We start from the raw sequence: 110,632 nt of genomic DNA, 5'->3' as shown, positions 1-110,632 counted from the left end.
CCAAAGGTGTTGTTGACTTCGGCCACCACCGCTCGCAGCGAGCCGTTGCTGCGGTGGCAGTACCAGAAGCTCACTGGGCGGAAGCTGTAGCCCAGAACGCGCGGGTAGGTGTGCAGCCAGATTTCGCCCTGGGCATCGGTGATGCCGTGTTGCTGCAGCAGACCGTCGATCCAGGCCAGGCAGTCGGCGCTGCCGTCGCCGTGGTCGCGGTCGTGAAAGGCGAGCGCGGCGCGCCGGTTGCGCGCCAGGGCGCCGTTGCCATGGGCCTTCAGACTGCGCAGCGGCAGCATCAGGAAGTAGGTGGGGTAGGCGAACGCGTGGTGGCGGGGGCGGTGCCGCGCGTGGCGCACCTGCCCAAAACCGATCTGTGCGACGGCTGGGCGCGGTGCCAGACGCTGGGTCAAGCGAACACTCCGGGCAAGGCGGCGCGGCGAGCTTCGTTGTCGTCGGTGGCACCGACGATGCGGTGCGTCTGCATGAGGTTGCGCGCGGCCTGCAAACCTGACTTCAGGCCGTCTTCGTGGAAGCCGTAGCCGGCCCAGGCGCCCGCAAACCAGGTGTGCTGGCGGCCTTGCAGCGCGGGCAGCTGCGCCTGCGCGCGAATGGCGGCGAGGTCAAACACCGGGTGGGCGTATTCGTAGCGGCCCACGACCTGTTCGGGCGCGATCTCGCCCTGCGGGTTGAGCGATACCACCACCGGCTGTGGCACGGGCAGCGGTTGCAAGCGGTTGAGCAGGTAGTGCAGGCAGACCTGGGCGCTTTCTCGGTCGGCCGAGGGCGCGCGTTCGTAATTCCAGGCAGCCCAGGCGCGGGGGTTGGCGGGCAGCACCGAGGCGTCGGTGTGCAGCACGGCCACGTTGGGCTGGTAGCGGATGGCGCTCAGCACCTCGCGTTCGGCGGCGCTGGCGTCGTGCCCGAGGATGTTCAGGGTCTGGTCGCTGTGGCAGGCCATGACGATGGCGTCGAAGCGCTCCACCTGACCGCTGGTGACGACACGCACCCCTTGTTCGTCGCGCAGCACCTGCTGCACCGGTGTGTTCAGGCGCTTGTCGGCGATGTGGGCGGTGATCTTCTCTACGTACTGGCGCGCGCCGCCGGCCACCGTGTACCACTGCGGCCGGTTGGTGATCTGGATCAGGCCGTGGTTGTGACAGAAGCGCACCATGGTGGCGACCGGGAAGGCCAGCATCTGGTCGGTTGGGCAGCTCCAGATACAGCCCATCATGGGGAGAAAATACCAGTCGCGGAATTCGTCGGAGAAGCGCTGTTCCCGCAGGAAATCACCCAGCGGCTGCAGCAGCGGGCTGTCGGGTCGCAAGTCTTCGCCGCGCTGCGCCAGCCGAGAGGTGATGCGGTTGAAGCGCACGATGTCGGTCAACATGCGCCAGAAGCGCGGATTGGCGAGGTTCGCGCGTTGAGCGAACACGGTGGAGAGGTCGGAGCCGCTCCACTCCAGCGCCCGTCCGCCACGCCCGGCGCCAGGCGCCTTGACGGAAAACGACATGTCCGACTTGGCAATCGGCACGTCCAGGCGGTCAAAAAGCGCCAGCAGATTGGGGTAGGTGCGTTCGTTGAGCACCAGAAAGCCGGTGTCCACCCCGAAAGTGACCGGCTGCCCCTGGGCGTCGGGCAGCGTCATGTCCACGGTGTGGGTGTGGCCGCCGAAATAGTCGCCAGCTTCAAACAAGGTGATGTGGGCCAGGCCTTGCAGCGTGTGGGCCGAAGCCAGCCCGGCGATGCCGGAGCCGACGATGGCCACTCGGGGCATGCGTTGGGAGGTGCCCAGGCTGGGCAGCGCAGGGTCTTTGTACATGCTCAGACCCTGTGGGCCGAGCGGCCCAGGATACAAAAGACTGCGAAGCGCCCCGACGCGAACGAGGGAGGGAGGGAGGAGGAGGAGAAGCGCCCCGGGATTTCAGTCAGGCCCCGAAAGGCCTGAAGGCTTCGCAGTACAAAAACATTGTTGTCATGGAGAGCCGGCGGGGCAGAAAAGTTCCGTGGCAAATTGGTCATCATGGCCCTGGATCGGCTGGGGAAAACAAGAGTGGTTCGTAGGATTATGCACCGAATAGTCTGATTGTGACCAGTCAGTCACTATTTGGTCGAGATGATTTTTTCAATATCCTTGATTAAATCAGGGTCATTAGGGTCTGTGGCGCTCGGGTAGCTGCGCACCGTCGACCCGTCCCGGGCAATCAGGTACTTGTGAAAATTCCAGCCTGGTCGCTCCCCGGTGCGCTCGGCCAGTTGCTGGTAGAGCGGGTGGGCGTTGCGCCCCACCACCTGGATCTTGCTGAACATAGGGAATTTCACCCCGAAGGTGTTTTCGCAGAAGTCGGCAATGGCCGCGTTGCTGCCGGGCTCCTGGCGCCCGAAGTCGTTGGCCGGGAAACCCAGCACCACCAGCCCGCGCGACTGATAGCGCTGGTGCAGGGCCTCAAGGCCTTTGTACTGGCCGGTGAAACCGCAGTAGCTTGCGGTGTTGACCACCAGCACCGCCCGCCCGGCGTACTGGCAGAGCGATTGCGGCTTTTCGTCTTGCAGGCGGGGCAGCGTGTGCTGCAGCAGAGGTGGGCATTTGCCGGCCGGGGAGGCTGTGCCAGCCGGCTGGGCCTGCGCGCTTGGCGCCAGCGCGAGCCCAGCCAAGGCCAGCAGCGCCGCGAACACGCCGCGCCGAGGGTGCAGGTGACCAGGAGTCGAACCCCTCGCTTGGACAAACCACCGAATCATGACGCACGCTCCATAATGAACCCATCGATTGAATCATTTGTCCATGACAAGTTCAAGCCACGCCATCGCCGATGTGGAGCGCGACACCGGTCTGTCCAAAGATACCTTGCGGGTCTGGGAGAGGCGTTATGGGTTTCCCAATCCCACGCGCGATGCGGTGGGGGAGCGCCGCTACGATGATGCCCAGGTGCTGCGCCTGCGCCACCTGCGGCGTCTGCTCGATGCCGGCTTTCGGGCTGGGCAGATCGTGCCGTTGCCGCTGGACGCGCTGCTTGCCCTGCAGGCCGAACCCACCACGGGCGCCAACGATCCACCCACCCGATCCGGCCGGCCGGTCGTGGTCACCTCTCTGCGGGAGCCGCCGCCCCATGTGGCGCCCTGGATGGCGCTGCTGCGGCAGCACGATGCCCGCGGTCTGCGCACCGCCATGGAGCAGTACCTGCTGACGCATGGTCTGGCGCGACTGGTGCGCGATGGCATCACGCCCGTGAACGTGATGGTGGGGCAGTCGTGGCTGGAAGGGCAGCTCGCCATTTTCGAAGAACACCTCTACTCCGAAGTGGTGCAGCAGGTGTTGCGCCAGGCGCTGGCTCAGCTGGGCGCCGCTCGTCCCGCGGCGCCACCGCGCATTTTGCTCACCACGGTGCCTGGCGAATCGCACAGCCTGGGCCTGCTGATGGCCGAGTGCATGATGGCGCTGGAGGGTTGCGAGACCCTGGCATTGGGCGTGCAGACGCCGCTGACTGAAATCGTGTCTGCCGCGCACGCCTGCCGAGCCGATGTGGTGGCCCTGGGTTTCAGCGCGGCGCTCAATCCGCGCGATGTGCGGGCTGCGCTGACCCAGCTGCGCCGGCAACTGCCGCCTGAGCGCGTCCTATGGACCGGTGGTCAGTGTCAGGCCCTGATGGGCAACGACCGCGGTCGGGGTGGCCTGCGCATGGAAGGTCACTGGCACATGGCCAGGCTGGACGACATCCCGTTGGGCGTGGCGCGCTGGCGAAGCGGCGACCAGCAGCTTGAAGCTCCCGTGGGCGAACACCAGACATGAAACCGCGTGGCGACGATCCCCAGCGAGGGGCAGCGGGTTTCAAGGGCAACAAGGCCGCACTGCCAAGCAAGCCTTGCCTAGTCTGCGGCCGGCCGATGAGCTGGCGCAAGGCCTGGGCGCGCAACTGGGCGCAGGTGAAGTACTGCAGCGACCGCTGCCGGTCGCAGGCGCCCCGAAGCCCAGCGTCGCCATGAGCGGGCCCGCTTCGCGCGTGCGCCGCCTGGTGCTGGTCCTGGGCGACCAACTCTGGCTGGGCAACCCGGCGTTGGTCGGGTTCGATCCCGCACAAGACCGGGTGCTGATGATCGAGGCTGCTGGCGAATCCACCGGCGTCTGGAGCCACCGGGCGCGCATTGCGGTCTTTCTCTCGGCGATGCGTCACTTCCGCGATGAGCTGCATTCAGCCGACATACCGCTGACCTACCTCGCGCTGGACGACCCGCAATGCGCTGCCGGCACGCTGGCTGATCGGCTTGCCCTGGCCATGGAGACGCTGCGGCCCGAGGCGCTGTGGATCTGCGAGCCGGGCGAGTGGCGCTTGCAGCAAGACATTGAAGCGGTGGCACAGGCCACGGGTGTGGAGCTGACCTGGCACGAAGACAGCCATTTCCTGTGCAGCCGCACGCGTTTTGCCGACTGGGTACGTGGCCGCAAGGAATGGCGCATGGAGCACTTCTACCGCGCAATGCGGCGCGAGCACCGGGTGCTCATGGCGGGCGACGAACCGCTGGGAGGTCAATGGAACTTCGATACCGACAACCGCCGCGCCTACCCCAAGGCGGGTCCGGGCGCCATTCCCGAGCCGGCGCGATTCGAACCTGACGACATCACCCAGGAAGTGATTGCGCTGGTGCGCGCGCATTTCCCCGATCACCCCGGATCACTCGACCACTTCATCTGGCCCGTCACGCGCGCGCATGGACTGGCCGCCCTGCGCCACTTCATTGACGAGCGTCTGCTCGGCTTCGGACCCTACCAGGACGCGATGTGGAGCGACACGCCGTTTGGCTGGCATTCGCTGTTGTCGGTGGCGCTCAACCTGCACATGATCCACCCGCGCGAGGTGGTCGACGCGGTGGAGGCGGCGCACCACGAGCGCGGCCCGCAGGCACTGCCACTGGCCAGCGTAGAAGGATTTGTGCGTCAGGTGCTGGGCTGGCGCGAGTTCATCCGCGGCGTCTACTGGCAGCAGATGCCGGGCCTGAAAGCCGCCAACCACTTTGGTCACCAGCGCGCCCTGCCGCGCTGGTACTGGACCGGCGAGACCCACATGGCCTGTCTGCGCGACACCATCGCCCAGACCCTGAAGCACGGCTATGCCCACCACATCCAGCGCCTCATGGTCACTGGGCAATTTGCGCTGCTGGCGCAGATCGATCCGGCGCAGGTCGCTGACTGGTATCTCGCGGTGTATGTGGACGCCATCGAGTGGGTGGAACTGCCCAACGTGGCCGGCATGGCGCTCTATGCCGATGGCGGCCGCTTCACCAGCAAGCCCTACATCGCCAGCGGCCAGTACATCGCCCGCATGAGCAACCACTGCACCGACTGCCGCTACCGGCCCGCCGACCGCACCGGGCCCCAGGCCTGCCCGATCACAACGCTGTATTGGTACTTCCTCGACCAGCACGAGGCCGAGCTCAAGGCCAACCCGCGCACCGCGCTCATGGTGCGAAATCTCGCTCGCCTGGAGAGCGATGAACGCACTGCGCTGCGCGACCATGCACAGCAGGTATTGACCCACATCGACGCGCTCTGAAGCTGCGTCAGGCCGCGCCGCTGGACGGCTTATCGGTGGGCCAGCGCTGGCCTGCGGGTGGCCAGGCGGTCGCCAGCCCGAGCACCAGCCCCCACAGGCCACCGGCCAGGTGCGCGGCCAAAACAACCGACATGTCGTTGCCCGGGTCCCAGGCCACGGGCTGCGACCAGCCCTGTTCTAGGGCCAGCTTGGCGAGCACGGCGAGAAGCAGCAGACCGCCCCAGCGGCGGGCCTTGGGCACGCGAATGTGTTTGAACAGCAGGTGCACCGCGAGCACCAGCGCACCCGCGTGCAGCATCCCCGACAGGCCCACCGCATAGCCGATCTGGGGCCAGATCAGCAGCGTGAGCGTGGTCAGCGGCCAGGCCAGCAGCCAGGCGAGTGCGCAGGCGCGGGGCGGGTGCACGATCCAGGCTGTCGCGGTGAGCGCGCCCAGCGCAAGCTGGTTGCCGATCAGGTGCGGCGTGTTCATGTGCACCCAGGCAGTGGTCCACAGCGTCCAGGGACTTTCGGTCCAGCTGTCGGAACGAAACGTCAGGGTCTCGACCAGATCTTCCCCAGCCCACCAGAGCAGCATGCTGGCCACGCCATGCAGCGCGCACAGCAGCAGCCAGTCGCGCACGGACGGCCTCATGTCGGTGGCGCGGGCGATTTGTCGGGCTCAGCACCCAGCACGTGAAGCCAGAGTGCGCGCACCGCGGCCGCAGCCTCCTGAACCCGCTCTTTGTCGATTTGCGTCGGCACCTCGTCGAGCCTGGCCCGGTGCTGGATCATCCGCAGCTCGCGGTAGGCCAGCGCTGCCGCCTCGCCCACGCCGCTTGGCACCAGCCCAGCCGCCTCGATCAGCCGCAGCAGCTTGATGTTGCCGGTGTTGGGCCTCAGCTCGGCATGGATGCGCGAATGGGCCAGCACGATGTACTGCACGGCGAACTCCACGTCGACCATTCCGCCTGCACTGTGTTTGACGTCAAACAGCTCGCCGCGCACCGGGCGCGCGCTTCGGATCTTCTGCCGCATAGCCCGGATCTCGGTGGCCAGCGCGTCGGCATCGCGTTCGGCGGTGATCACTGCCTCGCGCACGGTGTCGAAACGTTCGCGCAGCGTGGGGACAGAGCCGCCGGCGCCAGACAGCCCCAAGTCGGCGGCAGCCCCCTCGGGGGGCAGCGCACCTCGCGCAGCGGGCAGCGTGGGGGTCAAGCCGCCGTCGCCGGGCCGCCCCAAGTCGGCGGCAACCCCCTCGGGGGGCAGCGCACCTCGCGCAGCGGGCAGCGTGGGGGTCAAGCCGCCGTCGCCGGGCCGCCCCAAGTCGGCGGCAACCCCCTCGGGGGGCAGCGCACCTCGCGCAGCGGGCAGCGTGGGGGTCATTTCATCCCAACCCATGACAAATCGCGCACGGGTCATGGCCTGGTGTTCCCAGGTCCAGGCGGTGTTGGTACCCCGCTGCAGCTGGTAGCGCTCGTAGGCTTCAAAACTGGTGACCAGCAGCCCCGAGTTGCCATTCGGTCGCAAGGCGGTGTCGATCTCGTACAGGTCGCCCTCCCCGGTCTTGACGGTGAGCCAGTTGATCAGCTTGCGCACGAACGTAGCGTAGATCTCGCCAGCGTTTTCATGATCATCTTCGTAGACAAAGACGATGTCCAGATCGCTGCCGTAGCCCAGCTCCTTGCCGCCCAGCTTGCCGTAGGCAATGATGGCGATGCGAGGCACCTCGCAGTGGCGGTTCTTCATGCGCGCCCAGCACCACTGGGTGGCCACGCGCAACACCGCATCGGCCAGCGCGGAGAGGTCGTCGGCGACCTCTTCCACGGTGAGCTTTTTCTCCAGGTCTCTTGCCAGGGTGCGGAACACCTCCGCGTGGTGGGCGCGGCGCAAGAGGTTGAGCAGCTCCTCCTCGTCGTCTTCACCGGTGGATTGCAGCGCGGCCCGGCGCGAGGTCAGTTCGGCTTCGAACTGGGATGCGCTGAAACGCTCCAGCAACATCTGCTGGTTGGCCAGTTCGTCAATCACGCCCGGGTGCTTGACCAGGTAGCGCGCCGGCCAGCGCGCAGCGCCCAGCAGGCGCAGCAGGCGCTCGTGCACGGCCGGGCGTTCCTGCAGCAGGGCCAGGTAACTCTCGCGCCGAAACAGCGGCTCGATCCAGTCGGCCATGCGCAACGCCGCGGTTTCGGTGACGCGGCCCTCTTCCAGCCAGGCACCGGTGCGCTCGATCAGGCGCACCAGGCGCACGCGCGCGTCTTCGCGCAGCGCGAGAAAGCGGGGTTGCTCGACCCATTCGGCGACCCGGGCTGAGAAGGCCTCGGGCAGCTGTGGCAAGACGCTGGTCAAGTCGGCTGTCGTTGTGGTGCCGCCGTTGCAGCCCTTGCCCTTGCACTGGCCCTGGCCCGCTCCGCCGAGCAGGGTGTCGAATTCGTGCGCCACGGTCTCACGGTGTGCGTCCAGGGTGTGCAGGAACTCGCACACACTGGCGCAGCCCATGGTGGCCGCCAGCCAGGCCAGGTCGTCGTCGCGCGTGGGCAGGGTGTGGGTTTGCTGGTCGTCCAGGTACTGGATGCGGTGTTCCACGCGGCGCAGAAACTGGTAGGCCTCGCCCAGCACATGTGCCGTCTCGGGTGGCATCAACTGGGCGCGCGCAAGGCGCGCGAGCGCATCCATGGTGGGGCGGGTGCGCAACTCGGGAAACTGGCCACCGCGAACCACCTGCAGAAGCTGCACGGTGAACTCGATCTCTCGGATACCGCCGCGCGAGAGCTTCACATCGTTGGCGCGACCCGGATTGCCAGCCGCGCGCTTGGCCGCGTGCTCACGGATCTGGCGGTGCAGGTTGCGCAGCGCGTCGAACACGTTGTAGTCCAGGTAGCGGCGAAACACGAACGGCAGCACGGCGCTTCGCAGGGCGCTGGCGCTTTGCGAAGCGATGCAGGCGGCGGGTGCGATAACGCGGCTCTTGAGCCAGGCGAAGCGCTCCCATTCACGGCCCTGCACCAGGAAATACTCTTCCAGCGCCCCCAGGGACACCGCACTCGGGCCCGAGTTGCCGTTGGGACGCAAGGCCAGATCCACGCGAAACACGTTGCCGTGTTCGGTGGATTCGCCCACGGTGTTGTAGATGTGTTTGACGGCCTTGCCGAAGTACTCGTGGTTGCTGATGCGGCCACGTCCTTGCGCGTTGCCAGCGGTTTCCCCATCCTCGTCGTAGACGTAGATCAGGTCGATGTCGCTGGACACATTGAGCTCGCGTGCACCCAGCTTGCCCATGCCAATCACCCACAGCTGGGCGCGCTGCAGATCGCCCTGCGCATCGAGGTATCGCGGCTCGCCATGCACGGCGTCGAGTTCGGCGAAGGCCAGTGTGCAGGCCACGTCCAGCGCCAGCTCGGCCAGTTCGGTCATGCTGCGCGTGACCTCGGTCAGCGAAGCCGAATGTTCGCAGTCCAGTACCGCCAGCCGCTCCATCACCAGCTGGCGCAGCACGCGAAGCGCGGCCGGCAGTGGCAGGCCCTGGTTCTGCAAGGCCTCCAGTCCCGTCTGCATCGAGGCGCGCACCGGGACGCCGGCGGGCAGCAGTCCGAGTTCGGCAGCAAAGCGCCGGCGCACCCGCTGCACGAAACGCGAGTAGAACGCGCCCGGGTTGTCCAGTGGCACGACGCCGCGAGAGGAAGAGGTCACGTTTGTTGACAAAGTGCTGTGCGCTGCTGCGGAACCTGTGGCGTGGCTGACCGTCATAATTTGCAGTGGATATGAACCCGAACCCCGCGACCATCGCCTCCTCCTCGCGAGGTCTCAAGACACTGTCGGTGGTGACGCGGCTCCTGCTGTGGCTGGTGCTGGCGGCCTGGAGTCTGGTTGCGCTCACCTGGGGCGTGCTTCAGTTGTGGATTGTGCCGCGTATCGGCGAATGGCGTCCGGACCTCGAACGCTGGGCCACGAGCGCGGTGGGGGTACCGGTGAAGGTGGGGGAGATCGTGGCGGCGCCGCGCGCCTCGGGTGCCGGCCCGCTGCCCTCATTCATGCCGGCGTTCGAGCTGCGGGATGTTCGCCTTTTCGACGCGCAAGGCCGGGTGGCGCTGCAGCTGCCGCTGGTGCGCACCGCGGTGTCGGTCGGCTCCCTGTGGCGCCTGAGTTTCGAGCAGCTGGTGATCGAGCGACCCGTGCTGGACGTGCGGCGCACGGCGCAGGGTCGCATCGAGGTGGCGGGGCTGGATTTTTCCGGCTCGGAGGGTGGTGACGGCGGTGCCGTGGACTGGTTTTTCAATCAGCCTGAGTTCGTCATCCAGAAGGGCGAAGTGCGCTGGACCGACGAGCTGCGCGAGCAGCCCGCGCTGGTGCTGCAGGCGCTGGATCTGGTGGTGCGCAACGGCGCGCGCAGCCACCAGATCCGGCTCGATGCCACGCCGCCGTCCGATTGGGGTGAGCGCTTCAGTGCGCGGGCCCAGATGCGGGAGCCGTTGCTTCGGTTCACCGGCCCGCAAACTGCGCCCGGTCAGCCCTGGCAGCGCTGGGACGGCCAGCTGTACCTCGACCTGCCGCGCGTCGATGTGACCCGTCTGCGGGCCTATGTCGATCTGTCGGAATGGGGTGTTGCCTTGCGCAGTGGTCAAGGAGCCGTGCGGGCCTGGGCCGACGTGGCGCGCGGTCGCGTGGCAGGTATCACCACCGATCTGGCTCTGGCCTCGGTCGACGTGCAGCTCGGCCCTACGCTGCTGCCTTTGCTGCTCGATGAAATCAGCGGTCGGCTGGCGGGTCAGTGGGATGCCGAAGGCATGGGCTTGAGCACCGAAGCGCTGCGTTTGCGCACCCGGGAAGGCGAGACCTGGCCCGGTGGACGCCTGTACCTGAAGCAGACGCGAGCCGCACCCGGGCGCGCCCCGACGCTGGCGTTCACCGCCGAGGAACTCGATCTGGCGGCGCTGTCGGCCATCGCCTCGCGCTTGCCACTGACGTCGACCACCCATGCCACGCTCGCCAGCCTGCAGCCAGCCGGTCGCGTCAGTGGCCTGAACCTCAACTGGCAGGGCGAGGCGGGTGTCGAGCCGGCCGATGGCGCGCTGATCGACTGGCAGCGGGGCGGCTATCAGGTCAAGGGTCGTATCGATGGCCTGGCCCTGGCCAGCCTGCCGCGCGCGCGAGATGCTGACGGTGTGCAGGTGCCCTTGCCCGGGCGGCCCGGTCTGTCCGGTGCCAGCGTGGAATTCGACCTCAATCAGCAAGGCGGACGTGCCAGTCTCTCCGTGGCTCAGGGCTCCATCGATCTGCCGGGCGTGTTCCAGGACAGCGTGGTACCGCTGGACCGGCTGCAGGCCGATGCAAGCTGGCGCGTGCTGGGTGAGCGCATCGAGGTCCAGCTCGACAATGTGCGCCTCGCCAATGCCGACGCCGAAGGCACGGCGCAGGTGCGCTGGCAGACCAGCGACCCGGCCACGAGTCCATCGCGCGCGCGGTTTCCCGGCGTACTGGACCTCAGCGCCACGCTCACCCGCGCCGACGCCACGCGGGTGCATCGCTACCTGCCCCAGACGGTGGGGCCGCTGGCGCAGCGCTATGTTCGCGAAGCGGTGCGCGCGGGTCAGGCGAGCCAGGTCGACTTCCGCGTGCAGGGCGACATCTGGGACATGCCTTTCAACCTGCCGGGGACCCAGGGCACATTTCGCATCGCTGCCCAGTTGCAAGACCTGGACTTCATGTATGTGCCGCCGTACCTCCAGGTCGACGGGGACACGCCCTGGCCCGCACTGCGCGGTCTGCGCGGAGAACTGGTGCTTGACCGCACGTCAATGACCTTGTCGAGCGCCGAGTCGGGGCTGGAGGGCGCGCCGAATGTGCGCCTGAGCCAGGCGCAGATCGACATCGATGACCTGGCGCAGACCACCACCCTGGTGGTGAGCGCCCGAGCCCAGGGGCCGGCGAACGAGGTGCTGGACTTTGTGCGCAACAGCCCGGTCAACTTCATGACGGGTCAGGCACTGGCGCGTGCCCGCATCGGCGGCAACGCCGGCGTGCAGTTCCGGCTCACGCTGCCCATGTACGCCATCACTTCGACCACGGTCAGCGGTACGGTAGCGCTTGCCGGCAACGATGTGCAGATCAGCCCCGACGCGCCGCTGCTCGGTCGCGCCAGCGGCAGTCTGCAGTTCAGCGAGCAGGGGTTTCAGGTCAGCGGTGCGCAGGCCCAGCTGTACGGCGGGCCGGTACGGTTTGAAGGCGGTATGCGAGCGGCGTCAGATGGAAACGGGCCGCGCATCCGCTTCCAGGGTCAGGGCACCGCCAGCGCTGAGGGCCTGAGCCAGGCCGGTCTGGGCTTTGTTTCGCGACTGTTCGAAAAGGCGCGTGGCACTGCCCCCTACAGCGCACAGCTGGGGTTCCAGGGTGGCGTGCCTGAGTTGCTGGTCACCAGCAACCTGCAGGGCATGGCCATCAATTTGCCCGCGCCACTGGGCAAGAGTGCCGAGGCGGTGCTGCCGCTGCGTTACGACAACTCGGTGCTGACCGAGCTGGACAACGTGGCGCGCAGCGACCGGCTGCGGGTGCAGATCGGCCCGACCAGCCTGCCGCTGGTGGACCTGCAGTACGAGCGCGACATCACCGGTGCGCTGCCGCGCGTGCTGCGCGGCAGTGTGGCGGTCGGGCTGGACGCAGCCGAGTCGGCGCCGCTGCCCGCCGCGGGTGTGCTGGCCAACATCCGCTTCAAGCAGATCAACGTGGACGACTGGCAGCGCGCCTTCCAGGCTGCCACCGGGGTGGTCGTGCGCTCCGACTCAGCGCCGGGCCCGGCCGTGGCCAGTCCCCAGCTGGGCTACCTGCCCACCTCGCTCGCGGTGCGGGCTGAGCAGCTCACGGTGGACGGGCGTTCGTTCAACGGCGTGGTGCTTGGCGGATCGCGCGAGGGCGCGTTGTGGAGGGCCAATGTCGATGCCTTCGAACTCAGCGGGTATGGCGAATTTCGCCAGCCTGGGCCTGGCCACGCCGGCAGTGTGTTCGCGCGGCTGGCGCGGCTGCAGCTCACGCCGTCGGTTGCGACCGAGGTCGAGCAGCTGCTGCAGCAGCCGAGCAGCGTGCCGGCGCTCGACATTGCGGTGGACGACCTGACGCTGGGAGAGCGGCGCCTGGGTCGTGTCGAGGTGCAGGCGGTCAACCGCGGCGCTGAGGGCCGGGCCAGCGAGTGGCGCCTCAACCGGCTCGCGCTGACCTTGCCCGAAGCACGCCTGAGCGCCACAGGCAACTGGGCAGCCGATCCCAGAGCCGGCAGCGGCACCGCGCCGCGCCGCGCCGCGATGGATTTTGAGCTGGAGGTCGTCGACTCGGGTCAGCTGCTCAGCCGCTTTGGCCGCGATGGCGTGGTGCGTGGTGGCAAGGGCCGAATCGTCGGCCAGCTGGCCTGGCTGGGGTCGCCGCTGGCGGTGGACTATGCCAGCCTGTCGGGCCAGCTCAAGGCCGATTTTGAGCGCGGCCAGTTTCTGAAGGTCGAGCCCGGCGCAGCCAAGCTGCTCGGCGTGCTCAGCCTGCAGGCTTTGCCGCGGCGGCTGGTGCTGGATTTTCGCGATGTGTTTTCCGAAGGGTTTGCCTTCGACTTCGTGCGCGGCGATGCGCGCATCGACCAGGGCGTGATCTTCACCAACAACTTGCAGATGAAGGGCGTGAATGCGGCGGTGCTGATGGAGGGCAGCGCCAACATCGCGCGTGAAACACAGGACCTCAAGGTGGTGGTGGTGCCCGAGATCAACGCTGGCACAGCGTCGCTGATCGCCACCGCCATCAATCCCGCCATCGGCCTAGGCACCTTTCTTGCGCAGTTCCTGCTGCGCCAGCCTTTGCAGAGCGCGGCTACTCAGCAGTTTCAGATCAGCGGCAGCTGGGCCGACCCGCAGGTCGAGAAGGTCGAGCGAGCCGCGGCTGGGACCACGCCGCCGGCTGCGGGCAACGCACCCCCCGCGGCACAATAGGTCGCGCCGTTGTCGCACGCCGGTACCAAGGAGTTCACATGAAAGTCGCTGCCATCCAGATGGTCTCGGGCATCAGCCTGGACGCCAACCTCAGTGAGGCCCTTCGGCTGCTGACGCAGGCGGCAAGAGCTGGTGCCGAACTCGCGGTGCTGCCCGAGTACTTCTGCTTCATGGGCCACAAGGACGAGGACAAGCTGGTGCTGGCCGAGACGCCAGGGCTGGGCAAAGTCCAGGACTTTCTGAGCGACGCGGCGCGCGACCTCAAGCTCTGGGTCGTGGGCGGCACGCTGCCCATGGCCATTGACGACCCGACCCATGTGGCCAACGCCTCGCTGGCCTACACGCCCAAGGGCCAGTGTGTGAGCCGCTACGACAAGATTCACCTGTTTCGCTACGACAACGGGCGCGAGCGCTACGACGAGTCGGCCGTGCTGCGCGCCGGCGAAACGCCCACCGTGTTTGATCTCAACGACCGCAGTGGTCAGACCTGGCGCATCGGCCAGAGCGTGTGTTACGACCTGCGCTTCGCCGAGCTTTACCGCGCGCTGGCGGCCGACGTGCTGCTGGTGCCCTCGGCCTTCACCCACACCACCGGGCAGGCCCATTGGGAGGTGTTGCTGCGCGCGCGTGCGATCGAGAACCAGGCCTTCGTGATCGCGCCGGCGCAGGGCGGTGTGCACGAGAACGGTCGCCGCACCTGGGGCCACACCATGGTGATCGATCCCTGGGGTGAGGTGCTGGCCTTGCAGTCCAGCGGCCCGGGCATGGTGCTGGCCGATCTGGACTTCGCCCGGCTGGCCAGCGTGCGCGAGCAGCTGCCCTCGCTGCAACACCGGCGCCTGTGAGCGCGGCGCCAGCGGCCAGCGCGGCAGGATCCAGCGGCTGGTCCGGGGTCCTGCATTCGCGGCGCGGCTGGCTCTGGGGCGCGCTGCTGCTGCTGGTGGCGGTGTTGCTGGGCGTGCTGGTGTTTCTGGCCGGTGAATTCGAAGAGGCGCGTGATCAGGCCGCGCTCGAGCGCGATGCCGCTTCACTGGTGAGCGACATCCGCAGCGAACTGGTGCGCAATGTGCAGACCCTGCAGGCGCTGCACACGGTGGCGCCCAACCCCGAGCGCTGGTCTGAGACTGCGGTCGATCTGCTGATCGAGCACCGCGAGATCGTGCGCGTGGAGTGGCGCAGCAACAACTACCGCCTGCTGGCCCAGCGCGACACGCCTTACCTCGCCAGCCTGATCGGACAAATCCGGCGCGATGCTTTCCTGCCCGAGGTGCGCCAGGCCTGCGACAGCGCCGTGCGTCTCTCGGGTCCAGCCTTTTCCGCCAGTTACTTCTGGCCGCAGAGCGAGGGTCGTGGCCTGGAGCTGATGGAGATGTGTCTGCCCGTGGTGCGTGCCGGCCTGCCCGACGGTTTTCTTGTTGCCACCTATGGCCTTCAGGGCGTTCTGGCCGAGCTCACCAACAAGGAGCTGGTGCGCGGGCGGGGCCTGTCGTTCAACGAGGCCGACGGCACTCGCCTGGCGGTGCTGAGCCAACCGCCCGAGAGCGTGCGCAGCCTGAGTGCCCAGGCCTTGCTCGACCTGCCTGGGCACACCCTGAACCTGCGGCTGGATGCCCCGCTGCTGCCGCTGGGCCTGTTTCCCAACGTGCTGACCGCCGTGGTGGGCGCGCTCTCGCTCGCGCTGCTGGTGGTGGTGGCGCTGCTGGGGCGCGACATGCGCCTGCGCCAGCGCGCCGAGCTGGAGGTGGCCGAGGCGCTGGCCTTTCGCAAGGCGATGGAAAACTCACTGGTGACCGGACTGCGGGCGCGCGACATGGAGGGTCGCATCACCTACGTCAACCCCGCGTTCTGCCAGATGGTCGGCTACAGCGCCGAGGAACTTCTGGGCGCCGGCCTGCCCGCCCCCTGGTGGCCGCCCGAGCGGGTGGACGAATACCAGCACCGCCGATCGCTGCGCCTCTCAGGCCAGAACCTGCCACGAGAGGGCTACGAATCGGTGTTCCAGCGCCGCGACGGCACACGCTTTCCAGTGCTCATCATCGAGGCGCCGCTGATCGATGCCCAGGGGCAGCAGACCGGCCACATGAGCGCCATGCTCGACATCACCGAGCAGCGCCGCATCGAAGACCTCAACCGCGCCTCCCAGGACCGGCTTCAGGCCACCGCGCGCCTGACCACGGTGGGCGAGATGGCTTCGCTGCTCAGCCATGAGCTCAACCAGCCCCTGGCCGCCATCGCCAGCTATGCCACGGGTGCCCTCAATCTGCTCGATGCCGACGACGAGCGCGTCGCACGCGGCGACTTGCGCCAGGCCATGCAGCGCATTGGCGAGCAGGCCGATCGCGCCGGGCGCGTGATCAAGAGCGTGGCCGACTTTGTGCGACGGCGCGAGCAGTCGCGCGAAGCGGTGGCGCCGCTGGATCTGGTGGAGGCGATCGCACCGCTGCTGTCGCTGCAGGCCAAAAAACAGGGCATCCAGCTGCAGATCGACTTTGTGCCTGACTTGCCGTCGGTCTGGTGCGACCGCACCCTGATCGAGCAGGTGCTGCTCAACCTGGCGCGCAACGGCATGCAGGCCATGTCCGAGGGTCAGCCTCCGCTGGTCTCCGGGCTGCGCGTGCTGCGACTGACCGCGAATCAGCCGCGCCTGTCGGCCGGGCGGGCGGGGGCAGCGCCAGCGCACAAAGCCTGGGTCGAGTTCTCGGTGACCGACCATGGCGAGGGTCTGAGCGAGGACGTGGCGCGCCAGCTGTTCACCCCGTTCTTTACCACCAAGGCCGAAGGCATGGGCCTGGGCCTGAGCCTGTGCCGCACCGTGGTCGAGCAGCACGGCGGCGCGCTCAGCTTTGAGCCCGCGCTGCCGCGCGGCACGGTGTTTCGTTTCACCCTGCCGGCTGACGCTGGCCCTGCACTTCGCTGAGCGGGGTTCATGCCGCCCTATCATTCGCCCATGACGCAGCACCCTGACGCCAAAATCTACCTTGTGGATGACGATGCCAGCGTGCGCGACGCGCTGGGGTGGCTGCTGCGCACGCGCCGCCTGCTGAGCGAGCCCTATGAAAGCGCCGACGCTTTCCTGGCCGAGGTCATGAGCTGGCGCTCCGAGCCTCAACTGCCTTGCTGTGTGCTGCTGGATGTGCGCATGCCTGGCATGAGTGGTCTGGCGCTGTTCGAGCAGTTGCTCGGCCTTCCTTGGCAGGCCGCGATGCCGGTGATCTTTCTGAGCGGACATGCCGACGTGCCGACCGCGGTGGATGCGGTCAAGCGCGGTGCTTTTGATTTCTGCGAAAAACCGTTTTCCGACAACCTGCTGGTTGACCGGGTCGAGCAGGCGCTTGCTCAATCAACTCAGGTGATTGCGCAGCGCAGCCAGCTGCGCAGCGTGCAGCAACGCCTGGAGAGCCTGACCGATCGCGAGCGCGACGTGATGGCGCTGGTGGTCGAAGGGCTGCCCAACAAGCTGGTTGCCGACCAGCTCAACATCAGCGTGCGCACGGTCGAGGTTCACCGCTCGCGCGTGTTCGACAAGATGGGTGTGAAGTCAGCGGTCGAGCTGGCCAATGCCTTGCGCCAGCCGTCGTGAGCACCGGGGCGCTCAGTCTTTGCGCTTCGCGCCGCCCTCGCGCTTTTCCTGCTCGGCCTCGTCGGGTAACTCGCCTTTTTTGCGACCCGAAAACATGGTCCACCAGACAATGAACACCAGCAACAGCAAGGCACCCAGCGCTTCGAGCAACAACAAGGTCATGACGAGTAGGGAGAGCGAGTTGGGGTGGTTCGGAAAGGGCGTGGCCTCAAGGGCGACCGCCCGCCTCAGGGGATTGGCCGCCAGCGCGCTGATTGTAGGAAGCCTGGTCGGCTGCGCCACCGATGTGGTGCAAGCCCCTGCCCCACCCCCGGACTTGCCGCCACATGCTGCCCCCACCGACACCGCTCCCCTGCCACCCTCGATCCAGCGCGCGGGCAGTCGCTGGGTGCCAGTGCGCTGGGCCGAGCTGCCTGGCTGGGGCGCCGATGGACTGCACGCGGTGTGGAACGCCTGGGTGCGCGGCTGCGAACGCCCCGCGCCAGCGCAGGCGGCGCTGTGCGCCGAGGTGCGCCAGCTCAGCATCGCCACCGACGCCGAGCAGCAAGCTTGGGTGATGCGCCGCTTCCAGCCCTACCGGGTCACCGAGCCCGATGGCACACCGCCGACTGGCCTGCTGACCGGCTACTACGAGCCCATCATGGACGCCCGGCGCCAGCCCAGCGCCACCCACCGCACCCCGCTGTACGCGCCGCCAGCCAGCCTGCGCAGCGGCCAGCCCTGGTTCAGCCGGCAGCAGATCGATGCCGATGCCACTGCCCAGGCCGCGCTCAAAGGGCTCGAGATCGCGTGGCTGGCCGATCCGATCGACGCGCTCATTCTGCAGATCCAGGGCTCGGGCCGACTCAATATCACCGAGGCCGACGGGCGCCAGCGGCAGGTGCGCGTGGCCTTCGCGGCCCACAACGGCCACCCCTACCAGAGCGTGGGCCGCTGGCTGCTGGATCAGCGCGCCATCCGCGAAGCGTCGTGGGATGCGATCAAGGCCTGGGCCGCGCAAAACCCCAAGCGTTTGAACGACATGTTGTGGAGCAATCCGCGCACCGTGTTTTTCCGCGAAGAAGCCCTGAGCGACTTCGACGCCCGCTTCGGTCCGCGCGGGGCTCAGGGTGTGCCGCTGACGCCCGGCCGCTCGATCGCCGTCGATCCGCGCAGCATTCCTTATGGCACGCCGGTCTGGCTCGCCACGCAGGGTCCCACGCTAGACATCCAGCGGCTGGTGATGGCGCAGGACACGGGTGGCGCCATCGTCGGCGCGGTGCGCGCCGACCTGTTCACCGGCTGGGGCAGCTGGACCGACGAGGCGTACACCACGGCCGCCGCGCTCAAGCAGCCGCTGCAGATGTGGGTGTTGTGGCCGCGGGTGCCTTGAACGGGGTTGGGTCAAAAACTGCTTGTTTCGCAGACCAAATGCTTGAAATTTGCCTTATGAACACACTCGACTTCGAACCACTGGATCCAGACGAATTTGGCTTTCGCGGATTCAGATTGTTGATTGATGGACAGTACATTTACAGCGTGCCGGGTTGCACCTTTGGCGAGCTTTCTTACTGGGAGTTTGCGGACGATCTTGGCTTAGAGGATGAGAGTGTCAGCTCTCAAAAAATCCATCGAGTTGTAGGTGTTTGCGACTGTGGTTTTGCCGGATGCGGAGCGACGTGGGCTCGCGTTGAGAAGCATGATGGAATCGTGACTTTCAGCGAGTTTTCTGGTTTTCAGAACCCACAAGAGTCACCAACTCTCACGTTTGATCGAGAGAACTACGAAGCGGTGATAGCGCGAATGCGAATCCTGACGGCGAAGTACCAACAGCTCGATGCTCGGAGCAAAGGTGAGGCAGAGTGACATCAAGCCGTCAACGCACCCTCATCCCATCCAATCAGCACCTTAGCCGGGATGCCCAGACCTTTGTGCAGGCGGCGGATCATCTTCAGTGTGAGGCGGCGTTCGCCACTAGCATTTTGCAGACGCGGTTTCTGCGGCCGACCATGGGCTCCAGGTCTTCGATCGTGAGGCCTTGCTGCTCCATGGGATGATGCCGGGCCACGCAATCTTGCACCAGCGTCACAAGCACGCCCAGGCGGTCCCCCTCAGGTGTACCCAGAACCGGGTCAGCCGCCATCAGTCTTGAATCTTTTTTTCGAGATGGTCCTGCGCGTGGCTTCGGTGTGCGCGGGTTGAATTTTCGTCATGAATCTTCTTGGAAGTCAGTAGCCACAGCGCCCGAAATCATGGTTTCATTCGCGTCAGCCCGGCATACACCCAGCCCGCCAGCACCGCCCCCACCGCCATCGCCAGCAGTCCCGGCAAGCCCCGCGTGGCGTCGATGAACGCTGGCATCGGGGCCACCGCGTCCACGGCACGCACGGCGGCCATCATGCCCAGGCCGGCGGCGGCTGCGAACAGCGAGCTTCGCCAGGCGGGCCAGCGTCGCGCCAGGAAGGCCGCCACACCCAGCGCTGGTAGCCAGCCGGCCGCGAGGATGCCGCTGTAGACCGGGCCAAAGCCGATCAAGTCCTGCCAGGTCGTCTCGGCGCGCAGGCCAGCCGGCATGGTCAGGCCCAGGCTCACCAGGGCCTGCAGGTTGAACTGCGTCTGCACCACCGAGCCCCAGGCGGCAGCCAGCACCCAGGCCAGCAGCAGCGCGCTGAGGTGTCGGGTCCAGTGGTGGCGTGGCGTGGGGGCGGGGAGCGGGTGTTGCATACTTTTCCAATGATGCGTTATTTCTTGTTCTGGGTTTTCAGCGTTTGTGTGGCGATGGCGTCGGCACACGCCGCCAGCTACCGGGTGGTGACGGTGGCCAGCGGGCTCGACCATCCCTGGTCGCTCGCCTTCTTGCCTGGCGGACGCCTGCTGGTGACGGAGCGTGTGGGCCGGTTGCGGCTGATCGAGCCGGGCAGAGACGGCCAGCTGCAGCTACGCGCCGAGCCGGTGGCCGGCGTGCCCCCGGTGCTGGCCACCGGCCAGGCTGGCCTGTTTGATGTGATCGTGCACCCGGACTTCGCGGCCAACGGCCAGGTGCTGCTGTCTTTTGCCCACGGCACGTCCGAGACCAACCACCTGCGTGTGGTGCGGGCCCGGTTCGACGGAAAGGAGTTGCTCGATGTCACGCCGCTGCTGACCACCCAGCCCGCCAAGGCCGACAGCCAGCATTTCGGTGGCCGCATGGCCTGGCTGCCCGACGGCACGTTGGTGGTGGGAATGGGTGACGGCAACCTGGATCGCACCGACGCGCAGCGCCTGAACACGCACCTGGGCAAGCTGCTGCGCATCACCGCCGACGGCCAGGTGCCGCGCGACAACCCGTTCGTCAACCAGGCAGGCGCCCGGCCCGAAATCTTCAGCATCGGCCATCGCAACCCGCAGGCCTTGGTGGTGGTGGATGGTGTGTTGTACGCCCACGAACATGGCGCGCGTGGCGGTGACGAGCTCAACCGCATCGCGCCCGGCGCCAATTACGGCTGGCCGTTGGTCACCGGCGGAATCGACTACACCTTTGCGCGCATCACGCCGTTCAGAAGCCTGCCCGGCCTCACGCCGCCGCTGGTGGACTGGACACCTTCGATCGCCCCCGCGGGCATGGCCTGGTACGACGCTGTGCAGTTCCCGCAATGGCGGGGCAGCCTGCTGGTGGCGGCGCTGAAGGAGCGCAGCGTGCGCCGGGTGCCGCTGGCCAACGGGGTACCGGGTCCACAGGAGCTGTTGTTCGGGGAACTCGGCGAACGCATCCGCGATGTGCGCACCGGCCCGGACGGCGCCGTCTATCTGCTGACCGACAGCCCCACCGGTCGCGTGCTGCGCGTGGAGCCGGTGACGCCCTGAGGTCGGTACCGCCCGAGGGGAACTTGGCCATCGCGCAGCCTTCGAACCGGTCTACCCGTAGGCTGGAGAGGTATGGATGACACAGACCGTTGCTCGATTTTCTGAAGGTCAGCCGGTGACGCGCCGCGCCAGCCTGGGCCGCATGGCGGCGCTGGCCGCTGGCGCTGCGGCAGGCTCTCTGCCCCTGCATGCCCAAGCCGTCGCGCCGCTCACGCGCCAAATTCCCTCCAGCGGCGAAGCCATTCCCGTGGTCGGGCTGGGCAGCTGGATCACCTTCAACGTGGGGCAGGACGCCGCGGGACTCGCGATGTCCACCGAGGTGATTCGAGCATTTTTGGCCAGCGGTGGCCGCATGATTGATTCTTCGCCCATGTACGGCTCGGCTCAAGCCACTATCGGTCATGCCATGACGCAGCTGGGCCGGCCCAAGACCGTTTGGTCGGCCGACAAGGTGTGGGACGGCGACCTGGCGCGCGGCACGGCGCAGATGGAGACTTCCCGCCAGCGCTGGGGCGTGCAGCGCTTTGATCTGCTGCAGGTGCACAACCTGCTCAGTTGGGAGGCGCATCTGCCGCGCCTGTTCGAGATGAAGGCGGCGGGTCGGCTGCGGTACGTGGGCATTTCCACCAGCCACGGTCGGCGCCACGCCGACATGGCGCAGATCATGCGCAGCCAGCCGCTGGATTTTGTGCAGCTCACCTACAACCTGGTGGACCGTGAGGTTGAGCAGCGCCTTCTGCCATTGGCGCGCGACCGCGGCATCGCGGTGATCGTGAACCGGCCGTTTCGCCAGGGCGTTCTGCCGCAGCAACTGGCGCGTTATCCGCTGCCGGGCTGGGCACGTGAGATCGGCTGTGAACATTGGGCGCAGGCGGCGCTGAAGTTTGTCGTGAGCCACCCGGATGTGACCTGCGCCATTCCCGCCACCACGCAGGTCGCCCATGTGCGGCAAAACCTGGCGGCAGGCGGCGGCCCCATGCCAGACACCGCGCTGCGCGCGCGCATGGCGCGCGAGGTCGCGGCGCTGTGATGCGGCCACCTCGCCGAACCCGCTCCCGGGGCTGCGTTGCGCATGGATGAGTGGTGGAGTTACCGGCCTTCGGACCTGCTGATGTTCTCGCCGACCATTTACTGGCGGCTGTTCGAATCGCTGAACCGGGAGGCCTGGGCCTTGCCGCTGGCGCTGGCGACCGGGGCCCTGGCGGTGTCGTGGCGCACTGCAAGAGGGACAGGCCGCGGCGCGATCAGGTCGGTGCGCGCCGTGGTCGGCTTGCTGGCCATCGGCTGGCTCTGGGTCGCCTGGGCGTTTTTCTGGCAGCGTTTCGCGCCCATCTCCACCGCGGCCCCGGCGTTTGCGGGACTGTTTGTGGCACAGGGGCTGGGCCTGATGGGGTTCGCATTTGCGCCGGGTCTGCGCTGGGTGACCGGTCATGGCGTTCGCCGCGTCGCAGGCCTGCTGATCGCCGCGTGGGCCTTGGTTGCGCACCCGTCGCTGGCGGTGGTCTTTGGCCGACCGGGGCTGCAGGCCGAGTGGCTGACCCTGGCGCCGGATCCGACCGCCCTGGCCACGCTGGCGCTGCTGTTGCTGGTGGACGGAAGCCGCCATCGGTACGCGCGGGTCTGGCAACGCGTGCTGTGGGGACTGCCCCTGCTGTGGTGCGCTGCCTCCAGCCTCACCCTTTGGACGCTGGGCGAGGCGCAGGGTGTAGCGGTCGCGGTGCTCGCTGCATTGGCATGCCTGGCCGCGGCCAGACGACCGCCCGACCACGGCTGAGCAGGTGACTCAGGGTGGACTCAGAGTGTGCTCAGGTCTGTCTGCACCGGCCAGCGCTGAGCCGACAACAGCGGATTTGCCACAAACTCGTGCTGCAGTTGCAGGGTGTAGCGGCCTGGCTTCGAGGCACACAGGCGGTAGCCATCCTGCACCGGCTGCAGGTTCACCCCACTGGCGGCGCCCGCCTGTTCCAGGCGCCAGCCGGCTCGCTGTGGCTCGGCCATGCGCAGACTGACGCAAAAACCGCGCTTCATGTTGGACACCACCACCAGCCGCTGCTGGCCGCTGAGCGCGCCGGCGGCATCGGGCATCAGCTCACTCGGGTGGCTGTTCTCCAGCACCCGCATCACCGGCGGGATGATGATTCGGAAGTCTAGCGCCGCGCTGGCCTTGCCGCTCGGCGGCGCGAAGCCGCTTTCGGCCAGCGCCAGCGGCGTGGACAGACACACAGCCAGTGTGAGCAAGCTGGATTTGAAGGGGTGTGATTGTCGGGACATGCCCAGTGAATCGGAGCATTTCTCGCGAACTTGAGGTCTTTGCCGTCGCGACCGACCTCATCAACCGCGCCAAAGCCACTGGCCCTGTCTCCCAAGTGCCGGGACAGCGGTCAGGGCGGCGGAGAAGCGGGTGGGAAACGGTTCGCGGTTCCCACCTTGCCCGCCCAAGGCGGGACGAGGCGCAGAGGGCCTCTGCCCGTGACGCGTCCTGCACGGTGCGACACGCGCAGCGGAGAGGTGTAGGGGCATCAGCGATCCGGCGCCGGGCCGCCCCAAGCCCGATCAGCTCCCTCGGGGGGCAGCGACCCGCGCAGCGGCGGAGCGTGGGGGCCTTTTCAATCCGTCCGTTGCACCGGCAGGCTCAGGCGCGTTGTCTCGCGCAGCCGGACGTCGACCCGGGCCTGGCCTTCGTCCACCACGCTCCAAGGCAGCGGCAAGGTCTCGTTGCGCACGCTCACTGTGCGCGGGCCGCTGGCCACGAAGGGGAATTCGAAGCGACCCTGGGCGTCGGTGCGTACGCCATAGCGGTTGTCCAGGAACACGGTGATGCCGGGCACGCCGGTCTCGCTGGCCTCCTGGGTGCCGCTTTTGTTGGTATCGAAATACACCACGCCTTCGATGCGCCCACCGCCGTCCAGCGCGTTGCCGCCCAGCGGCGCGTTGCGGCTGCCTGCCTGGAGCTCATAGCGCAGCACAACGTAAAACGAGCGGTCGCTGGTGCTGTTGACCGTGGGCAGCGGTGTGGCCAGCGGGTCGAGCGAGGTGGCCACCAGGCTTTTGCCTTTGGAGCGGTTGAGGTTGGCCTCCAGGCTCCAGCGCGTGTTGATGCGCCAGTTGGCCCCGAGGTTCAGGCCCCAGCGGCGGCTGTTAGCGCTGCCCTGCTCGGTGTTGAGGCTGCCGCGCAGCAGGGTGCTGTCGCCCACGGGCGCGCTCAGGCTGAGGGCTGCGCTCCACAGGTTTTGGGGTGCTTCGCCGCTCACCGGGTCGCGGCCGAGTCGGCCCACGCCGAGGCTGGTGTTGAGCGAAAACCCCTGAGGCACGGTCCAGTCCTGGTCGTAAATGAGCTCCTGCCGGCTGGCCACACTCTGGCCGCCCCCGAATTCCAGCCGCAAGCCGCTGGGGCCCCATCCGCTGGCAAAGCGCCAGTCGCCGTAGGCGTCCCAGGCTTCGCCGTCGAATCTGCGCAGCGAAAAGCCGGTGCCCAGGCTGCTGTTGCGTGCCAGGCGCCAACGTGCGCTGGCGGTGGCATAGCTGCCGTTGGCTGCGCGCCCGGAGATCGAGCGCAACCAGTCGAGCGAGGCCTCGGCCGACCACTGGCGGGTGCGCCAGGCGGTGCGCGCGTAGGCACCGCTCAGGTCGCTGGGCAGCGGCTGGCCAGCCCAGGCCAGCTCGGGCTCTAGCCGGAACAGACCCAGGCCGTGTCGGCGCGGGCCTTCGTCCCATTCGCCATCGACCCAGTAGCCGTTGCGCCCGCCGCTGACCCTGGATGATTCGTTGTGCACGGTCTGGCCCTGGACGCGCAGGCCGGGGGCTTCGTAGCGCAGCATGAGCTGGGCCGCGTCGGCGTCTTCGAGGTCCGCCGAGGTGAGCGGATTGTCGAACAGCGAGACGTCGCGCGCACTCTCTGCGCGCAGGGCGGCGGTCCAGCCCAGGCGCTCGGTGCTATTTGTTTCGGTGTCGCCGCTGGCGCCCAGCCGCCACTGGCCGCCCAAGGTGCTGCGTCGCCCGTTCAGGCTTCTGAAGGCGCTGGTGGGCAGGCCCTCCAGGCGCCCGGGTTTACCGGTGGCGGCTTGCAGTTGCAGGCCGCGCCCGGCGTTGTTCCACTCGGCGCCCACGCCTTGAATCAGTGAAGACGGCACGAACACGCGCGAGGGCAGGCGGGCAATGTCCGGCGTTGGCGTGTTGATCACGCCCAGCTCGTGGTTGGCCAGCCAGCCACCATCCCAGGGCAGGCCTCGCTGGCGCAGTGTGAGGCTGCCGCGCTCTTCCTTCGGGCTGACGCTGCCGTCCAGCGACAGCGTGCCGTGGTTGGGTGTTTCCACCAGGGCAAACGCAGCAAAGCCCAGTCGGGCGCTGGCCTCGTTGTCAAACGGCTGGGTACCGAGCCGCGTCTCCACCCGAAAAAAGCGCGGCAAGCCCTCGGTGTCGTAGGGAGCGGTCTCAATGGGGCGGGTCTCGGGCGCCAGGCCCTCGATTTCGCGGTCGACGTAGGGTGTGGCTGGCGCCGGGGCGGCGGTCTGGGCCAGCGCCACGGCGCTCGGCGCCAGCGCGGCGCACAGGCCAAGCGCCAGGCGCCAGCGGCCTCGCTGGACCTTCATGGCGCGAAGCGCGTGTTCAGCGGCAAGCGGTTGGTGCCCCACTCCAGCGCACCCTCGACCTGCAGCGGGAAGCGGATCGTGGGCACGGGGCGCCCATCTTGCACCACCGGAGCCAGACTGAGCGCACGCGTTTCGCCGGGCAGGATGGGCAGGTCAGCGGGTGCCAGTTCAAAGCGCTGGCCGCTGGCATCGGTGCCATTCACGAAGCCTTCGACCCGGCCATGGGCGTTGCCGGTGTTGCGCACGTCGATCAGGGCCGTGGGCTGGCCGTTGACCGCGGCCATGCGGGTGGTGACGATTTCCAGTTGTGGCGCGGCGCCACCGATGGCGGCGTAGACGATGACGCCGATGCGCCCGCCCACGGGGAAGTTGAGCTGGCCCTCGACCTTGGCTGTCTCCAGGCCTTCAACCATGAGCGCAAAGCGGCATTCGCGGGGTGCCGTGCCGGCGGGCGGCGTGATCTCGAAGCGGTAGCGGTAGCGCGCGCCGGGTTCGATGGTCAGCTCGCGCCTTTCGATCGCCACCCAGGGTCGGCAGCTGTCGGGGGCCAGGGCGTCGCTGAAAGTGACGGAGTTGTCGGCGTTGAACACCCAGTCGTTGGTGTAGACGCGGTAGTTGCCTTGCTCACGCCCCACGTGCTGGATCTCCACCACCTGGCGCAAGGTTTCCCCCGGCACCGGTTGAAGTTCGAAGCGCGGCGGCGAAATGTAGGCGGCAAAGCCTTGCGCGGCGGCCGGCAGCGCAGACAGCATCGTGGCCAGGCCGAGCAGGGAGGAGGTGAGCAGTCGGCGCATGGTCAGTCGGTGTCGAGTTCGAAGTGCACGTTCAGCCGCCTGCTCGGGCCGTTCCAGTCGGCGGCCGAACGAAGTCGCACCAGCAACTGGTCTTCCAGGGTGTCGCTGGCGATGAGGCCTGCATGCACCAGGGCTCGCTCACCGGACACGAGGCGACCTGGCAGCAGTCGGCCCTGGGTTGTCCAGCTGACCTCGATGGTCGAGGATTGATCGCGCGGCAGCACCATGTAGATGCGCCCACTGCGGCCCACCCATTCGCGGGTGGCGATGCGCACGTTCACCCGCACCCAGGCTTCCATGCCGGTATCGGGCTGACCCGGTGCGATCGCGCGCCACTCCATTTGCACCGTGGGCGGTACGGTGTGGCTTTGGGAATCGTCGAGGCGAAACGGGCTGGCGGTGGCGTGGCCAGCCCACAACAACGCGCCTGTCAGCGCACAGGCGATGGCGCGCTTCATGGGCTGGTCATGGTGTAGGTCACCCGGCCGTTGTAAGTGCCGGCCGCTGGCACGGTGCTGTTGGCGTAGGTGAAGCGGTGGCAGTTTTCGATGTAGGTGTTGGCGGGCACGCTGGCCAGTGTCTGTTGGCCGCCGTTGAAGGTGCCTGCGGGGATGACGTTGGGGGCGTTGCTGCCCGGCGCGGACACCGTCCAGCTGATCTGACTGAAAGGAATGCTGTCACCGCCGGTGGTGGTCAGGCTGGCCGGGGAAGTCACGCTCAAGGTGGCACTGGCCGGCCCATTGCCCGCGTTGCTGCGGCGGTAAGACGCACCGATCAGGATTTGCGAGGCCGGGTTGGCGCAGGTGGTGAAGCCGTCAAACAGGCTCTGCGACTGTGTGCTGTTGGTGCTCATGGCCTGTGGTGCGCCGCTGATGAGCTGGGCGCCCGTCAGGTTGACCTCGACGCGGTTGATGGTGCCGTTGTTGGCATTCGCCGTGCCATTGCCCACGTGCAGGAACACGCGGCGCGAGGCGGCGCCGATGCTGAGTGACCACGCGTTCGCCGCGTCGGCACCCAGCAAAGCCACGAGCGCGAGCAGCGTGGTGCAAAGGGGGCGAGGCAGCGGAGAGGTAGCGAGAGCAGGCACGGGAATCATTGTCCTTCAGGCACGGTACCGACGGACCGGAGGGGCCACCAAAGCACGAAGGAGGACTCCTGCGCGCAGGCCCTGCTTCGGCTGGGGTAGTGGCGCGGCTGGCGCCGCGCCACCACCGGGTGTCACGTGCTCAGGGCATGGTCGCGGTGTAGGTCACGCGGCCGTTGGTCGTGCCGTAGGTGCCGGGTGCCACCACTGCGGTGTTGGCGTAGCTGAAGGTCCAGTTGGCGGTGCGGCTGGTGATCCGGGTGCCCGAGCTCAGGCCCAGGTTGACCGAGGCGCCAGACGGAGCCGGGCTGTCGAAGTTGGCAGCATCTGAAGAGACCGCGGTGATTTCGCTCCAGGGGATGGTGTCACCAGCGCCGTTCGCCAGGTCGCCGGTGTTGGTGCTGGCCAGGGCGATCACGCCGTTGTTGCCCAGCACACGCACTGGCACCACGTTGCCCGTGATGGCGCCTGCCGCGGCGGTGGTACCGACGGCGGCTGGGTTGGTGGTGTAGTCAAAGGTCACGGTGTCGACAGTGGCGTTGTCGGCCAGCCCGGCGGCGCCGGTGCCCACGGCCAGGAACAGCACGCGCGGGATGATCACGCGGAAATCGAGGTTGGCGGCGGCCGAGCCGGCGCCGACAGTGAGTTGAGACTCTGCCGAGGCCAGCAGCGGGGCGGCCAGGGCGAGGGCCAGGGCGGACTTGACGAACAGGTGCTTTTTCATGGGGTTTCCTTCCGGGAGAGGGTGAGCGGCGCTGTAACACTTTTTGAACAGCGGGCGCCGGGGGCTGCGATGGCCGAATGGTACGGAACCCACTCTTTGATCACAAGCCAAACGCCGGAAAAACGTCACGAATTCAAACACTTACGCGACTTAACTGCGTCGACGGTCGAATTTTGGGGACGAGCGGTGGCCAGGCACCCTCAAGTTCGACCCCTGTTTGCCGTGGCTACCCCTTTGGTATTCAGATGCGTCAGTGGCAAGGCGCTGGCCGCCTTGACCTCGCCCAGCGAAAAACTGGTGTGCAAGTCCTTCACGTTGGGCAGGTTGAGCAACACCTCGCGCGCGAAGCGGCTGAAGTGGTTGAGGTCGGGGCAAACCACCTGCAGCTCAAAGGTGCCCGAGCCGCTGATGTAGTGGCAGGCCACGACTTCGGGGATGTCGCGGATGGCGGCCTCCAGCGAGCGGGTGATGTCGCCGCTGTTTCGCTCGGCATCCAGCCGCACAAAGGCCAGCACACCCAGACCGATTTTTTCCCGGTCCAGCTCGGCCCGGTAGCCGCGGATGAAGCCGGCGGCCTCCAGCGCGCGCACCCGGCGCCAGCACGGTGCGGCCGAGAGACCGACCCGGCTCGCCAGCTCGGCATTGGTGAGGCGGCCGTCCTGCTGCAATTCGTTCAGGATGGCCAAGTCAAACTTGTCTAACGTTTCCATAGTGCCCATATTCTAGAAAGAATCGTGCTTTTGGAGGCCTGTAAGGCGCACGAAAAGCAAACACCTGTCAAGCGGCGGGTCATACACTGTGCGGCACACTGAAACCAGCCGACCTGGCCGGTTTTGGCATCCAGCCACCGCCCACAAGGCGGTCCCACTCGTCAGGAGACCTGCATGAACGCGCCGCTGCCCGAACACATCCGCAAAGCCCTCGAAACGGTGACGCTGGATGACAAGTACTCGCTCGATGTCGGGCGCGCCTTCATGAGCGGGGTGCAGGCGCTGGTCAAGCTGCCCATGCTGCAGCGTCAGCGCGATGCCCTGCAGGGCAAGAACACGGCGGGTTTCATCAGCGGTTACCGCGGCTCGCCGCTGGGTGGCTACGACCAGGCACTGCAAAAAGCCGCCCCATACCTCAAGCAGCAGAACATCGTGTTCCAGCCGGGTGTGAACGAAGAGCTGGCGGCCACCGCGCTCTGGGGCACGCAGCAGCTGGGGTTTGCCCCCCAGGGCAGCAACAAGTTCGACGGCGTGTTCGGCATCTGGTACGGCAAGGGTCCTGGCGTGGATCGCTGCTCGGATGTTTTCAAACACGCCAACATGGCCGGCACCACGCCCTGGGGCGGCGTGATCGCTGTGGCGGGCGACGACCACGTGGCCAAGAGTTCCACCGCAGCCCATCAGAGTGACCACATCTTCAAGGCCTGCGGCCTGCCGGTGTTTTTCCCGTCCACGGTGCAGGACATCCTCGACCTCGGCATTCACGCCATTGCCATGAGCCGCTTCAGCGGTGTCTGGGCCGGCATGAAGACCATCCAGGAAATCGTGGAATCGAGCGCCACTGCAGTGATCGATCCTGAGCGCGTGAATATTGTCATTCCCGAGTTCGACATGCCGCCTGGAGGCGTGCACATTCGCTGGCCCGACCACGCGCTTGACCAGGAAGCGCGCCTGTTTGACTTCAAGTGGTACGCCGCGCTGGCTTACATCCGCGCCAACAGGCTCAACCACAACGTGATTGCCGGGCCCAACGACCGCTTTGGCGTGATCGCCAGCGGCAAGGCCTACAACGACACGCGCCAGGCCCTGCTCGATCTGGGTCTGGACGACACCACCTGCCAGCGCATCGGCCTGCGGTTGCACAAGGTCAATGTGGTGTGGCCGCTGGAAGCACAGACCACGCGCGAATTTGCCACCGGCCTGCGCGAGATTCTGGTGGTGGAAGAAAAGCGCCAGGTCATCGAATACCAAGTCAAGGAAGAGCTGTACAACTGGCGCGGCGATGTGCGTCCCAACGTGCTGGGCAAGTTTGACGAAGTGGAAGGTGACTTCAGTGGCGGCGAATGGAGCATGCCCAACCCCAGCGCTCACACGCTGCTGCGCGCCAACGCCGATCTGAGCCCGGCCATCATCGCCCGCGCCATCGCCAAGCGCCTGCGCAAGCTGGGGGTGCCCGAAGACGTGCAGGCGCGGATCGACGCGCAACTGGCGATCCTGACGGCGCAGGAGCAGGCCATGCAGACGCTGCTCACCCAGGGTGTTCCCGGTGCCGAGCGCCAGCCCTGGTTTTGCTCGGGATGCCCGCACAACACCAGCACCAAGGTGCCCGAGGGCTCGCGCGCCATGGCCGGTATCGGGTGCCATTTCATGACGATCTGGATGGACCGTGCCACCGAGGGCTTCACCCAGATGGGCGGCGAAGGCGTGCCCTGGGTGGGGCAGCAGCCGTTCAGCCACGACCGGCACATGTTCGCCAACCTCGGCGACGGCACCTACTTCCACAGCGGCATCCTGGCGATCCGCCAGAGCATCGCCGCCGGGGTCAACATCACCTACAAGATTCTTTACAACGATGCGGTCGCCATGACAGGTGGCCAGCAGGTGGGTGAGCGGCCCGAAGGCCACAGCGTGGTGCAGATTGCACAGAGCATGCGTGCCGAGGGGGTGGCCAAGATCTCAATAGTGACCGACGAGCCAGAGAAGTACGCTGGCGTGAGTGGTTTGCCGGCCGGTATCGCCATCCAGCACCGCGACACGCTGGACGCGGTGCAGCGGGAGTTCCGCGAGATCGCAGGTACCACCGTCATCATTTACGACCAGACCTGCGCCACCGAAAAGCGCCGCCGCCGCAAGCGCGGCACGCTGGTGGAGCCCACCGAGCGCGTGGTGATCAACGAGCTGGTGTGCGAGGGCTGTGGCGACTGCGGCGTGCAGAGCAACTGCCTTTCGGTCGAGCCGCTGGAAACCGAATTCGGTCGCAAGCGCACCATCAACCAGAGCACCTGCAACAAGGACTTTTCCTGCGTCAAGGGCTTTTGCCCCAGCTTTGTCACCGTCGACGGTGGTCAGCTGCGCAAAAAGAAAAAGGGCCAGACCCGCGCCGAATGGACCGGCGGCGCCTTGCCCGAACCTGTATTGCCGACGCTCGACGCCGAAGCCTGGGGCGTGATTGTGGCCGGCGTGGGCGGCACCGGCGTCATCACCATTGGCCAGCTGCTGGGCATGGCCGCACACATCGAAGGCAAGGGCATCGTCACGCAGGATGCGGCGGGTCTGGCGCAAAAAGGCGGCGCCACCTGGAGCCATGTGCTGATTGCGGCGCACCAGGAGCAGATTCGCACCACGCGCGTGGCGGCGGCGGCGGCCGATCTGGTTATCGGCTGTGACCCCCTGGTGGCCGCCCACAAGGAAACCTGGGCGCGGCTTCGCACCGGTCGCAGCCATGTGGCTCTCAACAGCAGCGCCACGCCGACGGCGGCCTTCGTGACCAACGCCGACTGGCAAAACCCGTCGCAGGCTTGCGTCGACGCGCTCACCGGGCAGCTGGGCAGCGAGGCCGTGGGCGTGTTCGATGCAGAGGCGGCGGCCAATCGGCTCATGGGCGACAGCATCTACACCAACCCCATGATGCTGGGCTACGCCTGGCAGCGCGGCTGGGTGCCGCTGGGCCACACCGCGCTGATGCGCGCAATCGAGCTCAACAACGTGCAGGTGGACAACAACAAGGCGGCGTTCGAATGGGGCCGCCGCGCCGCGCACGCCCCGCAGGTGTTCGCCACGCTGCTGGCCGACGGCGGCGCGCAAGTGATCCAGTTCAAGCCGCGCGAGAGCGTGGCCACCGTGATGGCTCGGCGGGTGGAGTTCCTCACCACCTACCAGAACAAAGCCTACGCGGCGGAGTACCAGGCGTTTGTCGAGCGGGTGCGCAAGGCAGAAGCGCCGCTGGGCAAATCAGATCTCACGATGGCGGTGGCGCGCAGCCTGTTCAAGCTCATGGCCTACAAGGACGAATACGAAGTGGCCCGGCTGCACAGCGACCGCTCGTTCCACGACCGCATTGCCGCGCAGTTCGAAGGAGATTTCAAGCTGCGCGTGCACCTGGCGCCTCCCTTGTTGGCCAAGAAGAATGAAAAGGGCGAGCTGATCAAACAGAAATATGGTCCGTTCATGTTCACGGCTTTTCGCTGGCTGGCCAGGTTCAAAGGTCTTCGTGGCACCGCGCTGGACGTGTTCGGTCGCACCGAAGAGCGGCGCACCGAGCGCGCGCTGATCGGCGAGTACCGCAGCGCAATCGAAGGGCTGCTGCCCGATCTGGACGCGGGCAACCTCACGCTGGCGGTCGATATCGCCCGTGTGCCCGAGCAGATCAAGGGTTTTGGCCATGTGAAAGAGCGCAATCTGGCGGCGGCGCGCAGTCGCTGGGCGGACTTGCAAGCGCGCTGGGCGGCTGGCGAAATAGCGGACGTTCGCGCGGCCTGACCGGCTCGCAGTACCCTGCCCGTGAGGGCTGGTGTCAACTGCGCGCCGCGCAGGTGCCGCGGCGTGAACCCCTTTTCCATGGACCCAGGCAGGGGCGCGGCTTACAATCGCCGGTTGTTCCCGGCACCTTCCGGGCGGCCGGATTCCGCGCTGTCCCCAGGCCGGGCGCCGTCGCAACTGTCCCCGTTGGAGAATTCCCGTGTTCATTTCTTCCGCTTATGCCCAAGCCGCCACTGGTGGCGACACCCAGTCCACCATCATGGGGCTGCTGCCTCTGGTGCTGATGTTTGTGGTGCTGTACTTCGTGATGATCCGGCCCCAGATGAAACGCCAGAAGGAGCACAAGGCCATGGTCGAGGCCCTGGCCAAGGGCGACGAGGTGGTTACCGCTGGGGGTTTCCTCGGCAAGATCTCCAAGATCGGTGAAGCCTACGTCGGCGTCGAGCTGGCGTCGGGCGTGGAAGTGCAGATGCAGCGCTCGGCTGTCACGCAGGTGCTGCCCAAAGGCACGGTGAAGTGACCCCCCCGCGCCGCGCCTGCGGCGCGTCACCCCCCAGGGGACAACGCTGGCGGCCCGGCAGAGCCGGTTCCGCAGCGTTCTGAACAACTCCCCTGCACACTGGCGTCTGACCATGAACCGTTATCCCCTCTGGAAGTACCTGATCATTTCGGTCGCGCTGGTGATTGGCGGGCTGTACGCCTTGCCCAATCTGTTTGGTGAGTCGCCGGCGGTGCAGGTGTCGGCAGCCCGCTCAGCGGTGCGCATTGATGCCACTACCGTCAACCGGGTCGAGCAGGCGCTGGCGGCCGCATCGCTCAAGCCCTCTTTGATTCAACTGGACGACAACTCGGTCAAGGCCCGTTTCGACACCACGGACGACCAGATCAAGGCGCGCGACGCCCTGGAGCGCAGCCTCAACCCCGACGCCACCAACCCCGAGCACGTGGTGGCGCTCAACCTGCTGCCCCGCACGCCGGCCTGGCTCGCCGCGCTGCGCGCCTCGCCCATGTACCTGGGTCTGGACTTACGTGGTGGTGTGCACTTCATGCTGCAAGTCGACATGCAAGCTGCTCTGCAGCGCCGCACCGACGTGCTCACTGGCGATCTGCGCACCGCCTTGCGTGAACGCAGTGTGCGCCACAGCGGCATCAGCCGCAGCGGCCAGACCATCGAAATCCGCGCCCGTGACAGCCAGACCGCAGACGCAGCGCGCGCCTTGATCCAAGACCAGTTTGCCGATCTCGAAGTCAGGGAAACAGTCGAGGGCACCGACTACCGCCTGATCGCCACCTTGCGTCCAGAAGCAGCCCGGCTGGTGCAGGACCAGGCGCTCAAACAGAACATGACCACGCTGAGCAACCGCATCAACGAACTCGGGGTGGCCGAGCCGGTGATTCAGCAGCAGGGCGCCGACCGCATCGTGGTGCAGTTGCCTGGTGTGCAGGACACAGCCAAAGCGAAAGACATCCTGGGGCGCACCGCCACGCTGGAGGTCCGGCTGGTGGACGAAAGCTCTGAAGGCCTGTCGGCCGAGCGCGGCAATGGGCCTGTGCCATTTGGTTCCGAGCGCTACCTGGAGCGCACCGGCCAGGCGGTGATCGTCAAGCGCGAGGTATTGCTCACGGGCGAGAACCTGACGGATGCCCAGGCCGGCTTCGACGACACCCAGCAGCCAGCGGTGCACCTCACGCTCGACGCGAAGGGCGCGCGCATTTTCCGCGATGTCACGCGCGACAACGTGGGCAAGCGCATGGCCATCATCCTGTTTGAGAAGGGCCGCGGCGAGGTGGTCACTGCGCCGGTGATCCGCACCGAAATCGGGGGTGGTCGGGTTCAGATCTCGGGCGCCATGACCACGGTGGATGCCAGCGACACCGCGCTGCTGCTGCGTGCCGGCTCGCTGGCCGCGCCGATGGAGATCATCGAAGAGCGCACCATCGGACCTAGCCTGGGTGCGGAAAATATCGCCAAGGGCTTCAACAGCGTGATCTGGGGCTTTGCCGTGATCGTGCTGTTCATGTGCGTGTACTACATGCTGTTCGGGGTGGTCTCCAGCCTGTCGCTGGGCTTCAACCTGGTGCTGCTGGTGGCGGTGCTGTCCATGCTGCAGGCCACGCTGACCCTACCCGGCATCGCGGCCATGGCGCTGGCGCTGGGCATGGCGATCGACTCCAATGTGCTGATCAACGAGCGGGTGCGTGAAGAGTTGCGCCGCGGTTCATCGCCCCAGGTGGCGATCAACGCTGGCTACGACCAGGCCTGGGGCACGATCCTGGACTCCAACGTCACCACGCTGATCGCCGGTGTGGCGCTGCTGCTGTTTGGCTCTGGCCCGGTGCGCGGCTTCGCCGTGGTGCACTGCATCGGCATCCTCACCAGCATGTTCTCCAGCGTCTTCTTCTCGCGCGGCCTGGTGAACTTCTGGTATGGCCGTCAGAAGAAACTCAAGACGGTGTCCATTGGCACCGTGTGGCGCCCGGACGGCCCGGTGCCCGCCACCAAGGCCGACTGAATCGTCGCCTCGCCCTAAGGACACGCCATGGAATTTTTTCGCATCCGCAAAGACATCCCGTTCATGCGGCACGCATTGCTGCTCAACGCGATTTCGACCCTGACATTCATCGCCGCGGTGTTTTTCCTCGTCACGCGAGGGCTGAACTTGTCGGTGGAGTTCACCGGCGGGACGGTGATGGAGGTGGCCTACGAGCAGCCAGCCGATCTCGCCGCGGTGCGGCAGGTGGTCGAGTCACTCGGTTATGCCGAGGTGCCGGTTCAGAACTTCGGCACATCACGCGATGTGTTGCTGCGCCTGCCAGTGCAGGAAGGCAAGAGCTCAGGCCAGCAAAGCGAAACCGTGCTGGCAGCGCTCAAGGCGCAAAACCCGGCGGTGGAGTTGCGCCGCTCGGAGTTTGTGGGCCCTCAGGTGGGGCAGGAGCTGGTGGAGGACGGCCTCAAAGCGCTGGCGATGGTGATCGTGGGCATCATGATCTACTTGGCGTTTCGTTTCGAATGGAAGTATGCGGTTGCAGCCATCATCGCCAACCTTCACGACGTGGTCATCATTCTGGGCTTCTTCGCTTTCTTCCAATGGGAATTTTCGCTGGCGGTGCTGGCTGCGGTGCTGGCGGTGTTGGGCTATTCGGTCAATGAATCTGTGGTGATTTTTGATCGCATCCGTGAGAGTTTCCGCCGCCACCGGAAAAAGACGACGGTGCAGATCATTGACAACGCCATCACCGCGACCATCAGCCGTACCATCATCACGCACGGTTCCACCGAGATCATGGTGCTGTCGATGTTGTTGTTCGGCGGCCCTACCCTGCATTACTTTGCACTGGCGCTGACGATTGGCATCCTGTTCGGTATTTACTCCTCGGTGTTTGTGGCTGCAGCCATCGCGATGTGGCTGGGTATCAAACGCGAAGATCTGGTCAAGAGCGGGCCGAAACAAGAGGGCGACCCGGACGATCCCAATGCGGGTGCTGTCGTGTAGTGCTGACGGATTCGGGTGGCCGAAGCGGGAGTGCCGTCCGTGAACTATTTCGCATTCGTGTCATACTGAAAACATCGTGTCCTCTCCCGATCAGCATGTCTCTTCCCTGGCCAAACAGGCCCGTGAACTCTTTGTGGTTCAGGTGGGGCGCATGCTTCCAGAGTTGGCCAAGGCCTGCGACAAGCGCCTGACGGCTGTACTCGACCAGGCCGGACCGGCGCGAGAGATGCAGATCCGGCGCGATGCCTGGACCGGATTCCAGAAACACCAGACAGCCTGGCTGAATCAGAGCCGAAAAGCCATGCAGCGAACTTTGCTGCCCGGCTTTTCCCGCTCTGGGGGCACGCCGACGAGCACGGGCGGTGGCCTGGAGCTGGTGGCCGAAGGTGCCATCGACGACCAGATCATGGCGTCGCGGCTGGCGATGCGGGTGCTGGACACCTCGTCCACCGAACTCAACGAATTGCGGCTGCGCATTCAACACCTGGAAAAGCGCCAGGAGCTGCCGCGCGGCGACGTGTTGCTGCCCGATGTGACGGCCCGTGTGCTCGTCGACCAGTGGCTGGAGACCGGCATGACGCGCGAGGCCTGGCAGCTGGTGCAGGACAGCATGGCGCCAGTGCTCGGCGCCAAGATGCTGGAGGCCTACAAGGCGGCCAACGAATTCCTGATTTCCAGTGGCGTCCTGAAGGAAATTGATTTGCAAGCGCTGGTCAAGCGCACGCCAGGCGCTCGAAGCGCCGGTGGCCCTGGTGCAGGGGGGGGCGGCACCGATGGTGGTGGTGACGCCGGTGGTGGTGGCGGTGGCGGTGGCGGTCATGGTGGTCCAGCTGGCGGTTCGCAAGCTGGTTCCAGTGGTGGCCCAGCTGCAGGCTGGTCGGGAACGGGCCAGTCGGGATCGGCGGGTGGTGGTGCGGAGGATGCCGCTCGGGGACGCGGCGCACCAGCCTCTTCGGTGATGGGCGTGCACGACGAAACCCGGCTCCTGACCAGCTCCACGCCGCTGGCACGTGCGCGCATGCGGGCGCAAGGGGTGGTGGGTCGGCTCAAACGCTTGCTGATGGACAAAGTGGGTGGTGACTTCGAGGCCACGCAACTGATGGCGCCGCCTTCTGCACCGCTGCAGCAGGCCATGGCCCGTGCGATGCCGTCGGCTTTGGACCAAGCCGGTGCCCGCACCAGTGGCGGGGGCCTGCATGGCGGCGGTGTCGTCATGGGCTCTGTCCACGTCGAGCAGGCTGCGACCGAGTTGCGTCAGCGCACGACCGAACTCAAGCAGGCGGCCTCCACGCCCACCGAAAAGGCCACCATCGAGGTGGTCGCGCTGATGTTCCAGGCCATCCTGGCTGAAGAGCGCATCCCGCCCAGCGTGCGTGTCTGGTTTGCCCGACTGCAGATCCCGGTGTTGCGCGTGGCACTCGCAGAGCCCGAGTTTTTCAGTGCGCTGCAGCATCCCGCTCGCCGCCTGATCGACCGCATGGGCTCGTGCGTGCTCGGCTTCGAATCCAACGTAGGGTCTGCCGCGCTGGAAGCCGAGATCAAGCGCGTGGTGCAGGTGATTGAGCAGTACCCCGAGACCGGCCGCCGCGTGTTCCAGCTGGTGTACGACGAGTTCCAGAAGTTTCTGTCCACCTACCTCAGCGAGCAGGGCAGCGCGAGCCGCTTTGTCAGCGTGGCGCAGCAAGTTGAGCAAAAGGAAACGCTGTCGGTGCAGTACACCATCGAGTTGCGCAAGCTGCTCGACGACGTACCGGTGCGCGACGAGGTTCGCGATTTTCTGTTCAAGGTCTGGGTCGAGGTGCTGGCGGTGGCCAGCGTCAAGCATGGCTTGCAGCACGAAGAGACAAGCTCGCTCAAAAAGGTGGCGACCGATTTGCTGTGGGCCGCCAGTGCCAAGCCCAGCCGCACCGATCGCGCGCGCGTGATCCAGCAACTGCCCAACTTGTTGCAGCGCCTGCGCCATGGCATGAGCCTGCTCGGCTACACAGCTGGGCTGCAAGACCAGCACATCAAATCGGTGAGCGACATCCTGGCCGATGCGTTCATGTCGCGCACCGAATCCATCCCTCAGGAAAGTCTGGACCGCCTGTCGCAGCGCCTGACTCATCTGGAAGATTACCTGCCCGAAGGCGGCGTGGGTGATCTGGATCTGGACAACGAAAGCATCGAGATGATCACCGGCGTTGACGCCAGCAACATCGAGGTAGTCAATCAGGGTGGCAGCAAGCCCAGCGAGGCCATGAGGGCTTGGGCGGCGGAGTTGCAGATCGGGTCTTGGTTCGGGCTGGACCACAACGGTAAGTTCAACAGCGTGCAGCTGGCCTGGCGCAGCGAGCGTGGGCAGCTCTACATGTTTGTTACCAATGGCGGGCGCTGCTTCCTGATCCAGGCTGCGCGGGTTGCGGCCTATCTGCAGGCCGGGTTGCTGGTGCCGAGTGAAGAGGAAGCGCTGACCGTTCGTGCCACCCGCGAGGCCCTGGCCAAGCTCGATGCCAATCCCGAGCGCTTGTTGAACTGATCCACACCCGCGCCAGGTGTGCGGCGCCATGCCTCAGTTCGAATTTGAGCTGCTCGCGACGTCTCGCCTTCTCAACGTCGCCTTGGCATCAGCCTTGGCCCAGGCGCTGCAGCAGACCGCCCGGCAGACGCCCCACGCATCCTTCCAGCTCCAGCTCCAGCAGTCGCGCCTGCAGGTGCGCTGTGTCCAGACCGGTGCGGGCTTGCAGGGCGTCAAGGCTCACCGGGTCGAAGCCCATCACGGACAGCAGGCCTTCGGGGTCAGTCGGCGCAGGATCGTTTGGGGCGTCGGCCGCCGAAGCGCTGGGTGAGGTGAAGCGCAAATCCTCCAGGATGTCCTGCGCAGATTCCACCAGCTTGGCGCCCTGGCGAATGAGCGCATGGCAGCCTCGCGACTGCGGCGCGTGGATCGATCCCGGAATGGCGAACACGTCGCGTCCCTGTTCTGCGGCCAGTCGCGCGGTGATCAGCGAGCCCGACTGCACCGCGGCTTCCACCACCAGCGTGCCTTGCGACAGTCCGGCGATGAGGCGGTTGCGTTGCGGGAAGTTCGCGGGCAACGGTGGCGTGCCCAGCGGGTATTCGCTGACGATGGCGCCCTGAGCCGCGATGCGGTGCGCCAGCTCCAGGTGGCGTTTGGGGTAGACGCGATCCAGGCCGGTGCCGACGATCGCGATGGTGGGCGCTCCGCCGGCCAATGCTCCTTCGTGTGCTGCGCCATCCACACCCAGGGCCAGACCAGAGACGACGCACACGTCAGCTTCGGCGAGTGCGCGTGCAAACTGCCGGGCATTTTGTTCGCCCTGAGGTGTCGGGTTGCGGCTGCCCACCACGGCCAGACGCCGGGGATGGCTCAGGGTCTCGATCTGGCCGGTGACGTAGAGCAGCAATGGCGGGTCGGCCATCTGAAGCAGCTCGGGTGGAAAGCGCGAGTCGCCCAAGGCCAGAACGTGGCGATCAGTGCCACCGGCCAGCCAGGATGATGTAGCCGCGACAGTTTCGGCCAGGCCTTCCGGCGGGACGCCCAATGCCAGCTGCAGTTTGGGGCCGACCACCGCGCGCAGTGCGGCTGGGCTTTGAGCCAACACCGCCTCGGGTGGCCCGAAGGCGGCGAGCAGCTTGCGGGCGGTCTCCGGTCCGACGCCAGGGGTAGAGAGCAGACGCAGCCAGGCGCCCAGCTCGTCTGGCGTCACGACGCGATCACGGGTTGGTGAATCGGTCGCCGACCTTGACGCCGTCGCGGATATCCAGCACCAGGGCGTAAGACAGGCGGTCGAAGGTCTGGAACACCATCATCAGGCCGTTGCGTTCGCCCGGTAGGCGCAGCGTGGGACGGGCTGCATCGGTCCTGTCGGTCAGTGTGCTGGTTTCGCGCAGCAGCGCCAGCACATGTCCGCGCTCGATGCCGTCGGCCTTGCCGCGGTTGATCACCACCACCTGGTTCTGGGCTGCATAGGTCACCGCATTGCCCTGACCGACTGAAACGATCTGGCCAGTCTGCACACCGTTGGGCGCACTGGGCACGTAGTTGGAGAGCAGGCGCTCCGGATCTGGCAGCATGCGGTCGCCCACGCGCATTTCTTCCTTGGCCGCCACGATGTCGATGGTGGCCGGAATCAGCTCGGTCTGCACCTTGCCGTCGGCACTGGCCATCTGGCGCGACATTTCACCGCGTTCCAGTTGGGCCTTGCCCACGTACTGGGCTTCGTAACCGAGGATCTGACCGGTGGTCGGGTCCTTGAGCGGGGTGGCATTGCGGAAGACGCGGAAGTCGCGCGGCTTGCCTTCGTCCAGGCTCAGCGGCTCACCAGGCTCGCCGCTGCTGTACGCGCCGCGGGCGTAGGCACGGTCGCCGCGGCTCAACAGCACCCGCGTCTCGGGGGTGGCGACGATGCGCGGTGCGCGGGCCAGCGCACTCTCATCGACGATCAGCGACTCGGTCAGGAAGGCCTCGATGGCCTGCAGCGAGATGGGCGGCACGGCCGAATCGCTCAGTCCTTCCGAGCGGATGCGCGGCGAGACCTTGACCGTCTCCACGCCGCCACCAGGGCGGCGGGTGGACAGGGTGGCGCGGCCGTTGGCCTTGACCAGGTACAGCACCTGGTTGGGGAAAATCAGGTGCGGGTTGCGGATGTCCTGCAGGTTCATGCCCCACAGCTCGGGCCAGCGCCACGGGCTCTTGAGGAAGATGCGTGAGATGGCCCACAGCGTGTCGCCACGCTTGACGGTGTAGCTGTCGGGCGCGTCGGGGGCCAGCTCGGACAAGGGCACCCCGGCTTCGGCCACCTGGTTCGCCGTGGCGCGCTGGCCGGGGGTGATGGGGAAGTTGGGCACGCTCTGGGCCCAGGCGCTGCTGGCCAGCAGGGCTGCCACCAGGGCACTGACGCCAAACAGCGGTTGCAGGCGGGGCGTTTGGGAGCGGTTGGCGGGCGGGACGGTCTGGAATGGCATGTGTGGGCCCTGGGGCATGCGCGGCCGCTCAGACGTTGCGCCGGCACGGGGCCTGACAGCGAAGAAGCAGCCGCATTTTGGTCTTGACAAAGCGCATTTGATTCTGCGCCCAAGCCTTTGATTAGGCAATGTTTATGGATGAGCGTAGCCACGCAGCCGACGAAAATTGGCGAAAATAGCGACAAATTCACCACCCTCTTCCCCCGAGAGCACCGCCACCGCACCGCCCGTCACCGACGAGCGGTTTGGAGCGCCGTTTGACCCGATCGCATGACCTCCGCCGAGCCGTTACCCATCCTTTGTTATCCGGATCCCCGCCTTCACACCGTTGCCCGTCCGGTGGCGGCGGTCGATGCGCGCATCCGCGATCTGGCCGACCGCATGTTCGCCACCATGTACGAGGCCAATGGCATCGGCCTGGCCGCGACACAGGTCGATGTGCACGAGCGCCTCATCGTCATCGATGTGAGCGAAGAACGCGACCAGCCGCAGGTGCTGATCAACCCGCAGATCGAGTGGGCCAGCGAAGAAACCCGCAAAGGCGAAGAGGGCTGTCTCTCGGTGCCCGGCATTTACGACGGCGTCGAGCGATCGGTGGCGATTCGCGTGCGTGCACTTGATGCCAACGGCGCTGAGCGTGTCATTGAGGCCGAGGGCATGCTCGCGGTTTGCATCCAGCACGAAATGGACCACCTGATGGGCAAGGTGTTTGTGGAATACCTGTCTCTGCTCAAACGCAACCGCATCAAGAGCAAGCTGCTCAAGGCACAGCGCGAGGCGGAGCGGGGCTGATGAACTGGACGGCGCGTGCCCTAGGTCTGGGTCTCATCGCGCTGCTGGCGGGCTGTGCCCTCATGCCTGAGCGCGTGCCACTGGGCGCCACGCGCAGCGAAATCGAACAACGGCTCGGCAGCCCGACGGGGGTGTACGCGCTGGCCGATGGCACGCGTTTGCAGTACTCGCGCCAGCCCGCTGGTCAGCAGGTCTACAACCTCGATCTCGACGCTGGCGGTCGCCTGCGCCAGACCGAACAGGTGATGGAGAGTGCCTGGCTGGAGCGCATCCCGCTCGACCAGTGGACGCAGCAAGACGCTTTGCTGAACCTGGGCCGCCCAGCCATCGTCGAGCGGGTGGCGAGTTTTGATGGCGTGCTCTGGACCTACCGATTACGGGAAATGAGCACACCACGTTTTGTGCACCTGTACCTGGACGCCGCCGGCTTGGTTCGGCGCGTGAGCTTCAGCGACGAGCCTCTGCCCGACGATGTGTTTGACATGGCGCGCTGAGTCGTCTCTGCCCGCTTACTTTCCCCATTCCCATGAGAATCCTGTTTGCCGGTACCCCGGCTTTTGCGCGCACGGCCCTGGCGCGCTTGCACGCCGCCGGGTTTGAGGTGGTGCTGGTGCTGACGCAACCCGACCGGCCCGCTGGACGCGGCATGAAGCTGCAGGCCTCGCCGGTGAAACAGTTCGCGCTGGAACACGGCTTGTCGGTCGCGCAGCCGCGCAGTCTGCGCCTCGATGGCAAATATCCCGACGACGCGGCGCAGGCACGCGACGCCATCGCTGCGGCACGCGCTGACGCCATGGTGGTGGCCGCCTACGGTCTGATCCTGCCGCAGTGGGTGCTGGATGCCATGGGCACCGCCGGGCCGACCCAAGGTGCACAAGCCCCCGTGGGGGGCAGCGCACCACGCGAAGCGGGAAACGTGGGGGCGAGAAGGCTGGGTTGTTTCAACATCCACGCTTCCCTGCTGCCGCGCTGGCGAGGAGCGGCGCCCATCCACCGCGCCATCGAAGCGGGTGACGCGCAGACCGGCGTGACCATCATGCAGATGGATGCCGGTCTCGATACCGGCGACATGCTGCTCGCCGAGCCGTTGGCCATCCGACCCGACGACACCACCGCCAGCCTGCACGACCGGCTCGCCGATCTCGGTGCGCGTCTCATGGTCGAAGCGCTGGAGCTGGCCGCTTGCGGTGGCCTGCGCCCGGTACCGCAACCTGCCGAGGGTGTGACCTATGCGCACAAGATCGAGAAGGCCGAGGCCATGATCGACTGGCGGCAGCCGGCTGCGGTTATCGCACGCCGCGTGCGCGCTTTTGATCCGTTTCCCGGTGCGCAATCCACGCTGTCAGGCGAGATCGTCAAGCTCTGGTCAGCGCATGCACAGCTCACCACCGAGGCGGGTGTGCCGGGCCAGGTGTTGGCAGTCGCCGCCGACGGCATCCGGGTGCAGACGGGAGAGGGCGTGCTGGTGGTCACCGAGATGCAACGCGCGGGCGGCAAGCGCCTTCCCGCGGCCGATTTCCTGCGCGGCCAGCGCCTGGAAGCAGGTCAGGTGTTTGACCCCTTGGTGACCCGGGAAGCGCACTGATGTTTTTTCTGAAGGAGCTGAGGCAACAGCCAGAATTCTGGGAGGGCGTGCGCGACCAGAGCAACGTCTCCATGGGCATCGCAGCCTGGGGTCTGATGACCGGCGTGGCCATGGTCACGGCCGGGCTGTCGGTGCTGGAAGCGGTGTTGATGACGCTGATCGTCTTCGCCGGCAGCGCGCAACTGGCGGCGGTGCCCATGCTGATCGGTGGCGCGCCGATCTGGGTGATCGTGGCGGCGGCGTTCTGTGTCAACCTGCGCTTCGTGGTGTTCTCGGCCCACCTGCGGCCTTACATGATGCACCTGCCCCGATGGCAGCGCCTGGTCAGCGGCTACGTGATGGTCGACCTGACCTATGTGTTCTTTACCCGGCGCTTTCCGGTACCAGGCACCACGCCGCAGGAACGGCTCAGCCAGCAGGCCTACATGATGGGCAACTGCGCCATCAACTACGTGGCCTGGATGGGCGCCAGCCTGGTGGGCATCGCATTGTCCAACGCCATTCCCACCGCCTGGGGCCTGGGCTTTGCCGGCATTCTGGCGCTGGTGGGGGTGCTCGCCTCGATGGCCACCACGGGTCTGCGCATGGTTTCGGTGGGCGTGGCGGGGACTGCGGCCGTGGCGGCTTGGGCGCTGCCGCTCAAGCTCAACATCGTGGTGGCGATTGCCAGTGCGGTGGCGGTGTGTCTGGTGATCGAAGCGGTGCGAGCGCCGCGCGGCCCGTCGGGAGCCCACGGTGTTTGAGCTGGACCTGCGCACCTTGATCACCATCCTCGCGCTGGGTGTGGTGAGTGTGCTCACGCGCAGCCTGTTTTTCATCTCCAGCCGTCCCTGGACATTGCCGCGCTGGGCCCAGCGTGGCCTGAACTACGCGCCGATCGCCGCGCTCGCGGCCGTGGTCATTCCCGAGATCGTGATGGCGCAAGGCGCGCTGGTCAGCACCTGGCAGGACGCGCGGTTGTTCGCGGTGGTCGCCGGTCTGGCCTGGTTCGCCTGGCAGCGAGGCGTGCTCGGCACCATCGTCGCCGGCATGGCGGTCTACTTGCCGCTGCATGTTTACCTCGGTTGGTAGGCCTGTTCCTCCTCGCTCCGCCGCTGTGCGGGTCGCGCCCGCGCACCACTGTCGCTCAGGTCTTCGCCATCCAGGGCCGTGCCGCCAGCCAGCCGGCCCACGACACGCTGCCGCAGATCAGCAGCGTCCACAGGGTGTGGCTGGGAAAGTGGGCGCCGCGCAGGGTTTGCGTCGCGCCGGCGGTGAGACCAGCGAGCACCAGAAAGGCCAGCCAGCGCAGGCCGGCGGCGGGCTCGCGATGCGCTGTGCGTGGCGGTGCCAGCCAGGGCAGGCACAAGCCTACGAAGGCGAACGCGCTGGACGCGTGGCCACCGGGAAAGCAGCGCCCCGAGCCGCCATCGGCCTGGCCCAGCGTCCAGTGGGACACGTAACGCGCGCCGCCCCCAAAGGCCTGCAAATCCCAGGGACAGCTCGTCAGGCTGTTGTGCTTGACCAGGTTGACGGCGAGCAAGCTGAGCATGACCAATAGGATGACGGTCCAGCGCTCGCGCCGTGGCAGGTCCATGGCGGCCAGACGCTGCTGGTTCCAGCGGACTGGCCATATCGCCCACACGACCATGAGCAACAAGAGACCTGCAAAAAACTGGCGCCAAGCTTCGTGAAACACCTGCACCAGCAACCACTGGTTGCGCAGAGAAAACCCACTGGGTGAACCGATCCACTGCATCAACGGCAGATCCCCCCCGCTGGCATCCCAGGCCAGCGTGACCAGCAGCAACATGATCAGCCAGCGCGTGACCGGGTGGCGCCAGGCAGCGGACGAGGCGTTGGTCGTGTGGAGGGCGGCAGAGGGCATGCGGCGCGAGTGTCCACGTGCTGCGTTAAGCCGCGCTTAACCCCGCGCGGGATAATCCGGTGCAGCGCGTCACGCCGACGCGGTTCAACCCAACACACGACTCCGATGCGCGCCCTGGTGGTGGAAGACGATCCCGGCATTGCCAATGGCCTGGCGGCCACGCTGCGCAAGGCAGGCTATGCCGTGGACGTGTGCAGCGCGCTGTCGCCCGCCTGGGCGGCGCTGAGTGTGGAGCCGTTCGACGTGATGCTGCTTGATCTGGGCCTGCCCGACGGTGACGGCCTGGACCTGCTGGCGCGCGTGCGAGGCGACGGGCGCACTCAAGCGAGCGACCGCTTGCCCCATGCGGACATGCCGGTGCTGATCATGACAGCGCGCGATGGCGTGAGCGACCGCGTCAGCGGACTGGACAGCGGTGCCGACGATTACATCGTCAAACCCTTCGACTCCACTGAGCTGCTGGCTCGCCTGCGGGCCATGCTGCGGCGCGCCGGCGGCCGCAGCAATCCGGTGATCGAGCACGGCGACATCGTGCTTGACCCCGCTGCCCACACGGTGCACCGCGCCGGCGAGCTGGTGGCGCTGGGCGGAAAGGAGTTTGCGCTGCTGCTCACGCTGTTGCAGGCTCGGCCCAATGTGTTGTCCAAGTCGCGCCTGGAGTCGGCGCTTTACGGTTTTGGCGAAGCGCTGGAGAGCAACGCTCTGGAGGTGCACGTGCACCACCTGCGGCGCAAGCTGGGCGAGTCGCTGATCAAGACCGTGCGTGGCGTGGGCTACTTTGTGCCGCCGGCCGAAGGCGTCGCCGATGGCTCGCGCAAGACATGATCACCGCCTCCCCCAACCCTGAGCACCCTCTCGAGCCAGATTCGGTCAAGCGTCCCGCACTCTGGCGTCACCTCTGGCTCTGGACCCTTGGTGCGGTGCTGGCAGTGTGGATCACGCTGGTGGCGGTGGCGGTGTCGACCGGTTTTCGCGAAGCGCGCAAGTTCATCGACGGCCAGCTGGTGGCCACAGCCCAGCTGTGGCTGGCGACCGCTCCTGCAGACGTTGTGACGCCACCGCCTGGGATCATTGGCGTTGACGACGAATACATCCCCGATCTGGCGGTGCTGGCCTGGACCAATGGCGCCCTCGATACCGATACCCACCAGCTGGCTGCTGGCCTGGCGCTGGATCGCCTGAGCCGTCCTGGCCTGACCGATGTGGTCTATACCAACGGCAACGGCCCGAGAGACTGGCGCGCCTATGTGACCGAACAATCCCAGGGCGAGCGGGTGCGGCGCGTGGCGGTGCTGGTGGACAAGCGCGAGCGCAATGCGCTGGGTCTGGACATCGCTGAGCATGTAACCTCGCCCGCCATTTTGCTGCTGCCATTGGTGGGACTGGTGCTGTGGTGGACCATTCGCCGGGGCTTGCGGCCGCTGGAGCGACTTTCGCGCGAAGTCGCCGAACTCGACAGCTCGGCAGGCCAGCGGCTCAACACCGAGCACCGCTACCGCGAGTTTGTGAGCACGGTCTCCGCCATCAACACCCTGGTCAGCAGTCTGCAGGCACAGGCCCAGCGCGAGCGCGAGTTCGCATCCGACATGGCGCACGAGTTGCGCACGCCGCTGGCGGCGATCAGTCTGCAGGCCAGCGCCGCGCAGCACGAGCCCACGCCCGATCGCCTGGCGCAGCTGGAGCATGAATCCTTGCGCGCTGGGCGCATCCTGTCTCAACTGCTCGATCTGGCACGGGCACAACGCAACGAGGGCGGGGCGGGTGAGCTGACCCCAGTGGATATTGCCGAGGTGGCCGGTCAGCTCGTGGCGACTCACGCGCCAATGGGTCACGCCAGCGGGCACGAGCTCTCGCTGCAACTGCCCGAGGTACCGATGGCGGTGCGCGTCTCACCCATGTTGCTGGAGCTGGCCTTGCGCAACCTGATCGCCAACGCCTTGCGCCACACACCCGCTGGCACCCAGGTGGAGGTCGAGGTCTGGCGGCGGGGCAGTGGGTGTGGCGTGTCGGTGAGCGACGACGGCCAGCGCGCGGGCGCACCGGCACTTTCGGTTTCCGCCGCGCAAGGCCAGGCGGGCGGGCTGGGGCTGGGCCTGCGCCTGGTCGAGCGCATGGCCGAGCAGATGGGTGCGCGCCTGGAGCGGTCCACCGGCCAGCCACCCATGACCACCTGCTTCACGCTGCGCTGGCCCGCCTGAGCCGGCGCCACGCGGGCATAAGGTTGGTTTAACACCCGTTACCCACACTGGGCGTGCCAGGTTGTTCTGGCGCCTGTCCGTGTGCCATGACCGCCTTTTTTATGCGGGTGCCCAGAAGCACCCGATTGCCCAGCATGGGCGCCACCGAGCGCCGTCCGGTGCATGCCGTCTGGCTGATTGCACTGTGGCTCGCCGGGCCGGGCAACCTGCCGCTGTGGCAGCGCATCTTCGCGCTGGAGGACACGCTGGTGCGCCGCCTGGTCTTGCTGGCTGGGCTGGGCCTGATCGTGGTGGCGGCCACCGCCGCCCTGCTCTCGCTGCTGGCCTGGCCGCGCATCTTCCGCCCGGCGGCCACGCTGCTGGTGCTGGTGGCTGCGTTCAACACCCACTTCATGTGGCAATACGGCGTGGTGATGGACCCGACCATGCTGGCCAACGTGGCGCACACCGACATACGCGAGGTGCGCGACCTGGTCTCGCTGCACCTGGTGGGCACGGTGTTGCTGGTGGCCGGGCCGCCGCTGTGGTGGCTCTGGCACCGGCCGGTGGTCTCGCGGGCCTGGTGGGCGCAGACGGGGCGAAACCTGATCGGTGTGGTCGTGGGCCTGCTGGTGGTGGTGGGCGCAGGCCTGGCGAGCTATCAGGGGCTGGCTTCGCTGATGCGCAACCACAAAGACGTTCGCTACATGATCAACCCGCTCAACAGCGTCTACGCCGCCACCCGCGTTGCCGCGGACCAGTTGCCGCAGCAGGTGCGAACCCTGCAACCCACCGGTGAAGACGCCAAGCTCGGCGCGAGCTACGCCAACCAGGTCCGGCCGCCCCTGCTGATGCTGGTGGTGGGCGAGACCGCCAGAGCCCAGAACTGGGGACTCAATGCTTATGCCCGCGAGACCACGCCTGCTCTGCGGCGCTGGCAGGAGCAAAACGGTCTCGTCAATTTTCCCCAGGTGCGCTCTTGCGGCACCAACACCCAGGTGTCGTTGCCCTGCATCTTTTCACCGCTCTCCCGAGAAGACGGTGGCGACAGGACGCCAACCCAGGAAAACCTGCTAGACGTGTTGCAGCGCGCTGGCCTCGCCGTGCTCTGGCTGGACAACCAGTCGGGTTGCAAGGGCATCTGTGATCGCGTGTCCCATGCGAGCACTTCCGAGCTGAACCTGCCCGGCCTGTGCGAAGGCGGCGAGTGTTTTGATGAAGCCTTGCTCATCGGGCTGGACGAGCGCATTGCTGCACTCGACCCGGTGCGGCGCGCGCGAGGCGTGGTGCTGGTGCTGCACCAGATGGGCAGTCATGGCCCTGCCTATTCCAAGCGCACGCCGGTCGATCGCAAGCCCTTCCTGCCCGAGTGCACGAGCAACACGCTCTCGGCCTGCGCGCCCGAGCAGCTGGTCAACGCTTACGACAATACCATTGCCTACACCGACCATTTCCTGGATCAGTCGCTGCAATGGCTGCAGCGGCAGTCCACTGAAGGCCGCTTCGATACCGGGATGATCTACGTGTCCGACCACGGCGAGTCACTGGGCGAAAACGGGCTTTACCTGCACGGTGTGCCCTATGCGTTTGCGCCTGAACAGCAAACCCATATGCCCATGGTGGGATGGCTTTCCCCTGCGCTGCAGCAGCGCAGCGGCGTGAGCACCGACTGCCTGCGCCAGCAGGCAGCGGCACCACTGACCCACGACAACGTTTTTCACACCGTGCTCGGGTTGATGGATGTGTCCACGCAGGCACGCGACAATGCGCTCAACGTTGTCGCACCCTGCCATTCATGAATCCGATCGATCAGCAACTCTTTCTCTGGCTTAACCTCAGCGACCAGGCCCCCGCCTGGCTGATGCAGCTGGCCTTGTTCGGCAGCACGGTCTGGCCCAAGGTGATGCTGGTGGGCGTTTTGCTGGCGCTGGTGCTGGGCCCACCCCAGTGGCGCCGCGCGTCGCTTCACGCCTTGCTGGCCATGTTGCTGGTCTGGCTCATCGTGCGCGGTATCTCCAGCGTCTGGCCCATGCCAAGGCCCTTTGTGCTCGGCGTGGGGCAGCAGTGGCTGGCCAAAGAGCCCTCGCCCAGTTTCCCGAGCAGCCACGCGGCCATCGCCTGGGCGGTGGGTGTGGCGGCTTGCTGGTGGGCACCTCACCCGATGGCGCGCACAGCGCTGCTGCTCAGCGCCTTGCTCATCGCCTGGAGCCGGGTGGCGCTGGGCCTGCATTTTCCCTCTGACACGGTCGCTGGCATCGGCTTGGGTGCGCTTTCGGCCTGGGCCACATTGCACCTCACGCGCCTGATCGCCAGCCGCTTGGGGCGTGGTTTTCGGGGCGACCCGCCTGCTGCCCTGCCGCCCACCGCATGAGGCGGTCTGGCCCGCTGCAAGGGCTCAGGCCGAAGCCGGTGCTGCTGGCAGGTTCAGCTGAGCGCGCAGGCCACCCAGCGGGCTCTGGTCCAGTTCGAGTGACCCCCCGTACAGATCTGCCAGCTCGCCCACGATGTGCAGACCCAGGCCTGAGCCTGGCCCCGACTCATCGAGCCGAATCCCGCGAGCCAGCGCTGCGCTGCGCTGCTCCGGCGCGATGCCCGGTCCGTCGTCGTCAAGGGTGATCAGCAGGCGGTCATCCGATTGCTCTGCGCTCACGGCCACTTCGGTGGTGGCCAGGCGGCCCGCGTTGTCCAGCAAGTTGCCCAGCATGTCCTGCAGGTCCTGAGCCTCGCCCGCGAAAAACAGCGCCGCCGCTGCTGGGGCTCGCCAGTGCAGTGCGCGCGCTGCGTGGACCTTGCCCATCACCCGCAGCAGTCCCTGCAGCACCGGTTCAAGCTCGGTTCGCTGGCCGGGCAGGCCCTGCGTGACGGCTGCGCGCGCCCGCGCCAGATGCCAGTCGAGCTGACGCTGCGCCACCGCGACCTGCTCGCTCACCAGGGCGGGCAGCGAGGCGCGCTCGGCCGGGTGATTGGCCGCCTGTGCCATCACCGCCAGCGGCGTCTTGAGCGCATGCGCCAGATTGCCCGCCTGGGTGCGTGCGCGTGCCGTGGTCTCGGCGTTGCGGTCCAGCACCGTGTTGAAGTCGTGGATCATGGGCTGCAACTCGTCGGGGAAGGTGCCTTGCAACCTTGGCTCATGCCCGTCGCGCACCCGGTTGAGCGCGCCCTGCAAGGCTTTGAGCGGGGCCAGTCCCACCGTCACCTGGGCCAGTGCTGCCAGCACCAGCAGCAGCCCCAGCCCGGCCAGCGAAAGCGCCAGCATGCGGTTGAAATCGTCGACGGCCAGCTCGGTGGGCGCCAGGTCGCTGGCCACCACCAGGCGCCAGCCGGTCCCCGGTGTGGTGCTGGTGCGCACGGTGCGCTCCACCATCAGCAGCGGCCTGCCTTGCGGGCCGATGCCCTGGTGCACGTGGCGCTGGCCGTCGTGCAGCGCATCGGCTTGCAACGTCAGGCTGTCGTCCCAAAGCGAGCGCGAGCGCAGCACGGCGTTGCGTGTCTGACCGTCGGGACTGAGCTGGTCGATTTGCCAGTACAGGCCCGAGTAGGGTCGTTCCCAGCGCGGGTCAGAGAGCCGTTGCTCGTCGATCTGGGGCTGGCCTTGCGCGTCCACCTCCAGCCGCGCGGTGAGCTGGTCGAGCTGGTTGGTGAGCGCGGTTTCGAATTGCCGCATCACATGCTCCCGAAACAGCCCCCCGAGCAGAAGACCCGCCAGCACCAGCGCCACGCTCAGCGCCACCACGGTCGCGGCCAGCAGGCGAAATCGCAGCGAGCCGGTGCGGCCCCAGGGTCGGGTGGCGGTGGTGGACGGCAATCGAGAAACCTCCGGAATGCGGCGAATTCAGGCTGGTGAGACGAGGCGGTAGCCCTGGCCGCGCACGGTCTCGATCATGGCCGCTGGGAGCTTCTTGCGCAGCCGCCCGACGAACACCTCGATGGTGTTGGAGTCGCGGTCGAAGTCTTGCGCGTACAGATGCTCGGTGAGCTCGGTACGCGAGACCACCGCGTCGGGCCGGTGCATGAGGTAGGCCAGCAGTTTGTACTCGTGGCTGGTGAGCGCCACCGTGTCGCCGGCCACGGTCACGCGCCCGCTGCGGGTGTCCAGCGCCAGCGCGCCACATTGCAGCAGCGGTGAGGCCAGGCCACTGGCGCGGCGAATCAGCGCGCGCAGTCGCGCCAGCAGCTCTTCCATGTGAAAGGGTTTGCTCAGGTAGTCGTCGGCGCCGGCGTCGATGCCAGCCACCTTCTCGCTCCAGTTGTCGCGCGCGGTCAGGATCAGAACCGGCATCGTGCGCCCGGCGGCGCGCCAGCGCTGCAAAACAGTCAGGCCGTCGAGCTGGGGCAGACCGAGGTCGAGCAGCACCGCATCGAAGGACTCGGTCTCGCCAAGAAACTGGGCATCGCGCCCATTGTCGGCCTCGTCCACCACATAGCTGGCGCCTTCCAGCGCCTGCTTGAGTTGTCGGCGCAGGGTGGGTTCGTCTTCGACCAGCAGCAATCTCATCGGCGTATTCTGCTGCGCAACACCTCGGCGGTGCGGGCGTCGAGCTCCAGTTTCAAAAGCTGGCCATCAGCCTGCAGCAGCCTGATCTCGTAGTACCAGGCGCCATCCTCCCGTTCCAGCTCCACTTCCAGCACCTGGCCCGGGTGGGTGGTCGCCAGCTTGTCGAGCACGGCAGGCAGGGGCATCACCTGCCCTGCCTGCACCGCCTGGCGTGCGCGCTCCTGGTCGCGTTCGCTTGCCTGGGCCAGTGGCGGGGCCAGCAGAGCGGCCAGCGCCGCGACGGCCAGAGCGGCTCTCAGCCTGAGAAAGACAGTGAACATGGTTTGACTCCTGAACAGGCCGTGGGAGGCCTGGTACAGCGCTGATGTTCGGTTCTTCAGCCTGAACGCAGGATGAACGCCGGCTTCAGCTTGCGTACAGGCAGTTTTTTTCATGATCACGGCTCCTCACCTTGCTGGAGTCTGCATGAACCCCATTTCCCCTTCCCGGCTCCCGTTGCTTCAAAGCGCCAGCCGTGTCGTTCCCATCGTGCTGGCCTTGCTGGCTGGTCCCGCCTTCGCGGCCGACACGACAGCCGCCGAGCAACGCGACCGTTGGAGCGTCCAGGCGGGTGCGCCAGACCGCGTTGACGCAGGGCGCAGCTTCTTTACCCGCACCCACGGCGGCGAATGGTCATGTGCATCCTGCCACGGCAACCCACCCATTGCGGCTGGCAAGCACGCCAGCACCGATAAGCGCATCGCGCCCATGGCGCCGGCGTTCAACGCTCAAGCATTCACCGACACCGCCAAGACCGACAAATGGTTCCGCCGCAATTGCAAGGACGTGTTGAGCCGCGAATGCAGCGCCCGCGAAAAGGCCGACGTGCTGGCCTACCTGCTCAGCCTCAAGCCCTGAGTCGTCCTCCCCACCTTGTTTCATCAGGAGTCCTCCATGTCCTCTCGTTCTGCTCATCGCCTGACCTGGTCGCTTGTCGCCGGCACCCTGCTGCTGGCCGGCGCCGCGCGCGCCGACAGCGACCGCCTGCTGCCCATGCAGGTGCCCAAGGCCTACACCCAGGAGTGCGGCGCCTGCCACACCGCCTACCCGCCCGGCCTGCTGCCCGCGCCGTCGTGGCAGCGCATCATGACCGGCCTGGACAAACACTACGGCACGGATGCCTCGCTGGACGCCGCTACGGTGCAGCAGCTCAACACCTGGCTGCAGGCCCATGCTGGTACCTACAAGCGGGTGAATGAAGTGCCGCCAGAAGACCGCATCACCCGCTCGGCCTGGTTTGTGCGTGAGCACCGCAAGATCGACGCGGCGGTCTGGTCTCACGCCAGCGTCAAGAGCGCGGCCAACTGTGCGGCCTGCCACACCCGCGCCGATCAGGGCGACTTTGATGACGACAACCTGCGCATCCCCTCCGGGCTGGACGCGCGTTATCACCGCGCGTTCCGCGACTGAGCCGGAGGAATGCCACCATGTCCACCGCCTCGTTTCCCAATGCCAACGCCGCTTCGCCGCGCGCCACCTTGGCCTCGCGCCGTGTCACCGACGCGCCCACGCGCATGTTCCACTGGCTTTTTGCGCTGAGCTTTCTGGGCGCCTATCTCACGGCCGATGGTGAGCGCTGGCGCCTGCTGCACGTCACCCTGGGCTACACCATGGCTGGCCTGCTGGGGTTTCGCGTGCTGTACGGCCTGCTCGGCCCGCGCCAGGCGGGTCTGGGTCTGCTGTGGCGCAAGCTCACCGGCGCACCGGCCTGGCTGAAGTCGCTCACCTCGGCATCTTCTTGGTCGGGCATCAACTGGCGCCAGGGGCAGAACCTGCTGATGGCGCTGGCGGTATTCACCTTGCTGGTCATGGTGGTGCCTCTTACCCTGAGCGGATACGGCACCTACAACGACTGGGGTGATTTTCTTGGGGGTGACTGGCTGGAAGAGGTGCACGAATTTTTCGGCGAGGCCTTTCTGGTGGTGGTGCTGGCCCACCTGGCGCTGATTGCCGCTCTGAGCCTGCTGCGCCGCAAAAACCAGGCGGCGCCCATGCTCACTGGCCGTGTCGACGGCGCTGGGCCCGACCTGGTCAAGCACAACCATGCCTGGCTTGCGGCGCTGCTGCTGGTCGCCGTGCTGGGGTACTGGGCCTGGGAATGGCAGCAGTCGCCCAATGGCCTGATTTCGGCCCAGTCGCTGAGCAGTCTCACCAGCGGCCAGGGCCGGGATCGGGACCACGACGACGATTAGCCGGCCCACCGACCCTGGGGGCTGTTTAACCCAACATCATCAAGGCGAAAACCATGAACTGCTGCGTTTGCGTGGTGTGCGGATTCTTCTACGACGAGGCCGCTGGGCGTCCGGAGGACGGGATCGCGCCCGGCACCCGCTGGGCCGACGTGCCCGACAGCTGGCGTTGCCCTGAGTGTGGCGTGGGCAAGGCCGACTTCGTGATGTCACTCGTCTGAGCGGCCCGTCGTCGGGTCCGATCTGATGCCAGTTCAGGTTCGGTAAGCTGCGGGTTCCACAGCCAGACGCGGGCGCACATGACACCTACCCCACCGAATGGCTTGACCAGCGACCAGGCGGCCGAGCGACTGCGCCAGGAAGGACCCAACGAACTGGGCGTGAGCCAGCGCCGCACGCTGTGGGTGATGGCCCGGGACGTGGTGCGCGAGCCCATGTTCCTGCTGCTCATGGGGGCCGGCTCGGTGTACCTGGCCACGGGCGATGCGCACGAAGCGCTGATCCTGCTGGGCTTTGTGGCCATCATCATGACCGTCACGGTGCTGCAGGAGCGGCGCACCGACAACACGCTGGAGACGCTGCGCGACCTCTCCAGCCCGCGCGCCCAGGTGCTGCGCGACGGCACAGTGCGGCGGGTCGCCGGCCGAGACGTGGTTCGCGGCGATCTGCTGCTGCTGTCCGAGGGCGACCGTGTGCCCGCCGACGGCGAGCTGGTGGAAACGCACGAGCTGGCCACCGACGAATCTCTGCTCACCGGCGAGTCCGAGGCGGTGTCCAAGGCGCCTGCGGATTCGGTGTTTGCCGGCACCCTGGTGGTGCGCGGGCAGGGCACGGCCCGGGTGGGATCCACCGGTCAGCGGACCGAGCTGGGTCGCATCGGGCAGTCGCTGCAGGCCATCGGCCTGCAGGCCTCGCCCCTGCGCGATGAAGTCGCCCGCCTCACGCGCCGCCTGGTGGTGGTCGGGATCGCGCTGTGCCTCTTGCTCGCTGCACTGCTCGGCCTGCTGCGCGGCGACTGGCTGCAGGCGCTGCTGGGCGGGATCACGCTGGCCATGGGCATCCTGCCGCAGGAGCTGCCGGTGATCATGATCGTGTTCCTGGCGCTGGCTGCGCGCCGGCTGGCGGTGCAGCAGGTGCTCACGCGCCGGCTCAATGCGGTGGAGACGCTGGGACAGACCACGGTGCTGTGCGTCGACAAGACCGGTACCCTGACCGAAAACCGCATGGCAGTGGCCGCGCTGGTCGCCGGTGACCAGGTGCTCGAAACGCACGACCTTCCCGACGCCGGCCTGCCCGAAGCGTTTCACGCGCTGCTCGAGTACGCCGTGCTGGCCAGCGAAATCGACCCGCACGACCCGATGGAAAAGGCGTTTCATCGCCTGGCCGCCCGCCAGCTGCAGGGCACCGAGCACCTGCATCCGCGCTGGGACCTGGCGCGCGAGTATGAACTCTCGCCGGAACTGCTGGCGATGACGCACCTGTGGCGTCCCCAGGGCGAGGTGCACGACGTCGTGGCAGCCAAGGGCGCGCCCGAAGCGGTGGCGGACCTCTGCCATCTGCCGGACGCCGAGCGCACGCGGGTGGCCGAAGAGGCCGCGCGCCTGGCCGATCGCGGCCTGCGGGTGCTGGGTGTTGCCAAGGCCCGCCACCGCAGTGCGAGCCAGTGGCCCGACATCCAGCACGATTTCGACTTCGAGTGGGTGGGCCTGGTGGGTCTGGCCGACCCGCTGCGGGCCGAGGTGCCCGCCGCCATCGCCCAGTGCCGGCGCGCGGGCATCCGCGTGGTCATGATCACGGGCGATCATCCGCGCACCGCGCGAGCCATCGCGGCGCAAGCCGGCATTCAGAGCGATCAGGTGCTGACCGGCGAGGACATGGCCTCCCTGGACGCGGCCAGCTTGTCGGATCAGGTGGCCGCGGTGCATGTGTTTGCCCGCATCAAGCCCCAGCAGAAGCTGGCGCTGGTGGAGGCGCTCAAGGCGCGTGGCGAGATCGTGGCCATGACCGGTGACGGGGTGAACGATGCCCCGGCGCTGAAGGCGGCGCATATCGGCGTGGCCATGGGCCAGCGCGGCACCGACGTGGCGCGCGAGGCCGCTTCGCTGGTGCTGCTGCACGACGACTTTTCGGCCATCGTGCACGCCATCGAGGCCGGGCGCAGAACCTTCGCCAACCTGCGCCAGGCCATGGTCTATACCCTCGCGGTGCATGTGCCCATCGTCTGCCTGGCGCTGTTGCCGGTGCTGTTTGGCCTGCCCCTGGTGCTCGCGCCTTTGCACATTGCGTTCCTGGAACTGGTGATCGACCCCGCTTGCTCGCTGGTGTTTGAGGCCGAGCCGGCGGCGGCCGATCTGATGGACCAGCCGCCGCGCCAGCAGACTGAGCCCTTGCTGGGCGCTTCTCAGGTGTGGCTCAGCCTGGTGCAGGGTGCGTGGGTGTCGCTGGTGGTGATCGGCCTCTACGTGGTCCTGATGGGACACGATGAAGCCGTGGCCTCGGCCGGTGCCCTGGTGTTCGCGGTACTGGTGATCGCCAATGCGGTCCTGATCCTGCCCAGCCGATCGCGCCATCCTGCGTGGCGGCGGCTGTTTTCGGGCCTGACGCCGGTCAGCCTCTGGGTGCTGACCGGCACCTTGCTGGCCCTGGGCGCCGTTGTGCTGGTTCCGCCGCTGGCCCAGGCGTTCGGATTCTCGACCTTGTCTGCGCCGTTCGCGGCCCTGGCGCTGATCTTGGGCTGTGCCTTGCTGCTGCCGTTCCAGTTGAGCAAGCGCTGGTTCGGCTGAGATTGCCGGCCCTGGCGGTCCGGCGAGGCCCATCTGCGCTGGCGCGGGTGTTGGGTCCTGAATCCTGTGGCCCCGTGACGTGCCCGGTTGGGCGGCGAGGCCTCAAATCCGCAACCCGGTGGGTGGGCAACCTGGGCTTCTTGCCCTCTCTTCGCGCACGAGGGGCTGAAGCTGTCTTCTGCACGGTCCGGTTCAGCTGCTGGCAGGAGGTGGCACACCCCGCTTCGACCCAGCAGCAGGAGCCCGATCGATCAACACCCGTTGTTCTGGATCCACCTCACCGTGCAGTCACCCGGCGTGCTGATGGGTTGCCCCGCCTCGGCGCTCAAGGTGGGCAGCGTCCCAAGGACTGATTCGGCTCAAGTCGCGCTCGGGTGGGGCTCCTACAATGGGCGTCAGTTCTAGATCCGAAACCTGGCCGACCCTATGCAATTCATCCGCTTTTCCGACCTCTGTGACCAAGGCAAGGTGGCGCAGCAGCGCGTCTTCATCCGCGCCGATCTCAACGTGCCGCAAGACGAGACCGGCCGCATCACCGAAGACACCCGCATCCGCGCCAGCATCCCCGCCATCCAGATGGCGCTGGACGCCGGAGCCGCCGTCATGGTCACCAGCCACCTGGGTCGCCCCAAGGAGGGCGAATTCAAGCCCGCCGACTCGCTCGCTCCTGTGGCCGCGCGCCTGGGTCAGCTCATGAACCGCTCGGTACGCGTGGTCGCCAACTGGATCGACGGCGAGTTTGTCGTCGCTCCCGGCGAAGTTGTGCTGCTGGAGAATTGCCGGCTGAACAAGGGCGAGAAGAAGAACGATCCCGAGCTCGCCAAGAAACTCGGCGCCCTGTGCGACATCTTCGTGCACGACGCCTTCGGTACCGCCCACCGCGCCGAGGGCACCACTTACGGCATTGCCGAGACCGCCCCGATCGCCTGCGCCGGCCCGCTGCTGGCCGCCGAGATGGACGCGATTGGCAAGGCGCTGGCCAACCCCAAGCGCCCGCTGATTGCCATCGTCGCCGGCTCCAAGGTCAGCACCAAGCTCACCATCCTGCAAAGCCTGGCCAAGAACGTGGACGGCCTCATCGTCGGCGGCGGCATCGCGAATACCTTCATGCTCGCCGCGGGTCTGAAGATCGGCAAGAGCCTGGCCGAGCCCGATCTGGTCAACGAGGCCAAGGCCGTGATCGAAGCCATGAAGGCCCGAGGCGCAGCCGTGCCCATTCCCACCGATGTGGTCACCGCCAAGGAGTTCAGCCCGACCGCCAAGGCGGTGGTGAAGCAAGCCACCGAGGTGGCCGATGACGACCTGATCCTGGACATCGGGCCCGAAACGGCGAAGCTGCTGGCCGAACAACTGCTGAAGGCCGGCACCATCGTCTGGAACGGCCCGGTGGGCGTGTTCGAGTTCGAGGCGTTCGAGAACGGAACCAAGGTGATCGCGCAGGCGATTGCCGAGAGCAGCGCCTTCAGCATCGCCGGCGGTGGTGACACGCTGGCGGCGATTGCCAAGTACGGTATCGAGAAAGACGTGGGCTACATCTCCACCGGTGGTGGTGCGTTTCTTGAAGTGCTGGAAGGCAAGACCCTGCCGGCGTTTGAGGTGCTGGCTCGGCGGGCGGCCAACAGCTAACCAAGCTCGGCCACCATGCACGCTCGAAAGGAGGTGCTGGTAACGGGGGCTGCTTATTCGCAGGGTCTGGGCGAATCACTGCTGCGACAACTGATTGAGCGCAAGATCGAGCTGTTTTGCGTGGTCGGCGTCGATGCCGAAGCCTGGGAAGACGCTCTGGATTGGCTATGCATTGGCAGCGATGGAGAGGCCTCGCACCCCATCACGACGACCGCACACCCTCACGAATCCGTCGAAGAGGTCATCTCTTTTGCAGAGAGTTTCCACTGCCAGAGTGGCCCTGCTGTTGAAGTGATGTACTTCTAGGCAGAACCACTCAGTGCGGCACTTGCAAGCGTGATTTGAGCCTGAAGACTGTGCAAGCTGGTTCACACCTTGCTTCAGACATCATTGGTCGCCCATGGGCGCCGTGGGACAGTCACCCCGCCAGCGCCGGGTAGTCCGTGTACCCCTTTTCACCCCCACCATAAAACGTGGACTTGTCCGGTGCATTGAACGGGCCGCCGGCTTTCAGGCGCGCCACCAGGTCGGGGTTGGCGATGTAGGGCTTGCCGAAGGCCACCAGGTCGGCGTCGGCGCTCAGGGCCTGGTTGGCCAGCGCGAGGTCGTAGCCGTTGTTGACCATCCAGGCGCCCTGGCCGCCGGCAGCGCGGTAGGCCGCTTTGGCGGCGGTGTAGTCGAAGGGACGATCGGGCAGTTCGCGCGGGCCACCCGTGGCGCCCTCGATCACATGCACATAGGCCAGCTTGAGCGGCGCGAGCTCGCGCAACACATACTCAAACAAGGCCTGCGGGTCGTCGTCGATCACGTCGTTGGCGGGCGTGACCGGCGACAGGCGGATGCCCGTGCGGTCGCCACCGATGTCCTCAGCAATGGCGCGTGTCACCTCCAGCAGCAGGCGTGCGCGGTTGGCGATGCTGCCGCCGTAGTCGTCGGTGCGCTGATTGCTGCCGGTCTTGAGGAACTGGTCGATCAGGTAGCCGTTGGCGGCATGAATTTCCACGCCGTCAAAACCCGCAGAGATGGCGTTTTCTGCGGCGTGGCGGTAGTTCTGCACGATGCCGGGAATTTCCTCGGCCTTCAGCGCGCGCGGTTCAGAGGTGTCGACGAAGGTGGGCACGCCATCCTTGATCAGCACGGTCTTGGTGTTGGCGCGGATGGCGGAAGGCGCGACCGGCTTGCCGAAATCCGGCTGCAGGTCGGTGTGCGACACGCGGCCCACATGCCAGAGCTGCACCACGATGCGGCCGCCCACGTCGTGCACGGCTTTCGTCACGCGCTTCCAGCCGTCGAGCTGCTCGGTGCCGTAGAGGCCGGGCACATCGGCATAGCCCTGGGCCTGGTGCGTGATGGCGGTGGCCTCAGTGATCAGCAGGCCGGCGGTGGCGCGCTGGGCATAGTAGGTGGCCATCAGCGGCGTGGGGATGGCGCCGGGCGCGCGGTTGCGCGTGAGCGGTGCCATGACGATGCGGTTGGGCAGGGCAAGGGAGCCCGTTTGAAGCGGGTCGAAGAGTGTGGTCATGAGATCAGGGTGCACAAAGTGTGTAAACACGCAGCTTAGCGAAGTCCGTCACGCGTGACCATGGCCCAGCGCACAGACCTGGCGACCGAAAGCACATCCCCTGCGTGTCAGCAGGCCAGCACACAAAGGCCGACAATGGGCAGCATGAAAACCCTGCACGACATCCGCCTGTCCATGCTCGACCTGGTCGCGGTGCGCGAAGGCGGCACCGTGGCCGACGCGCTTGCCATCGCCCTGCGCACGGCGCAGCACGCAGAGCGCCTGGGATTCCAGCGCTACTGGCTGGCCGAGCACCACAACATGAGTGGCATTGCCAGCTCGGCCACCGCCGTGCTGGTGGGCCACATCGCGGGTGGCACGCAGCGCATCCGCGTCGGCTCTGGCGGCGTGATGCTGCCCAACCACGCGCCGCTGGTGGTGGCCGAGGCCTTCGGCACGCTGGCCGAGCTGTACCCGAATCGCATCGACCTCGGCCTGGGCCGCGCGCCCGGCACCGATCCTTTGACCATGCGCGCCCTGCGCCGCGATCGGCCCGAGACCGAGCAGGATTTCCCGCGCGACGTGGCCGAGCTGCAGCGCCTGTTGGGCGAGTCGCAGCCGGGCGCAAAAGTGGTGGCCATGCCGGGCGCTGGCACGCACGTACCGATCTGGTTGCTCGGTTCCAGCCTTTTTTCGGCCCAGCTCGCCGCCGAGCGCGGCCTGCCCTATGCGTTCGCGTCCCACTTCGCACCGCGCTACCTGCTGCAGGCTTTGCAGATGTACCGGCAGAACTTCCGTCCCTCAGCCGTGCTGGACAAGCCCTATGCCATCGTCGGTGTGCCCTTCATCGGCGCACCCACCGACGATGAGGCGCAGTACCTCGCCAGCAGCACCTACCAGCGCGTGCTGGGCATCCTCACCGGACGGCGCGGGCAACTCCCGGCGCCGGTCGAGGGCTTCATGGACCGGCTCGACCCGCAGGCCCAGGCCGCCATCGCCGATTTCCTTGCCTGCGCCGTCATCGGCGGCCCCGAGACGGTGAGTGCGGGCTTTGCCCAGCTCGCCGAGGTGACGCAAGCCGACGAATTCATGATCGTGAGCGACGTGTTCGACCCGGCGCTGCGCCTGCGCTCGCTGGACATCGCGGCGGCGGCAATGCGCGAACCTGCGCTGGTTTGATCGACCGCACGGCCTAGCTAGCTGACGCGCCTGCATCACGTCCAACCGTTTCAAGTGACCCCATGACCCGTCCCATCCTCGACGAAGCCCAGATCCACCCGGCCATTCGCGCTCGGGTGACTGAGCACCACCGAGACATCGTCCAAGAGGTCATGGCGGCGGTGGCCAAGCACGACGTGGTGGTGGTGGGCATGGGCCAGAACCCGGTGTGCAAGAAGGCGCGCCAGCTCCTCGACACGCAATCGCAGCCGCACCAGTACCTGGAATACGGCAACTACTTCAACACCTGGCGCCGACGTAACGCGCTCAAGATGTGGAGCGGCTGGCCGACCTTCCCCATGGTGTTTGTCAAAGGCACGCTGGTGGGCGGTGCGCACGAGCTGCAAGCCTTGATCGATTCGGGTGAGCTCAAGCAGCTGCTGAGTCGCACTGCCTAAAGTGGATCTGCGTTCAGCCCTAACTGGGCAGCGAGCGCACCTGTTTCTGTGTGGTTCAGTTGGCCGCTGAAGATCCCATGCGCGACTGACGTTGCGGTTGAGAAGCGCCGCGACGCGGCAGTACAGGCTGCTGCTGGCCGGGCATGCCGGGCTGGAAGGTGTGATCCTGGAGGCCAACACCTGGTTTGACCGCCTGCATGGCCCCGGCGACGAGCGGTCTGTGGCCTTGAATGCCGCGCCCTGCCTCGCTCAAGCGAGGTTGAGGCGCCGACGGATGGTGATGGTTTCAATGGGCGAAAAGACCATGATGTAGTCTGCTGAGTTCGGCAGCCGACTGCGCGCGCCCGACCCCCGACACCGCTTCTTCCTCTTCCCGAAAGCCCCCCATGAAACGCGACCCCAGCCCCCGCGCGCAAGACCTCACACAGACCCAGCCGATCAGCCAGGATGTGCTGGCCGAAAAGTACCTCAAGCCCGGCGAAAGCGGCGTCGAGGACATCTACCGCCGGGTGGCGCGCGCCTTGGCCAGCGTGGAAACGGAGGGCCTGCGCGCTGAGTGGGAACAGAAGTTTCTCTCCAACCTGCACGCGGGCGCCATCGGTGCCGGGCGCATCATGAGTGCCGCCGGCACCGACATCCAGGCCACGCTGATCAACTGCTTCGTGCAGCCGGTGGGCGACGCCATCCAGGGCGTGGATGCCGACGGTTACCCCGGCATCTATGAAGCGCTGCGCGAAGCGGCCGAAACCATGCGCCGCGGCGGCGGCGTGGGTTACGACTTTTCGCGCATCCGGCCCAAGGGCGCCGAGGTCAAGGGCACGCACTCCATGGCCTCAGGGCCGTGCAGCTACATCAACGTGTTCGACCAGTCGTGTTCCACCGTGGAGAGTGCGGGCGCGCGCCGTGGTGCGCAGATGGGTGTGCTGCGCATCGACCACCCGGACGTGATGGAGTTCATCACCGCCAAGCGCACGCCCGGGCGCTGGAACAACTTCAACGTGTCGGTCGGCGTGAGCGACGCCTTCATGGAGGCGGTGGCCCGCGACCAGCCCTGGGAGCTGGTGCACAAGGCACGCCCCGGCCAGAAGCTGCTGGCCAAAGGCGCCTACCAGCGCGCCGACGGCCTTTGGGTCTACCAGACCCTGGCCGCTCGCGAGCTGTGGGACACCATCATGAAGTCGGCCTACGACTTCGCCGAGCCGGGCATCTTGTTCCTGGACAAGATCGGCTCCGACAACAACCTGCACTACTGCGAGACGATTTCGGCGACGAACCCCTGTGTCACCGCCGACACCTGGGTCATGACCGAGGACGGTGCGCGCCAGGTGGTCGATCTGATCGGTCGCGATTTCAAAGCGGTGGTGGACGGTCGCAGCCACGCGCTGGAGAGCGACGGTTTCTTCGCAACCGGCATCAAGCCGGTGTTCCAGCTGCGAACCCGCGAAGGCCACCGCCTGCGCCTGACGGCCGACCACCGCGTGCGCCGCGTCGCTCGCAAGACCCGCTACAGCATGGAGCTGGACTGGACGCCCGCCGAACGGCTGCAGCCCGGAGACGAGATCGTTCTCAACAACCACCGCGCGCTGCAAGGCTGGGCTGGCGAGGGCACGCAGGCCGAAGGCTATCTGCTCGGCCTGCTGATCGGCGACGGCACGCTCAAGGCCGAGAAGGCCGTGCTCTCGGTCTGGGCGCCCGAGTTGCGCGCCGTGGGCAGCGATACGGTGGCCTATGCTCGCACCGGCGCCGCCGGCATCGTGCACGCGGCCGAAGCCGCTGCGGCCACGCTGCCGCACCGCGCCGATTTCAAGGGCTTCCAGCGCCCGATCGCTGGCCGAGGCGAAGCCCGCCTGGCCAGCGCTGCATTGCGCGATCTGGCCTTAGCGCTCGGAATGGCGCCGGGTCACAAAACCATCACGCCCGCCATGGAGCAACAGTCGTCCGACTTTGCCGAAGGCCTGCTCTGCGGTCTGTTTGATGCCGATGGCTCGGTACAGGGCTCACAAGACAAAGGCGTGAGCGTGCGCCTGTCGCAGAGCGACGCCACCCTGCTGGAGACCGTGCAGCGCATGCTGCAGCGCCTGGGGATCGTGTCCACGCTGTACCGCGATCGCCGCCCGGCGTCCGTGGCTTTACTGCCTGACGGCCAGGGCGGACGCGCCGACTACGCCACCCAGGCACAGCACGAGCTCGTCATCAGCGGTGACAACCTGCGGGTGTACGCCGAGCGCGTCGGTTTTGAAGACACCGACAAAGCCGAGCGCCTCGTTCATGCACTGGGCGGCTACAAGCGCAACCTCAATGGCGAGCGCTTCACCGCCACCGTCGAATCGCTGTTGCCCGAAGGCGAAGAAATGGTCTACGACGTGACCGTGGCCGATGTGCATGCTTTTGATGCCAACGGCCTGGTGGTGCACAACTGCGGCGAACAGCCCTTGCCGCCCTACGGCTGCTGCGATCTCGGCCCGATCATCCTCACCCGCTTCGTGCGCAATCCCTTCGGCTTCGGCGGCGTGCCGAGCTTCGATTTCGACGCCTTTGAAGCCGCCGTGGCCACGCAGGTGCGCGCGCTCGACAACGTGCTCGACGTGACTTTCTGGCCGCTGCCGCAGCAACGCGAAGAGTCGGCCGCCAAGCGCCGCATCGGCGTGGGCTTCACCGGCATGGGCAACACCTTGGCCATGCTCTGCGTGCGCTACGACCGCGAAGAGGGCCGCGTGGCCGCCGCGCAGATCGCCGAGCGCATGCGCAATGCCGCCTACCTCGCGTCCATCGAACTGGCCCAAGAGAAAGGCCGCTTTCCCAAGTTCGACGCCGACGGTTACCTGGCCCCCGGCACCTTTGCCAGCCGCCTGCCGGCCGACATCCAGGCCGCCATCCGGCAGCACGGCATCCGCAACAGCCACCTGCTCTCCATCGCGCCCACCGGCACGGTGAGCCTGGCCTTTGCCGACAACGCGTCCAACGGCATCGAGCCGCCGTTCTCCTGGATGTACCGCCGCAAGAAGCGCGAATCCGACGGCAGCACCAGCGAATACGCGGTGGAAGACCACGCCTGGCGCCTCTACCGCGAGCTCGGCGGCAACGTGGACCAGCTGCCCGACTACTTCGTCAACGCACTGGCCATGAGTGCAGGCGAACACATCGCCATGATGCAAGCGGTGCAGCCCTTCGTGGACACGGCTATTTCCAAGACGGTGAACGTCGCCGCCGACTACCCGTTTGACGACTTCAAGAACCTGTACCAGAAGGCCTGGAAAGCCAACCTCAAGGGCATGGCGACCTACCGGCCCAACAACATCCTGGGCTCGGTGCTCGACACTGGCAGTGCCGCAACCGACGCCACCGCCCAGCCCGCTTCCGCGGTGACCGCGCCGGTGGACCCGATGCGCACCGTGATCGAGAGCCGGCCCAAGGGTGCGCTGTCGGCCGTGGCCGACAAGATCGAGTACTGGACTCAGGAAGGCCACAAGACGCTGTACATCGTGGTCTCGTTCCTGCCGGTGCCCGCTGCCGACGGCGTAGGCACGGCCGAGCGCGCCATCGAGTTCTTCATGCCCGTGGGCCAGAGCGGCGAGTCGCAACAGTGGATCACCTCCACCATGCGCATGCTCTCGCTCGCCGCACGTGGCGGTTTCCTGGGCCGGGCCTTGAGCGACATGCGCAAGGTGGCGTGGGACCGCGGCCCGGTGCGCCTGGGCACCTACCAGAAGGCCGACGGCACCCACGTGCCGATGTGGCACGACTCGGAGGTCGCGGCCATCGCTTTCGCGCTGCAGAACATCATCGCCCGGCGCAACCAGGGCAGCGACATCGCCGCCGTGAGCGCGCCGCACCTGCCCGGCTCGCCCTCGGCGCCTGAGCTGCCCGGAATGGCCGCGCCCAGTGCGGTGATGGCCGGCAAGAAGTGCCCCGAATGCGGCGCGCACGCCATGATCCGCAAGGACGGCTGCGACTACTGCACCTCCTGCGGCCACCTGGGCAGCTGTGGCTGATCCTGCGGTGTCGACCGACTGGGCGGCGCTGGCCGCCGAGCTGATGGCCGCGCGGCGCACCGTGCTGCCGTTCCGGCTTGGCGATCCCGGGCCCGACGCGGCGCAGTTGCAGACCATCCTGGCCGCAGCCGCCAGTGCGCCCGACCACCGCTGCCTTCTGCCCTGGCGCTTCATCACCGTGCCCGCCGACCGGCGCGAGGCGCTGGCCGAAGTGTTTGCCCAGGCCCTGCTGGAACGCGACCCGATGGCCGCTCCACATGACGTGGCCAAGGCACGCGAAAAAGGCTTCCGCTCGCCGTTCCTGGTCCTGCTGGTGGTGGACGCGGAGAAAGGCGATGCCGAAATCGGCCTGGCCGAGCGGCTCGTCTCGGCCGGTTGCGCGGCGCAGAACGTTCTGCTCATGGCCACCGCCATGGGCTACGGCTCGGCCCTCACCGCCGGGCAGTCGGTGCGCTCGGCGGTGTTGCACCGCTTCTTTGGATTGCGCACAAGCGAGCAGGCCGTGTGTTTCGTCAGCATCGGCACCGCGCTGTCACACGGCACGGCGCACCTGCGCCCGACCGTGGCCGACTATGTGAGCGTGCTGGGCGCGGAAGACACCCGGTGAGCAGCACCAAGGTCACCATCGGCCTGCCCGGCCACAGCGCGCCCGGCGTGGGTTTCGAGGCCCCGTTCGAGATGCTCGACGCCTGCCACGAACGAGTCGAGCGCATGCTGCGACTGCTCGGCAAGATCCGCGAACACGTTCAGACCCACGGCGCCGACACCCAGGCCCGCGACGCCGCGCGCGACGTGATGCGCTACTTCGACCAGGCCGGCCCGCACCACCACGAAGACGAAGAACGCCACGTCTTCCCGCCCCTGCTCGCGCAGCGCGACCCGGCCGTCGTGGCGGTGGTGATCCGCCTCAAGCAGGACCACCGGGAGATGGCGGTGATGTGGGCGCGGGTGCGTTCCGCGCTGGCGGCACTGGTGGGAGCGGGCGACGACTGGGCGGGGTTCCCGGCGGAAGATGGACAACGCTTCGACGCCTACGACGCGCTGTATCGGCGGCATTTGCTGGATGAGGACAATGTGGTGTATCCGGCGGCGCGCTCGGTCATCCGGGGGGAGGCGCTGCAGGCGATGGGGGCTGACATGATGGCGCGGCGGGGTGTTGCGTGACTAGCGCGAATTCGCATGTAGCGATTCCAACAAGTCTGTACAACTGAAGAGAACTGATATGCCTGCTGTACCTGCTTTTTGCGACACCTGTGGGACCGTCTTCAGCTCTGGGATTTTTGTCGAAGATTCCATGCACATTTCGCTCTCAGGAAACAAGGCGGGACCCTGCCCACGCTGTGGTGGCATGGGTCATGTGCCAGATGGTGTTTTCAATTTCATTGGCAACACGATTGAGATTCTTTCAGCACCCGAGAGGACAGTCTCTGAGCTGATAGGGCTGGCGAAAATTCTTCAAGAGGCGCGCCGCAAGGGTGAAGATAAAGAGGAAGTCACCGCGCGGATTGAAAAGGAGCTTCCGTCTCTCTCGACCCTTGCCAAACTCTTGCCCACGAATAAGAGCGAACTTTACGGATTTCTTGGCGTGGTCATAGCTGCAGTTTCTCTATACACCCAGTCTCCTGAAAAGCCGCCATCTCAAACCATCGTCAATGTGACGCAGATTGTTCAGCAAGTGACCAACGAACAGCCTCCGAATCCAAGCCAGATGCAACCTTCACCGTCCGGACGCAAGCAGGGCCGGAATGAGGCTTGTCAGTGCGGCAGTGGTAAGAAATACAAGAAGTGCTGTGGGGTGCTGAAATGACGCGCAAATTGAAAGGCAGTTTTGGCATCGCGGCTTAGTACGCGAAGATGCTCCTGCTCGGAATACGCACTTAGTTTGCCGTCACTCCACCGATCCTACGTTCAAAGCCACCTCCGCCGCCCCTTCCACCCGCCCGGTGATCGTGTCGCCGCTGACCACGGACCCCACACCCTCGGGCGTGCCGGCGTAGACCAGGTCGCCAGGTTGCAGGCGGTAGAACAATGACAGGTCCACGATGATTTCGCGGTTGTTCCAGATCAGCTTGTCGACGTCGGAATTCTGTTTGGTGGCGCCGTTCACTTGGAGCGCGATGGCGCCGCTGTCGATCACCACACCGGGCATCGGCACGATCTCTGAGCACACCGATCCCTGCTCGATGTCTTTGCCCAGTTCCCAGGGGCGGCCCTTGTCGCTAGCGACTTGGTGAAGTAGAACGGGCGCTCGGCGCGCTTGTCGACCGGCTTGCCCATTTCGACCGCGTGAGCGTGGTGGTTGCAGCCGACGCAGAAGATGCGGTTGATTGGGAAGCGCTCGGTCTGGCCGCGGATGGGCAGGGACTGAACGGCGGGCGGGATGAAGAGGTCGGTGGCCATGGGGAACAACGGAGTGCAAGTGGCGTGAAGCGCCTCAAACCGGGAGCACCGCGGAACTGGCTGTCCCGGGCCGCAGGTGTTGCTCCTTGAGGGGCGGAGCGGTTACGCGAAGCGAACAAGCGATGGGGGGGTCAACGCACCTCGTACACACCCAGTTTCTGGTGCAACGGCGTTTCGTCAGCCATGAACAGAAACGCCGGCCGGTCGGGCGATGTGTTCTTCAGTGTGATGGGGGTGTAGCCAGGCGAGCAGCAGGTGTCGGCTTCGACCAGTGTGAAGAACTGGGCTTCGACCTGCACCTCGGTGCCACCCTCAATCTGGTGCAACACGGTGGCGGGTGAACGAGCTGGCAGTTCAAGTGTCTGGCCCGGACGCAGCATCAGCGCGTAAAAGCCCAGGATGTTTTCGCAGTGCGCGCCAGTTTCGGGGTTGGTGTAAGTCACCTGCACCGCCCCCAGGTCGGGCTGATCGGTCGCCAGCGACTCCAGCGCGGCGCGCGCGTCGGCCCAGGGATAACGCAGCATCGGATAGGCCTTGCTGCTGCGCTGAAACACCGGGCTGGGCACGACGCCGCCGCGCGCATAGGCCCGCTCGCCGCGCTGCGGGTTCACCGTCTGGCGTCCGCCGTTGACGTGGTAGCTGGTCTCCAGGTAATGCACCAGTGGCAGATCGAGCACATCGAGCCACACCACCGGCTCGTCGCCGTCGTGGCCATGCTCGTGCCACAGGCCGGTAGGCGTGAGAATGAGGTCGCCGCGCACCATCTCGCACTTCTCGCCGTCCACCGTTGACCAGGCCCCTGTGCCCTCCACCACCATGCGCACTGCGTTGGGCGTGTGGCGGTGGCTGGGTGCCCACTCGCCGGGCAGCAGCAGCTGCATGCCGAGGTAGATGGCCGCGCTGGCCTGCATCTTGTCCAGTCCGTGGCCAGGGTTGGCCAGCACCAGCACGCGGCGCTCGGCCTTTTCAATCGGTGTCAGCTCGCCGGCCTTGAGCAGCAGCGGGCGGATGGTCTGGTAGGGCCAGTGCGTGGCGCGGGTCTGGCGCGTGGGCACGTCGGGCGGCAACACCCCGCGCAGGCTGGGCCACAGCGGCACCAGGTTGTGCGAGGCGAGCGCGTCGCGGTAATCCTGCGGCAGGTCTTCGAGGCGGCCGAGTTCTTGGCTCATGAGAGGTCTCCAGAAATGGGGCGAGCAGTGCCGGGCGGCCGTGAGTGCTGCGCAACCGGTTTTGTCGGACCGCTGGCTTTGCTCCTCGCCAGCCGGTCCTTCATGGCCATGTCGCGGCTTGGGCCGGCGGTTGCAGTGTGGCACGGACCGTATCGAACCGAAAAATGGAGCCGTCCAAACCGATCCTGATCCGCGTCCGCTGGAACATGAAAAAATGCCGTTCACCTCACCGCTGGCCATGCCCGAGTTGCTCCTTGACAAGGGCCTCTGCGTCACTCGGAACCTGGCGCGGCTTGCGTGCGTCACACTCTCACCATGAAGCAACTGTTGATCTGTCTTGCCCTGTTTGGGGCCACGTTCGCCACTTCCGCTCAGACCCTGTGGCGCGGCGTCCCGATGAACGCCAGCCCGACCCAGGTACAGACGCTGATCGCCGAAGCGCAGCCCACCACCCCCGAGCGCCGCGGCCGTGAGGCTGGCGCGCTGCTGGAAATTCCCAGCTATCCCATTGCGGGCGAAAACTTCGCGGTCACGTTTCTGTTTGAGGCCGAGCGCCTGCAGCGCATCCACCTCGTGGCCCGACCGGGCTCGCGCGAACGCACCCGCGCGCTGGCGCAGGAGCTCAGCGCCTCGCTGCGCGCGCGCTACGGCCTGCCCATCAGCACCAAGGCCCGACAAGACGCGCTGCCCGGCGCAATCGACCTTCGGTGGGCCTTTCGCCGCATGACGGTGCAACTGCAGGTGCCCGATGGCGAAACGGTGGACCTGCTCTACAGCACCGCCATCCCGAGCCGGCCGGCCGGGCTGTGAAGCCACACGCAGCGTGCTTGCCTTCGTTGGAGCCACCGGCTGAGTTGGCGAGCGCGAGCCGGTTCTGAAAGCAGGCCAGAGCGCCGGGCGCCTGGTTCGGGAGCTATCTGCGTGCGCTTCGCCCGGTGAAGCCGGCTACCGGTCGACAGCGCGAGCGGCTCGGGTGGTTTGTCGGCGATCACCGCCTGATGCACTGGAAGCGAGCCTGGTACCGAGGGCGCAGCGGGCGCATTCGCGGCTGAGTCCGTGGGTACCAGACCGCCGCAACCGGGACTTTGGCGCTCAGTCCTGAGCAAATCTTTGATCCGAGGCACCATGCGAAGAGTTTGCAACAGGCATCGTCCGCGCAGCTCGCCTGTGCCATCGGGAAAGAAAACACCATGAACCCCTCAGCACAAGCCATCTCCCGCGCCCGCAGCCAGTGGGTCTGGCGCGGCCAGGCCCGGCCACCGTTTGCCGATGTGCCTGGACCGGGACAGGTATCCGTGTGGGACTTCCCACGCCCGCCGGCCCTGGAGGCCGATGCGCGCGAAGTGGTGGTGCACTGGAACGGTGTGCTGCTGGCGCGCACGCGCCGCGCCATCCGCCTGCTCGAAACGGCGCATCCGCCGTGTTTCTACCTGCCCTGGGCCGATGTGGACCGCTCGCGCCTGCAGCCCGCTGGAGGTGGTTCATTCTGCGAATGGAAGGGGCCAGCGCACTACTGGTCGCTGGTACGAGGCGAGCAGCGCCTGGAGCGCATCGGATGGAGCTACCCCGAACCCTTGGCCGGCGCAGAAGCGATCGCCGACTGCGTGGCTTTCTACGCCCAGGGGCTGGACTGCAGCGTGGGTGGTGAGCCGGTCGCGCCGCAGCCCGGTGGCTTCTACGGCGGCTGGGTCACGCCCGAACTGGTCGGGCCGTTCAAGGGAGACCCCGGCAGCTCAGGCTGGTGAAGTGGAGGGCGCCGTTTCGGGCTTGGCACCGGAGGCATCCAGGGGCTCTTCCCATGCCGCTTGCAGGGCCTCGGCCTCGGTCCGGTACAGCCGCAGCCGAGGGTCCTCTGCCAGATGCCCGGCCGCCTTGAGCAGCCGCTCGACAGGCAGCTTGAGCCCGACCAGGTGCAGGGTGATGCCTTGCGCCAGCAGTTGGTTGCGCAAGGTGCCGAAGACTTCGACGCCGGTGGCGTCGATCCAGTTGATGGGGTGGGCGATCAGCATCACGTGTCGGGTGTCGGGGTGGCGCACGATGTGCAGTGTGATGGTGCGTTCCAGGTCGTTGGCGGTCGCGAAATCGAGCGCGGCGTCCATGCGCAAGGCGTAGGTGTGGGGACCGAGTGGTGGCAGGTTCCACAGGTGGCGGTCGCGCAGGCTGCCATCCGGGTGCAGGCCGACTTCGATGATGCGCGGGTGCAGCCGCATGTACAGAAAGTGGCTGAGCGCCATGACGACGCCGGTGAGCACGCCCCAGTACAGGCGCGGCGCCGAGAGCACGGTCACCGCCAGCGTGACCACGGCGATGCCGGCCTCCACCCGCGAGACCTTCCACACCCGCACAAAGTCGCGCGGTGCGATCAGGCCCTGCACAGCCGCCACCACGATCGCCGCCAGCACCGCCATCGGCACGTGGTGCAGCGCAGGCGTGAACATCAATGCCAGTCCCACCACTGCGACCGAAAACACCACCGACCAGCCGGTGCGCGCGCCAGCGAAGCGGTTGAGTGCCGAACGGGAAAACGAGGTGCTGGTGGGGAAGGCGCCGCTCAGGCCGGCTGCGATCTTGCCCAGACCGTGGCCGATCAAATCCTGTTCTCGGTCCCAGCGCTGGCCCCGGTCTCGACTGTCCACCCGTGCACTGGAAGCGGTTTCCAGAAAACTCACCAGCGTGATCAGCAGCGTGGGCAGGATCAGCTGGCCCAGCGTGTCCCAGCCTGGCCAGGCGGGCAGCACCAGGCCAGGCAGGCCTTGCGGCAGGTCGCCAATGACGGCGCCACCCCCCGCCTCGAAGCCGATCAGCGCGCTGAGCGCGGAACTCGCCACCACCAGCACCAGCACCATGGGAAAGCCCTTGGGCAGCAGGCGCGCCAGCAGCAGGGCGGCGGTGGCGCCCAGGCCAAACGCCAGGGTTGGCGCGTGGATGCTGGGTTGTGCGATGAAGCCGGCCCAGCCACCTGACAGGCCGAGCAGCGCGGGCAGCTGGGAGCCGATGATGAGCAGCGCCGCGCCCTGGGTGAAGGCCATGAGCACCGGCGCGTTCACCAGGCTCAGCAGCCAGCCCGAGCGCAGGTAGCCCAGCGCGATCTGCAACAGCCCGGAGAGGAGCGCCAGCCACATCGCCAGTTCGATCCAGCGCGCGCTGCCCGGCTCGGCGAGCCCAGTGAGCGAGGCACTCACCAGCAGGCAGGTCAGCGCAGTGGGGCCGATCGAAAGACGCGGCGAGGCACTGAACAGCACCGCGATCAGCGCTGGCAGCATCGACGCGTAGATGCCGGTGATCAGCGGCATGCCGGCCAGACTGGCGTAGGCAATGCCCTGCGGCACCACCATCAGACCGACCGTCACACCGGCCATGGCCTCGTTGCGCAGCAGCGGAAGGTCAGGTCGGGGCCAGCTCAGGAAAGGCAACCAGCGCTGCAGGCGATCGGATCGGGACATGAGGCGATGCTAACCGTGAGCGGTCAGGCCTTGGGACTTGCCCGCTGGCACCTTCACCGCGTGGGCCAGCGCAGGTCCGATGGCCTGCATGACCACCTTGATGCGCATGGTCTGGCTCAGCTCTTTGTGGGTGATCACCCACAGCGGCGTGCGCAGCTCGGGAATGGCGGCTGAGAGCGGCTGCAGCTCGGGGCAGCTGTTTTCCAGAAAGGCGGGCAAGAGCGCAATGCCCAGATCGGCGCGCAACATGGCCAGCGCATGCTCGAAGCTGTCAACGCGCAGGCTCACCGAGCTGTCGGGCACGTGGTCGAGCAGCCAGCGGTCGAACTTGAGCTCGCGCGCATCGCTCTCGAACGCTATCCAGCGCTTTTGTCTGGCCAGCGCCTGGTGGGTCTGCAGTTTTGGCTTGAGACCGTCGTGCCGAAGGCCATAGATCTTGAAGTCCAGCAGGGCGAGCTGGCGGCCGACCAGCCAGTCGGGCACGCGGTCGCTGATGCGAAAGGCCACGTCGGCCTCGCGCCGCGTCAGGCTCACCAGGTCACGGGTAGCCAGCAGCTCCAGCGTGACCTCGGGAAACGAGGTCGCGAACTGTCGCAACACCGGCGGCATTGCATGCCCCACGAGCACGCCCGCCGCGGTGATGCGCACGGGCCCGCTGGGCCGCAGGTCCTGGCCGATCACCTTCATCTCGGCCTGGCGCGCCAGCGGGGCCATGCTGCGCGCCGCGGTGATCAGCTCATCGCCCGCCGCGGTGGGCGTGTAGTGGCCGCGCGCCCGGTCAAACAGGCGTGCCTTGAGGCGCGTTTCGATCGACGCGAGTTTGCGCAGCAGGGTCACGTGGGACATCGCCAGCGCTTCGGCCGCGCGCGACAGCTGGCCCACCTGGGCCACCACCAGCACGATCTCGAAGTCGCTCCAGGCCAGCAGCTTGTGCGCGGCGGGCGCAGGGATGCGTGCGCCTGGGGCATGGTCAGGAACCGGGGTTTTCAAATCTGAAAATCTTCATTGACTATTGAGTCATTGGATTATCAAGGATGAAGTTCTATCATGGGTTCATCTGTTCACCATCTGGGAGTTTTCATGGAACGCATCAGCCATTGGCTGGCCTGGGGTGCCGTCGCCGTCACGGTGCTGTTTGCCGGCCTGAACTGGTCGGCCTTGTTGGCCGATACCCGCATCAACCTGTTGGTTGCCGACATCCAGGCGCCCATGGGTCTGATCCTGCTCAGCCTGACGGGCATCTTTGTCGCCCTGTTTTTCATCGCCACGCTGTACAGCCGCATCACCGGTCTGATGGAAACGCGTCGGTTGCACAAGGAACTGCGCGACGCCAAGGCCTTGGCCGAGAAGGCCGAAGGCTCGCGGCTGGACGGGCTGCAACAGACGCTGCTGATCGAGTTCCGCCGGCTGCACGAGCGCATCAACAAGATGGAGCAGGCGCAGGTGGACCACAAGCCGCTGATCAAGCTGGACCAGGGCTGATGGCGACACCTCAGAAGCCCCCACGCACGACCTCACCGCAACCCGCTGCTGGGAGGAGCGGTCCGCTGGTGGTGACCAAGGCCAGCCCCCATCACGCTCGCGAATTCGACAGTCGGGATCTCGATCTGTTGAACGAGATGGCACGGCGCATCACCGAGATCGACAACAGCTACCGCGCCGTGGCCGAAAAAGTGGGGCAGCTTTACATGCGCGCCGATGAAGCGGGCCTCGAGCAGTTGACGGAGATGCTGGACAAGCCGATGCGCAATGCCTCGGACAACCAGCAATCGTTCGCCGCGCTGTTGCGTGAAGTCCGGCAGGCCAGCCAGCGCAGGCGCTGAGCGCGCGGTCGTTCGCGTCTGTTCCTGCTCGTTTGTGGCAAGCTCACAGGCACGCCTGCCACGCCGTCGCGGCGCAACACCCCCAACGGTCGACGACGACCTCTCGCCTTGCGCGCCTCATGCAGAACGATCAGCTCCTCATTCTGACCATCCTGGCCGTTACGGTCGGGATGTTTCTCTGGGGACGCTGGCGGCACGACATGGTGGCGATCGGCGCCTTGCTGGCCTGCGTGGTCACGGGCCTGCTGCCGGCGAGTGAGGCGTTTCTGGGTCTGGGTCATCCCGCGGTGGTGTCGGTGGCGTGTGTGCTGGTGCTCAGCCGCGGGTTGCAGCTCTCGGGGGCGGTCGATGTGCTGGCGCGCCACGCGCTGCCCAAGGATGCCGGCACCACCTTCAGCCTGCTGGCGCTGGTGGGGCTGGGCGCGCTGCTCTCGGGCTTCATGAACAACGTGGGCGCCATGGCGCTTCTGATGCCGCTGGCGATCCAGCTTGCACGCCGGCTGGACATCGCGCCTGGTCAGGTGCTGATGCCGCTGGCCTTCGGCACCATCCTGGGCGGCATGACGACGCTGATCGGCACCCCGCCCAACCTCATCGTCTCGGCGTTTCGGGCCCAGAGCGGGTCCGGCAGCTTTGCCATGTTCGACTTCACGCCGGTGGGCCTGGCCGTGGCCGTGGCCGGCGTCGCCTTCGTGGCGCTGATCGGCTGGCGTCTGGTGCCGGTGCGCAAGGAAGCGGGGCTGGAGGGCTTCGAGACCGGCGCGTACCTGACCGAAGCGCGGGTCGTCGCCGAGAGCAAGTCGGTGGGCAAGACCTTGCGCGAACTCGACCCGGTGCTCGACGAGGCAGGCGCACAGGTGGTGGGCATGGCGCGCGACCACATGCGCGTGATCGCGCCGAACCCGGGTCGGCGCTTGCGCGAGGGCGACATTCTGGTGCTGGAGGCCGAGGCCGAGTCGCTGTCCAAGCTGCTCACTGAACTTGGGCTCAAGCTGGAAGAAGCGGTGCGCCCGCCAGAGCACGCCGAAGAGGGCGAGGATGGAAAGACCGATGAAACCAATGGCGGCGCCCCGAAGGCGCAGCCGGCGCGAAAAGACGCTGAAGCCTTGCAGCAGTTTCATGCTGACAAGGACGGCCAGGAGGACCGAGACAGCGAGCAGGACAGCGCTAAGGAGAAAGAAAAAGACAAGGACGACCCCGCCTCGCGCGACATCGTGCTGATGGAACTCGCCGTGCGCCCGGGCTCTATGCTGGAAGGCCGCTCCGCCACCGACATCCAGCTGCGCAGCCGCTTTGGTCTGAACCTGCTGGCGGTCTCGCGCCATGGCACGCGAGCGCTCAATCGCCTGCGGCTGATGGCGCTCAAGCCCGGAGATCTGTTGTTGATGCAGGGTCCGCCCGATGCCATCAACGACTTCGCCGCCGACATGGGCTGCGTGCCTCTGGCGCCGCGCGCCTTGCAGATGCCCAGCGTGCGCAAGGCCTGGATCGCCAGCGCCATCATGGTCGGCTCGGTCGCAGCGGCGGCGTTGGCGCTGTTGCCCACGGCGATCGCGTTCGCGCTCGGCGTGCTCGCCTCGATGGCGCTGCGCACCGTGCCGCTGCGCTCGGTGTACGACGCCATCGACTGGCCGGTCATCATGCTGCTGGGTGCGCTGATCCCGGTGGCCTCGGTGATGGAGACCACCGGCACCGCAGACCTGATTGCGCGCGTGTTGCTGGAGAGCGTGGCGCAGGGCAGTCCGGTGGGCGCGCTGGTGCTGGTGTTGCTGGTCACCATGTTCCTCTCGGACCTGATCAACAACGCCGCCACTGCCGCCGTGATGTGTCCGATCGCCATCGGCACCGCGGCCGCGCTCGGTGTGAGCGCCGACGCCTTCCTGATGGCGGTGGCCATCGGCGCGTCGTGTGCTTTCCTAACCCCGATCGGCCACCAGAACAACACGCTCATCCTCGGGCCCGGAGGCTTCCGGTTTGGTGACTACTGGCGCATGGGTCTGGTGCTGGAGGTGGTCGTGGTGACCATCAGCGTGCCGTTGCTGTTGTGGGTGTGGCCGCTGTGAACCATCCTCCTACCCAGGGCGCGCGGGCGGTGACCGACAGCGACCGCATCGTCGAAGCCCTCGACCAGGGCCGCAACAAGCGCGTGCGCAAGCTCATGGCTGGCCTGCACCCGGCCAAGATCGCCGCCCTGATCGAGCGCCTGGACCACGAGCGGCGAGACGCGCTTTGGCAGCAGGTGGATGCGGCGCTGGCCGAGCGCATCCTGCCGCACCTGCGCGCGCAGCCGCGCCAGCAACTGCGTGCGCTCGATGGCGAGGATTCACCCGATCCGGCCGATGCCGCTGCAGCGGGCGCAGACGAGGAATCCACCCAGGGCCATCTGCAGGCGGTGCGCGAAGCGCTGGCCGAAGGCCGGCTCAAGCGCGTGGGCAAGCTGCTCAACCGCACCCATCCGGCCAAGGTGGCCGGCCTTTTGGAGGCCCTGCCGCGCGACGAGCGCCGCGCGGTCTGGAGCATGGTCGAGACCGACCGCGCCGGTCGCGTGCTGACCTACCTGCACGAAGAGATCTGCGCCGCGCTGGCGGCCGAGCTGGAGCCCGGCGAACTCGCCGCCTCGGTGCAACAGTTGCCGCTGGACGATCTGGTCGACCTGATCCAGCACCTGCCCAGCGAGTTCGGCGCACAACTGCTGACGGCCACCACAGGCCGGCGCCGCCAGCAGCTCGACGCGCTGCTGTCGTACGACGAAGACAGCGCTGGCGGCTTGATGAACGCCGACACCATCGAGGTGCGCGCCGATGTGCGCGTGGGCACGGTGCTGCGCTACCTGCGCCTGCTCGAAGCGCTGCCGCCGCAGACCGACATGATCATGGTGGTCGACCGCGAGGGCCGGTATGAGGGTGGCCTGGACCTGATCGCGCTGTTCACCGCCAACACCGAAACGCGCGTCGCCGACCTGATGCACACCGATGTGAAAGCCATTCCGGTCGACCTGCCGGCGGTCGAGGTTGGCCGTCTGTTTGGCGAGTTCGACCTGCTCTCGGCACCGGTGATCGACGCCCATGGGCGGCTGGTGGGCCGCATCACGGGCGACGACGTGGTCGACCTGATCCGCGAAGACGCCGACCGCACCGTGATGCAGATGGCCGGCCTGAACCAGGAGGCCGACATGTTTGGCCCCATCATCGCCGGCTCGCGCAGCCGTGCGCTGTGGCTGGGCGTGAACCTGATCACCGCGCTGCTGGCCGCCGCCGTCATCAGCCGCTTCGAGGCCACGCTGGAGCAGCTGGTGGCGCTGGCCGTGCTCATGCCCATCGTGGCCAGCATGGGCGGCATCGCCGGCAGCCAGACGCTCACGCTCGTCATCCGTGGCCTGGCGCTGGGCCAGGTGCAGGCGGGCAATCTGCGTCTGCTGTTCAACCGCGAAATGGGCATCTCGGCCATCAACGGCGTGCTCTGGGCGCTGGTGATCGGCGTGCTGGTGTACCTCTGGTTTGGCAGCGCCATGCTCGGCGGCATCATCGGCACCGCCATTCTCATCAACCTGCTGACCGCGGCGCTGGCCGGCCTGGGCATCCCGTTGCTGCTGCACCGCCTGGGTATCGACCCGGTGCTTGCGGGTGGCGTGATCCTCACCACGGTGACCGATGTGGTGGGCTTTTTCGCGTTCCTCGGCCTGGCCTCCTTGTGGTTGTTGTGAGGCATCCAGATGAACACCCTTGAAAACACCTGGACCTGGCTGCAAGGCGCCATGGCCTGGCCCATCATCCAGACCACCGATTTCCGCATCAGCGCTGGATCGCTGGCGGCGCTGGTGGTGCTGGTCCTGCTGCTGTTCTGGGCCAGCAAACGGCTGCAACGCTGGCTCAGCGAAGGACCGGTGTTGCGCAACCGGCTCGACCCGGGCGCGCGTATGGCGGTGGCGGCGGTGGTGCGCTACACCGTGCTGCTGGTCGGCCTGCTGGCCATCGTGCAGACGGTGGGCATCGACCTCACCACCTTCAACGTGATGGCCGGTGCCATCGGTATCGGCGTGGGCTTTGGCCTGCAGAACGTGGTGAGCAACTTCATCGCCGGACTCATCATCATGTTTGAGCGGCCGGTGAAGATCGGCGACCGCATCGTCGTCGGCGGCGTGGCGGGCAACGTGGTAGACATCGGAGCGCGCAGCACTACGGTGCTCGACAACGACAACATTGCCGTCATCGTGCCCAACTCCAAGTTCATCACCGAAGACGTGATCAACTGGAAATACAACGACGACAACGTGCGCTTTCACGTGCCAGTAAGTGTGGCCTATGGCACCGACGCGCAACTCGTCAAGCGCGTGTTGCTGGAAGTGGCCCACGCCGATCCCGACGTGCTGGACGAACCCGAGCCCAACGTCTGGCTCCAGGCCTTTGGCGACGACGGCGTGGCCTTTGAGCTCATGGTCTGGTCGGCCACCATGGTCGACCGCAAGGGTAAGCTGATCAGCCAGCTCAACTACGCCATCTACGAACGCTTCAACGCCGAGGGCATCGAGTTCCCGTTCCCGCAGCGCGACCTGCACATCAAGGGTGGCGTGCTCGGTATCCGGCAAGTGCCAGCCGGGTAACGTGGTCAGCGCTGCGGCATGTCTTTCACGCCATAGCCCAGACTGACCGTTGCGTCCTCGGGAATGGGCGGCATGGTGGCATCCCAGGCGAGCCAGCGCTCGCGCATGGCTGCCAGGCACTCGGGCTCGCGCCGCGCGAGGTTGGCGCGCTCGCGCTCGTCGGCCGGGATGTTGAACAGGTATTCGTGCCCGTCGACCATCAGGTACTTCCATTCGCCCTCGCGCAGCGCGCGCTGGCCGCGGTGGTTCATGCGCCAGTGCAGCGGGCGTTCGAAGTGGTGGGCTGGGTCGCGCAGCAAGGCGCTGAGCGACACGCCATCCAGCGGGTAGTCCGGGTGGGGCTGACCACCCCCTTCGGCCAGCAGGGTGGTTGACCAGTCCATGGTCATGCAGTGCTGGGCGCTGACGCCACCGCCGGGGATGACCGCGGGCCAGTGCGCGATCCAGGGCACCCGGATACCGCCCTCGGTCAGGTCCATCTTGCCGCCCACCAGCGGCCAGTTGTCGGAGAAGCGCTCACCGCCGTTATCGCTGGTGAAAACGATCAGCGTGTTTTCCAGCAGGGATTCGCTGCGCAGCGCGTCCACGATCCAGCCGATGCCTTCGTCCATGTGGTGGATCATCTTGCGGTAGCTGTGCAGGTTGCCGCCGTCGAGGTGAAACAGGTTTTTCGCCACCTCGGGCGCGATGTGGGCGTCGTCGCGCGTTTCCCAGGGCCAGTGTGGTGCCGTGTAGTGCAGGCTGAGGAAAAAAGGCTGGCCCGCTCTCGCATCGGCCGCGCGCTGGTGCACATGGTCGACCGCGCGCTTCGAGAACACATCGGTCAGGTAGCCCACTTCCTTGTGCGTCTCTTCACCGATGTAGAGGTCGTGGTCGCCGGCGGAGGAGCAATGGGTGAAGTAGTCCACGCCGCCGGCCATGATGCCGAAGAACGTGTCGTAGCCCGAGCGCTGCGGACCGAAGTGTGGCGGGTAGCCCAGGTGCCACTTGCCGATCAGCGCGGTGTGGTAACCCGCGCCTTGCAGCAGGGACGGCAGCGTCGGGATCTCGGGCGGCAGACCCAGCGTATCGCTGCCCTTGCTGCGGCTGTTGATGGGCTCTTCCAGCGCACCGCGCAAGCGGTACTGGTAGCGCATGGTCATGAGCGCAAACCGCGTGGGCGAGCACACGGGCGAGTTGGCATAGCCCTCGGTCAGCCGAAGACCGCCGGCGGCCAGCGCGTCGATGTGGGGCGACACCGGCCCTTCAGGTCGCGGCCGCGCGCCGTAGCACCCCAGGTCGGCAAAGCCCAGGTCGTCGGAGACGATGAAGAGGATGTTGGGGCGATGCATGGCCGCCGGCATGTTCAGGGCTTGAAGCCTGACTTCTGCACCACCGGCGCCCACTGGGCGCGGTAGGCGGTGAGCATGGCGCGGGTCTGTGCGGCGGTGCTGGAGACCGGGTCGAGCTTGGCTTCGGTGAAGCGGCGTTGCGTTTCAGGGTCCTTCATCACCTCGGCAATGGCGGCCGACAACTGGGCCACGCGCGCGGCCGGCATGGCGGCCGGTGCAAAAAACGCGTTCCATCCATCGGCGGCCAGTTTCAGGCCGGCTTCGTTGAAGGTGGGCGTGTTGGGTGCAAACGGCGAGCGCTGCTTGCCCGATGACGCCAGGATGCGCAGCTTGCCGCCGTCCTGCTGCGGCAGCAAGGTGTCCAGCGTGTCGAAGGCGACGGGGATCTGACCGCCGAGCAAATCGTTGAGCAGCGGGCCCGAGCCCCGGTATCCCACCACCTGGCCTTTCACGTTGGCCTGCTCGGCCACCATCAGCGCAAAAAAGTGCGGCAGGCTGCCGGTGGCGGGCACGCCGAAATTGGCCTTCTCCGGGTTGGCCCGCAGCCACGCCAGCAGGTGGTTGAGTTCGCGCACCGGCACTGCGCTGCTGACCGCCACCGCAAACTCGTACTGGCTCACGTGCGAGACCGGCTGGTAGTCTTTTTCGGGGTCGTAGCCGACATCCTGGTAGATCAGCGGCGCCACGACCATGATGGCGGGATTGGCCAGCATCAGCACGTTCTGGTCGGCCGGTGTGCTGCGCAGCTGTTGCGCAGCGAGCCGCCCGCCGGCGCCGGCCTTGTTCTCCACGATCACCGGCACACCCAGTTTGGGCGTGAGCTTTTCGGCCACGATGCGGGCCACGCGATCGGACGAGCCGCCCGGCGCGTAGGGCACGACCAGGCGCAGGTTGCCTTGCAGGGCCTGGGCGGCGGCGGGCAGGCTTGCGATGGCGCTGAGGGAGGCCAGGGCGGCGGCGAGCAGGGTGCGGCGAAACATCATGGTGGGTCTCCGATGGTCGGTGGCAAATCCGGGAAAAGCAGGCATGGCCGACGCGCCATGCGGTGCTTGCATGCAGGCTTTCCCCAAGTGGGGAACCCATGCTAAACATTCACAATCAATTGCAGAAATCAATTGATCTGGGTGTTTTCCCGCTCCCAGCCCACCCGCCCGCATGTGCCCAACACCCGCCGATCGCCTCAGCCAGCCGCAGCAAATAGCTGACCTGCTGCTGTACCGACTCTACCGCCTGCAGGCCACGGCGGGCGCGCGCGTGATCCGCCTGTGTGAGCGCGAATACGGCCTCACCCGGCGCGAATGGCGGGTGTTGTCGTTTTTGTCGGCGCACGAAGGCGCGCTCTCCAGCGAGCTGGCCGATCACGCCATGCTGGACCGCGCGCGCACCTCACGCACGCTGACCCGGCTGGACGAAAAAGCCCTGATCCAGCGACAGCCCAGGCCGTCCGACCGGCGCGAGGTGCATGTGTCGTTGACCGCGGAAGGCCGCCGGATCGCGGGAGAGCTGTTTTCCAAGGTGGCCGAGATCAACCATGCGCTGATGGCCGGTTTGAGCGCCATCGAGCGCCAGCAGCTCGACGCGCTGCTCGTCCGCCTGCAGGCGCAGGCCGACGCAACGGCCTCGCCAGCCTGAAGGGCCGCAGGCCTCAGACCTTGCCGGTGCTCCGCACCATGGCCACCACCATGGCGATCACGGTCAGCGGCAGCACGAAGCTGGTCATCACCATCGCGTAAAGCGGCAAAGAGGCACTTTGTTGCGCCAGCAGCACCAGGTAGCTCACATAGGCCACGTAATAGAAAAGGAACACGCCGCCTTCCCAGCGCGCGATTTCGCGCCCGGTCATGAAGACAGGCAGGCAGGCCAGGGCCACCGCCACCATCACCCAGATGTCGAAGCTCATCACCGAGGCCGGGATCACCAGACCCGCGCTGCCCGCCGCCATGCCCGACAGGCCCACGCAGCCCAGGAGGTTGAAGGTGCTGCTGCCCACCACATTGCCCACCGCAATGTCGCGCTCGCCCTTGATGGCCGCCATCACCGAGGTGGCGACTTCGGGCATGGAGGTGCCCGCGGCCACGATGGTGAGCGCGATCACCACATCGCTCACGCCCAGCGCTTTGGCAAAGATCACCGAGGCGGTGACCAGCCAGTTCGAACCCAGCACCAGAAAGGCCAGCCCGATCACGATCAGGCCCAGCTGCACCGGCAGGCGCTCGTCCCAGCCGCCTTTTTCCGCCGGCTTGAACTCCGCCGCGTACTCGTCGTTGGCGGCCCGAGTCTCGCCGCGCGACTGCACGATGAGGAACACGGTGTAGGCCAGCAGCAGGGCAAACAGCATGCCGCCGTCGAGCAGGCCGACATTGCCGTCAAGGGCAAACACCAGCAACAGCAGTGAAGCGCCGAGCATGATCGGAACCTCCTGGCGGATCAGCTGGATGTTGACCACCAGCGGCGTGATCAGCGCGGACAGGCCCAGGATGAAGAGCACGTTGAAGATGTTGCTGCCCACCACGTTGCCAATGGCGATGTCGGTCTTGCCTTCAAGCACCGCGCCCACCGAGACCGCCATCTCCGGCGCGCTGGTGCCAAAGGCGACGATGGTCAGGCCCACCACCAGCGGCGAAATGCCGAATGACAGCGCCAGCTTGGACGCGCCGCGCACCAGCAGCTCAGCGCCACCGACCAGCGCCGCCAGGCCAGCGAGAAACATCAGAATCGTCATGAAAATACCGCGAAAGGGCCAGCGCGATGCCGCGCAAAAATGAGGTGTGTGTGCCGACTGGCGCGGTTCAGACCGCTTCGGCTCGGCGTGAATCGTAAATCAGAACTGCGGCGGCCAAGTCTTCCAGGGCTGTGCCCACCGCCTTGAAGACAGTGCGCTCGGTCGCGCTCTTGCGCCCTGTGGCCACGCCTTTGCAGAGCGTGGTCAGCGTGCCCCGCACATCGGTTTCGCTCATCACGCCGTGGGCGATCGCCACCAGCAGATCGCCGCTTTTCTTCAGCGCCTCGTCGGTGTCCACGAACACGCGCGCCTGCTCGAAACAAGCGTCGTCGGCCTCGCGCATGGCGGGCGTGAAGCTGCCGATCAGGTCCAGGTGCGAGCCTGGCGCCAGCCAGGCACCGCGCACCACCGGCTCCGTGGCAAGCGTGGCGCAGCTCACGATATGGGCCTCGGCACAGGCGGCCTGCAGGTCGGTGGCCGCTTCGGCCTGGAAACCTTCGGTTTTCAGCAGACGAGCGAGCTTCTGCGCTTCTTCGGGGCGCCGTGCCCAGACCGTCACCTGTTCGATCTTGCGCACCGCGCGCCAGGCCGCCGGCAGCAGGCGCGCCACCTTGCCCGCGCCCACCACCAGCAGGTGGCTGGCGTCTTCGCGCGCCAGGTATGAGCCGCCCAGGGCCGACGCAGCCGCGGTGCGCCGCGCGGTGATCTGGTCGCCGTCCATGTGGGCCAGCGGCACGCCGGTGCGCGCGTCAAACAGCAGGTAGCTGCCGTGCAGGCCGGGCAGGCCGCGCTTGGCGTTGCCCGGCGCGATATTGACGATCTTCACGCCGTAATACCGCCCCGGTATCCAGGCCGGCATGATGAGCGAGGTCATGCGCCGGCTGGCGATGTCGCCGCCGGCATCGCTCAGCGGGCTGGTGATTTCATGCACATGGCGCGCCGGCGTTTCCACACCGCTGGCAAAGCGCTCCCGGATGGCGGGGATCAGACGGTCAAAGGGCAGGGCGGCTCGGGTGGCGTCGGCGTCAAAAAAGTGCATGGGAGGATGGTAGCCGCCCGGCGAGGCCGTTGCGCTCAGGCCATCGGCTCCAAAGCCCGTCCTTCACCCACTTCTTCCACGGTTTGCCCGTCGCGGATGTGGTAAATGCGCTTGAAGGTGGGGATATTTTTTCGTCGTGCGTGACCACGACGATGGCGGTGTTGGCCTGGCGCGCCATCTGGTTGATGGATGCGCGAGGTCAAGCGCATGGCCACCGTACCCGTACAAAGATCGCTTCAGGCATCGCGCCGATAGAATCCAGGTCTGTGAAATCCATCCTCGTGTCCTGGTTCCTGATCGGTGGCCTGCTGCTGCAGAGCCTGGCCTGGGCGCTTCCGGCCGAGCGCATGGACCAAGCCGAGCGACTGGCCCATGCGCTCGCGCATGCGATCGACCACGGCCATCACCAGCACGACACGCTGGGCCACGACGACCTGGGCGCCGCGCTACCGACCGAGGCCGGCCACAAGAATCAGGTTGATCACGCTCCGCACCACGTGCATGCCAGCGAAGGCGCGCAGTTCCAGGGCCTGCCGGTGGCGGCGGCTCTGCCGCCCTCGGCCTTGCCGCGCAACGCACCCAGGGCGCGGCCTGCGGTGCATCCGCCCTCGGCCGATCTGGCCGGCCTGCTGCGTCCCCCCAAGTCCCGGGCCTGAGACTTTCCGGGTGCCCACCGGGTGCCCGACCTCGCGCACCATGGTTCGCGCGAGGTCAGCCGTGCCGCCAGCGTCGCTGCGGCCCGGACCTCTTCCCGAACACAGGACTTTTCATGAACGTTTCACGCTTGCGAAGCGCAGCCATCTGGCTGCTGCTCGCCCTCGCGCCGCTGGTCGCCCTGGCCCACGGCATCTCAGATGCCGACAAACAGCGCATGCTGGATGGCGGCTACCTGCAGTACGTGGGCCTGGGCGCCAGCCACATGCTCACCGGCTACGACCACCTGCTGTTCCTCTTCGGCGTGGTGTTCTTTTTGACCTCGTTCAAGGACGTCGTCAAATTCGTCACCGTCTTCACGGTGGGCCACAGCATCACCCTGGTTTTTGCCACGCTGATGCACATCACCTGGAACTACTACCTGATCGACGCCATCATTGCGCTCAGCGTGATGTACAAAGCCTTTGACAACAACGGCGGCTTCCAGAAGCATTTTCAGATGGCCTCGCCCAGCCTGCTGTGGATGGTGTTCGGCTTTGGCCTGCTGCACGGCTTTGGTCTGTCCACCCGCCTGCAGCAGCTGCCGCTGGGCAACGACTTCGCGAGCGAACTGGGCCGCATCCTGAGCTTCAACGTCGGCGTGGAGCTGGGCCAGATCGCGGCCCTGACCGTGATGGTCGGCCTGCTCGCCCTGTGGCGGCACCGCGCCTCGTTCAAGCGCTTCAGTTACGCCGCCAACCTCGCCCTGTTCTACGCGGGTGTCTACCTGCTCTTCACCCAGTTGCACGGCTACCAGCACGACACCCACCCCGACAGTTTCCGTTTCCCCGCCGCCGAGCACCGGCACGCGCACGAAGACATGGCGGTCGAAGACACCCGCGACACCAGCCGCGATGGCCTTTGAATCCGTTTCCCCCTTGTTGATCTGCAACACCTTCAGGAACCCATCATGAAAACCACCCTCTCCATCTGCGCCCTCACCGTCTCCCTGTTCGCCGCACCCGCCGCACTCGCCGACGTGGGCGGCAGCTGCCACTTCCACGGCAACAAACCCGCCACCGAGGCCGTCGTCACCGATTGCGCCAACCAGCGCAAGGCCTCGCTGATCAAGGCCGGCAAGCTCGACGCGTCCTGGCAAGCCGTCAAGCTCGACAAGGCCGAGCTGGTGGACGGCAAGAAGGGCAAGGAGTGGAAGCTGTCGTTCAAGAACCCGGCCGTGAGCGATGCCGCCAAGCAGACGCTCTACATCTTCTTCTCGCAGCCGGGCAACTTCATTGCCGCCAACCACACCGGGAAGTAAACCCCGGCGCAGCGTCATGAACGACCCCACCACCGCCGCCGCTCCGGCGGCGCACAGTCACCACTTCCACCAGGACAACCGCGCCGCCGAGCGGGGTACGCAGGCCGTGCTCTGGATCACCCTGACCGCCATGGTGCTGGAGATCACCGCCGGCTGGTGGTACGGCTCCATGGCGCTGCTGGCCGACGGCTGGCACATGAGTTCGCACGCGGTCGCGATCGGCGTCAGCGCTGCCGCCTACGCGGCGGCGCGTCGCCTGGCGAACGACCAGCGCTTCGCCTTCGGCACCTGGAAGATCGAGGTGCTCGGCGGCTTCGCCAGCGCCCTGTTTCTCCTTGGCGTGGCGGCGCTCATGGTGGTGGCCTCGGTGGACCGGTTCTTTGACCCTCAGCCCATCCGTTATCGCGAAGCCATTGCAGTCGCGTGTCTCGGTTTGCTGGTCAACCTGGTGTGCGCCTTCATCCTCAGCCGCTCCGACGACCACGCTCATCACCATGGGCATGTTCATGGACACGACCATGACCATGGGCACGACCACGCACACGGCCATGCCCACGAAGACCTGAACCTCCGCTCGGCCTACCTGCACGTGCTGGCCGACGCCGCCACCTCGGTGCTGGCCATCGTCGCCCTGGTTGGCGGCTGGCTCTGGGGCTGGGACTGGCTCGACCCGCTCATGGGCATCGTCGGTGCGGTGCTGGTGGCGGTGTGGGCCAAAGGCCTGATCCGCGACACCAGCCGCGTGCTGCTCGATCGCGAAATGGACCACCCTGTGGTGGCCGAAATCCGCGTAGTGGTGGAAGGTCTGGGTGCCGCCGGCAGCACCCAGCTGACCGACCTGCACGTCTGGCGGGTGGGCCGTGGCAGCTACGCCTGCGCGCTCACCGTGCAGACCCGCGAGGCGAACCTCACACCCCACACCGTGCGCGAGGCGCTCGCGGTGCATGAAGAGATGGTGCACGCCACCATCGAGCTCCACCAACATCACAGTTCCTGCCCCGGCAGCGCCAATGCGGCAACGAGCCGAGCTTGACAGGGCGAAATACAGCTCTGGAAAAAAGGCCTGCCCCGCATCCTAGACACCCTCGAAGCCCTGGGCCGCGCGCAGCGGGCGGGAGCGGCTGGCTGGGCTGAGCAGATCTGAGGGAATGGGAGGCAGTCACAGTTCGTGACTGCCTTTGAGTTTCAGGCTACAGGGCCGAGGCAGCCTTCTTGGCAATCTCGCCCAGCCCGGATCGCAGCGCCTCTTTGGCTTTCAACGGGTCTGCGATGAGCGCGGCGCGGGTAGGGAACGTGAACTGGACGTCACTAGGCAAATGGGTGAGCGAGCCGAGCGGTTGTGCAGCGTACAGAAAGGTTTCCTCAAAGTACGTCTGCTGGCAGTCGCCGGCCAGCAGGCGCACAGAGGCCACCACGCGCGGCGCGACGGACGAGGTCTCTGCATAGCCCGTGGAGATGCCGGTGAAGAGCACGGCGTCGTACTTGCCGGCAACGGAACCGCAGACCTCGGTGTCTTTGGATTCAGACTTGGTCATGGGCGGCAGCACGGTGGCCTGGTAGCCCTTCGCCAGGAGGTGAGACAGCACGTTCTCGTTCCAGTGGCGGGCGACGTCAGGCTGGGTGGGCTTGATGGCCGCCATGAATTCGCTGGTGGCGTTCTGCATGCGGTTGGCCTCAATGCCCCCCAGCACCAGACCACCCAGAGCGCCAAACGCATAGAGGGCCGCACCCCCCGGCAGCTGACCAGGATTCAGGAAATATTCCTGCGGCTCCGGTGTCTCAAAGACCGCCACGGTCTTGATCTTTTGCTTGGATTCTGGCGCCAGGGCCGTCTTCTTGACCGTCGAACAAGCGGCCAGCAAGGAAACCAGAACCAGTGCGACAGAAATGCGTTTGAAACCCAATGGGACCTCCCAGTCTTTGAACATGGGGCAGGAGTTTACCGGTCGGTAGGACTCGCCGAACGCGGAGATCGCTGCGCCCAAGTGACTTGCCGCCGAGTGACCGCCCGGTAACATCCACCCGGCCTGATCCACCCCGCTGGATCAGGCCTGCCGTTCCACCGCCCTCTGTGGGCCACCCAAGGAGACAGACTCTTGTTCAGCCATGTCATGGTCGGTACAGCCGACCTCGAAAAATCCCGCCAGTTTTACGACGCCGTGCTGGGCACGCTGGGCATCGGCCCTGGTGTGGCCAACGGCAGCCGCTTTTTCTACCGCAGCCCCACCGGCACCTTTGGCATCACCCTGCCCATCAACGGCGATAGCGCGTGCCACGGCAACGGCAGCACGATCGGCTTTGCCGCCAGTTCGCCTGAGCAGGCCGACGCCTTCCACGCCGCCGGCGTGGCCCATGGCGGAACCACCTGCGAAGACCCGCCGGGCCTGCGCGGCAGCCCCGGCGCGCAGATGTACATCGCCTATCTGCGCGACCCCGACGGCAACAAGATCTGCGCGCTGCACCGCGTGCCGCGCTGAGTTGCGCCCCTCAGGCGTTCATCCTTGAAGTCGACCAGCGCGGCCACCTTCGACGAAGCGTATTACCAGCGCTTCTATTTCGACCAGAAGACGAGGGTGGTCGACCCGCAGCACATGGAGCGGCTGGGGGATTTTGTCTGCAGCTACCTGCAGTTCCTGCGCGTGCCGGTGCACCGGGTGCTGGATGTGGGTTGCGGCATCGGGCTGTGGAAAGCCGTCGTGGCGCGGCATTTCCCGCTGGCCACGTACCACGGCGTTGAGTTCAGCCCTTACCTGTGCGAGCGCTATGGCTGGGAACCCGGTTCGGTGGTCGATTACCGCGCCGAGGCACCGTTCGACCTGGTGATCTGCCAGGGTGTGCTGGCCTACCTGAACCCGGCTGACCTCAAGCGCGCTTTGCACAACCTGGGGCAGCTCTCGCACGGCGCGCTCTACCTGGAAGCCTTGTCGCGGGAAGACTGGGAGCTGGGCATCGTGGACGAGGACCTCACCGACCCCGGCCTGTTCCGCCACCGGGCCGCGCTCTACCGGCGCGGGCTGGAAGCAGGCTTCACGCCGCAGGGTGGCGGCCTGTGGCTCAGCCGCCAGGCCGAAGTGCCGCTGTTTGCGCTGGAGACGCTGAACCAGGGCTGAAGCCTGGCGCGCGCGCCGTTTCGGCCCACCGGCTCCCTGCGGCAGCCCGGCAACATGTTTCTCGGTTGGCGGGTGCCTGCCGCGATGAATTTATTCGGTGTGGCCACCCAGGCACTTGGCGTGGCGCAGAGCACGGGCGCGAGAGTTCAGTGCGTTTCCTGCACCCGCTTCGGTTCCTGTGCCTGCAGCAACAGCGGCGAGCGGGGCAGCCAGCGAAACGCGGTGGAGCCCAGCGCGAGCAGCGCGCCGATGGTGATCATCACCGCGCGGTAGGGCTCGATGCCCTGGGTCTGCGCCCAGTTGGCCACCTGGCCAGTGAGCCACTGCACCAGGCCCACGCCGAGGAACAGCGCCATGGTGAACACCGAGAGCGCGCGCCCGGTGAGATCGGGCGGGTAGGACGAGCGCACGTCGGAATACTGCAGCACCGCATAGCCCGACAGCATCGAGATGCTCACCACCAGCGCCATGTTGAGCATGGCGTGGTGCACCAGCCCCAGGGCCATGTAGAGCGCGGCCACCAGGAGGGAGAAGTTGACCATCCAGGTGCGCCGGCGGGTCGGTCCGGGATCGAAGCGGCCAAACAGGGCCGGGGCAAAGAGCGAGATCAGCGACATCACCAGCGCCATGTGGCCGCTCTGCACCAGCGTGAAGCCGTAGCGGTCGATCAGCATGGGCGCGATCCACAGCCCGCGCAGCGCCAGGAACGAGGCGTAGGCGACCATGCCGAGCATCAGAATGCCGAGCGTGTGTGGCAGCAGAAACAGCGCGCCGAAGCGGCGCACCGCCACGCCCCAGCGCTCGCGCTCAGGTGCTGCACCCGCCAGGGCCGGCTCGTGGACCCGGCGCCAGATCAGCAGCCACGCCAGCACCGACAAGCCGGCCAGCAGCGCAAAGCCGCTGCGCCAGCCCCAGCGCTCGACGAGCCAGGCCAGCGGGGTGCCGGTGAGCAGCAGGCCGGTGCCACCAATGCCCAGGCCAATGCCTGAAACAAATGCAAAGCGCGAGCTCGGAAAATGCCGGGAGATGAACACGGTGCAGGCCAGAAAGGCCGGCGCGCAACCCACGCCGATCAGCAGCTGGCCCATGAGCAGCCAGCCGTAGCTGGGTGCTGCGGCCGACAGGGCGGCACCAGCCACAGCCAGCGGGAAGGCGGTGAGCACGGTGCGGCGCAAGCCATACAGGTCCATGCCGATGCCCATGAAGAACTGCGTGACGCCAAACGACAGGCCAAACAGCCCGGCAAAGGTGCCCAGCGAAGCGGGCGTGAGACCAAAGTCGCCCTGCAGGCTGGGCGCCATGATGGCGGTGACGCTGCGGTAGGCCTGGCTGAGCGCGAAGGCCGAGAGCAGCGCCAGCAGCATGGCCCACAGGAGGGCCTGCGACGGCGGTGCGCCGCCGGCGGGGGCGTTGGCTGGGTCGGGCTCGGCGGTGGGGGGGGTCACGGGCAGGGTGGGAATGGGTGAGTCATGCAGCGTAGCGGTTGAGGCCGGAGTGGGCTGTCGCGCTTGCCGCAGCGCCAGCGGCGCCATGGGGTGAACGCGATCCTTGCCGTCGCAGGCCGAAGCAGGTCGGCCCTGGCCGGGTGCCTCAGGTGGTGCGGCGCAGAAAATCGAGCACCGCCTGTTCGGCCTGGGCGGGGTCGGCAAAGCCCTCGTGGCCGCCATCGAGTTCGAGCAGCGTTGCGCGGGCTGCGCCGCGGCGCAGCATGAGTGCGCGCGCGTCGGCCAGGGGAACGGTGCTGTCCTGCCGGCCGTGCAGCAGCAGCACCGGGCAGCGCGCCTGGGCCAGCGTGGCCTGCGGCGCGATGGGGTCGAAGCGGGTCCCGATGACGGCTTCGATGTAGCGGTTCACCAGCCAGCCCAGCGGCCAGAAGGGCACTCGGTAGGACGCGAGCCAGCGGCGCATGACCTGCTCGGGGTGAGCAAAAGCCGAAACGCTGACCGCTGCGGCCAGACCTGGCCGGCGCGAGGCCACCAGCAGAACCGCGGCAGCGCCTACCGAGTGGCCCAGCGCGGCCAGGCGCTGAGGGTTCACACCGGGCTGTCGGGCCAGCCAGTCGAGCGCGGTGTCGAGATCGTCGGCGAACGTAGGCAATGAGCTGTGGCCGCCGCGCGCGCTGCGGCCATGGTTGCGCGCTTCGGGCAGCAACACCGCATAGCCAGCGGCGTGCAAGGCCTGGGCTGCAGGCAGCAGGGTGCTGGCGTTGCCACCCCAGCCGTGCAGCAGCACCACGGCTGGCGCGCTGATCGATGCAGTCGCGGGCGCGGGCACGTACCAGGCAAACAGGTGCTGGCCCGCCACGCCGGGAATCTGGACGTCGTTGGCCGGCAGGTTCAGCCCGGCGGGAGTTGGACCTTCGGTGCTCGCGGTGGGCGCGAGGCCACGGTGCAGCAGCTGGCGCGCGCCGAGCAGCGCGGCGGCGCCACCGCCAGCCAGTACGACCCAGAACCAGGGCAGGGTGGACGTCATCGGCGGGAACGCTAACGCTCAGGGCATCAGCTCAGTGGGCAGTGTGAAGGTGGAGCGCTGGCCAAGGTGCTTGCCGTGTTTGGCCAGCCAGGTGTCTGCGGTCTGGCGGCCGATGTCGTGCAGTTGCTGAAGGAAGGCGCGGCTGGTCTGGGTTTTGCTGGACGCGCCGAATTGCGACAGCTCGGCCTCGGCGTCGAGCCGGTGCAGACGCAGGTCGTCGATGCGGCGGAACAGGGAGCGGCGGTAGGCGCAGTCGGGCCGTCCGGCATCGGCCAGCACTTCCTTGATCAGGCCGATGGTGCGCAACTCCTTGATGAGGCTGGCATTGAACGTGACCTCGCTGGCGCGGTCCAGGATGTCTTCGGCGGTGGTGGGCAGGGTGTCGCGTCGGCTGGGGTTGATCTGCACCAGCAGCAAGTCGTCGGCGTCGGTCTCGGCGATCAGCGGCAGCAGCGCGGGGTTGCCGGCGTAGCCGCCGTCCCAGTACGCCTCGCCGTCGATTTCCACGGCCTGGAACAGCAGCGGCAGGCAGGCCGAGGCGAGCACCATGTCTGCGGTGATCTCTTCCTGGCGAAAGATGCGCAGCTCGCCCGTGGCGACATGGGTGGCGGCAATGAAGAGGTGGGTGCGGTCGCAGGCGCGCACGGCCTTGAAGTCGACCGTGTCGGCCAGGATGTCGCGCAGCGGGTTGAGGTTGAGCGGGTTGAGCTGGTAGGGCGATAACTGGCTACCCACGTATTGCGCGGCCTGCTGCAGTGGTGCCAGCCAGGGTTTGAGCCAAGGGTTTTCGGGGCCGAACAACAGGCCCAGTGGCGAGTCCTGGAGCTGGCTGAAAGGCGAGGCGTCAGCCACCCTGTGCCAGAAGCGGCGCAGCGCGGCCCGCGCGCCGTCGCGCCCGCCCTCCATCAGGCCAGCGGCGAGTGCCACCGCGTTCATGGCGCCGGCGCTGGTGCCGCTGATGCCGGCAATCTCCAGCCTCTCGTCTTCGAGCAGGCGGTCGAGCACGCCCCAGGTGAAGGCGCCGTGGGAGCCGCCGCCTTGCAGGGCGAGGTCGATGCGCAGGTGGCCTTTTTTGGCGGGGCGCTGGGAGCGAGACGTCGAGCGGGAGGCGGATGGTGTGGCGCTTGGCATGCAGGGCTCCGGGAACAGGATGTGGTCATTGTGCAGTGCAGCAGCGCGGGGACCAACACCCTGGTCGTCAGACCCGGAACACCCGTCTGGGACAATGCCCGGTTGACTGGCCCGACCATGACCGACCTCACCGCTGTTTCTCCTGACCACGATGCCGTGGCCCCCGCCGGCCCGCCGCGTGGCCCGCTGGCGCGCGAGGCCCTGGCGCTGGCCGCGTTCGACCACCTGGTGGCCAAATCACCAGGCTTTCGCGCGCGCGCCGGCCAGCGCGAGATGGCGGCGCACATCGCCGAGACGCTCAGCCTGGTCGACTGGCCGAGTGCAGAAGACAAGGCGGCGCACAACACCGGCGACGAGCCACCGGGCGAGCGCGCTATTGCGGTGGTGCAGGCCGGTACTGGTGTGGGCAAGTCGGCGGCTTACGCGGCCACCGTGATTCCGCTCGCGCTGGCGCACCAGAAGCGCGTGATCCTCTCTACCGCCACGGTGGCGCTGCAGGAGCAGCTCATGGTCAAGGACCTTCCTGCGCTTTCGGCCGCCTTGCCGCAGCCGTTCAGCTTTGCGCTGGCCAAGGGCCGCGGCCGCTATGTGTGCCGCCTCAAGCTGGACCAGCTGAGCGGCGGCGACGCCGCCAGCGCCGACCTGTTCGAAGGCGACGACGCGCCCGACAGCGCCGGCCAGTCCCCCGATGCCCTGGCCGCCCACACCGTGGCCAGTGCCGCCGCCAGCGCGCGCGCCGCCGAGCGCTGGAGCGAGCGCGCGCAGCAGTACGCGCAGTGGACCGCGTCGCTGGACAGCGGCGCCTGGGACGGCGACCGCGACCAGCTGGCCGACCCACCCGAGGCCGAGCTCTGGAGCCCGGTGGCCGCCGAGCGCCACACCTGCACCGCGCGCCACTGCCCCAGCTACAACAGTTGCAGCTACTACCAGGCGCGCGCGCGCCTGGCGCAGGCGCAGGTGATCGTGGTCAACCACGACCTGCTGCTCTCCACCCTGGGCCTGCACGCTTTGCCCGCGCCGCAAGACTGCTACATCGTGTTCGACGAGGCGCACCACCTCGGCGCCGTCGCGCAAGGCCAGTTCACCGAAAGCATGGACCTGATGCGCAGCCAGTGGCTGGATCGACTGCCGCGCGCGGTCGACGAAGTGGCCAGCGCGCTGCAGCACTCACCGGGTGTGGACGTATCTGCCGTTGCCGGCGAACTCAAACGCGCCCAGGCCGAGCTGGCGCGCCTGGCCATGGCGCGTGTGGGTACGCTGCCTGCCTGGGACCAGCTGACCGGCCGCGCCGCGCGCGCCCCGGTGGCGCGCGGCGGATTTGACAGCGCCAGCGTGCCGGTGGTCGAGCGTTTCGAAGGCGGTGCGCTGCCGCCCGAATGGCTTGATACCGTGGCGCAGCTGCACACGCGATCCAGCGCCTTGCTCAAGGTGATGGAAGCGCTGGCCACGCAGCTCAAGGCAATGGCGCGCGAGAACCCGGGCGACGCGGCGCGCTGCGCCAAGCTCTACAGCCGCCTGGGCGTGCTCGCGCCGCGCCTGCAACACCTGCAGGCCACGGCCGAGCTCTGGCTGCAGGAGCCGCTGGCCGGTCAGCCGCCGCTGGCCAAGTGGCTGGAGGCGGGCATTCAGGGCGGCCTGGTCACGCTCACCGCCCACGCCTGCCCATTGCAGCCCGGCAGCCTGCTGCGCAGCCATCTCTGGCGCCATGTGCGCGCGGCGGTGGCCACGTCCGCGTCGCTCACCACCTGCGGCAGCTTCGACCATTTCCTGCACGAATCGGGTCTGGCGTTTGACGACGCGGCCAAAGCGCGCGAGGTGCAAAGCCCGTTTGACCACGCGCGCCAGGGCCGGCTGGTGGTGGTGCAGACGCGCGCCGACCCAAAAGACGTGGAGGCGTATTCGCGCGAAATGCTCGACGCGCTGATGGACGATCTGATGCAGGTGCAGCGTGGTGCGCTGGTGCTCTTCACCTCGCGCGCGCTCATGCGCCGCGCGCAGGAGCTGCTGGAGCGCGGCCAGCACGGCGCGCTGCGCGACCGGGTGCTGGTGCAGGGCGAAGCTTCGCGCACGCTGCTCATCCGCCGCCACGCCGAGCGCGTGGCTGAGGGACGGGCGTCGATTCTGTTTGGCCTGCAGTCGTTCGGCGAAGGGCTGGATTTGCCGGGTGAGCTGTGCGAATGGGTGTTCATCACCAAGCTGCCGTTTGCCTCGCCCAGCGATCCGGTGGGGCAGGCGCGCGCCGACTGGCTCAAGGCCCAGGGCCGCGACCCGTTCAGCGAGCTGGTGGTGCCGGCCACCGGCGCGCGGCTGTTGCAGTGGACGGGCAGGGCCTTGCGCACCGAGGCCGACGAGGCGGTGGTGGTTTGCTACGACGCACGGCTGCTGCGGCAAGCGTATGGGCGGCGCATGTTGCAGGGTCTGCCGCCGTACCGGTTGCAGCGCCGGCAGGATGGCGTGTTGAGCGACGTCTGACCCGCCCAGCGCGGCGGCTCCCAGGGTGGATGCCGTGTTCGAGGGTGCCCATTCGCCATCGCCTTGGCTGAAGGAGACAACCCGGGCTCACGGCGAGCTGCCTCGTTCAGGCTATCGCTGCTTGCAGCGCCAGCACGGCATTGACCCCGCCAAAAGCGAACGAGTTGGACAAGGCCAGGCCGCCTGGCCGGACCTGACAGGCTTCGCGGAGCACCCGCAAGGGCGCCACGTCATCGCCAAGCGTGTGCAGATGGGCGTTGGGCGGAAGCTGGCCATGGCGCAGCGCCAGCAGCGTCACCACCGCCTCCAATGCTCCGGCGCCGCCGAGCAAGTGACCATGCACCTGTTTGGTGGAGCTCACCGGGATCTGTTCGCCGCGCGAGTCGAACACCTCTCGAATGGAGCCCGCCTCCACCGCGTCGCCCAGCACCGTGGCGGTCCCATGGGCATTGATGTAGTCAACGTCTTCCAGCCGGCTGATCCCGGCGTCTTGCAGGGCTGCGCGCATGGCCGCCGCCTGGGGCGCCTGGCTGGGGCGCGAAATGTGTGCGGTGTCGCTGGTGTGGCCGAACCCGCGCACCCAGCCCAGCACCTGCGCCTGCCGGTCCTGAGCCGAGTCAGCACTTTCCAGCAGCAAGGCGGCCGCACCATCGCCCATGGTGAAGCCGGTGCGGCTGGCGTCAAACGGACGGCAGCTGGTGTGGGGCGCGGCTGCATCGGCGCGCGCCAGTGCCCCGCTGGCTTGCCAGGCCCGCAGCACGGCGGGCGCCATCATGCTGTCGACCCCGCCGACCAGCACTTGCCGTGCTTCACCTCGCTCGATCATGCGGCAGGCCTGCCCGATGGCCAGGGCCGACGACGCGCAGGCAGCGGAGAGGGTGCTCACCGTGCCCTTGAGGCCAAGGTGGTGTGCCACATGAAAGGCGGGCGCGCTGGGCATCGCCATCGGGACGGTGGTGGGCCGCACCCGCTTCTTGTGGCGAATCAGCAGGTCGCTGTAACCCGCATCCAGCGTGGAAAGGCCGCCCATGCTGCATCCCCACAGCACAGGCAGGCTTTCGCGGTCGAGCGCCTGACCTTGGGACTCGGCCTGGCTGAGGGCCTGCTGTGCCGCATGCAGGCTGAACAAGGAGACCCGGTCCAGGTCGAGCAGCGCATGCGGGGGCAGGCCTGGCAAGGTGAAGTCGGTGCTGCACATCGACACGGTGATACCTTGCAGCCCGATCTCGGGGACAGCATCCAGCAACTGTGCCGAGGACCTTCCCGCCAGCACGGCTGCCCAGAGCGTGGCGAGGTCGAGCCCGCTGGCGCAGGTGGCGCCGAGGCCTGTGATGGCGACTTTCATGGGTGGGTGCGGCTCTTGAGCTCCAGCTCGATTTGCGCGACCAGGTCGCCCACGGTGTTGAGCTTGACCATCTGTTCGTCGCTGATCTCGATCTTGAATTCATCATCGATGTCGAACATGAACTCCGCCAGGCCGAGCGAATCGATGCCCAGGTCGGCCAGGGGCGTACCGAGTTCAATCGAGGCCACATCGAGCCCGCTGCGGCGCGCGGCCATGGCGGTCAGGCGCGCGGTCACGGAGGTGGATGGGGGTGTGTTGGTCATGGGCTCCTCCTGAGTGGCACCGATCGGCGGACCGTCGGGATCTGGGATGTTGCCATGAGCAGGTGGCCCTGGGCATGTTTCACGCACAGGACTTTGCCTTGTGCGTGAAACATGCCCGACTGTGACGCGGTGATGGAGCTTGCGGGGTGCGGATTGGCCTTGCCTTCCTCTGTGCATTGCGGTGCGTCGTGTGGAGAGCTGGGCGACGCTGCACCAGAAATGGACAACGCCGCGCAGGGGCTTTCCTGCGCGGCGCTGGGCGAGGGGTGGTGATGCAGAGCGCTGCAAGCACCTCGGTTTCAGTTCAGGTAGACCTGAGTGGCGTTGCTGTTGCGGTACAGCTTGCCCATGCTGGCGAGGTCCGAAACCTGCATTTCAACTTCGGCGCGGGTCAACTTGCTGGTGCTGGATTGCAAAGCCGGCTTGTGCACATCACCATAGGAGATCAGGTCTTGCGCTTGCGCCTGGCGCAGCTCCGCAATCACTTCGGCGCGGGATTTGTTCGACTCCAGCTTCACATCGTTTTGAAACGGGAGGTCACCGATGGCGCTTTGGGCCGAAGCGGCAAAAGAGGACGCGGCGAGCAGGGCGGCAATGGCGAAGGTTTTCATGGTGGTTCCTTTGAAAAGTGTTTTGCGATGCTGCGTCGTGCCGCACCGTCCTCCACTTGGTCGCATCGAGCTGGAAAAACGTGACAAGTTTTTTTGAAGCTCAGAGCAATGCTTCGCCATCCGCGACTTCAGGGAGCCACCGCAGGCTGCAAGTGCAGTCTGTCAACGGGATCTCTCGACCCTGGCAAACGACACCTCTCGCACGACCAGTCAATGCAGGATTTGGGGGCGGCGTCTCTGTGGCCTGACCCAGGGCGATTGGCCTGACGAAGGCAAGGGTATCTCCACGCGCAGGGCTCTTTGTTACGATGCCGACGCTCTGTTTGAAGACCCGTCCATACCCCGAAAGCGACAGCCCTCATGATCTACGCCGCCCTCAAGCTTGCTCACGTGCTCGCCATCATCGTCTGGATTGGCGGCATGGTGTTCACCCATTTCTTCTTGCGACCGGCCACGCTGTCGCTGGAGCCGCCGGTGCGCTTGCGCCTGATGCACGACGTGCTCGGTCGCTTTTTCAAGGCGGTGCTGGTCGCAGCCGTGCTCGTGCTGGCCAGTGGTCTTTGGATGATTGGCCGGGTGGCCAAGGAATCCGTGCAGGCCGGCCTGGGCTTCAACATGCCGCTGGACTGGACCATCATGGCCACGCTGGGTATCGTGATGATCGCCATCTTTGGCCACATCCGATTCGCATTGTTCAAGCGCCTGGGCAAGGCCGTGGCGGCCAGCGACTGGGCTGCGGGTGGTGCCGCGCTCGCCAGCATAAGGACCTGGGTGGGCATCAACCTCTTGATCGGGGTGGCCATTGTGGTGATTACGTTGCTGCTGGCCTGAGGCAGTCAACATCCACCAGCTTTGCCAGTGCATCGCTTCGCCATGTCGCTGCCTCGCTGGTCGCGTTCGGTGCTGAAGCTTTTGTTGGGCCTGGCCTTGCTGTGGCAAATGGTCGTGGCACCGGTCGCGGCAACCGCTGGCTGTTGTGACGGCGAGCAAGCTTGCTGTGTGGCGCTGCGAGCCGGTGCGGGCTGCGTGACCTGCGTGCCGGTGATGGCAGACACCGCGATGGCTTTGGCGCCTTCTCCAGCCCTGGTGGACAGGTCGCCCGCGTCGCTGATCCCTCAGACCTGGCTCAGCAACGACCCGCATGACATCTGGCGCCCTCCCATGGCCGTCGTCTGAGACAACTTCGTTTTTGACCTTTTTATTTTTTGGAGATATTCATGAAAGCCAAACTGCTCAAGCCCTTCACCGCCGTGGCCTTGTTCGCCATGTCGTTCCCCGCGCTGGCTGCAGGCGCCTGCTGCGTCGCGGGCGCGGTCTGCTGCCTGATGGGGATGCCCTGCTGTGAATAAGCGGCTGCGCCTTTCGAGGCGCTGAGATGGAGCCGGCCAGGCGATTCGTCTGGCCGGCTTTTTTTGTTGGCCTCAGCCGCCCTTCGGGTACGCAGTCAGGTCAGCGCGCGGGGGGCTCGCCCAGACTCAGGGTGGCCACAGGGAGCGGCGCATCCACGCCCCAGATGCGGTCCCACAACCACGGCAGGCCGCGGCGCAGGTCAGGGCGCATGGCGAGCTGCACCGGGGCGTCGGCGCCCACCGCATCGCTGGCACCCACATCGAAGCGAAATACGTACGCGGGTTCCTGGCCCATGCGCAGGTCGGTGAGCAGCACGCGTCCGTCCTGTTCGCTCAGGCTGAAGATGCCCTTGCTGAATGCGGCGATGCGCTGCACCGAGTCGTTGTCGCCGTGTCGGGCCAACAGCTCGGCGCCACGTGGGTAGGCGGTCCAGCGCACGGTGGGCGCGCTGTCCAGCAACGAGTAATAGCCTTCGAAGTACTGCTCAGGCGTGGTGGCGACCAACCGCCAGAGCACCGTGTTGAACGGTGCGGGGGTCACCAGCAGTCCTTGCGCAGAGATACCTTGTTGGGCCAGCGAGTCGCGCGCCACGCGCTCCGCCTGCTGCTGCCCAACCACGCTCCAGCCCAGGTACAGCGTGGTGATGAACAGCGCGGCGGCATTCCAGCGCAGACCGCGCGCGTTCTTCAGGCGCAGTGCGGCGACCACGCCCACGATCAGCGGCACGGTGTAGGCCGGGTCGATGATGAACATACTGCCGACGCCGAACGGGTGGTTGGTGAAAGGCATCAGCAGCTGGGTACCGTAGACCGTCATGGCATCGAGCAGCGGGTGGGTGATGAGCACCAGCCACAAGGCCAGCCACCACCGCCTGAACAGCGTCGCTTCGCCATGCAGCCGAGAGACCACCCAGGCCAGCAGCGGCGCGAGCAACGTGAGGTAGAAAAAGGCATGGCTCTCGCCGCGATGGCGCACCATGTTGAGCACCGCGTCGCCGTAGTCGACGAACACATCGAGATCGGGCAGGGTGCCGGCAATGCCGCCCCACAGCGCGGCCTTCCACACCGCAGTGCGCCGGCCCATTGCGGCCACGCCCACGGCGGCACCCAGAGTGATTTGCGTCAATGAATCCATGCGCGGAGCTTAGTGGCTGATGGGCAGCCTGTTCCCCCGAGGGGATATGACACGCGGTCCAAAGACGCTCAACGGCGGATGGACGTGGGCGCACAGGCGGTGCGGGGGCTGCAGCCCCCGCGGCCCGGAGTCGCTCAGGCCTGGACCACGATGGGAAACTGCGCGCGCAGACCGTCGCTGCCGGATTCGAAAGGCACGGTGATCGCAGCCTGGCTGCGTTCATCCAGCCGACGCCAGAGGAAATCGCGCGCATTGCCCGGGTCGCCCGCCACGTAGAGCTGGGTCGTGAGCAGATCGGCACCGTCCAGCTTCACCTTCACATGGATGTGCGGTGTGCGCCCGCTGTAGGGCGCGGGGCGCAGGGTGCGAAAGCGGTAGCGGCCGTCCCTGGCCACCGCCACTCGGCCAAAACCCTGGAACGCCGGATCGGCGCGTCCGCCGTCGCCAGGGTGGTGGTAGTGGCCGGCCTGGTCGCATTGCCAGATCTCCACCACCGCACCGGCGACCGGCACGCCGCGTGTGTCGGTCACCACGCCTTCAACCCAGGCCGGCTGGCCAGCCCGGTAGTCGACGCGGCCGTTGCGCAGGAGATCAAAGTCGTTGTCGGCCGGCAGGGCGACCGGGTAGAACGGACCCTCGGTCTGGCTGGGCGTGGGGCGCAGTGAGAGGCCTTGCGCCAGGGCGGGCGTGAGCCAGGCCGGTGCGGCGGTGGCGGCGAGCAGGCCTGCGCTGCGCAACAGCAGCGAGCGGCGTTGTGGAAAGAGGGGGCTTGTGGGGTGCATGCGGGCTCCGGTGGGGATACCAGGGCGCCGCCCGGCTCAGGCGTTGCCCTGGAGATTGAGCCGGACGAAGCGGGTGCCGCGGTCGTCTGGATCGCTCGGGTTGACGGTCTCTTGGAAGCCAAGGCTCTGCGCAAGTTCCAGCATGCCCTGGTTTTCTCGCAACACGGTGCCCACCAGGCACTGGGTGCCACGCGCGCGCAGGTGCTCGATCATCTTGCTCATCAGCCGGTGGCCCAGGCCGCTGCCTTTGAGGTCGGAGCGCACGATGACGCCGAACTCGGCCGTGTGGTTGTCCGGGTCGACCGCCGCGCGCACGGTACCCAGGGTTTCTTCACCGTCGTCGGGCAGGGGCCGGGTGGCGATGAAGGCCATTTCGCGCGCGTAGTCGATCTGCGTCAGGCGGGCAAGCTCGCTGTGTTCGATGCTGCGCCGGCTGTAAAACACGCGCAGGCGGATGTCTTCGGGATCGATCTGCTCCAGGAAACGGCGGTGCTGGGCCTCGTCTTCCGGGCGGATCGGGCGCAGCGTGATCGCCTCGCCCTGCCAGACCCAGCTCTCCACCAGCGCCTGCGGATAGGGCTGTATGGCGAAGTGGGCCGCGCCAGCCGGCTTTTGGGCCGAAACACGCACCCGAGCATCGAGCGCCACTGCACCCTCGTGGTTGACCAGCAGCGGGTTGATATCGAGCTCGGCCAGCTCGGGCAGGTCGACCAGCAGCTGCGACACGCTCACCAGCACCTGAGCGATGGCGCCGAGGTCGGCCGCGGGTTCGTCGCGGTAGCCGTGCAGCAGCCTGGCGACGCGGGTGCGCTCGATCTGCGCGAGCGCCAGCGGCGTGTTGAGCGGCGGCAGGGCGAGCGCCCGGTCGGCCAGCACCTCGACCGCCGTACCACCCTGGCCGAAGAGCACGATCGGACCGAACACCGGGTCCACGCTGGCGCCAATGATGAGTTCGTGAGCGTGCTTGAGCTGCACCATGCGCTGCACGGTGAAGCCCTGCACATCGGCGTCGGGCCGCAGTTCGCGCACGCGCGCCAGCATGGCGTTGCAGGCCTCACCGAGCTCGGCGGCGCTGGCGATGTTGAGCCGCACGCCGCCTACGTCGGACTTGTGGCTGATGGTGTGCGAGAGGATCTTGAGCGCGATCGGGTAGCCCAGTTCAGCCGCTGCCTGCTGCGCGGCAGCGGCGTCGGGCGCGACCACGCGCGTTGCCACCACCGGCAGGCCAGCGGCGTCCAGCAGGTCCTTGGCCTCGGGCTCGGTCAGCAGATCGCGACCGCTGGCCAACACACCGTCGACGATGGCGCGGATGCGCGGCAGGTCCATGGCGCGCGCCGCGCTGCGCGCCGGCGGCGTCTGCAGCAGCTCTTCCTGGTGCAGCCGGTAGGTGCGCAGGAACGAAAACGCGCGCACCGCTTCTTCGGGCGTATCGAAGTCGGGCACGCCGGCGTTGCGAAAGATCTGCCGCGCTTCTTTCACCGCACCGTCGCCGAGCCAGCAGCCGAGCACGCGGCGCGGCGCGCGCGCCACCTGCGGCAACAAGGCCTGAGCGATCTCGGTGCTGGGCACGATGGCGGTGGGCGCCTGAATGAACAGTACCGCGCTGTCGCTCTCGGCGGACAGCGCCTGCAGCGCATCCACATAGCGCTGCCCGGGGGCGTCGCCGATGATGTCGACCGGGTTGGCGTGCGACCAGTTGGGTGGCAGTACCGCGTTGAGGCGCGCCAGCAGGGCATCGCTCAGCGGTGTGAGCGGCACGTTTTCCGCCGCGGCCGCGTCGGCCGCCATCACGCCCGCGCCGCCACCGTTGGTGAGCACGATCAGGCCACCCGATGGGCCGTCGCGAAAGCGCGCCAGGGTTTCGGCGGCGAGGAACAGATCTTGCAGCGAGTTCACGCGCAGCATGCCGGCGCGCGCGATTGCCGCGTCGAACACCGCGTCAGACCCGGCCAGTGCGCCGGTGTGCGACGCCGCGGCGGCCTGTCCCGCTGCCGAGCGCCCGGCTTTGACCACGATCACCGGTTTGTTGCGCGCTGCAGCACGTGCGGCCGACATGAACTTCGGACTTTCTTCCACGCTCTCGATGTAGAGAAGAATGGCGCGCGTCTTGGCGTCGCTGCCAAGGTAGTCGAGCAGGTCGCCGAAGTCGACGTCGGCGTGTTCGCCGAGCGAGACGAAGTGCGAGAAGCCGATGCCGCGCGAGCCGGCCCAGTCGAGCATGGCGGTGACCAGGGCGCCCGATTGCGACACGAAGGCCAGATCGCCAGGCTCGGCGCCGATGTGGGAAAAGCTGGCATTGAGACCGATGTGGGGCGCCAGCATGCCAATGCAGTTGGGCCCGAGGATACGCAGGGTGTGGATGCGCGCAGCATCCAGCATGGCCTGCCTCTGCGCCTTGTCCAGTCCGGCGGTGACGACGATGGCCGCGCGCGTGCCCCGTGCGCCCAGCTCGGCGATCAGCGGCGCCACGCTGGCCGCGGGCGTGCAGATCACCGCCAGGTCGGGCGCTTCGGGCAGCGCCGCCACATCGGGGAAAGTTTCCACACCCGCGAGGTCGGCGTGCTTGGGGTTGACCGCATACAGCCGGCCTCCGAACACGCCGTTGAGGTTGCGCCAGACGGTGCCGCCCACGCTCGCAGGCCGAAGCGAAGCACCCAGGACGGCGACCGAGGCGGGCGAAAACAGGGCGTCGAGGTGGCGGATGCTCATGACTGGGCTTCTTGCTTGCTGGAGGCCATGAAAGCAATCAAGGCCGAGCGCATCGCTTCTTCCACCGACATGTCGATCGGCGAAGTCCAGCTGCGCGGCACAAACACGGTGTAGCCGCCAATCATGTAGCCCATGGGCAGGTACACGGCGACGCGGTCGTCCAGATGACCCAGCCCCTTGGGCAGGCCGCGCAGCGACTGACGCGTCACCAGGCCAACGATGGCCAGCTCCTGCCCGGGCAGGTTGAGCAGCACGACCTGCTGCGCGTCTTTTTCATGCGGCGCGAAGTAGTCGGCGAAGTTCTTCAGCGAGGAATAAATGCTTTTCACCACCGGCAGGTTGGTGAACGGCAGCTCGACCCAGGAGAGCAGGCGCGAGGTGATGGGCAGGGAAATCAGAAAGCCCAGGGCGATGATCAGGACGGCGCCCAGGGCAATGCCCAGTCCGGGCAAGTAGAAGTCGCCGACGACGGGCCGGATCATGCCCATGGCGGTGCGCTCGACCCAGGTCACGAACAGGATCAGCACGTAGACTGTGAGCGCCAGCGGCAAGAAGGTGATCAGACCGCGGAAGAAGTATTGGGACAGGCGTTTCATGGCGATGCAGCAACCGGCCGGAGCGGCCAGTTTTCAGCATAGCAGCCAGACGCGTCAGGACTCTGACGCTGCACCCTCAATGGCCCTGTTCTCTGGGGCGAACCTCAAGGCCGGCCGCGCTCGAGGTCTACCGTGGCCCTCATGCGGCCGGCAAACACCAGGTCCAGTTCCGCGCCCTCGACGCTGGTGGCGATGCGCACGCCCGGCTGCTCGGCGGGACGGGTGGTCTTGACCTGCAGCAGGCCCTCGGGCCAACGAAAGGCCAGGCGGGCCTGCATCGGCAGGTAGCCATCGAGGTAGCGGCGCATCAGCGGCCCGGCGTGGAGGCGCCAGGTCCGGTCGTCCACGCGGTCCAGGGCACGCGAGCTGAGGTCGATGCACACGCTGCCGCCGCGTTTCACGTTGGCCAGCTCCACCCGATGGCCCTGCACCTCGTAGCGGCCCACGCCATCGGTCGAGACCACAGCGATGTCTCGCACCCGTTCCGGATTGAAGGCGATCACGATCTTCTGGTTCGGATCAAGCACGCGGTGGCAGGTGCTGAGCTGCACCACACCGGTCTGCAGGCTGGATTCTGTGATCTGAACCCGGGATTCGTACCAGTAGGCGTCGGGGTCGGGCCGAACCGCCAGGAAGCGCAGGTCGCCCTCCAGCACCACGTCGGCCAGGTCCAGCGCCTTTGCGCTCAGCGGAGCGCCGAGCAGCAGGCTGCTCAGCAGCCAGGCGACGAGCGGCGCACGGAATCGAGGGGTGGCATGTGTCATGGGTCTCTCCTGCCGGGATTGCAAATGTGCACAATGGCCTCAGCTGCCTTTACGTGGAGGGTCGCCGAGCGGCTGCCCATTGTGTCCCGTCTGGCCCGAAAAAGGCCGGGTGGGTGGATTCGAAACCCTGTCATTCCGCTTTCCTGGAACTCCCCGTCGCGGCGGGGGCTCTCTCAATCATGCAGACCTTGACCGATCTTCTGGGCCGCCTGATCGCTGGCGCGATCAAGCTGGTGCTGGTTCTCGCGGCCACCGTATTCGTGATCAGCTTCCTGCTGGCTGCGTTGGTGGTGGTGGTGCTGGTCTCGCTCTGGTCGCTGATCACTGGTCGCAAACCTGCACCGGTGGTGATGTTCACCCGCATGCGCGAGCAGTCGCAGCGCTACACCCAGGGCGTTTGGCCGGGCTCTGCGCGCGGCGAGCCGCCGGGTGAGGTGGTCGATGTGCAGGCTACCGAGGTGCCCGACGATCAGCGCTCCACCAGCGATGTGATCGAGCCGCGTAGTGAAGCCGGTCGCACGCGCTGACGCGTGGAGCGAAGAAAAAACCTGTCACGTTTGAACGGCCTGATGCGACCAAGTTGAGGACAGCACAACATCGTGTGGTGCTGCAACTTCAAGGAGTTCATCATGAAATCGTTTGCCATTGCCACCGTTCTTGCCATCAGCGCTTTCTCTGCTTCTGCTGGTTCCCAGTTTGTTAACGGCGAGATCTACCCACCGGTCGACAACACCGCCACGAGCAGCAAAACGCGCGCCGAGGTGTTGGCCGAGTTGCGCGCTGCCCAAGCGGCCGGGACCGTCGCCCACGGCGAGTTCGCCGGTCGGTCTGTGGTTGCGATTCCTTCGACCTCGAAGCTGACCCGTGCCGAGGTGCAAATGGAACTGGCTGATCTTGCCCGAGACGGCAAGCCGAACCCCTTCAACTCCTCCCAGGGCCTGTACCGCAACTGATCTGCGCCGCATGAACGCGCCACCATCAACACGACTCGGGTCGCTTGCTCAAGGTCTTCTGGACCGATCGCGACCCGAGCTTCTGGCGCTGGCAGGTGTAAGAACTTGACGACGTTCGCTGACTCACTGCGAGTCATCCGGTGTCTTTCCAAAGCAACCGGTTTTTGCGAAAGGCCCGTCATGTTGAGCAAGCCACTGATCGCTACTGAGTCGATTGAGCCCAGTCCCGAAATCGCCCCCGATCCTTGGGAGACGATGCGAAAACGCCTGATGCGACACGCCAGCATGGTGGTTCATTCTTCGGCGCAGGCCGAAGACCTGGTCCAGGAAACGCTGATGGCGATGTTTGAGCAGGGGGACGAGCACCGCGGCGAGGCTTCCCGCAGCACCTGGGCCATTGCCATTCTGAAAAACAAGATTGCCGACTGGTACCGCTCACCGCACCAGAAGCGTCGTGTCCACGTGAGCGCGGCCGATGAGGAATCGTCTGACGATCCGCTGGAAGCTCTGTACGATGCGGGAGGAAGTCATGTGGAGGCTGTGCCTGCCTGGCAGCAGCCCGACGGCAAAGAGTCGCAGCGTCAGATGATGGCGGTGATGGAGTCTTGCCTCAGGCGTTTGCCCGCGCAGTCGAGCAAGGTGTTCATGATGCGTGAATGGTTGGGGTTTGAATCCAGCGAGATCGGTCAACGCCTTGATCTGAGTCAGGAAAATATTCGCACGGTCTTGCATCGCACGCGCGCCAGTTTGCGTCAGTGCATGTCTGCCCAGGGCCATTCCGTTGAAAGTGTCACATGAGTTTTTTGCACAAGCTGTTGCACCCCTGTCGCCGAGTCGACGAGCTGTTGTCACAGGCCATGGACGAGCCCTTGGGGTGGAGTGATCGACTGCGCCTGAACATGCACTTGCGCATGTGCGGCAACTGCCAACACGTGGAGCAACAGGTGGACGTGTTGCGCCAGCTGAGTGTGAGCATGGGCGAGCTGGACGAGTCCTCTGATCTCCCGGTGGACCCATTGCCCAAACAACCGCCGCGCCGACCTGGCACCTGACGTTTTTTGGCGCGGCTCAGGAGCCCGCTTCGCGTTGGCGCTGAGCCAGCGCTGCGTCGTAAAGCGCGTTGCGCGGTTCGCCCGTGATGTCGGCACACAGTCGAACAGCGCGGTTGAGAGGCAACTCTGCCATCAGCAGGCCGAGGGTGCGCAGCGCGCTCGCCGACAGAGCGCCCTTGGGGGCAGATGCCAAATTCGGGTGCACCAACAGCACAAATTCGCCGCGCGTGCGGTGGCTGTCAGCCTCCAGCCAGGCGGGAAGCTCGGAGCAGGTCACTTCAGCGACCTCTTCAAACTGCTTGGTCAACTCACGACCCACGGTGATGCGGCGATCGGCCAGGCTCTGAAGCGCCTGTGCCAGGGCTTCGATGCGGTGCGGCGCTTCCAGTATCAGGCAGGCACGGGCGTCGTCTGCGATGGTTTGCACTTCGCGCTGGCGTTCGGCGCTCTTGGGCGAAAGAAAGCCGCTGAAGACCAACTGCCCCGCAGGGCCACCCAGGCCAGCCACGCTGAGCAGCGCAGTCAGGCTGCTCGCCCCGGGAATGGGTGTGCAGCGCAGGCCCACCGCCTGCACCGCCATGACCAGGCGGGCGCCCGGATCGCTGACGCCCGGCGTGCCGGCATCGCTCACATAAGCCACCCGCTGCCCGGCCTGCAATCGCTGCACCACGGTTTGCGCAGCCTCTGCTTCGTTGTGCTCGTGAACAGCCAGCAGCGGCTTGTGCAGACCATAACCCTGCAGCAAGCCCGCCGTGTGGCGGGTGTCTTCGCAGGCCACGGTGTCCACCAGCGAGAGTACCTGCAGCGCCCGCAGGCTGATGTCGGCCAGGTTGCCGATGGGGGTGGCGACCATGTAGAGCGCGCCCTGCGGATAATGCTGGTGCCCGGCAGCGTCTTGCGCGGCGGTCAACAGGGAATGGGAGCTTGCAGACAATGGGATTTGGCCAGAAAGGTGGGTTTTTTCGCCCGTCGCCAGCAGCAGCCCCCGCCGGGTCCGCCGCGAGCACCAAGCAGCGCGGTGACGCCGCCGAGGACGCTGCACTGGCGTTTCTGCAGAAACATGGACTGCGCCTGCAGGAGCGCAACTTCAAGACGCCCGGGCGCGGCGGCGGCGAGATCGATTTGATTATGCGCGAGCCCGACGGCACGCTGGTGTTTGTCGAGGTCCGCCAACGCGCCAGCGCGGCCCAAGGTGGTGCCGCCGGCAGCGTCACCGCGACCAAGCAGCGCCGCATCGTGCTGGCGGCGCGGCACTTTTTGCATCGGCTTGGATCAGAGCCACCATGTCGCTTCGACGTGGTGCTGATCCAGGGTGGTGCTGCCGGGCAGCCCAACGGCACAGGGGCGTCTCCCATCCAATGGCTGCGCGCAGCTTTCGACGCGTCAGCAACTTTTTGACACCTGGCCCAGGACTATGATCGCGCCATGCTTGTGCAACGTATTCAGCAGCAATTCATCGACAGTGCCGACCTGAAGTACCAGTGCGCGCAAACGCTGGCACCGACGGTGGAGGCCGCGGTGACCGCGGTACTGGCCAGCGTGACCGGGGGCGGCAAGGTGCTGGCCTGCGGCAATGGCGCGTCGGCCGCGGGTGCGCAGCACTTTGCGGCCAGCTTCATGGGCCGCTACGAACGCGAGCGTCCCGAGCTGGCGGCCATCTCGCTCTGTGCCGATGCCTCGGTCATCACCGGTATCGCCACCGACTTCGAAACCCGCGCCGTGTTTTCCCGCCAGGTGCGGGCGCTCGGCCAGGCGGGGGATGTGCTGCTGGTGCTTTCGACCACGGGCAATTCCGCCAACGTGGTCGCGGCGGTGGAAGCGGCACATGATCGCGACATGGTGGTGCTGGCCCTGACCGGCGCCAAAGGCGGCCAGCTCGCGCAGCGCCTGCGCGACACCGACGTGCATGTGTGTGTGCCGCACGATCAGGCCGCCCGGATTCTGGAGGTGCACCACCTGGTGTTGCACTGCATTTGTGATGGTGTCGACGCCCAGTTGCTGGGTTTGCCCGACGCCTTGGAGAACGAACAGGAGAACCTTGCATGAACAAATCTTTTGCTCCCGCGTGGTCACGCTGGGCCGCCCTCGCTCTGGGCACTGCCGTGCTCGGCGGAGCCCTCACGGCCTGCGCGCCCCTGGTCATTGGCGGCGCCCTCACCGGCGCGATGGTGGCGGTGGATCGCCGCACTTCGGGCATCCAGCTGGAAGACCAGGGCATTGAGTTGCGCGCTGCCAACCGCTTGCGCGATGCCGTGGGCGACCGAGTCAACGTCGCAGTCACCAGCTACAACCGACAGGTGCTGCTGACTGGCGAGGTGGGCAATGAACGCGACAAGGCGCTGGTGGAGCAGACGGTGGCGGGCGTGGAGAACGTGCGCAGCATCGTGAACGAGCTCGCGGTGCTGGGCTCGCCCTCGCTCACCCAGCGCTCGGCCGACACCATCATCACTGGCCGGGTCAAGGCGTCCATGCTGGACGCCAACGATGTTGCAGGCACCGCCTTCAAGGTGGTCACCAACCGCGGTACCGTGTACCTGATGGGCCGCGTGACCCAGCGCGAAGCCGACCGCGCAACCGAGATCGCCCGCAACACCTCGGGCGTTCAGCGGGTGGTGCGGGTGCTGGAGATCATTTCAGAAGAGGAACTGGCGCGCTTGCGTTTGCAGCCAGGAACGGCAGCGCCAGTTGCGACGCCTGCGGCTCCGGCTGCTGCTCCTGTGACCGCTCCTGCTGCTGTGCCACAGGCACCCGCAGCGACCACGCAGTAAGGGGCGATCAGTGCCTCAGCGCAGGCGCTTGATCAGGCTGGACGTGTCAAGGCGGTTGCCGCCCATGGCCTGCACGTCGGCGTAGAACTGATCAACCAGTGCGGTCACCGGCAGTCGAGCGCCGTTGCGCTTGGCCTCGTCGATCACCAGGCCAAGGTCTTTGCGCATCCAGTCCACCGCGAAGCCGAAGTTGAACTGGTCGGCCACCATGGTCTTGCCCCGGTTGTCGAGCTGCCAGCTTTGCGCTGCCCCCTTGCCGATCACGTCCAGCACCTGGTTCATGTCCAGGCCCGCCTTTTGCCCGAATGCGATCGCTTCCGACAGGCCCTGCACCAGGCCAGCGATGCAAATCTGGTTGACCATCTTGGTGAGCTGCCCCGAGCCGCTGGGGCCCATGAGGGTGAAGGCGCGCGAGAAAGCCAGCGCCACCGGGCGAGCTGCTTCGAATGCAGCCAGCTCGCCGCCGCACATCACGGTCAGTGCCCCGTTCTGCGCGCCCGCCTGACCACCCGACACCGGCGCGTCGACAAAGCGCAGGCCCAGTGACTTGGCGGCCTCGGCGAGCTCACGCGCCACGTCGGCCGACGCGGTGGTGTGATCGACCAGCACCGCCCCTGGTGTCATGCCCGCAAAGGCCCCGTCTGCATCCAGCGTCACTGCGCGCAGGTCATCGTCGTTGCCGACGCAAACAAAGACCACGTCTGCGCCTTTGGCTGCTTGTCTGGGGGTCGGCTGGGAGGCGCCGCCAAACTCATCGACCCAGGCTTGCGCCTTGGCTGCGTTGCGGTTGTAGACCGTGACGGCGTGGCCGGCGCGCGCCAGGTGTCCTGCCATGGGGGCACCCATCACGCCCAGCCCGATGAAGGCTACGCGTTGGGACTTGATGGATTCGTAGCTGCGTTCGGCGATGGTATTCATGCACGCGATTTTCCACCAATTTGCCTGGAGGCATCGACGGGTGCCAGGGAGCTCGGCTTCG

At 66.8% G+C, this 110,632-nt stretch carries 106 protein-coding genes and 3 pseudogenes (1 of these 109 running past the window's edge); 64 read left to right on the top strand and 45 right to left on the bottom strand.

What is annotated here, in order from left to right; genetic code table 11:
- The 3 genes from QUV25_RS05080 to QUV25_RS05070 form a co-directional block, all read right to left on the bottom strand.
- Positions 1-404 carry the beginning of a DUF1365 domain-containing protein gene (locus tag QUV25_RS05080; protein ID WP_300861845.1) on the bottom strand. 424 nt of this gene lie to the left of the window's left edge, so only the first 404 of its 828 coding nucleotides appear in the window; the start codon lies at positions 402-404; its stop codon lies off the left edge, out of view.
- The gene (locus QUV25_RS05075; RefSeq protein WP_300861842.1) at positions 401-1,813 is read right to left on the bottom strand and encodes an FAD-dependent oxidoreductase; all 1,413 of its coding nucleotides are present in this window, start codon (positions 1,811-1,813) and stop codon (positions 401-403) included. The genes QUV25_RS05080 and QUV25_RS05075 overlap by 4 nt, the downstream gene beginning before the upstream one ends.
- Before the next feature lie 281 nt (positions 1,814-2,094).
- Positions 2,095-2,730 (bottom strand): glutathione peroxidase, encoded by a 636-nt coding sequence (locus QUV25_RS05070; RefSeq protein ID WP_300861839.1) that lies wholly within the window; start codon positions 2,728-2,730, stop codon positions 2,095-2,097.
- 43 nt (positions 2,731-2,773) lie between these two features.
- On the opposite strand from QUV25_RS05070, the gene QUV25_RS05065 reads away from it, so the two are divergent.
- Genes QUV25_RS05065 through QUV25_RS05055 form a run of 3 tightly spaced genes read left to right on the top strand, consistent with a single transcriptional unit; the run spans position 2,774 to position 5,537 of the window.
- Positions 2,774-3,778, top strand: coding sequence for a cobalamin B12-binding domain-containing protein (locus tag QUV25_RS05065; RefSeq protein ID WP_300861837.1), 1,005 nt, complete (start codon positions 2,774-2,776; stop codon positions 3,776-3,778).
- Entirely contained in the window at positions 3,775-3,972 is a 198-nt protein-coding gene (locus tag QUV25_RS05060) for a DUF2256 domain-containing protein (RefSeq protein WP_300861834.1), read from the top strand. Before QUV25_RS05065 ends, QUV25_RS05060 begins: the two co-directional genes overlap by 4 nt.
- Positions 3,969-5,537, top strand: coding sequence for a cryptochrome/photolyase family protein (locus tag QUV25_RS05055; protein WP_300861832.1), 1,569 nt, complete (start codon positions 3,969-3,971; stop codon positions 5,535-5,537). Before QUV25_RS05060 ends, QUV25_RS05055 begins: the two co-directional genes overlap by 4 nt.
- Before the next feature lie 7 nt (positions 5,538-5,544).
- Here the strand turns inward: QUV25_RS05055 and QUV25_RS05050 are convergent, their stop codons facing one another.
- Together QUV25_RS05050 and glnE are read right to left on the bottom strand one after the other, a co-directional pair.
- Positions 5,545-6,159, bottom strand: a complete 615-nt coding sequence (locus QUV25_RS05050; RefSeq protein ID WP_300861827.1) for a rhomboid family intramembrane serine protease — start codon at positions 6,157-6,159, stop codon at positions 5,545-5,547.
- Positions 6,160-6,167: 8 nt separating this feature from the next.
- Positions 6,168-9,260, bottom strand: a complete 3,093-nt coding sequence (gene glnE, locus QUV25_RS05045; protein WP_300861825.1) for a bifunctional [glutamate--ammonia ligase]-adenylyl-L-tyrosine phosphorylase/[glutamate--ammonia-ligase] adenylyltransferase — start codon at positions 9,258-9,260, stop codon at positions 6,168-6,170.
- 14 nt (positions 9,261-9,274) lie between these two features.
- On the opposite strand from glnE, the gene QUV25_RS05040 reads away from it, so the two are divergent.
- The 4 genes from QUV25_RS05040 to QUV25_RS05025 are packed head-to-tail and all read left to right on the top strand — an operon-like array spanning position 9,275 to position 17,054.
- Positions 9,275-13,474, top strand: a complete 4,200-nt coding sequence (locus QUV25_RS05040) for a YhdP family protein (protein ID WP_300861823.1) — start codon at positions 9,275-9,277, stop codon at positions 13,472-13,474.
- Positions 13,475-13,512: 38 nt separating this feature from the next.
- Entirely contained in the window at positions 13,513-14,319 is an 807-nt protein-coding gene (locus tag QUV25_RS05035; protein WP_300861820.1) for a carbon-nitrogen hydrolase family protein, read from the top strand.
- Complete coding sequence (locus QUV25_RS05030; RefSeq protein ID WP_300861818.1) at positions 14,316-16,391, top strand: nitrogen regulation protein NR(II); 2,076 nt, start codon at positions 14,316-14,318, stop codon at positions 16,389-16,391. The genes QUV25_RS05035 and QUV25_RS05030 overlap by 4 nt, the downstream gene beginning before the upstream one ends.
- Positions 16,392-16,421: 30 nt before the next feature.
- Entirely contained in the window at positions 16,422-17,054 is a 633-nt protein-coding gene (locus QUV25_RS05025) for a response regulator (protein WP_300861815.1), read from the top strand.
- Between the two features lie 12 nt (positions 17,055-17,066).
- On the opposite strand, the gene QUV25_RS05020 is transcribed toward QUV25_RS05025, so the two are convergent.
- A complete protein-coding gene (locus QUV25_RS05020) occupies positions 17,067-17,216 on the bottom strand; it encodes a hypothetical protein (protein ID WP_300861814.1) in 150 nt (49 codons plus the stop codon).
- On the opposite strand from QUV25_RS05020, the gene QUV25_RS05015 reads away from it, so the two are divergent.
- A complete protein-coding gene (locus tag QUV25_RS05015) occupies positions 17,149-18,426 on the top strand; it encodes an MltA domain-containing protein (protein WP_300861812.1) in 1,278 nt (425 codons plus the stop codon). The genes QUV25_RS05020 and QUV25_RS05015 overlap by 68 nt on opposite strands.
- Positions 18,427-18,482: 56 nt before the next feature.
- Positions 18,483-18,899 (top strand): hypothetical protein, encoded by a 417-nt coding sequence (locus QUV25_RS05010; protein ID WP_300861811.1) that lies wholly within the window; start codon positions 18,483-18,485, stop codon positions 18,897-18,899.
- 2 nt (positions 18,900-18,901) lie between these two features.
- Here the strand turns inward: QUV25_RS05010 and QUV25_RS05005 are convergent.
- Positions 18,902-19,246: pseudogene (locus QUV25_RS05005) on the bottom strand (transcriptional regulator).
- Between the two features lie 37 nt (positions 19,247-19,283).
- Entirely contained in the window at positions 19,284-19,757 is a 474-nt protein-coding gene (locus QUV25_RS05000) for a hypothetical protein (protein WP_300861809.1), read from the bottom strand.
- A gap of 9 nt (positions 19,758-19,766) precedes the next feature.
- Here QUV25_RS05000 and QUV25_RS04995 point away from each other — a divergent pair, with 9 nt between their 5' ends.
- The 3 genes from QUV25_RS04995 (at position 19,767) to QUV25_RS04985 (ending at position 22,650) form a co-directional block, all read left to right on the top strand.
- Complete coding sequence (locus QUV25_RS04995; protein ID WP_300861807.1) at positions 19,767-20,876, top strand: PQQ-dependent sugar dehydrogenase; 1,110 nt, start codon at positions 19,767-19,769, stop codon at positions 20,874-20,876.
- Between the two features lie 76 nt (positions 20,877-20,952).
- A complete protein-coding gene (locus QUV25_RS04990) occupies positions 20,953-21,906 on the top strand; it encodes an aldo/keto reductase (RefSeq protein WP_300861805.1) in 954 nt (317 codons plus the stop codon).
- 81 nt (positions 21,907-21,987) lie between these two features.
- A complete protein-coding gene (locus tag QUV25_RS04985) occupies positions 21,988-22,650 on the top strand; it encodes a DUF6064 family protein (RefSeq protein ID WP_300861803.1) in 663 nt (220 codons plus the stop codon).
- A gap of 20 nt (positions 22,651-22,670) precedes the next feature.
- On the opposite strand, the gene QUV25_RS04980 is transcribed toward QUV25_RS04985, so the two are convergent.
- From QUV25_RS04980 to QUV25_RS04950, 7 genes are all read right to left on the bottom strand, one after another.
- Positions 22,671-23,147: a hypothetical protein gene (locus tag QUV25_RS04980; RefSeq protein ID WP_300861801.1), complete on the bottom strand. Its 477-nt coding sequence runs from the start codon at positions 23,145-23,147 to the stop codon at positions 22,671-22,673.
- Positions 23,148-23,482: 335 nt separating this feature from the next.
- Complete coding sequence (locus tag QUV25_RS04975; protein ID WP_300861799.1) at positions 23,483-25,465, bottom strand: SdrD B-like domain-containing protein; 1,983 nt, start codon at positions 25,463-25,465, stop codon at positions 23,483-23,485.
- Positions 25,462-26,259: a hypothetical protein gene (locus tag QUV25_RS04970; protein ID WP_300861796.1), complete on the bottom strand. Its 798-nt coding sequence runs from the start codon at positions 26,257-26,259 to the stop codon at positions 25,462-25,464. The genes QUV25_RS04975 and QUV25_RS04970 overlap by 4 nt, the downstream gene beginning before the upstream one ends.
- A gap of 2 nt (positions 26,260-26,261) precedes the next feature.
- Positions 26,262-26,717 (bottom strand): hypothetical protein, encoded by a 456-nt coding sequence (locus QUV25_RS04965; RefSeq protein WP_300861795.1) that lies wholly within the window; start codon positions 26,715-26,717, stop codon positions 26,262-26,264.
- Entirely contained in the window at positions 26,714-27,346 is a 633-nt protein-coding gene (locus QUV25_RS04960; protein WP_300861792.1) for a hypothetical protein, read from the bottom strand. The genes QUV25_RS04965 and QUV25_RS04960 overlap by 4 nt, the downstream gene beginning before the upstream one ends.
- 139 nt (positions 27,347-27,485) lie before the next feature.
- Complete coding sequence (locus QUV25_RS04955; protein ID WP_300861790.1) at positions 27,486-28,067, bottom strand: hypothetical protein; 582 nt, start codon at positions 28,065-28,067, stop codon at positions 27,486-27,488.
- Positions 28,068-28,267: 200 nt separating this feature from the next.
- On the bottom strand, positions 28,268-28,777 hold the full coding sequence (locus QUV25_RS04950) for an Lrp/AsnC family transcriptional regulator (protein WP_300861787.1): 510 nt from the start codon (positions 28,775-28,777) through the stop codon (positions 28,268-28,270).
- A gap of 174 nt (positions 28,778-28,951) precedes the next feature.
- On the opposite strand from QUV25_RS04950, the gene QUV25_RS04945 reads away from it, so the two are divergent.
- From QUV25_RS04945 to QUV25_RS04925, 5 genes are all read left to right on the top strand, one after another.
- On the top strand, positions 28,952-32,536 hold the full coding sequence (locus QUV25_RS04945; protein WP_300861784.1) for an indolepyruvate ferredoxin oxidoreductase family protein: 3,585 nt from the start codon (positions 28,952-28,954) through the stop codon (positions 32,534-32,536).
- Between the two features lie 199 nt (positions 32,537-32,735).
- A complete protein-coding gene (gene yajC, locus QUV25_RS04940; protein ID WP_291011324.1) occupies positions 32,736-33,056 on the top strand; it encodes a preprotein translocase subunit YajC in 321 nt (106 codons plus the stop codon).
- Positions 33,057-33,168: 112 nt separating this feature from the next.
- The gene (gene secD / locus QUV25_RS04935; RefSeq protein WP_300861782.1) at positions 33,169-35,049 is read left to right on the top strand and encodes a protein translocase subunit SecD; all 1,881 of its coding nucleotides are present in this window, start codon (positions 33,169-33,171) and stop codon (positions 35,047-35,049) included.
- A gap of 27 nt (positions 35,050-35,076) precedes the next feature.
- Positions 35,077-36,030, top strand: coding sequence for a protein translocase subunit SecF (gene secF / locus QUV25_RS04930; RefSeq protein ID WP_300861780.1), 954 nt, complete (start codon positions 35,077-35,079; stop codon positions 36,028-36,030).
- A gap of 76 nt (positions 36,031-36,106) precedes the next feature.
- Positions 36,107-38,548 (top strand): DUF1631 family protein, encoded by a 2,442-nt coding sequence (locus QUV25_RS04925; RefSeq protein ID WP_300861779.1) that lies wholly within the window; start codon positions 36,107-36,109, stop codon positions 38,546-38,548.
- Positions 38,549-38,636: 88 nt separating this feature from the next.
- Here the strand turns inward: QUV25_RS04925 and dprA are convergent, their stop codons facing one another.
- Both dprA and QUV25_RS04915 read right to left on the bottom strand, forming a co-directional pair.
- The gene (dprA, locus tag QUV25_RS04920) at positions 38,637-39,740 is read right to left on the bottom strand and encodes a DNA-processing protein DprA (RefSeq protein WP_300861778.1); all 1,104 of its coding nucleotides are present in this window, start codon (positions 39,738-39,740) and stop codon (positions 38,637-38,639) included.
- Positions 39,741-39,747: 7 nt separating this feature from the next.
- Entirely contained in the window at positions 39,748-40,998 is a 1,251-nt protein-coding gene (locus QUV25_RS04915) for a LysM peptidoglycan-binding domain-containing protein (protein ID WP_300861776.1), read from the bottom strand.
- A gap of 270 nt (positions 40,999-41,268) precedes the next feature.
- On the opposite strand from QUV25_RS04915, the gene def reads away from it, so the two are divergent.
- The 5 genes from def to QUV25_RS04890 are packed head-to-tail and all read left to right on the top strand — an operon-like array spanning position 41,269 to position 44,446.
- Positions 41,269-41,790, top strand: coding sequence for a peptide deformylase (gene def / locus QUV25_RS04910; protein WP_300861773.1), 522 nt, complete (start codon positions 41,269-41,271; stop codon positions 41,788-41,790).
- Positions 41,790-42,284: a hypothetical protein gene (locus tag QUV25_RS04905; RefSeq protein WP_300861770.1), complete on the top strand. Its 495-nt coding sequence runs from the start codon at positions 41,790-41,792 to the stop codon at positions 42,282-42,284. Before def ends, QUV25_RS04905 begins: the two co-directional genes overlap by 1 nt.
- Positions 42,285-42,316: 32 nt before the next feature.
- Positions 42,317-43,375, top strand: a complete 1,059-nt coding sequence (fmt, locus tag QUV25_RS04900; protein ID WP_300861768.1) for a methionyl-tRNA formyltransferase — start codon at positions 42,317-42,319, stop codon at positions 43,373-43,375.
- On the top strand, positions 43,375-44,118 hold the full coding sequence (locus QUV25_RS04895; RefSeq protein WP_300861765.1) for an AzlC family ABC transporter permease: 744 nt from the start codon (positions 43,375-43,377) through the stop codon (positions 44,116-44,118). Before fmt ends, QUV25_RS04895 begins: the two co-directional genes overlap by 1 nt.
- Entirely contained in the window at positions 44,111-44,446 is a 336-nt protein-coding gene (locus tag QUV25_RS04890) for an AzlD domain-containing protein (RefSeq protein ID WP_300861763.1), read from the top strand. Before QUV25_RS04895 ends, QUV25_RS04890 begins: the two co-directional genes overlap by 8 nt.
- 55 nt (positions 44,447-44,501) lie before the next feature.
- Here the strand turns inward: QUV25_RS04890 and QUV25_RS04885 are convergent, their stop codons facing one another.
- A complete protein-coding gene (locus tag QUV25_RS04885) occupies positions 44,502-45,242 on the bottom strand; it encodes a phosphatase PAP2 family protein (RefSeq protein WP_300861760.1) in 741 nt (246 codons plus the stop codon).
- A gap of 105 nt (positions 45,243-45,347) precedes the next feature.
- Between QUV25_RS04885 and QUV25_RS04880 the strand changes: the two genes are divergently transcribed.
- From QUV25_RS04880 to QUV25_RS04865, 4 genes are all read left to right on the top strand, one after another.
- The gene (locus QUV25_RS04880; RefSeq protein WP_300861758.1) at positions 45,348-46,067 is read left to right on the top strand and encodes a response regulator transcription factor; all 720 of its coding nucleotides are present in this window, start codon (positions 45,348-45,350) and stop codon (positions 46,065-46,067) included.
- The gene (locus tag QUV25_RS04875; RefSeq protein WP_300861756.1) at positions 46,064-47,440 is read left to right on the top strand and encodes an ATP-binding protein; all 1,377 of its coding nucleotides are present in this window, start codon (positions 46,064-46,066) and stop codon (positions 47,438-47,440) included. Before QUV25_RS04880 ends, QUV25_RS04875 begins: the two co-directional genes overlap by 4 nt.
- An 86-nt stretch (positions 47,441-47,526) precedes the next feature.
- Positions 47,527-49,218: a phosphoethanolamine transferase gene (locus tag QUV25_RS04870; protein WP_300861753.1), complete on the top strand. Its 1,692-nt coding sequence runs from the start codon at positions 47,527-47,529 to the stop codon at positions 49,216-49,218.
- Positions 49,215-49,790, top strand: a complete 576-nt coding sequence (locus QUV25_RS04865; RefSeq protein ID WP_300861751.1) for a phosphatase PAP2 family protein — start codon at positions 49,215-49,217, stop codon at positions 49,788-49,790. The genes QUV25_RS04870 and QUV25_RS04865 overlap by 4 nt, the downstream gene beginning before the upstream one ends.
- A gap of 24 nt (positions 49,791-49,814) precedes the next feature.
- Here the strand turns inward: QUV25_RS04865 and QUV25_RS04860 are convergent, their stop codons facing one another.
- The 3 genes from QUV25_RS04860 to QUV25_RS04850 are packed head-to-tail and all read right to left on the bottom strand — an operon-like array spanning position 49,815 to position 52,234.
- Positions 49,815-51,224, bottom strand: coding sequence for a sensor histidine kinase (locus QUV25_RS04860; protein WP_300861749.1), 1,410 nt, complete (start codon positions 51,222-51,224; stop codon positions 49,815-49,817).
- A 27-nt stretch (positions 51,225-51,251) separates the two neighbouring features.
- Positions 51,252-51,914 (bottom strand): response regulator transcription factor, encoded by a 663-nt coding sequence (locus QUV25_RS04855; protein WP_300861746.1) that lies wholly within the window; start codon positions 51,912-51,914, stop codon positions 51,252-51,254.
- Positions 51,911-52,234, bottom strand: a complete 324-nt coding sequence (locus QUV25_RS04850; RefSeq protein ID WP_300861744.1) for a PepSY domain-containing protein — start codon at positions 52,232-52,234, stop codon at positions 51,911-51,913. The genes QUV25_RS04855 and QUV25_RS04850 overlap by 4 nt, the downstream gene beginning before the upstream one ends.
- 145 nt (positions 52,235-52,379) lie before the next feature.
- Between QUV25_RS04850 and QUV25_RS04845 the strand changes: the two genes are divergently transcribed.
- From QUV25_RS04845 to QUV25_RS04815, 7 genes are all read left to right on the top strand, one after another.
- Positions 52,380-52,811: a DUF1924 domain-containing protein gene (locus tag QUV25_RS04845; protein ID WP_300861741.1), complete on the top strand. Its 432-nt coding sequence runs from the start codon at positions 52,380-52,382 to the stop codon at positions 52,809-52,811.
- 36 nt (positions 52,812-52,847) lie between these two features.
- The gene (locus QUV25_RS04840) at positions 52,848-53,363 is read left to right on the top strand and encodes a diheme cytochrome c (protein ID WP_300861738.1); all 516 of its coding nucleotides are present in this window, start codon (positions 52,848-52,850) and stop codon (positions 53,361-53,363) included.
- Between the two features lie 17 nt (positions 53,364-53,380).
- Complete coding sequence (locus tag QUV25_RS04835; protein WP_300861735.1) at positions 53,381-54,145, top strand: cytochrome b/b6 domain-containing protein; 765 nt, start codon at positions 53,381-53,383, stop codon at positions 54,143-54,145.
- 53 nt (positions 54,146-54,198) lie between these two features.
- Complete coding sequence (locus QUV25_RS04830) at positions 54,199-54,363, top strand: rubredoxin (protein WP_300861733.1); 165 nt, start codon at positions 54,199-54,201, stop codon at positions 54,361-54,363.
- A 78-nt stretch (positions 54,364-54,441) separates the two neighbouring features.
- On the top strand, positions 54,442-56,925 hold the full coding sequence (locus QUV25_RS04825; RefSeq protein ID WP_300861730.1) for a cation-translocating P-type ATPase: 2,484 nt from the start codon (positions 54,442-54,444) through the stop codon (positions 56,923-56,925).
- 426 nt (positions 56,926-57,351) lie between these two features.
- Positions 57,352-58,551: a phosphoglycerate kinase gene (locus QUV25_RS04820; RefSeq protein ID WP_300861727.1), complete on the top strand. Its 1,200-nt coding sequence runs from the start codon at positions 57,352-57,354 to the stop codon at positions 58,549-58,551.
- A 15-nt stretch (positions 58,552-58,566) separates the two neighbouring features.
- On the top strand, positions 58,567-58,857 hold the full coding sequence (locus QUV25_RS04815; RefSeq protein WP_300861724.1) for a hypothetical protein: 291 nt from the start codon (positions 58,567-58,569) through the stop codon (positions 58,855-58,857).
- Between the two features lie 112 nt (positions 58,858-58,969).
- On the opposite strand, the gene QUV25_RS04810 is transcribed toward QUV25_RS04815, so the two are convergent.
- Complete coding sequence (locus QUV25_RS04810; RefSeq protein ID WP_300861722.1) at positions 58,970-60,073, bottom strand: alkene reductase; 1,104 nt, start codon at positions 60,071-60,073, stop codon at positions 58,970-58,972.
- Between the two features lie 144 nt (positions 60,074-60,217).
- On the opposite strand from QUV25_RS04810, the gene QUV25_RS04805 reads away from it, so the two are divergent.
- The 6 genes from QUV25_RS04805 to QUV25_RS04780 all read left to right on the top strand — a co-directional run bounded on the left by QUV25_RS04805 (position 60,218) and on the right by QUV25_RS04780 (position 67,467).
- Complete coding sequence (locus tag QUV25_RS04805) at positions 60,218-61,231, top strand: LLM class flavin-dependent oxidoreductase (RefSeq protein WP_300861720.1); 1,014 nt, start codon at positions 60,218-60,220, stop codon at positions 61,229-61,231.
- A 62-nt stretch (positions 61,232-61,293) separates the two neighbouring features.
- Positions 61,294-61,668: a glutaredoxin domain-containing protein gene (locus QUV25_RS04800; protein ID WP_300861717.1), complete on the top strand. Its 375-nt coding sequence runs from the start codon at positions 61,294-61,296 to the stop codon at positions 61,666-61,668.
- A gap of 386 nt (positions 61,669-62,054) precedes the next feature.
- Positions 62,055-65,660, top strand: coding sequence for an LAGLIDADG family homing endonuclease (locus QUV25_RS04795; protein ID WP_300861715.1), 3,606 nt, complete (start codon positions 62,055-62,057; stop codon positions 65,658-65,660).
- A 43-nt stretch (positions 65,661-65,703) separates the two neighbouring features.
- Positions 65,704-66,267, top strand: a complete 564-nt coding sequence (locus tag QUV25_RS04790; protein WP_300862047.1) for a nitroreductase — start codon at positions 65,704-65,706, stop codon at positions 66,265-66,267.
- The gene (locus QUV25_RS04785; protein ID WP_366945632.1) at positions 66,264-66,824 is read left to right on the top strand and encodes a hemerythrin domain-containing protein; all 561 of its coding nucleotides are present in this window, start codon (positions 66,264-66,266) and stop codon (positions 66,822-66,824) included. The genes QUV25_RS04790 and QUV25_RS04785 overlap by 4 nt, the downstream gene beginning before the upstream one ends.
- Positions 66,825-66,882: 58 nt before the next feature.
- Positions 66,883-67,467 carry an SEC-C metal-binding domain-containing protein gene (locus QUV25_RS04780; protein ID WP_300861713.1) on the top strand — a complete coding sequence of 195 codons (585 nt, stop codon included), beginning with the start codon at positions 66,883-66,885 and terminating at the stop codon, positions 67,465-67,467.
- 81 nt (positions 67,468-67,548) lie between these two features.
- Here QUV25_RS04780 and QUV25_RS04775 read toward each other — a convergent pair.
- Positions 67,549-68,060, bottom strand: a pseudogene (locus tag QUV25_RS04775) (fumarylacetoacetate hydrolase family protein).
- Between the two features lie 131 nt (positions 68,061-68,191).
- Positions 68,192-69,229 carry a cupin domain-containing protein gene (locus tag QUV25_RS04770; RefSeq protein WP_300861712.1) on the bottom strand — a complete coding sequence of 346 codons (1,038 nt, stop codon included), beginning with the start codon at positions 69,227-69,229 and terminating at the stop codon, positions 68,192-68,194.
- Between the two features lie 315 nt (positions 69,230-69,544).
- Here QUV25_RS04770 and QUV25_RS04765 point away from each other — a divergent pair, with 315 nt between their 5' ends.
- Positions 69,545-70,039: a hypothetical protein gene (locus tag QUV25_RS04765; RefSeq protein WP_300861711.1), complete on the top strand. Its 495-nt coding sequence runs from the start codon at positions 69,545-69,547 to the stop codon at positions 70,037-70,039.
- A 380-nt stretch (positions 70,040-70,419) separates the two neighbouring features.
- A complete protein-coding gene (locus tag QUV25_RS04760; RefSeq protein ID WP_300861710.1) occupies positions 70,420-70,974 on the top strand; it encodes a DUF427 domain-containing protein in 555 nt (184 codons plus the stop codon).
- Here QUV25_RS04760 and QUV25_RS04755 read toward each other — a convergent pair.
- Both QUV25_RS04755 and QUV25_RS04750 read right to left on the bottom strand, forming a co-directional pair.
- A complete protein-coding gene (locus tag QUV25_RS04755) occupies positions 70,963-72,672 on the bottom strand; it encodes a SulP family inorganic anion transporter (protein ID WP_300861709.1) in 1,710 nt (569 codons plus the stop codon). The two genes, QUV25_RS04760 and QUV25_RS04755, sit on opposite strands and share 12 nt — an antisense overlap.
- A gap of 9 nt (positions 72,673-72,681) precedes the next feature.
- Complete coding sequence (locus QUV25_RS04750) at positions 72,682-73,662, bottom strand: LysR family transcriptional regulator (protein WP_300861707.1); 981 nt, start codon at positions 73,660-73,662, stop codon at positions 72,682-72,684.
- 90 nt (positions 73,663-73,752) lie between these two features.
- On the opposite strand from QUV25_RS04750, the gene QUV25_RS04745 reads away from it, so the two are divergent.
- The 5 genes from QUV25_RS04745 (at position 73,753) to QUV25_RS04725 (ending at position 79,095) form a co-directional block, all read left to right on the top strand.
- Positions 73,753-74,154, top strand: coding sequence for a LapA family protein (locus QUV25_RS04745; RefSeq protein WP_300861706.1), 402 nt, complete (start codon positions 73,753-73,755; stop codon positions 74,152-74,154).
- A gap of 71 nt (positions 74,155-74,225) precedes the next feature.
- Positions 74,226-74,495 (top strand): hypothetical protein, encoded by a 270-nt coding sequence (locus tag QUV25_RS04740; protein ID WP_300861704.1) that lies wholly within the window; start codon positions 74,226-74,228, stop codon positions 74,493-74,495.
- 119 nt (positions 74,496-74,614) lie between these two features.
- On the top strand, positions 74,615-76,558 hold the full coding sequence (locus tag QUV25_RS04735; RefSeq protein ID WP_300861703.1) for an SLC13 family permease: 1,944 nt from the start codon (positions 74,615-74,617) through the stop codon (positions 76,556-76,558).
- On the top strand, positions 76,555-78,198 hold the full coding sequence (gene mgtE / locus QUV25_RS04730) for a magnesium transporter (RefSeq protein ID WP_300861702.1): 1,644 nt from the start codon (positions 76,555-76,557) through the stop codon (positions 78,196-78,198). The genes QUV25_RS04735 and mgtE overlap by 4 nt, the downstream gene beginning before the upstream one ends.
- A 9-nt stretch (positions 78,199-78,207) precedes the next feature.
- Complete coding sequence (locus QUV25_RS04725) at positions 78,208-79,095, top strand: mechanosensitive ion channel domain-containing protein (protein WP_300861700.1); 888 nt, start codon at positions 78,208-78,210, stop codon at positions 79,093-79,095.
- Positions 79,096-79,100: 5 nt separating this feature from the next.
- Here QUV25_RS04725 and QUV25_RS04720 read toward each other — a convergent pair whose 3' ends face one another.
- Together QUV25_RS04720 and QUV25_RS04715 are read right to left on the bottom strand one after the other, a co-directional pair.
- Positions 79,101-80,426, bottom strand: coding sequence for a sulfatase-like hydrolase/transferase (locus QUV25_RS04720; RefSeq protein ID WP_300861699.1), 1,326 nt, complete (start codon positions 80,424-80,426; stop codon positions 79,101-79,103).
- Between the two features lie 14 nt (positions 80,427-80,440).
- The gene (locus QUV25_RS04715; protein WP_300862042.1) at positions 80,441-81,406 is read right to left on the bottom strand and encodes a tripartite tricarboxylate transporter substrate-binding protein; all 966 of its coding nucleotides are present in this window, start codon (positions 81,404-81,406) and stop codon (positions 80,441-80,443) included.
- A 175-nt stretch (positions 81,407-81,581) separates the two neighbouring features.
- On the opposite strand from QUV25_RS04715, the gene QUV25_RS04710 reads away from it, so the two are divergent.
- Positions 81,582-82,058 (top strand): MarR family transcriptional regulator, encoded by a 477-nt coding sequence (locus tag QUV25_RS04710; RefSeq protein WP_300861697.1) that lies wholly within the window; start codon positions 81,582-81,584, stop codon positions 82,056-82,058.
- A 13-nt stretch (positions 82,059-82,071) separates the two neighbouring features.
- Here QUV25_RS04710 and QUV25_RS04705 read toward each other — a convergent pair whose 3' ends face one another.
- The 3 genes and pseudogenes from QUV25_RS04705 to QUV25_RS04695 all read right to left on the bottom strand — a co-directional run.
- Entirely contained in the window at positions 82,072-83,148 is a 1,077-nt protein-coding gene (locus QUV25_RS04705) for a calcium/sodium antiporter (protein WP_300861695.1), read from the bottom strand.
- A gap of 67 nt (positions 83,149-83,215) precedes the next feature.
- Positions 83,216-84,187 (bottom strand): ornithine cyclodeaminase family protein, encoded by a 972-nt coding sequence (locus tag QUV25_RS04700; protein ID WP_300861694.1) that lies wholly within the window; start codon positions 84,185-84,187, stop codon positions 83,216-83,218.
- A 35-nt stretch (positions 84,188-84,222) separates the two neighbouring features.
- A pseudogene (locus QUV25_RS04695) lies at positions 84,223-84,374 on the bottom strand (ABC transporter ATP-binding protein); the annotation flags it as partial.
- A 79-nt stretch (positions 84,375-84,453) separates the two neighbouring features.
- Here QUV25_RS04695 and QUV25_RS04690 point away from each other — a divergent pair.
- The 4 genes from QUV25_RS04690 to dmeF all read left to right on the top strand — a co-directional run bounded on the left by QUV25_RS04690 (position 84,454) and on the right by dmeF (position 87,174).
- A complete protein-coding gene (locus QUV25_RS04690; protein WP_300861692.1) occupies positions 84,454-84,843 on the top strand; it encodes a hypothetical protein in 390 nt (129 codons plus the stop codon).
- Between the two features lie 113 nt (positions 84,844-84,956).
- A complete protein-coding gene (locus QUV25_RS04685) occupies positions 84,957-85,745 on the top strand; it encodes a HupE/UreJ family protein (RefSeq protein ID WP_300861690.1) in 789 nt (262 codons plus the stop codon).
- Positions 85,746-85,790: 45 nt separating this feature from the next.
- Positions 85,791-86,141 carry a DUF6488 family protein gene (locus QUV25_RS04680; protein WP_300861688.1) on the top strand — a complete coding sequence of 117 codons (351 nt, stop codon included), beginning with the start codon at positions 85,791-85,793 and terminating at the stop codon, positions 86,139-86,141.
- A gap of 16 nt (positions 86,142-86,157) precedes the next feature.
- On the top strand, positions 86,158-87,174 hold the full coding sequence (gene dmeF / locus QUV25_RS04675; RefSeq protein WP_300861686.1) for a CDF family Co(II)/Ni(II) efflux transporter DmeF: 1,017 nt from the start codon (positions 86,158-86,160) through the stop codon (positions 87,172-87,174).
- A gap of 157 nt (positions 87,175-87,331) precedes the next feature.
- Here the strand turns inward: dmeF and QUV25_RS04670 are convergent, their stop codons facing one another.
- Positions 87,332-88,069 carry a hypothetical protein gene (locus QUV25_RS04670; RefSeq protein ID WP_300861683.1) on the bottom strand — a complete coding sequence of 246 codons (738 nt, stop codon included), beginning with the start codon at positions 88,067-88,069 and terminating at the stop codon, positions 87,332-87,334.
- A 168-nt stretch (positions 88,070-88,237) separates the two neighbouring features.
- Here QUV25_RS04670 and QUV25_RS04665 point away from each other — a divergent pair, with 168 nt between their 5' ends.
- Positions 88,238-88,618, top strand: coding sequence for a VOC family protein (locus QUV25_RS04665; protein ID WP_300861681.1), 381 nt, complete (start codon positions 88,238-88,240; stop codon positions 88,616-88,618).
- Positions 88,619-88,642: 24 nt separating this feature from the next.
- Positions 88,643-89,251 carry a class I SAM-dependent methyltransferase gene (locus QUV25_RS04660; protein ID WP_300861678.1) on the top strand — a complete coding sequence of 203 codons (609 nt, stop codon included), beginning with the start codon at positions 88,643-88,645 and terminating at the stop codon, positions 89,249-89,251.
- A gap of 146 nt (positions 89,252-89,397) precedes the next feature.
- On the opposite strand, the gene QUV25_RS04655 is transcribed toward QUV25_RS04660, so the two are convergent.
- The 3 genes from QUV25_RS04655 to QUV25_RS04645 all read right to left on the bottom strand — a co-directional run bounded on the left by QUV25_RS04655 (position 89,398) and on the right by QUV25_RS04645 (position 92,854).
- Positions 89,398-90,624 carry an MFS transporter gene (locus tag QUV25_RS04655; RefSeq protein WP_300862040.1) on the bottom strand — a complete coding sequence of 409 codons (1,227 nt, stop codon included), beginning with the start codon at positions 90,622-90,624 and terminating at the stop codon, positions 89,398-89,400.
- Positions 90,625-90,841: 217 nt separating this feature from the next.
- Positions 90,842-91,723 (bottom strand): alpha/beta fold hydrolase, encoded by an 882-nt coding sequence (locus tag QUV25_RS04650; RefSeq protein ID WP_300861676.1) that lies wholly within the window; start codon positions 91,721-91,723, stop codon positions 90,842-90,844.
- 18 nt (positions 91,724-91,741) lie between these two features.
- Entirely contained in the window at positions 91,742-92,854 is a 1,113-nt protein-coding gene (locus tag QUV25_RS04645; protein ID WP_300861674.1) for a patatin-like phospholipase family protein, read from the bottom strand.
- 117 nt (positions 92,855-92,971) lie between these two features.
- On the opposite strand from QUV25_RS04645, the gene dinG reads away from it, so the two are divergent.
- Positions 92,972-95,326, top strand: coding sequence for an ATP-dependent DNA helicase DinG (gene dinG / locus QUV25_RS04640; RefSeq protein WP_300861673.1), 2,355 nt, complete (start codon positions 92,972-92,974; stop codon positions 95,324-95,326).
- Between the two features lie 106 nt (positions 95,327-95,432).
- Here dinG and QUV25_RS04635 read toward each other — a convergent pair whose 3' ends face one another.
- The 3 genes from QUV25_RS04635 to QUV25_RS04625 form a co-directional block, all read right to left on the bottom strand.
- Complete coding sequence (locus QUV25_RS04635; protein WP_300861671.1) at positions 95,433-96,671, bottom strand: beta-ketoacyl synthase; 1,239 nt, start codon at positions 96,669-96,671, stop codon at positions 95,433-95,435.
- Positions 96,668-96,934 carry an acyl carrier protein gene (locus QUV25_RS04630; protein ID WP_300861670.1) on the bottom strand — a complete coding sequence of 89 codons (267 nt, stop codon included), beginning with the start codon at positions 96,932-96,934 and terminating at the stop codon, positions 96,668-96,670. Before QUV25_RS04630 ends, QUV25_RS04635 begins: the two co-directional genes overlap by 4 nt.
- A 299-nt stretch (positions 96,935-97,233) precedes the next feature.
- The gene (locus QUV25_RS04625) at positions 97,234-97,632 is read right to left on the bottom strand and encodes a DUF4148 domain-containing protein (protein WP_300861669.1); all 399 of its coding nucleotides are present in this window, start codon (positions 97,630-97,632) and stop codon (positions 97,234-97,236) included.
- Positions 97,633-97,905: 273 nt separating this feature from the next.
- On the opposite strand from QUV25_RS04625, the gene QUV25_RS04620 reads away from it, so the two are divergent.
- Genes QUV25_RS04620 through QUV25_RS04610 form a run of 3 tightly spaced genes read left to right on the top strand, consistent with a single transcriptional unit; the run spans position 97,906 to position 98,894 of the window.
- Positions 97,906-98,376: a CopD family protein gene (locus QUV25_RS04620; RefSeq protein WP_300861667.1), complete on the top strand. Its 471-nt coding sequence runs from the start codon at positions 97,906-97,908 to the stop codon at positions 98,374-98,376.
- A gap of 42 nt (positions 98,377-98,418) precedes the next feature.
- Entirely contained in the window at positions 98,419-98,721 is a 303-nt protein-coding gene (locus QUV25_RS04615; protein ID WP_300861666.1) for a hypothetical protein, read from the top strand.
- A 41-nt stretch (positions 98,722-98,762) separates the two neighbouring features.
- Positions 98,763-98,894 (top strand): hypothetical protein, encoded by a 132-nt coding sequence (locus QUV25_RS04610; protein WP_300861665.1) that lies wholly within the window; start codon positions 98,763-98,765, stop codon positions 98,892-98,894.
- Positions 98,895-98,994: 100 nt separating this feature from the next.
- Here QUV25_RS04610 and QUV25_RS04605 read toward each other — a convergent pair whose 3' ends face one another.
- The 5 genes from QUV25_RS04605 to QUV25_RS04585 all read right to left on the bottom strand — a co-directional run bounded on the left by QUV25_RS04605 (position 98,995) and on the right by QUV25_RS04585 (position 104,880).
- Complete coding sequence (locus QUV25_RS04605) at positions 98,995-100,029, bottom strand: metal-dependent hydrolase (RefSeq protein WP_300861662.1); 1,035 nt, start codon at positions 100,027-100,029, stop codon at positions 98,995-98,997.
- A 134-nt stretch (positions 100,030-100,163) separates the two neighbouring features.
- Positions 100,164-100,811, bottom strand: a complete 648-nt coding sequence (locus tag QUV25_RS04600; RefSeq protein WP_300861660.1) for a protocatechuate 3,4-dioxygenase — start codon at positions 100,809-100,811, stop codon at positions 100,164-100,166.
- Between the two features lie 36 nt (positions 100,812-100,847).
- The gene (locus tag QUV25_RS04595) at positions 100,848-103,520 is read right to left on the bottom strand and encodes a bifunctional acetate--CoA ligase family protein/GNAT family N-acetyltransferase (protein ID WP_300861658.1); all 2,673 of its coding nucleotides are present in this window, start codon (positions 103,518-103,520) and stop codon (positions 100,848-100,850) included.
- Entirely contained in the window at positions 103,517-104,116 is a 600-nt protein-coding gene (locus tag QUV25_RS04590) for a DUF502 domain-containing protein (RefSeq protein WP_300861656.1), read from the bottom strand. The genes QUV25_RS04595 and QUV25_RS04590 overlap by 4 nt, the downstream gene beginning before the upstream one ends.
- A 104-nt stretch (positions 104,117-104,220) precedes the next feature.
- On the bottom strand, positions 104,221-104,880 hold the full coding sequence (locus QUV25_RS04585) for a hypothetical protein (RefSeq protein ID WP_300861654.1): 660 nt from the start codon (positions 104,878-104,880) through the stop codon (positions 104,221-104,223).
- A 188-nt stretch (positions 104,881-105,068) separates the two neighbouring features.
- Between QUV25_RS04585 and QUV25_RS04580 the strand changes: the two genes are divergently transcribed.
- The 4 genes from QUV25_RS04580 to QUV25_RS04565 all read left to right on the top strand — a co-directional run bounded on the left by QUV25_RS04580 (position 105,069) and on the right by QUV25_RS04565 (position 106,885).
- Positions 105,069-105,407 (top strand): hypothetical protein, encoded by a 339-nt coding sequence (locus QUV25_RS04580; RefSeq protein ID WP_300861652.1) that lies wholly within the window; start codon positions 105,069-105,071, stop codon positions 105,405-105,407.
- A 102-nt stretch (positions 105,408-105,509) separates the two neighbouring features.
- Positions 105,510-105,833: a DUF4148 domain-containing protein gene (locus tag QUV25_RS04575; RefSeq protein ID WP_300861649.1), complete on the top strand. Its 324-nt coding sequence runs from the start codon at positions 105,510-105,512 to the stop codon at positions 105,831-105,833.
- A 105-nt stretch (positions 105,834-105,938) separates the two neighbouring features.
- On the top strand, positions 105,939-106,631 hold the full coding sequence (locus tag QUV25_RS04570; RefSeq protein ID WP_300861647.1) for a sigma-70 family RNA polymerase sigma factor: 693 nt from the start codon (positions 105,939-105,941) through the stop codon (positions 106,629-106,631).
- On the top strand, positions 106,628-106,885 hold the full coding sequence (locus QUV25_RS04565; protein ID WP_300861645.1) for a zf-HC2 domain-containing protein: 258 nt from the start codon (positions 106,628-106,630) through the stop codon (positions 106,883-106,885). The genes QUV25_RS04570 and QUV25_RS04565 overlap by 4 nt, the downstream gene beginning before the upstream one ends.
- Before the next feature lie 16 nt (positions 106,886-106,901).
- On the opposite strand, the gene rsmI is transcribed toward QUV25_RS04565, so the two are convergent.
- Complete coding sequence (gene rsmI / locus QUV25_RS04560; protein ID WP_300861643.1) at positions 106,902-107,819, bottom strand: 16S rRNA (cytidine(1402)-2'-O)-methyltransferase; 918 nt, start codon at positions 107,817-107,819, stop codon at positions 106,902-106,904.
- On the opposite strand from rsmI, the gene QUV25_RS04555 reads away from it, so the two are divergent.
- From QUV25_RS04555 to QUV25_RS04545, 3 genes are read left to right on the top strand one after another with little or no spacing between them, the layout of a single operon-like run.
- Positions 107,819-108,283 carry a YraN family protein gene (locus QUV25_RS04555; RefSeq protein ID WP_300862038.1) on the top strand — a complete coding sequence of 155 codons (465 nt, stop codon included), beginning with the start codon at positions 107,819-107,821 and terminating at the stop codon, positions 108,281-108,283. The two genes, rsmI and QUV25_RS04555, sit on opposite strands and share 1 nt — an antisense overlap.
- A 27-nt stretch (positions 108,284-108,310) precedes the next feature.
- Positions 108,311-108,931 (top strand): SIS domain-containing protein, encoded by a 621-nt coding sequence (locus QUV25_RS04550; protein ID WP_300861641.1) that lies wholly within the window; start codon positions 108,311-108,313, stop codon positions 108,929-108,931.
- Positions 108,928-109,653 (top strand): BON domain-containing protein, encoded by a 726-nt coding sequence (locus QUV25_RS04545; protein WP_300861639.1) that lies wholly within the window; start codon positions 108,928-108,930, stop codon positions 109,651-109,653. The genes QUV25_RS04550 and QUV25_RS04545 overlap by 4 nt, the downstream gene beginning before the upstream one ends.
- A gap of 15 nt (positions 109,654-109,668) precedes the next feature.
- Here the strand turns inward: QUV25_RS04545 and QUV25_RS04540 are convergent, their stop codons facing one another.
- Complete coding sequence (locus QUV25_RS04540; protein ID WP_300862036.1) at positions 109,669-110,580, bottom strand: NAD(P)-dependent oxidoreductase; 912 nt, start codon at positions 110,578-110,580, stop codon at positions 109,669-109,671.
- Positions 110,581-110,632: the final 52 nt, after the last annotated feature.

This window comes from Hydrogenophaga sp., assembly GCF_030373245.1.
Lineage (GTDB): Bacteria > Pseudomonadota > Gammaproteobacteria > Burkholderiales > Burkholderiaceae_C > Hydrogenophaga.
Note: the sequence above shows the minus strand (reverse complement) of the source record. Positions and strands in the feature narration are given on the sequence as shown.

What these genes read in the sequence shown, in the direction of transcription:
- QUV25_RS04970 (WP_300861796.1), bottom strand. Translation starts at nt 26,259, where the DNA reads ATGCGCCGACTGCTCACCTCCTCCCTGCTCGGCCTGGCCACGATGCTG.
- QUV25_RS04650 (WP_300861676.1), bottom strand. Translation starts at nt 91,723, where the DNA reads ATGACGTCCACCCTGCCCTGGTTCTGGGTCGTACTGGCTGGCGGTGGC.
- QUV25_RS05000 (WP_300861809.1), bottom strand. Translation starts at nt 19,757, where the DNA reads ATGCAACACCCGCTCCCCGCCCCCACGCCACGCCACCACTGGACCCGA.
- dmeF (WP_300861686.1), top strand. Translation starts at nt 86,158, where the DNA reads ATGAACGACCCCACCACCGCCGCCGCTCCGGCGGCGCACAGTCACCAC.
- QUV25_RS04770 (WP_300861712.1), bottom strand. Translation starts at nt 69,229, where the DNA reads ATGAGCCAAGAACTCGGCCGCCTCGAAGACCTGCCGCAGGATTACCGC.
- QUV25_RS04980 (WP_300861801.1), bottom strand. Translation starts at nt 23,147, where the DNA reads ATGTCCCGACAATCACACCCCTTCAAATCCAGCTTGCTCACACTGGCT.
- QUV25_RS04975 (WP_300861799.1), bottom strand. Translation starts at nt 25,465, where the DNA reads ATGAAGGTCCAGCGAGGCCGCTGGCGCCTGGCGCTTGGCCTGTGCGCC.
- QUV25_RS04615 (WP_300861666.1), top strand. Translation starts at nt 98,419, where the DNA reads ATGTCGCTGCCTCGCTGGTCGCGTTCGGTGCTGAAGCTTTTGTTGGGC.
- QUV25_RS04605 (WP_300861662.1), bottom strand. Translation starts at nt 100,029, where the DNA reads ATGGATTCATTGACGCAAATCACTCTGGGTGCCGCCGTGGGCGTGGCC.
- QUV25_RS04990 (WP_300861805.1), top strand. Translation starts at nt 20,953, where the DNA reads ATGACACAGACCGTTGCTCGATTTTCTGAAGGTCAGCCGGTGACGCGC.
- QUV25_RS04635 (WP_300861671.1), bottom strand. Translation starts at nt 96,671, where the DNA reads ATGAAAGTCGCCATCACAGGCCTCGGCGCCACCTGCGCCAGCGGGCTC.
- QUV25_RS04880 (WP_300861758.1), top strand. Translation starts at nt 45,348, where the DNA reads ATGCGCGCCCTGGTGGTGGAAGACGATCCCGGCATTGCCAATGGCCTG.
- QUV25_RS04955 (WP_300861790.1), bottom strand. Translation starts at nt 28,067, where the DNA reads ATGAAAAAGCACCTGTTCGTCAAGTCCGCCCTGGCCCTCGCCCTGGCC.
- QUV25_RS05070 (WP_300861839.1), bottom strand. Translation starts at nt 2,730, where the DNA reads ATGATTCGGTGGTTTGTCCAAGCGAGGGGTTCGACTCCTGGTCACCTG.
- QUV25_RS04850 (WP_300861744.1), bottom strand. Translation starts at nt 52,234, where the DNA reads ATGTTCACTGTCTTTCTCAGGCTGAGAGCCGCTCTGGCCGTCGCGGCG.
- QUV25_RS05065 (WP_300861837.1), top strand. Translation starts at nt 2,774, where the DNA reads ATGACAAGTTCAAGCCACGCCATCGCCGATGTGGAGCGCGACACCGGT.
- fmt (WP_300861768.1), top strand. Translation starts at nt 42,317, where the DNA reads ATGAGAATCCTGTTTGCCGGTACCCCGGCTTTTGCGCGCACGGCCCTG.
- QUV25_RS05035 (WP_300861820.1), top strand. Translation starts at nt 13,513, where the DNA reads ATGAAAGTCGCTGCCATCCAGATGGTCTCGGGCATCAGCCTGGACGCC.
- QUV25_RS04735 (WP_300861703.1), top strand. Translation starts at nt 74,615, where the DNA reads ATGCAGAACGATCAGCTCCTCATTCTGACCATCCTGGCCGTTACGGTC.
- QUV25_RS04745 (WP_300861706.1), top strand. Translation starts at nt 73,753, where the DNA reads ATGGAACGCATCAGCCATTGGCTGGCCTGGGGTGCCGTCGCCGTCACG.
- QUV25_RS04865 (WP_300861751.1), top strand. Translation starts at nt 49,215, where the DNA reads ATGAATCCGATCGATCAGCAACTCTTTCTCTGGCTTAACCTCAGCGAC.
- QUV25_RS04825 (WP_300861730.1), top strand. Translation starts at nt 54,442, where the DNA reads ATGACACCTACCCCACCGAATGGCTTGACCAGCGACCAGGCGGCCGAG.
- QUV25_RS04595 (WP_300861658.1), bottom strand. Translation starts at nt 103,520, where the DNA reads ATGAGCATCCGCCACCTCGACGCCCTGTTTTCGCCCGCCTCGGTCGCC.
- QUV25_RS04840 (WP_300861738.1), top strand. Translation starts at nt 52,848, where the DNA reads ATGTCCTCTCGTTCTGCTCATCGCCTGACCTGGTCGCTTGTCGCCGGC.
- QUV25_RS05060 (WP_300861834.1), top strand. Translation starts at nt 3,775, where the DNA reads ATGAAACCGCGTGGCGACGATCCCCAGCGAGGGGCAGCGGGTTTCAAG.
- QUV25_RS04715 (WP_300862042.1), bottom strand. Translation starts at nt 81,406, where the DNA reads ATGTTTCGCCGCACCCTGCTCGCCGCCGCCCTGGCCTCCCTCAGCGCC.
- QUV25_RS05040 (WP_300861823.1), top strand. Translation starts at nt 9,275, where the DNA reads ATGAACCCGAACCCCGCGACCATCGCCTCCTCCTCGCGAGGTCTCAAG.
- QUV25_RS04670 (WP_300861683.1), bottom strand. Translation starts at nt 88,069, where the DNA reads ATGTTCAAAGACTGGGAGGTCCCATTGGGTTTCAAACGCATTTCTGTC.
- QUV25_RS04845 (WP_300861741.1), top strand. Translation starts at nt 52,380, where the DNA reads ATGAACCCCATTTCCCCTTCCCGGCTCCCGTTGCTTCAAAGCGCCAGC.
- QUV25_RS04545 (WP_300861639.1), top strand. Translation starts at nt 108,928, where the DNA reads ATGAACAAATCTTTTGCTCCCGCGTGGTCACGCTGGGCCGCCCTCGCT.
- QUV25_RS05020 (WP_300861814.1), bottom strand. Translation starts at nt 17,216, where the DNA reads ATGACCTTGTTGTTGCTCGAAGCGCTGGGTGCCTTGCTGTTGCTGGTG.
- QUV25_RS04585 (WP_300861654.1), bottom strand. Translation starts at nt 104,880, where the DNA reads ATGACACATGCCACCCCTCGATTCCGTGCGCCGCTCGTCGCCTGGCTG.
- QUV25_RS05075 (WP_300861842.1), bottom strand. Translation starts at nt 1,813, where the DNA reads ATGTACAAAGACCCTGCGCTGCCCAGCCTGGGCACCTCCCAACGCATG.
- QUV25_RS04820 (WP_300861727.1), top strand. Translation starts at nt 57,352, where the DNA reads ATGCAATTCATCCGCTTTTCCGACCTCTGTGACCAAGGCAAGGTGGCG.
- QUV25_RS04610 (WP_300861665.1), top strand. Translation starts at nt 98,763, where the DNA reads ATGAAAGCCAAACTGCTCAAGCCCTTCACCGCCGTGGCCTTGTTCGCC.
- secF (WP_300861780.1), top strand. Translation starts at nt 35,077, where the DNA reads ATGGAATTTTTTCGCATCCGCAAAGACATCCCGTTCATGCGGCACGCA.
- QUV25_RS04600 (WP_300861660.1), bottom strand. Translation starts at nt 100,811, where the DNA reads ATGCACCCCACAAGCCCCCTCTTTCCACAACGCCGCTCGCTGCTGTTG.
- QUV25_RS04765 (WP_300861711.1), top strand. Translation starts at nt 69,545, where the DNA reads ATGAAGCAACTGTTGATCTGTCTTGCCCTGTTTGGGGCCACGTTCGCC.
- QUV25_RS04950 (WP_300861787.1), bottom strand. Translation starts at nt 28,777, where the DNA reads ATGGAAACGTTAGACAAGTTTGACTTGGCCATCCTGAACGAATTGCAG.
- QUV25_RS04995 (WP_300861807.1), top strand. Translation starts at nt 19,767, where the DNA reads ATGATGCGTTATTTCTTGTTCTGGGTTTTCAGCGTTTGTGTGGCGATG.
- QUV25_RS04790 (WP_300862047.1), top strand. Translation starts at nt 65,704, where the DNA reads ATGGCCGCGCGGCGCACCGTGCTGCCGTTCCGGCTTGGCGATCCCGGG.
- QUV25_RS05010 (WP_300861811.1), top strand. Translation starts at nt 18,483, where the DNA reads ATGAACACACTCGACTTCGAACCACTGGATCCAGACGAATTTGGCTTT.
- QUV25_RS04680 (WP_300861688.1), top strand. Translation starts at nt 85,791, where the DNA reads ATGAAAACCACCCTCTCCATCTGCGCCCTCACCGTCTCCCTGTTCGCC.
- QUV25_RS05015 (WP_300861812.1), top strand. Translation starts at nt 17,149, where the DNA reads ATGGTCCACCAGACAATGAACACCAGCAACAGCAAGGCACCCAGCGCT.
- QUV25_RS04725 (WP_300861700.1), top strand. Translation starts at nt 78,208, where the DNA reads ATGAACACCCTTGAAAACACCTGGACCTGGCTGCAAGGCGCCATGGCC.
- QUV25_RS04855 (WP_300861746.1), bottom strand. Translation starts at nt 51,914, where the DNA reads ATGAGATTGCTGCTGGTCGAAGACGAACCCACCCTGCGCCGACAACTC.
- def (WP_300861773.1), top strand. Translation starts at nt 41,269, where the DNA reads ATGACCTCCGCCGAGCCGTTACCCATCCTTTGTTATCCGGATCCCCGC.
- QUV25_RS04875 (WP_300861756.1), top strand. Translation starts at nt 46,064, where the DNA reads ATGATCACCGCCTCCCCCAACCCTGAGCACCCTCTCGAGCCAGATTCG.
- QUV25_RS04945 (WP_300861784.1), top strand. Translation starts at nt 28,952, where the DNA reads ATGAACGCGCCGCTGCCCGAACACATCCGCAAAGCCCTCGAAACGGTG.
- QUV25_RS04720 (WP_300861699.1), bottom strand. Translation starts at nt 80,426, where the DNA reads ATGCATCGCCCCAACATCCTCTTCATCGTCTCCGACGACCTGGGCTTT.
- QUV25_RS04700 (WP_300861694.1), bottom strand. Translation starts at nt 84,187, where the DNA reads ATGCACTTTTTTGACGCCGACGCCACCCGAGCCGCCCTGCCCTTTGAC.
- QUV25_RS04565 (WP_300861645.1), top strand. Translation starts at nt 106,628, where the DNA reads ATGAGTTTTTTGCACAAGCTGTTGCACCCCTGTCGCCGAGTCGACGAG.
- dinG (WP_300861673.1), top strand. Translation starts at nt 92,972, where the DNA reads ATGACCGACCTCACCGCTGTTTCTCCTGACCACGATGCCGTGGCCCCC.
- QUV25_RS04550 (WP_300861641.1), top strand. Translation starts at nt 108,311, where the DNA reads ATGCTTGTGCAACGTATTCAGCAGCAATTCATCGACAGTGCCGACCTG.
- QUV25_RS04905 (WP_300861770.1), top strand. Translation starts at nt 41,790, where the DNA reads ATGAACTGGACGGCGCGTGCCCTAGGTCTGGGTCTCATCGCGCTGCTG.
- QUV25_RS04870 (WP_300861753.1), top strand. Translation starts at nt 47,527, where the DNA reads ATGACCGCCTTTTTTATGCGGGTGCCCAGAAGCACCCGATTGCCCAGC.
- QUV25_RS04885 (WP_300861760.1), bottom strand. Translation starts at nt 45,242, where the DNA reads ATGCCCTCTGCCGCCCTCCACACGACCAACGCCTCGTCCGCTGCCTGG.
- QUV25_RS04630 (WP_300861670.1), bottom strand. Translation starts at nt 96,934, where the DNA reads ATGACCAACACACCCCCATCCACCTCCGTGACCGCGCGCCTGACCGCC.
- QUV25_RS04705 (WP_300861695.1), bottom strand. Translation starts at nt 83,148, where the DNA reads ATGACGATTCTGATGTTTCTCGCTGGCCTGGCGGCGCTGGTCGGTGGC.
- QUV25_RS05025 (WP_300861815.1), top strand. Translation starts at nt 16,422, where the DNA reads ATGACGCAGCACCCTGACGCCAAAATCTACCTTGTGGATGACGATGCC.
- QUV25_RS04815 (WP_300861724.1), top strand. Translation starts at nt 58,567, where the DNA reads ATGCACGCTCGAAAGGAGGTGCTGGTAACGGGGGCTGCTTATTCGCAG.
- QUV25_RS04795 (WP_300861715.1), top strand. Translation starts at nt 62,055, where the DNA reads ATGAAACGCGACCCCAGCCCCCGCGCGCAAGACCTCACACAGACCCAG.
- QUV25_RS04575 (WP_300861649.1), top strand. Translation starts at nt 105,510, where the DNA reads ATGAAATCGTTTGCCATTGCCACCGTTCTTGCCATCAGCGCTTTCTCT.
- QUV25_RS04710 (WP_300861697.1), top strand. Translation starts at nt 81,582, where the DNA reads ATGTGCCCAACACCCGCCGATCGCCTCAGCCAGCCGCAGCAAATAGCT.
- QUV25_RS04780 (WP_300861713.1), top strand. Translation starts at nt 66,883, where the DNA reads ATGCCTGCTGTACCTGCTTTTTGCGACACCTGTGGGACCGTCTTCAGC.
- QUV25_RS04760 (WP_300861710.1), top strand. Translation starts at nt 70,420, where the DNA reads ATGAACCCCTCAGCACAAGCCATCTCCCGCGCCCGCAGCCAGTGGGTC.
- glnE (WP_300861825.1), bottom strand. Translation starts at nt 9,260, where the DNA reads ATGACGGTCAGCCACGCCACAGGTTCCGCAGCAGCGCACAGCACTTTG.
- QUV25_RS04915 (WP_300861776.1), bottom strand. Translation starts at nt 40,998, where the DNA reads ATGCCATTCCAGACCGTCCCGCCCGCCAACCGCTCCCAAACGCCCCGC.
- QUV25_RS04685 (WP_300861690.1), top strand. Translation starts at nt 84,957, where the DNA reads ATGAACGTTTCACGCTTGCGAAGCGCAGCCATCTGGCTGCTGCTCGCC.
- QUV25_RS04805 (WP_300861720.1), top strand. Translation starts at nt 60,218, where the DNA reads ATGAAAACCCTGCACGACATCCGCCTGTCCATGCTCGACCTGGTCGCG.
- QUV25_RS04835 (WP_300861735.1), top strand. Translation starts at nt 53,381, where the DNA reads ATGTCCACCGCCTCGTTTCCCAATGCCAACGCCGCTTCGCCGCGCGCC.
- QUV25_RS04755 (WP_300861709.1), bottom strand. Translation starts at nt 72,672, where the DNA reads ATGTCCCGATCCGATCGCCTGCAGCGCTGGTTGCCTTTCCTGAGCTGG.
- QUV25_RS04830 (WP_300861733.1), top strand. Translation starts at nt 54,199, where the DNA reads ATGAACTGCTGCGTTTGCGTGGTGTGCGGATTCTTCTACGACGAGGCC.
- QUV25_RS04810 (WP_300861722.1), bottom strand. Translation starts at nt 60,073, where the DNA reads ATGACCACACTCTTCGACCCGCTTCAAACGGGCTCCCTTGCCCTGCCC.
- QUV25_RS04645 (WP_300861674.1), bottom strand. Translation starts at nt 92,854, where the DNA reads ATGCCAAGCGCCACACCATCCGCCTCCCGCTCGACGTCTCGCTCCCAG.
- QUV25_RS04620 (WP_300861667.1), top strand. Translation starts at nt 97,906, where the DNA reads ATGATCTACGCCGCCCTCAAGCTTGCTCACGTGCTCGCCATCATCGTC.
- QUV25_RS04985 (WP_300861803.1), top strand. Translation starts at nt 21,988, where the DNA reads ATGTTCTCGCCGACCATTTACTGGCGGCTGTTCGAATCGCTGAACCGG.
- QUV25_RS05055 (WP_300861832.1), top strand. Translation starts at nt 3,969, where the DNA reads ATGAGCGGGCCCGCTTCGCGCGTGCGCCGCCTGGTGCTGGTCCTGGGC.
- QUV25_RS04590 (WP_300861656.1), bottom strand. Translation starts at nt 104,116, where the DNA reads ATGAAACGCCTGTCCCAATACTTCTTCCGCGGTCTGATCACCTTCTTG.
- secD (WP_300861782.1), top strand. Translation starts at nt 33,169, where the DNA reads ATGAACCGTTATCCCCTCTGGAAGTACCTGATCATTTCGGTCGCGCTG.
- QUV25_RS04965 (WP_300861795.1), bottom strand. Translation starts at nt 26,717, where the DNA reads ATGAAGCGCGCCATCGCCTGTGCGCTGACAGGCGCGTTGTTGTGGGCT.
- QUV25_RS04800 (WP_300861717.1), top strand. Translation starts at nt 61,294, where the DNA reads ATGACCCGTCCCATCCTCGACGAAGCCCAGATCCACCCGGCCATTCGC.
- QUV25_RS04555 (WP_300862038.1), top strand. Translation starts at nt 107,819, where the DNA reads ATGGGATTTGGCCAGAAAGGTGGGTTTTTTCGCCCGTCGCCAGCAGCA.
- QUV25_RS04895 (WP_300861765.1), top strand. Translation starts at nt 43,375, where the DNA reads ATGTTTTTTCTGAAGGAGCTGAGGCAACAGCCAGAATTCTGGGAGGGC.